Source organism: Gammaproteobacteria bacterium (genome assembly GCA_034522055.1).
GTDB lineage: Bacteria > Pseudomonadota > Gammaproteobacteria > JAABTG01 > JAABTG01 > JAABTG01.
Genome location: JAXHLS010000002.1, coordinates 2,850,669 through 2,963,736, shown reverse-complemented (window position 1 = coordinate 2,963,736; position 113,068 = coordinate 2,850,669). Strand labels below are relative to the sequence as shown.

Annotated in this window: 114 protein-coding genes, 1 tRNA gene and 1 pseudogene (2 of these 116 only partly in view); 41 read left to right on the top strand and 75 right to left on the bottom strand. The window is 66.0% G+C overall.

Annotated elements, in window-relative coordinates; translation table 11 throughout:
- Positions 1–662 carry the end of an amidase family protein gene (locus U5S82_14300; GenBank protein MDZ7752801.1) on the top strand. 844 nt of this gene lie to the left of the window's left edge, so 662 of the gene's 1,506 nt are visible here — the last part of the coding sequence; its start codon lies beyond the left edge, outside the window; it ends in the stop codon at positions 660–662.
- Positions 663–1,004: 342 nt separating this feature from the next.
- On the opposite strand, the gene nadA is transcribed toward U5S82_14300, so the two are convergent.
- A complete protein-coding gene (gene nadA / locus U5S82_14295) occupies positions 1,005–2,090 on the bottom strand; it encodes a quinolinate synthase NadA (GenBank protein MDZ7752800.1) in 1,086 nt (361 codons plus the stop codon).
- A gap of 276 nt (positions 2,091–2,366) precedes the next feature.
- Here nadA and U5S82_14290 point away from each other — a divergent pair, with 276 nt between their 5' ends.
- A complete protein-coding gene (locus U5S82_14290; GenBank protein MDZ7752799.1) occupies positions 2,367–3,017 on the top strand; it encodes a DUF1826 domain-containing protein in 651 nt (216 codons plus the stop codon).
- A 51-nt stretch (positions 3,018–3,068) separates the two neighbouring features.
- Positions 3,069–3,830, top strand: a complete 762-nt coding sequence (locus U5S82_14285) for a DUF2796 domain-containing protein (GenBank protein MDZ7752798.1) — start codon at positions 3,069–3,071, stop codon at positions 3,828–3,830.
- A 497-nt stretch (positions 3,831–4,327) separates the two neighbouring features.
- Here U5S82_14285 and U5S82_14280 read toward each other — a convergent pair whose 3' ends face one another.
- Complete coding sequence (locus U5S82_14280) at positions 4,328–5,338, bottom strand: GTP-binding protein (protein MDZ7752797.1); 1,011 nt, start codon at positions 5,336–5,338, stop codon at positions 4,328–4,330.
- 174 nt (positions 5,339–5,512) lie between these two features.
- Positions 5,513–5,866 (bottom strand): heavy-metal-associated domain-containing protein, encoded by a 354-nt coding sequence (locus tag U5S82_14275; GenBank protein ID MDZ7752796.1) that lies wholly within the window; start codon positions 5,864–5,866, stop codon positions 5,513–5,515.
- A gap of 237 nt (positions 5,867–6,103) precedes the next feature.
- On the opposite strand from U5S82_14275, the gene U5S82_14270 reads away from it, so the two are divergent.
- The 8 genes from U5S82_14270 to U5S82_14235 all read left to right on the top strand — a co-directional run bounded on the left by U5S82_14270 (position 6,104) and on the right by U5S82_14235 (position 11,778).
- Complete coding sequence (locus tag U5S82_14270; GenBank protein MDZ7752795.1) at positions 6,104–6,346, top strand: ferrous iron transport protein A; 243 nt, start codon at positions 6,104–6,106, stop codon at positions 6,344–6,346.
- Positions 6,347–6,381: 35 nt separating this feature from the next.
- On the top strand, positions 6,382–6,609 hold the full coding sequence (locus U5S82_14265) for a FeoA family protein (GenBank protein ID MDZ7752794.1): 228 nt from the start codon (positions 6,382–6,384) through the stop codon (positions 6,607–6,609).
- Positions 6,609–8,951, top strand: a complete 2,343-nt coding sequence (gene feoB, locus U5S82_14260; GenBank protein ID MDZ7752793.1) for a Fe(2+) transporter permease subunit FeoB — start codon at positions 6,609–6,611, stop codon at positions 8,949–8,951. Before U5S82_14265 ends, feoB begins: the two co-directional genes overlap by 1 nt.
- A gap of 61 nt (positions 8,952–9,012) precedes the next feature.
- Positions 9,013–9,240 (top strand): FeoC-like transcriptional regulator, encoded by a 228-nt coding sequence (locus tag U5S82_14255; GenBank protein ID MDZ7752792.1) that lies wholly within the window; start codon positions 9,013–9,015, stop codon positions 9,238–9,240.
- A 109-nt stretch (positions 9,241–9,349) separates the two neighbouring features.
- Positions 9,350–9,496 (top strand): hypothetical protein, encoded by a 147-nt coding sequence (locus U5S82_14250; GenBank protein MDZ7752791.1) that lies wholly within the window; start codon positions 9,350–9,352, stop codon positions 9,494–9,496.
- On the top strand, positions 9,477–9,689 hold the full coding sequence (locus U5S82_14245; GenBank protein MDZ7752790.1) for a hypothetical protein: 213 nt from the start codon (positions 9,477–9,479) through the stop codon (positions 9,687–9,689). The genes U5S82_14250 and U5S82_14245 overlap by 20 nt, the downstream gene beginning before the upstream one ends.
- A 3-nt stretch (positions 9,690–9,692) precedes the next feature.
- On the top strand, positions 9,693–11,312 hold the full coding sequence (locus U5S82_14240) for an HAD-IC family P-type ATPase (protein ID MDZ7752789.1): 1,620 nt from the start codon (positions 9,693–9,695) through the stop codon (positions 11,310–11,312).
- The gene (locus tag U5S82_14235; GenBank protein ID MDZ7752788.1) at positions 11,299–11,778 is read left to right on the top strand and encodes an HAD-IC family P-type ATPase; all 480 of its coding nucleotides are present in this window, start codon (positions 11,299–11,301) and stop codon (positions 11,776–11,778) included. The genes U5S82_14240 and U5S82_14235 overlap by 14 nt, the downstream gene beginning before the upstream one ends.
- A gap of 152 nt (positions 11,779–11,930) precedes the next feature.
- Here U5S82_14235 and U5S82_14230 read toward each other — a convergent pair whose 3' ends face one another.
- From U5S82_14230 to U5S82_14170, 13 genes are all read right to left on the bottom strand, one after another.
- On the bottom strand, positions 11,931–12,305 hold the full coding sequence (locus U5S82_14230) for a hypothetical protein (GenBank protein ID MDZ7752787.1): 375 nt from the start codon (positions 12,303–12,305) through the stop codon (positions 11,931–11,933).
- Positions 12,306–12,740: 435 nt separating this feature from the next.
- Entirely contained in the window at positions 12,741–13,622 is an 882-nt protein-coding gene (locus U5S82_14225) for an energy transducer TonB (GenBank protein ID MDZ7752786.1), read from the bottom strand.
- Positions 13,619–14,026 (bottom strand): biopolymer transporter ExbD, encoded by a 408-nt coding sequence (locus U5S82_14220; protein ID MDZ7752785.1) that lies wholly within the window; start codon positions 14,024–14,026, stop codon positions 13,619–13,621. The genes U5S82_14225 and U5S82_14220 overlap by 4 nt, the downstream gene beginning before the upstream one ends.
- Positions 14,027–14,029: 3 nt before the next feature.
- Positions 14,030–14,461 carry a biopolymer transporter ExbD gene (locus U5S82_14215; GenBank protein ID MDZ7752784.1) on the bottom strand — a complete coding sequence of 144 codons (432 nt, stop codon included), beginning with the start codon at positions 14,459–14,461 and terminating at the stop codon, positions 14,030–14,032.
- Positions 14,415–15,098, bottom strand: coding sequence for a MotA/TolQ/ExbB proton channel family protein (locus U5S82_14210; GenBank protein MDZ7752783.1), 684 nt, complete (start codon positions 15,096–15,098; stop codon positions 14,415–14,417). The genes U5S82_14215 and U5S82_14210 overlap by 47 nt, the downstream gene beginning before the upstream one ends.
- 384 nt (positions 15,099–15,482) lie before the next feature.
- Positions 15,483–15,857, bottom strand: a complete 375-nt coding sequence (locus U5S82_14205) for a DUF6746 family protein (GenBank protein MDZ7752782.1) — start codon at positions 15,855–15,857, stop codon at positions 15,483–15,485.
- Between the two features lie 244 nt (positions 15,858–16,101).
- Positions 16,102–16,317 carry a hypothetical protein gene (locus U5S82_14200; GenBank protein ID MDZ7752781.1) on the bottom strand — a complete coding sequence of 72 codons (216 nt, stop codon included), beginning with the start codon at positions 16,315–16,317 and terminating at the stop codon, positions 16,102–16,104.
- A 163-nt stretch (positions 16,318–16,480) separates the two neighbouring features.
- Positions 16,481–16,672: a hypothetical protein gene (locus U5S82_14195; GenBank protein ID MDZ7752780.1), complete on the bottom strand. Its 192-nt coding sequence runs from the start codon at positions 16,670–16,672 to the stop codon at positions 16,481–16,483.
- 189 nt (positions 16,673–16,861) lie between these two features.
- Positions 16,862–17,650, bottom strand: coding sequence for a metal ABC transporter permease (locus U5S82_14190; protein MDZ7752779.1), 789 nt, complete (start codon positions 17,648–17,650; stop codon positions 16,862–16,864).
- Complete coding sequence (locus tag U5S82_14185) at positions 17,647–18,210, bottom strand: ATP-binding cassette domain-containing protein (protein ID MDZ7752778.1); 564 nt, start codon at positions 18,208–18,210, stop codon at positions 17,647–17,649. The genes U5S82_14190 and U5S82_14185 overlap by 4 nt, the downstream gene beginning before the upstream one ends.
- Entirely contained in the window at positions 18,210–19,100 is an 891-nt protein-coding gene (locus U5S82_14180) for a metal ABC transporter substrate-binding protein (protein ID MDZ7752777.1), read from the bottom strand. Before U5S82_14180 ends, U5S82_14185 begins: the two co-directional genes overlap by 1 nt.
- A 329-nt stretch (positions 19,101–19,429) precedes the next feature.
- Positions 19,430–20,911: a TonB-dependent receptor gene (locus U5S82_14175; GenBank protein ID MDZ7752776.1), complete on the bottom strand. Its 1,482-nt coding sequence runs from the start codon at positions 20,909–20,911 to the stop codon at positions 19,430–19,432.
- 204 nt (positions 20,912–21,115) lie between these two features.
- Positions 21,116–21,415, bottom strand: coding sequence for a hypothetical protein (locus U5S82_14170; GenBank protein ID MDZ7752775.1), 300 nt, complete (start codon positions 21,413–21,415; stop codon positions 21,116–21,118).
- A gap of 237 nt (positions 21,416–21,652) precedes the next feature.
- Between U5S82_14170 and U5S82_14165 the strand changes: the two genes are divergently transcribed.
- Entirely contained in the window at positions 21,653–24,298 is a 2,646-nt protein-coding gene (locus tag U5S82_14165; GenBank protein ID MDZ7752774.1) for a fused MFS/spermidine synthase, read from the top strand.
- Between the two features lie 203 nt (positions 24,299–24,501).
- Here the strand turns inward: U5S82_14165 and ispH are convergent, their stop codons facing one another.
- The 6 genes from ispH to murJ form a co-directional block, all read right to left on the bottom strand.
- A complete protein-coding gene (gene ispH, locus U5S82_14160) occupies positions 24,502–25,467 on the bottom strand; it encodes a 4-hydroxy-3-methylbut-2-enyl diphosphate reductase (protein ID MDZ7752773.1) in 966 nt (321 codons plus the stop codon).
- A gap of 369 nt (positions 25,468–25,836) precedes the next feature.
- Positions 25,837–26,265 carry an FKBP-type peptidyl-prolyl cis-trans isomerase gene (locus U5S82_14155; protein ID MDZ7752772.1) on the bottom strand — a complete coding sequence of 143 codons (429 nt, stop codon included), beginning with the start codon at positions 26,263–26,265 and terminating at the stop codon, positions 25,837–25,839.
- Complete coding sequence (lspA, locus tag U5S82_14150) at positions 26,262–26,777, bottom strand: signal peptidase II (protein MDZ7752771.1); 516 nt, start codon at positions 26,775–26,777, stop codon at positions 26,262–26,264. The genes U5S82_14155 and lspA overlap by 4 nt, the downstream gene beginning before the upstream one ends.
- On the bottom strand, positions 26,774–29,620 hold the full coding sequence (gene ileS / locus U5S82_14145) for an isoleucine--tRNA ligase (protein MDZ7752770.1): 2,847 nt from the start codon (positions 29,618–29,620) through the stop codon (positions 26,774–26,776). The genes lspA and ileS overlap by 4 nt, the downstream gene beginning before the upstream one ends.
- 25 nt (positions 29,621–29,645) lie before the next feature.
- Positions 29,646–30,584, bottom strand: coding sequence for a bifunctional riboflavin kinase/FAD synthetase (gene ribF / locus U5S82_14140; GenBank protein ID MDZ7752769.1), 939 nt, complete (start codon positions 30,582–30,584; stop codon positions 29,646–29,648).
- Positions 30,585–30,633: 49 nt separating this feature from the next.
- Positions 30,634–32,187 carry a murein biosynthesis integral membrane protein MurJ gene (gene murJ, locus U5S82_14135; protein ID MDZ7752768.1) on the bottom strand — a complete coding sequence of 518 codons (1,554 nt, stop codon included), beginning with the start codon at positions 32,185–32,187 and terminating at the stop codon, positions 30,634–30,636.
- Between the two features lie 274 nt (positions 32,188–32,461).
- Here murJ and rpsT point away from each other — a divergent pair, with 274 nt between their 5' ends.
- A complete protein-coding gene (gene rpsT / locus U5S82_14130; GenBank protein MDZ7752767.1) occupies positions 32,462–32,725 on the top strand; it encodes a 30S ribosomal protein S20 in 264 nt (87 codons plus the stop codon).
- Between the two features lie 250 nt (positions 32,726–32,975).
- Here rpsT and proB read toward each other — a convergent pair whose 3' ends face one another.
- The 4 genes and pseudogenes from proB to rplU all read right to left on the bottom strand — a co-directional run bounded on the left by proB (position 32,976) and on the right by rplU (position 35,855).
- The gene (gene proB / locus U5S82_14125; protein ID MDZ7752766.1) at positions 32,976–34,100 is read right to left on the bottom strand and encodes a glutamate 5-kinase; all 1,125 of its coding nucleotides are present in this window, start codon (positions 34,098–34,100) and stop codon (positions 32,976–32,978) included.
- Positions 34,101–34,164: 64 nt separating this feature from the next.
- A pseudogene (gene cgtA, locus U5S82_14120) lies at positions 34,165–35,187 on the bottom strand (Obg family GTPase CgtA).
- Between the two features lie 62 nt (positions 35,188–35,249).
- Complete coding sequence (gene rpmA, locus U5S82_14115; GenBank protein ID MDZ7752765.1) at positions 35,250–35,507, bottom strand: 50S ribosomal protein L27; 258 nt, start codon at positions 35,505–35,507, stop codon at positions 35,250–35,252.
- Positions 35,508–35,540: 33 nt separating this feature from the next.
- A complete protein-coding gene (rplU, locus tag U5S82_14110; GenBank protein ID MDZ7752764.1) occupies positions 35,541–35,855 on the bottom strand; it encodes a 50S ribosomal protein L21 in 315 nt (104 codons plus the stop codon).
- A gap of 406 nt (positions 35,856–36,261) precedes the next feature.
- Between rplU and ispB the strand changes: the two genes are divergently transcribed.
- The 3 genes from ispB to U5S82_14095 all read left to right on the top strand — a co-directional run bounded on the left by ispB (position 36,262) and on the right by U5S82_14095 (position 38,185).
- The gene (ispB, locus tag U5S82_14105; protein MDZ7752763.1) at positions 36,262–37,290 is read left to right on the top strand and encodes an octaprenyl diphosphate synthase; all 1,029 of its coding nucleotides are present in this window, start codon (positions 36,262–36,264) and stop codon (positions 37,288–37,290) included.
- Between the two features lie 23 nt (positions 37,291–37,313).
- Positions 37,314–37,390: transfer RNA gene (locus U5S82_14100), tRNA-Pro, on the top strand.
- A gap of 462 nt (positions 37,391–37,852) precedes the next feature.
- Positions 37,853–38,185 carry a hypothetical protein gene (locus tag U5S82_14095; GenBank protein MDZ7752762.1) on the top strand — a complete coding sequence of 111 codons (333 nt, stop codon included), beginning with the start codon at positions 37,853–37,855 and terminating at the stop codon, positions 38,183–38,185.
- 48 nt (positions 38,186–38,233) lie between these two features.
- Here U5S82_14095 and U5S82_14090 read toward each other — a convergent pair whose 3' ends face one another.
- The 12 genes from U5S82_14090 to U5S82_14035 form a co-directional block, all read right to left on the bottom strand.
- Positions 38,234–38,458 (bottom strand): hypothetical protein, encoded by a 225-nt coding sequence (locus U5S82_14090; protein MDZ7752761.1) that lies wholly within the window; start codon positions 38,456–38,458, stop codon positions 38,234–38,236.
- A 131-nt stretch (positions 38,459–38,589) separates the two neighbouring features.
- A complete protein-coding gene (locus U5S82_14085) occupies positions 38,590–38,871 on the bottom strand; it encodes a hypothetical protein (GenBank protein ID MDZ7752760.1) in 282 nt (93 codons plus the stop codon).
- A 74-nt stretch (positions 38,872–38,945) separates the two neighbouring features.
- Positions 38,946–39,518, bottom strand: a complete 573-nt coding sequence (locus U5S82_14080) for a hypothetical protein (GenBank protein ID MDZ7752759.1) — start codon at positions 39,516–39,518, stop codon at positions 38,946–38,948.
- Between the two features lie 657 nt (positions 39,519–40,175).
- Positions 40,176–40,379 (bottom strand): hypothetical protein, encoded by a 204-nt coding sequence (locus U5S82_14075; GenBank protein MDZ7752758.1) that lies wholly within the window; start codon positions 40,377–40,379, stop codon positions 40,176–40,178.
- 4 nt (positions 40,380–40,383) lie between these two features.
- Positions 40,384–41,517 (bottom strand): hypothetical protein, encoded by a 1,134-nt coding sequence (locus tag U5S82_14070; GenBank protein MDZ7752757.1) that lies wholly within the window; start codon positions 41,515–41,517, stop codon positions 40,384–40,386.
- Between the two features lie 55 nt (positions 41,518–41,572).
- Complete coding sequence (locus U5S82_14065; protein MDZ7752756.1) at positions 41,573–41,950, bottom strand: hypothetical protein; 378 nt, start codon at positions 41,948–41,950, stop codon at positions 41,573–41,575.
- A gap of 110 nt (positions 41,951–42,060) precedes the next feature.
- A complete protein-coding gene (locus tag U5S82_14060) occupies positions 42,061–42,462 on the bottom strand; it encodes a single-stranded DNA-binding protein (GenBank protein ID MDZ7752755.1) in 402 nt (133 codons plus the stop codon).
- Positions 42,463–42,628: 166 nt separating this feature from the next.
- Complete coding sequence (locus U5S82_14055; GenBank protein ID MDZ7752754.1) at positions 42,629–44,998, bottom strand: phage/plasmid primase, P4 family; 2,370 nt, start codon at positions 44,996–44,998, stop codon at positions 42,629–42,631.
- A complete protein-coding gene (locus tag U5S82_14050) occupies positions 44,995–45,309 on the bottom strand; it encodes a hypothetical protein (GenBank protein MDZ7752753.1) in 315 nt (104 codons plus the stop codon). The genes U5S82_14055 and U5S82_14050 overlap by 4 nt, the downstream gene beginning before the upstream one ends.
- Before the next feature lie 260 nt (positions 45,310–45,569).
- On the bottom strand, positions 45,570–46,013 hold the full coding sequence (locus U5S82_14045) for a hypothetical protein (protein ID MDZ7752752.1): 444 nt from the start codon (positions 46,011–46,013) through the stop codon (positions 45,570–45,572).
- Positions 46,014–46,064: 51 nt separating this feature from the next.
- The gene (locus tag U5S82_14040) at positions 46,065–47,348 is read right to left on the bottom strand and encodes a site-specific integrase (GenBank protein MDZ7752751.1); all 1,284 of its coding nucleotides are present in this window, start codon (positions 47,346–47,348) and stop codon (positions 46,065–46,067) included.
- A 699-nt stretch (positions 47,349–48,047) separates the two neighbouring features.
- Positions 48,048–49,802, bottom strand: a complete 1,755-nt coding sequence (locus tag U5S82_14035; protein MDZ7752750.1) for a winged helix-turn-helix domain-containing protein — start codon at positions 49,800–49,802, stop codon at positions 48,048–48,050.
- 187 nt (positions 49,803–49,989) lie between these two features.
- On the opposite strand from U5S82_14035, the gene U5S82_14030 reads away from it, so the two are divergent.
- Complete coding sequence (locus tag U5S82_14030; GenBank protein ID MDZ7752749.1) at positions 49,990–50,334, top strand: hypothetical protein; 345 nt, start codon at positions 49,990–49,992, stop codon at positions 50,332–50,334.
- 527 nt (positions 50,335–50,861) lie between these two features.
- Positions 50,862–51,248 carry a type II toxin-antitoxin system HicB family antitoxin gene (locus tag U5S82_14025; protein ID MDZ7752748.1) on the top strand — a complete coding sequence of 129 codons (387 nt, stop codon included), beginning with the start codon at positions 50,862–50,864 and terminating at the stop codon, positions 51,246–51,248.
- 257 nt (positions 51,249–51,505) lie between these two features.
- On the opposite strand, the gene U5S82_14020 is transcribed toward U5S82_14025, so the two are convergent.
- The 8 genes from U5S82_14020 to U5S82_13985 form a co-directional block, all read right to left on the bottom strand.
- Entirely contained in the window at positions 51,506–51,733 is a 228-nt protein-coding gene (locus tag U5S82_14020) for a hypothetical protein (protein ID MDZ7752747.1), read from the bottom strand.
- Between the two features lie 66 nt (positions 51,734–51,799).
- Complete coding sequence (gene mtnC / locus U5S82_14015; protein MDZ7752746.1) at positions 51,800–52,510, bottom strand: acireductone synthase; 711 nt, start codon at positions 52,508–52,510, stop codon at positions 51,800–51,802.
- The gene (locus tag U5S82_14010) at positions 52,503–53,039 is read right to left on the bottom strand and encodes a cupin (GenBank protein ID MDZ7752745.1); all 537 of its coding nucleotides are present in this window, start codon (positions 53,037–53,039) and stop codon (positions 52,503–52,505) included. Before U5S82_14010 ends, mtnC begins: the two co-directional genes overlap by 8 nt.
- Complete coding sequence (locus U5S82_14005) at positions 53,036–53,662, bottom strand: methylthioribulose 1-phosphate dehydratase (GenBank protein ID MDZ7752744.1); 627 nt, start codon at positions 53,660–53,662, stop codon at positions 53,036–53,038. The genes U5S82_14010 and U5S82_14005 overlap by 4 nt, the downstream gene beginning before the upstream one ends.
- Before the next feature lie 34 nt (positions 53,663–53,696).
- Positions 53,697–54,812 (bottom strand): hypothetical protein, encoded by a 1,116-nt coding sequence (locus U5S82_14000; protein ID MDZ7752743.1) that lies wholly within the window; start codon positions 54,810–54,812, stop codon positions 53,697–53,699.
- 109 nt (positions 54,813–54,921) lie between these two features.
- Complete coding sequence (locus U5S82_13995) at positions 54,922–55,515, bottom strand: DUF938 domain-containing protein (GenBank protein MDZ7752742.1); 594 nt, start codon at positions 55,513–55,515, stop codon at positions 54,922–54,924.
- Positions 55,512–57,338: a PDZ domain-containing protein gene (locus U5S82_13990; protein MDZ7752741.1), complete on the bottom strand. Its 1,827-nt coding sequence runs from the start codon at positions 57,336–57,338 to the stop codon at positions 55,512–55,514. Before U5S82_13990 ends, U5S82_13995 begins: the two co-directional genes overlap by 4 nt.
- Before the next feature lie 254 nt (positions 57,339–57,592).
- Positions 57,593–58,057, bottom strand: coding sequence for a peroxiredoxin (locus U5S82_13985; GenBank protein MDZ7752740.1), 465 nt, complete (start codon positions 58,055–58,057; stop codon positions 57,593–57,595).
- Between the two features lie 391 nt (positions 58,058–58,448).
- On the opposite strand from U5S82_13985, the gene U5S82_13980 reads away from it, so the two are divergent.
- Positions 58,449–60,005 (top strand): gamma-glutamyltransferase, encoded by a 1,557-nt coding sequence (locus tag U5S82_13980; GenBank protein MDZ7752739.1) that lies wholly within the window; start codon positions 58,449–58,451, stop codon positions 60,003–60,005.
- Between the two features lie 171 nt (positions 60,006–60,176).
- Here U5S82_13980 and U5S82_13975 read toward each other — a convergent pair whose 3' ends face one another.
- A complete protein-coding gene (locus U5S82_13975; protein MDZ7752738.1) occupies positions 60,177–61,136 on the bottom strand; it encodes a TIGR03790 family protein in 960 nt (319 codons plus the stop codon).
- A 269-nt stretch (positions 61,137–61,405) separates the two neighbouring features.
- Here U5S82_13975 and U5S82_13970 point away from each other — a divergent pair, with 269 nt between their 5' ends.
- From U5S82_13970 to U5S82_13960, 3 genes are all read left to right on the top strand, one after another.
- Positions 61,406–61,621, top strand: a complete 216-nt coding sequence (locus U5S82_13970) for a heavy-metal-associated domain-containing protein (protein ID MDZ7752737.1) — start codon at positions 61,406–61,408, stop codon at positions 61,619–61,621.
- Positions 61,618–63,846: a heavy metal translocating P-type ATPase gene (locus tag U5S82_13965; GenBank protein MDZ7752736.1), complete on the top strand. Its 2,229-nt coding sequence runs from the start codon at positions 61,618–61,620 to the stop codon at positions 63,844–63,846. The genes U5S82_13970 and U5S82_13965 overlap by 4 nt, the downstream gene beginning before the upstream one ends.
- A 94-nt stretch (positions 63,847–63,940) precedes the next feature.
- Positions 63,941–64,390, top strand: a complete 450-nt coding sequence (locus tag U5S82_13960) for a rhodanese-like domain-containing protein (GenBank protein MDZ7752735.1) — start codon at positions 63,941–63,943, stop codon at positions 64,388–64,390.
- A 1,001-nt stretch (positions 64,391–65,391) separates the two neighbouring features.
- Here U5S82_13960 and U5S82_13955 read toward each other — a convergent pair.
- From U5S82_13955 to U5S82_13935, 5 genes are all read right to left on the bottom strand, one after another.
- Positions 65,392–65,967, bottom strand: coding sequence for a hypothetical protein (locus U5S82_13955; protein ID MDZ7752734.1), 576 nt, complete (start codon positions 65,965–65,967; stop codon positions 65,392–65,394).
- Between the two features lie 27 nt (positions 65,968–65,994).
- Positions 65,995–66,147, bottom strand: a complete 153-nt coding sequence (locus U5S82_13950) for a hypothetical protein (GenBank protein ID MDZ7752733.1) — start codon at positions 66,145–66,147, stop codon at positions 65,995–65,997.
- 142 nt (positions 66,148–66,289) lie between these two features.
- Positions 66,290–66,727, bottom strand: a complete 438-nt coding sequence (locus U5S82_13945) for a hypothetical protein (GenBank protein ID MDZ7752732.1) — start codon at positions 66,725–66,727, stop codon at positions 66,290–66,292.
- Positions 66,728–66,825: 98 nt separating this feature from the next.
- On the bottom strand, positions 66,826–67,395 hold the full coding sequence (locus tag U5S82_13940; GenBank protein MDZ7752731.1) for a peptidoglycan-binding protein: 570 nt from the start codon (positions 67,393–67,395) through the stop codon (positions 66,826–66,828).
- An 84-nt stretch (positions 67,396–67,479) separates the two neighbouring features.
- Positions 67,480–68,844: a hypothetical protein gene (locus U5S82_13935; protein MDZ7752730.1), complete on the bottom strand. Its 1,365-nt coding sequence runs from the start codon at positions 68,842–68,844 to the stop codon at positions 67,480–67,482.
- Positions 68,845–69,232: 388 nt separating this feature from the next.
- Here U5S82_13935 and U5S82_13930 point away from each other — a divergent pair, with 388 nt between their 5' ends.
- From U5S82_13930 to U5S82_13920, 3 genes are all read left to right on the top strand, one after another.
- Positions 69,233–69,448: a CDGSH iron-sulfur domain-containing protein gene (locus U5S82_13930; protein MDZ7752729.1), complete on the top strand. Its 216-nt coding sequence runs from the start codon at positions 69,233–69,235 to the stop codon at positions 69,446–69,448.
- Positions 69,379–70,107 carry an HAD-IC family P-type ATPase gene (locus U5S82_13925; protein MDZ7752728.1) on the top strand — a complete coding sequence of 243 codons (729 nt, stop codon included), beginning with the start codon at positions 69,379–69,381 and terminating at the stop codon, positions 70,105–70,107. Before U5S82_13930 ends, U5S82_13925 begins: the two co-directional genes overlap by 70 nt.
- A 94-nt stretch (positions 70,108–70,201) precedes the next feature.
- Positions 70,202–70,651 (top strand): rhodanese-like domain-containing protein, encoded by a 450-nt coding sequence (locus U5S82_13920; GenBank protein ID MDZ7752727.1) that lies wholly within the window; start codon positions 70,202–70,204, stop codon positions 70,649–70,651.
- Positions 70,652–70,985: 334 nt separating this feature from the next.
- On the opposite strand, the gene U5S82_13915 is transcribed toward U5S82_13920, so the two are convergent.
- A complete protein-coding gene (locus U5S82_13915; GenBank protein ID MDZ7752726.1) occupies positions 70,986–72,509 on the bottom strand; it encodes a fumarate hydratase in 1,524 nt (507 codons plus the stop codon).
- A 516-nt stretch (positions 72,510–73,025) separates the two neighbouring features.
- Here U5S82_13915 and U5S82_13910 point away from each other — a divergent pair.
- Together U5S82_13910 and U5S82_13905 are read left to right on the top strand one after the other, a co-directional pair.
- Positions 73,026–73,271 (top strand): hypothetical protein, encoded by a 246-nt coding sequence (locus tag U5S82_13910; protein ID MDZ7752725.1) that lies wholly within the window; start codon positions 73,026–73,028, stop codon positions 73,269–73,271.
- On the top strand, positions 73,255–73,674 hold the full coding sequence (locus U5S82_13905) for a putative toxin-antitoxin system toxin component, PIN family (protein ID MDZ7752724.1): 420 nt from the start codon (positions 73,255–73,257) through the stop codon (positions 73,672–73,674). Before U5S82_13910 ends, U5S82_13905 begins: the two co-directional genes overlap by 17 nt.
- A gap of 451 nt (positions 73,675–74,125) precedes the next feature.
- On the opposite strand, the gene U5S82_13900 is transcribed toward U5S82_13905, so the two are convergent.
- From U5S82_13900 to U5S82_13885, 4 genes are read right to left on the bottom strand one after another with little or no spacing between them, the layout of a single operon-like run.
- Positions 74,126–75,349: a DUF4147 domain-containing protein gene (locus U5S82_13900; protein MDZ7752723.1), complete on the bottom strand. Its 1,224-nt coding sequence runs from the start codon at positions 75,347–75,349 to the stop codon at positions 74,126–74,128.
- Between the two features lie 6 nt (positions 75,350–75,355).
- The gene (locus tag U5S82_13895) at positions 75,356–76,552 is read right to left on the bottom strand and encodes an O-succinylhomoserine sulfhydrylase (protein MDZ7752722.1); all 1,197 of its coding nucleotides are present in this window, start codon (positions 76,550–76,552) and stop codon (positions 75,356–75,358) included.
- 34 nt (positions 76,553–76,586) lie between these two features.
- Entirely contained in the window at positions 76,587–78,101 is a 1,515-nt protein-coding gene (gene purF, locus U5S82_13890) for an amidophosphoribosyltransferase (protein MDZ7752721.1), read from the bottom strand.
- 27 nt (positions 78,102–78,128) lie between these two features.
- Positions 78,129–78,617, bottom strand: coding sequence for a CvpA family protein (locus U5S82_13885; protein ID MDZ7752720.1), 489 nt, complete (start codon positions 78,615–78,617; stop codon positions 78,129–78,131).
- Between the two features lie 222 nt (positions 78,618–78,839).
- On the opposite strand from U5S82_13885, the gene pomA reads away from it, so the two are divergent.
- The 3 genes from pomA to U5S82_13870 are packed head-to-tail and all read left to right on the top strand — an operon-like array spanning position 78,840 to position 81,113.
- Positions 78,840–79,613 carry a flagellar motor protein PomA gene (pomA, locus tag U5S82_13880; protein ID MDZ7752719.1) on the top strand — a complete coding sequence of 258 codons (774 nt, stop codon included), beginning with the start codon at positions 78,840–78,842 and terminating at the stop codon, positions 79,611–79,613.
- 10 nt (positions 79,614–79,623) lie between these two features.
- Positions 79,624–80,517, top strand: a complete 894-nt coding sequence (locus U5S82_13875) for a flagellar motor protein MotB (GenBank protein ID MDZ7752718.1) — start codon at positions 79,624–79,626, stop codon at positions 80,515–80,517.
- Positions 80,514–81,113, top strand: a complete 600-nt coding sequence (locus U5S82_13870) for a PilZ domain-containing protein (protein MDZ7752717.1) — start codon at positions 80,514–80,516, stop codon at positions 81,111–81,113. Before U5S82_13875 ends, U5S82_13870 begins: the two co-directional genes overlap by 4 nt.
- A 31-nt stretch (positions 81,114–81,144) precedes the next feature.
- Here U5S82_13870 and U5S82_13865 read toward each other — a convergent pair whose 3' ends face one another.
- The 11 genes from U5S82_13865 to leuD all read right to left on the bottom strand — a co-directional run bounded on the left by U5S82_13865 (position 81,145) and on the right by leuD (position 94,214).
- On the bottom strand, positions 81,145–81,771 hold the full coding sequence (locus U5S82_13865) for an SPOR domain-containing protein (protein MDZ7752716.1): 627 nt from the start codon (positions 81,769–81,771) through the stop codon (positions 81,145–81,147).
- On the bottom strand, positions 81,764–83,068 hold the full coding sequence (folC, locus tag U5S82_13860; protein ID MDZ7752715.1) for a bifunctional tetrahydrofolate synthase/dihydrofolate synthase: 1,305 nt from the start codon (positions 83,066–83,068) through the stop codon (positions 81,764–81,766). Before folC ends, U5S82_13865 begins: the two co-directional genes overlap by 8 nt.
- A 39-nt stretch (positions 83,069–83,107) precedes the next feature.
- The gene (gene accD / locus U5S82_13855; protein ID MDZ7752714.1) at positions 83,108–83,989 is read right to left on the bottom strand and encodes an acetyl-CoA carboxylase, carboxyltransferase subunit beta; all 882 of its coding nucleotides are present in this window, start codon (positions 83,987–83,989) and stop codon (positions 83,108–83,110) included.
- Between the two features lie 5 nt (positions 83,990–83,994).
- The gene (gene trpA / locus U5S82_13850; protein MDZ7752713.1) at positions 83,995–84,813 is read right to left on the bottom strand and encodes a tryptophan synthase subunit alpha; all 819 of its coding nucleotides are present in this window, start codon (positions 84,811–84,813) and stop codon (positions 83,995–83,997) included.
- Positions 84,810–86,033 carry a tryptophan synthase subunit beta gene (gene trpB / locus U5S82_13845; protein ID MDZ7752712.1) on the bottom strand — a complete coding sequence of 408 codons (1,224 nt, stop codon included), beginning with the start codon at positions 86,031–86,033 and terminating at the stop codon, positions 84,810–84,812. Before trpB ends, trpA begins: the two co-directional genes overlap by 4 nt.
- Entirely contained in the window at positions 86,026–86,658 is a 633-nt protein-coding gene (locus U5S82_13840; protein ID MDZ7752711.1) for a phosphoribosylanthranilate isomerase, read from the bottom strand. Before U5S82_13840 ends, trpB begins: the two co-directional genes overlap by 8 nt.
- A gap of 154 nt (positions 86,659–86,812) precedes the next feature.
- The gene (gene truA / locus U5S82_13835; GenBank protein ID MDZ7752710.1) at positions 86,813–87,592 is read right to left on the bottom strand and encodes a tRNA pseudouridine(38-40) synthase TruA; all 780 of its coding nucleotides are present in this window, start codon (positions 87,590–87,592) and stop codon (positions 86,813–86,815) included.
- A gap of 82 nt (positions 87,593–87,674) precedes the next feature.
- A complete protein-coding gene (locus U5S82_13830; GenBank protein ID MDZ7752709.1) occupies positions 87,675–91,067 on the bottom strand; it encodes a FimV/HubP family polar landmark protein in 3,393 nt (1,130 codons plus the stop codon).
- Between the two features lie 288 nt (positions 91,068–91,355).
- Positions 91,356–92,468 (bottom strand): aspartate-semialdehyde dehydrogenase, encoded by a 1,113-nt coding sequence (asd, locus tag U5S82_13825; GenBank protein MDZ7752708.1) that lies wholly within the window; start codon positions 92,466–92,468, stop codon positions 91,356–91,358.
- Between the two features lie 19 nt (positions 92,469–92,487).
- Positions 92,488–93,567: a 3-isopropylmalate dehydrogenase gene (gene leuB / locus U5S82_13820; GenBank protein ID MDZ7752707.1), complete on the bottom strand. Its 1,080-nt coding sequence runs from the start codon at positions 93,565–93,567 to the stop codon at positions 92,488–92,490.
- A complete protein-coding gene (leuD, locus tag U5S82_13815; protein ID MDZ7752706.1) occupies positions 93,564–94,214 on the bottom strand; it encodes a 3-isopropylmalate dehydratase small subunit in 651 nt (216 codons plus the stop codon). The genes leuB and leuD overlap by 4 nt, the downstream gene beginning before the upstream one ends.
- A 360-nt stretch (positions 94,215–94,574) precedes the next feature.
- Here leuD and queG point away from each other — a divergent pair, with 360 nt between their 5' ends.
- On the top strand, positions 94,575–95,648 hold the full coding sequence (gene queG / locus U5S82_13810; protein MDZ7752705.1) for a tRNA epoxyqueuosine(34) reductase QueG: 1,074 nt from the start codon (positions 94,575–94,577) through the stop codon (positions 95,646–95,648).
- 21 nt (positions 95,649–95,669) lie between these two features.
- On the opposite strand, the gene U5S82_13805 is transcribed toward queG, so the two are convergent.
- The gene (locus U5S82_13805; protein ID MDZ7752704.1) at positions 95,670–96,053 is read right to left on the bottom strand and encodes a VOC family protein; all 384 of its coding nucleotides are present in this window, start codon (positions 96,051–96,053) and stop codon (positions 95,670–95,672) included.
- Between the two features lie 96 nt (positions 96,054–96,149).
- On the opposite strand from U5S82_13805, the gene dapC reads away from it, so the two are divergent.
- Positions 96,150–97,349: a succinyldiaminopimelate transaminase gene (gene dapC / locus U5S82_13800; GenBank protein MDZ7752703.1), complete on the top strand. Its 1,200-nt coding sequence runs from the start codon at positions 96,150–96,152 to the stop codon at positions 97,347–97,349.
- A gap of 76 nt (positions 97,350–97,425) precedes the next feature.
- The gene (gene dapD / locus U5S82_13795; GenBank protein MDZ7752702.1) at positions 97,426–98,247 is read left to right on the top strand and encodes a 2,3,4,5-tetrahydropyridine-2,6-dicarboxylate N-succinyltransferase; all 822 of its coding nucleotides are present in this window, start codon (positions 97,426–97,428) and stop codon (positions 98,245–98,247) included.
- Between the two features lie 83 nt (positions 98,248–98,330).
- On the opposite strand, the gene U5S82_13790 is transcribed toward dapD, so the two are convergent.
- The gene (locus tag U5S82_13790) at positions 98,331–98,879 is read right to left on the bottom strand and encodes an HU family DNA-binding protein (protein MDZ7752701.1); all 549 of its coding nucleotides are present in this window, start codon (positions 98,877–98,879) and stop codon (positions 98,331–98,333) included.
- Between the two features lie 237 nt (positions 98,880–99,116).
- Between U5S82_13790 and U5S82_13785 the strand changes: the two genes are divergently transcribed.
- Positions 99,117–99,479 carry an arsenate reductase gene (locus U5S82_13785; GenBank protein ID MDZ7752700.1) on the top strand — a complete coding sequence of 121 codons (363 nt, stop codon included), beginning with the start codon at positions 99,117–99,119 and terminating at the stop codon, positions 99,477–99,479.
- A 279-nt stretch (positions 99,480–99,758) separates the two neighbouring features.
- Positions 99,759–101,260, top strand: a protein-coding gene (locus tag U5S82_13780) for an ISNCY family transposase (protein ID MDZ7752699.1) whose coding sequence is annotated in 2 segments (ribosomal slippage) — positions 99,759–100,239 and positions 100,239–101,260 — 1,503 coding nt in all. Because the reading frame shifts where the segments join, the coding sequence is not laid out codon by codon here.
- Between the two features lie 198 nt (positions 101,261–101,458).
- Here the strand turns inward: U5S82_13780 and U5S82_13775 are convergent.
- Entirely contained in the window at positions 101,459–101,887 is a 429-nt protein-coding gene (locus tag U5S82_13775; protein ID MDZ7752698.1) for a glycine zipper 2TM domain-containing protein, read from the bottom strand.
- Between the two features lie 230 nt (positions 101,888–102,117).
- Between U5S82_13775 and U5S82_13770 the strand changes: the two genes are divergently transcribed.
- Positions 102,118–105,084, top strand: a complete 2,967-nt coding sequence (locus tag U5S82_13770) for an AsmA family protein (GenBank protein ID MDZ7752697.1) — start codon at positions 102,118–102,120, stop codon at positions 105,082–105,084.
- A gap of 34 nt (positions 105,085–105,118) precedes the next feature.
- Here U5S82_13770 and folP read toward each other — a convergent pair whose 3' ends face one another.
- The 4 genes from folP to U5S82_13750 form a co-directional block, all read right to left on the bottom strand.
- Positions 105,119–105,961, bottom strand: a complete 843-nt coding sequence (gene folP, locus U5S82_13765; protein MDZ7752696.1) for a dihydropteroate synthase — start codon at positions 105,959–105,961, stop codon at positions 105,119–105,121.
- Positions 105,962–106,137: 176 nt separating this feature from the next.
- Positions 106,138–106,566 (bottom strand): rhodanese-like domain-containing protein, encoded by a 429-nt coding sequence (locus tag U5S82_13760; protein ID MDZ7752695.1) that lies wholly within the window; start codon positions 106,564–106,566, stop codon positions 106,138–106,140.
- A 27-nt stretch (positions 106,567–106,593) separates the two neighbouring features.
- Entirely contained in the window at positions 106,594–107,061 is a 468-nt protein-coding gene (locus U5S82_13755; GenBank protein MDZ7752694.1) for a hemerythrin domain-containing protein, read from the bottom strand.
- Positions 107,062–107,276: 215 nt separating this feature from the next.
- Positions 107,277–107,399 carry a hypothetical protein gene (locus tag U5S82_13750; protein MDZ7752693.1) on the bottom strand — a complete coding sequence of 41 codons (123 nt, stop codon included), beginning with the start codon at positions 107,397–107,399 and terminating at the stop codon, positions 107,277–107,279.
- A gap of 503 nt (positions 107,400–107,902) precedes the next feature.
- On the opposite strand from U5S82_13750, the gene U5S82_13745 reads away from it, so the two are divergent.
- The 5 genes from U5S82_13745 to U5S82_13725 all read left to right on the top strand — a co-directional run.
- Complete coding sequence (locus U5S82_13745) at positions 107,903–109,309, top strand: hypothetical protein (protein ID MDZ7752692.1); 1,407 nt, start codon at positions 107,903–107,905, stop codon at positions 109,307–109,309.
- Positions 109,310–109,577: 268 nt separating this feature from the next.
- Positions 109,578–111,425, top strand: coding sequence for a helicase-associated domain-containing protein (locus U5S82_13740; GenBank protein ID MDZ7752691.1), 1,848 nt, complete (start codon positions 109,578–109,580; stop codon positions 111,423–111,425).
- A 645-nt stretch (positions 111,426–112,070) separates the two neighbouring features.
- Positions 112,071–112,379 carry a type II toxin-antitoxin system RelE/ParE family toxin gene (locus U5S82_13735; GenBank protein ID MDZ7752690.1) on the top strand — a complete coding sequence of 103 codons (309 nt, stop codon included), beginning with the start codon at positions 112,071–112,073 and terminating at the stop codon, positions 112,377–112,379.
- Positions 112,380–112,395: 16 nt separating this feature from the next.
- Positions 112,396–112,674, top strand: coding sequence for an XRE family transcriptional regulator (locus U5S82_13730; protein MDZ7752689.1), 279 nt, complete (start codon positions 112,396–112,398; stop codon positions 112,672–112,674).
- 297 nt (positions 112,675–112,971) lie between these two features.
- Positions 112,972–113,068 carry the 5' portion of an integrase arm-type DNA-binding domain-containing protein gene (locus U5S82_13725; GenBank protein MDZ7752688.1) on the top strand. It continues 1,097 nt past the right edge of the window, so the window shows 97 of its 1,194 coding nt (coding positions 1–97); the start codon lies at positions 112,972–112,974; the stop codon falls past the right edge of the window.

Here is a 113,068-nt window from a genome sequence, read left to right as displayed (position 1 = left end):
TGTTCTGGGATGACTGCTCACCGGGCATCGCCGACACGGTGCGCCTGGCCCTGCAGGAACTCGAAGCCGCCGGGGCCGCACTCACCACCGTGGACGTGGCGGAGCTGGATGAGGCCCTCGAACTCTTCCTGCTCGGCCATCTCGCGGCCCCCGAACTCCACGAGTTTCTCAGCAGCGAGCTGCCGGCGTGGCTGGACACCATGGATCCCCGGGTGGTGGCCCGCCTCGGAGACGCCGGGCGGCTGCCGGCCCGGGAATATCTGCGGCGCCGGCGCCGGCTGCAGGCACTGGCCGCCACCGCCGATCTCCACTTTCGGTCCATGGACGTACTGGTGACCCCCACCCTGGCCGCCACCCCGCCCGCCGTGGCGAGCGTGGCCGATGGGGACGCGTACCGGGAGATCAACCTGCGCACCCTGCGCAACCCGGCCATGGCCAATATGCTGGATCTGTGTGCCATGACCCTGCCGGTAGGACTGGACGCCGAGGGCATGCCCGTGGGCCTGCAGTTGATAGCCCGCGGCGGCGCGGATCCCCGCCTGCTGGAGGTGGGGGCCGCCTGCGAGGCGGTCCTGGGCACGGCGCGGGAGCGGCTCGGTATCGCCCCGCGATTGCAGCACCTCGCGTCCCCGGGCAACGGTGGTCGCGGCATGCCGGATTGAGATCCGACCTTGGCGCCGGAGTGTCGGGATGAATCCCGACCCACATCCGCGCCCCGGGAACAGGGCGGGGGGCGATATTTGTAGGTCGGGCTTCAGCCCGACAGCCTGCGGGTGGTTCCGTCTCGGCCGGAGGCGCGTGCGGCCGGGCCTGGATGTCGGGATGAATCCCGACCTACATCCGTGCCCCGGGAATGGCGGTGGACGATATTTGTAGGTCGGGCTTCAGCCCGACAGCCCGCCGGTGGGGATTCCAACCCGGCGTGAGAGGCATGGAGCCGGGCCGGATGTCAGGATGAATCCCGACCTACATCCGTGCTCCGGGAACAGGCGGTGGATGTCGTCTCAGATGTCGGTATCGGAAAGGATGCCCTGCAACTGAGCCTCTCGGAACGCCATCATGCGCTCGGTGGAACGCAGGGCGCGCAGCCGGATGGACTCTTCCACGTGGATCTCGTTGCCCCCGTGCTCCAGGACCTGCAGCAGGGAATGCATGCTGTTCATGGCCATCCACGGGCAATGGGCGCAGCTCTCGCAGGTGGCGCCGGCCCCCGCGGTGGGAGCCTCGATGAGGCGCTTGCCGGGGGCCTGCTGCTGCATCTTGTAGAAGATCCCGTCGTCGGTGGCGACGATGAAGGTGGGATTGGGCAACTCCCCCACCGCCTTGATGAGCTGGGTGGTGGACCCCACGACATCGGCCTGGGCGATGACATCCGCCGGTGACTCGGGATGCACCAGGATCGCGGCCTCGGGATGTTCTTTCTTCAGGCCCTCCAGGGCCGTGGCCTTGAAGGCCTCGTGGACCACACAGGCGCCCTGCCACAGCACCATGTCGGCGCCGGTGACGCTGCGCACGTAGGCCCCGAGATGCCGATCGGGGGCAAACAGGATCTTCTCGCCGCGGTCGTGCAGATAGCGCACCACGTCCACCGCGATGCTGGAGGTCACTACCCAGTCGGCCCGCGCCTTCACCTCGGCGCTGGTGTTGGCATAGACCACCACGGTGCGGTCCGGATGCTGGTCACAAAAGGCCGCGAAGTCGGCGGCGGGGCAGTCCAGATCCAGGGAGCACTCGGCCTCCAGGGTGGGCATGACCACGCGCTTCTCGGGATTCAGGATCTTGGCGGTCTCGCCCATAAAGCGCACCCCCGCCACCACCAGGGTGGTGGCCGGGTGATCATGGCCGAAACGGGCCATCTCCAGGGAGTCCGACACACAGCCGCCCGTCTCCTCCGCCAGCCGCTGGAGTTCCTCGTCGGTGTAGTAGTGGGCCACCAGCACGGCGTCCCGGGCCTTCAGCAGGGCCTTGATGCGTTCCCGCAGGGACGCCTTCTCGGTGTCGGAATAGGCAGGCACCGGCACGCTGCCCGGCAGGGGGTAATCGGCCCGGTGGATGGTGACCTCGCTTGAATCGGAACCCGTAGTGGTCATGGTAATCCGCCTTCATCCTGACTGAGTCTCGTTAATCATTTTACGCTGCCGGGGGGTCCGCGGACACCACCCGTCGTGTGGGTCTTTCGGCACGCCCCTCGCATGCCCATCCCGGCCCTGCCGCTGCGCGAGCGGCAGATTGCTGTTCAAACCAGCGAGCCACGGGATGGACCAGGAAACCACGACCGCCCTACCCGCCGACCTTGACCTCATCTTGTGATGTTATAACATAAACATCTGTTTGCCTGACCAAGCCCATATAGCGAATGAACGCCTATGTCCCATAAGCCGCCACCGCTGTTCCCCGCGACGGGCCATGTCGCAGGCACCACGGATAAGATTGCCCTTGGCCGCATCCTGGAGCCGGGCATCAACCTGGCCCTGTGGTACCGCGGCCCGTCGCCCCTCATCGTCGGGGAACTGGGCACCCTGGACGCCTCATCGTTTCCCGACGTGCGTGTCCCCACCACGCCGACCAGCCGGGTCCAGGACGTCGCGACGCTGTTCCAGGGCCAGGGCTTCGACACCCATCGCTATCCCCATTGGGTGGAGGACATCCATGAACTGGTAGGCGTATTCCACGAACTCGCGGGGCCCCGACCCGTCACCCTGCGCCTCGAGACCACCGACGGCGACGGCTGCCGCCGCTTTCACGTCGACCGCACCCACCTGCGACTGCTGTGCACCTATCGCGGCCCCGGCACCGAATGGCTGCGCAACGCGCAGGTGGACCGTCATGCCCAGGCCCATTTCAAGCCCAACGAGGACATCCTGCGCCACGGCGTCCCCGCCTGCTTCGAACCCTTCTGGGTCGGCGTCATGAAAGGCGAACTCTTTCCCGGCAATGCGGGCAACGCCCTGGTGCATCGCTCTCCCCCCGTAGCCGGCACCGGCCAGACCCGGGTGTTACTGTGCCTGGACTGTTGACCGCGGCCATGGGCCTGCTGCCTTTGCCAACCCCCATCACGAGGAACTTCCATGAACCGCACCGTCGCCACCGCCCTTTCCGCCGCTCTCGTCGCCACCAGTCTGGGACTCCAGCCGGCCGCGGCCGATGAACGCCGCGGACACGGGGCCCATGTCCACGGCCTGGCCACCCTCAACGTGGCCCGGGAAGGCCACGAGGTCCATATCGGGCTGGACAGTCCGGCGGTCAATATCTTCGGTTTCGAGCACGCCCCCACCTCCCCCGCCGAGCGGGATGCGGTGACCCAGGCCCTGGGGCGCCTCGAGGCAGGGACCGCCCTGTTCGGGTTCCCGGCGCGGGCGGCCTGTACGCTAAAGAGCCACACCGTGGATAGCCCCCTGCTGATGGCGGCCGGGCATGGGCATACTCAGGGGCATACCCAGGGGCATACCGAGGGACATCCCGATGACAGCCATGATCGACACGCCCATGATCGGGAACCTGCGACGGAGGACGCGCACCATGGACCGGAGGATATGCATGACCACCATGGCCACGACGGCGAACCTGAAACCCAGGAGACCGGCCGAGACCATGACCGTTCCGGAAACCACCGGGACCACGAAGATCACCATACCCCTGGGACGGATACCCATACGGACGTCACCGCGAACTACCGCTTCCACTGCGAACACCCGACCCGCCTCGAGCGGATGGAAGTACGACTGTTCGAGCCCTTCCCCGCCACCCAGCGACTCCGCGTGCAGTTCATCACCGACCGGGGCCAGGGTGCCGCCGAACTCACCCCCGAGAACCGTTTCCTCTCGTTTTGACCTAGCCACCACGGCACGTCCACCCGATTCCCGGTGGCGACACCCCTGGTGTTAGCGCGGCCCCACGCCGTGCCCCCGCGCCGGGTCGTACCCCCCGACGCCGGCTGTCGGGCTGAAGCCCGACCCACAAACACTCCCCACCGTTCGTTCCCGCGGCACGAATGTAGGTCGGGATTCATCCCGACATCCCGGCCCGTAGATACACCCACCGTCCGTTCCAGCGGCACGGATGTAGGTCCGTTGCTCCTGGCAACCGACATCCCACCCGCCACCCGCCGGGATCCCATCGGCTGCCGGGAGCAGCCGACCTACAGCCACACCCACCGTCCGTTCCAGCGGCACGGATGTAGGTCGGGATTAATCCCGACATTAATCCCCGCTGCACGTACCACCGGCCGGATTAGAACTCGCCGGCGCCGTAATGACAGGATAGGGGAGCCGGATCGGCGGACTGGATGGACCTCCGTAGCACGGAACGCCACGTGCGCGGTGTGTAGTCAGGTCCGAGGTTCGGCAGTGTGACCCGCGGCGCAGCGCCGCAGGGCGCGATCCAGGGCGCCCGCATCGAGACGGGTGCCGAAGGCGATAACCTCCAGCCGGCTCTCCGCCGCGCCGCCCGCCGGCGTCATCTTCAGGACCCCATCGGCCAGGTTCACCGCCAGCCATCCGGCATCCGTCGCCACCACGCCCTTCACCCGATGTCCGGCCAGCCCCGAGAGCCACGCCTCGAGCCCGGCACGCCGAAAACGAACGGCATCACGGATGCGCCATCCCACGCTGTGGGCGTCTGCAGCCACGCCTTCGACCCGCAGCCATCCGTCATCGTCCGCGGGCCGGGCGCAGTCGGTGTCCGTCCCGTCCCCGTGAAGATGGTGGGCGTGAGCCGCGGGGAAACGTCCATGACGAACCAGGCGCGGGGCGTCCAGCAATTCCAGCGGGAAGCGCCCCTGCTCCACCATCATCACCGCCTGCTTGGGCGGATCGAAGGCGCGCGCCTTATCGGTGAAACGCTCACGATCGACCGCTTCATAGGCATCCAGCTTATTGCCCACCACCACGTCCGCCAGCTCCAGTTGGTCGATGAACGCCGGATGCGTCGTATAGCGGTCGTCCGCAAGCTTGCGCGCATCCACCAGGGTGATGCTGGCCCGCAGTTCCAGAGCGGAGGCGAAGTCGTCGCCGCTAAGCTGGTGGATTACCTGGGTGGGATGGCCGATGCCACTGGGCTCGATGAGGACGCGATGGGGCCGGTGCTCCCGCAGCAGTTGAACCAGGCCGGCGCCGAAGGCCGCCGAGCTGACACAACACAGGCACCCCCCGGGCACCTGCTTCACGGCCACCCCACCGGGCGCCAGCAACTGTTCGTCGATCCCCACCTGGCCGAATTCGTTCACCAGCACCGCCCAGCGCTCCCCGGCCGGATGGCGCTCGAGCAAGCCGCGGATGGCGGTGGTCTTGCCGACACCGAGGAATCCCATGATCAGATTGGCCGGAATGGGTTTAGCCACGACGGGGGAACCGGGGTACCGGCGAGGCAGGACACGTAGGGAAGATCGTGGGATTCACGACCGCCATGGTAACGATCCGGAGGGGAGAGGTTAAGACACCGGATCCCGACCCGGTCTCCAGGGAAGATACACACACACCGGGCCTTGCGGGAGGCCCGGTTTTCCGACCTTATCTCAACGCAGCACTGCCGCCAGGGTACTGAACGAGCGCGCCACCGTCTGCTGGGCCAGAGCGGACACCATGGCCCGCCCGAAGGCCGCCGCCATGCCCTCGCCGCCCTGGTGCCTCGCCTCGGCGACCGCGATACAACCCGCGTTAGCCAGCACCTCGAACAACCTGCGCCCGGCATCCGTGGCCGCATCATATTGCACCGTCAGGCTGCCGTTGCGGTGGTTGTGTCGCACGGCCTGCACGCCCTCGAGGGCGCGCAACTCCCGTTCGACCCCCTCGACGATTCCCTGATTACAGCGAAAGGCCTTGGACCGCACGCGCAAGCGGCCGGGTACATGGTGAATATAATGACTCATGGGAATGCCCTCCGGGGCTGCTGGCCTGTCATGCCGAAAGTATATCGATCGCGTTATGGAATGCAAATCGTTCTCATGCGCTCCTTCCATGGCACCCGCCGTCCCAAACCCGTCCCTCTGCCCACACCCACCGACGCTTGATATAAATCAAAGCGGAATCGTTCTCATTCCTGCTATGGTAGTTAATATATGCTCCAGCAACCCCCAGGCGACTCCTTTCCCAGCGCACCAGCGGCGATGACTCACGGCTCAGAAAAACCCTTCGCCCTCGCCATGGCCGCGGAGGGCCAGCGAGTCCGCATCCACGCCCTGCGTGCGGGCCGCAACCTCGATGGCCGGCTCACCGAACTCGGGCTCAACGTGGGCACCGAAATCACCGTGATCCAGCGCCAGGGCAGCGGCCTGGTGGTGTCGCGCGGCGCCGGACGCCTCGCCATAGGCGGCGGCATGGCCATGAAGGTCCTGGTGGTACCCGCATGAGGGGGGAGCCGCCGGGCAATCCGAGGAGTGACTCCATGACGCTCGATGATATGTCCGTCGGAGAATCCGGTCGCGTGGCCGGCTTCGCGGAAGGCACACGCGCCTACCGCAAGAAACTGCTGGCCATGGGGCTCACCCCCGGTACGCCGTTTCGGATCACCCGCATCGCTCCCATGGGTGATCCCGTGGAACTTCAGGTGCGGGGCTTCAAACTGAGTCTGCGGCGGGCCGAGGCGACCGCCCTGAGAGTGGAGAGAGGGTAATGGAAAAGAGGTACACCATCGGAGTGGTGGGCAACCCCAACTGTGGCAAGACCACCCTGTTCAACGCCCTCACCGGCGCCCGCCAGCGGGTGGGCAACTGGCCGGGCGTCACGGTGGAACGCAAGACCGGCCACTACCGTCACGATGGCGCCGAATTCGAGGTCGTCGACCTGCCCGGCACCTATTCCCTGGACGTCACCGACGAGCACGTCTCTCTGGACGAGAAGATCGCCCGGGACTACGTTCAGGACGACGAAGCGAACCTCGTCATCAACATCGTCGATGCCTCGAACCTCGAGCGCAATCTCTATCTCACCGCCCAGTTGGTGGAGATGCGCAAGCCCCTGCTGGTGGCCCTCAACATGATGGACGCGGCCGACACCCTGGGCATGGACATCGACGTGGAACGACTGGCGGCGGACCTCGGATGCCCCGTGGTGCCGGTGGTGGCGGTGAACGACGAGGGCATCGACGCGGTGAAGAAAGCGGTGTCGGCAGCGGTCGAAGACCCGCCCATCCCCACCGCATCCATCACCTACGACCGCAGCCTGGAGCAGGCCATCGATGCCCTGCTGCCCGGGCTCGAGGCCACCGCCCGGGAGGCGGGCGCCGATCCGCGCTGGCTCGCCGTCCGCTTGCTGGAAGGTGACGACCTGGCCCACCGCCTCGCCGGTCCGGCCCTCTCCCCCGAACGCCTGGCGGAACTGCGGGCCGGCCTCGCGGACGACGTGGACATCCTGCTGGCGGATGGCCGTTACGGCTTCGCCAACACCCTGGCCCAGGGGGCGGTGACGCGCCGCGCCCAGGTGTCCCGCAACCGCTCGGACCGCATCGACCGGGTGATGCTGAACCGCGCCCTCGGCATCCCCATCTTCCTCGCCGTCATGTACCTGATGTTCATGTTCACCATCAACATCGGCGGCGCGTTCATCGACTTCTTCGATCAGTTCACCGGCACCCTGCTGGTGGACGGCATGGCCGAACTGATGGGCGGCCTGGGGGCTCCGGACTGGCTCACCGTGCTCATCGCCCACGGCATCGGCGGCGGCATCCAGGTGGTCGCCACCTTCATCCCCATCATCGCCTTCCTGTACCTGTTCCTGTCGGTGCTTGAGGACTCCGGCTACATGGCCCGGGCGGCCTTCGTCATGGACCGCTTCATGCGCGCCGTGGGGCTGCCCGGCAAGTCCTTCGTGCCCCTCATCGTGGGCTTCGGCTGCAACGTGCCCGCCATCATGGCCACCCGCACCCTGGAGCACCACCGCGACCGCATCATGACCATCGTCATGGCGCCCTTCATGTCCTGTGGCGCGCGCCTGCCGGTCTACGCCCTGTTCGCCGCGGCCTTCTTCCCGGTGGGGGGACAGAACGTGGTGTTCGGGCTCTATCTCATCGGCATCGCGGTGGCGCTGCTCACCGGTTTCATCATGAAGAAGACCCTGCTTCAGGGCGAGAGCACGCCCTTCGTGATGGAGCTGCCACCCTACCATCTGCCCACCGTCAAGGGCGTGTTGATCCGCACCTGGGACCGCACCAAGGGCTTCATGTTCCGGGCCGGGCGCATCATCGTGCCCATGGTGCTGGTGTTGAACGTCCTCAACTCCATGGGCACCGACGGCAGCTATGGCCACGAGAATACCGAGAGTTCGGTGCTTTCCGAGGTGGGCCGCACCATCTCGCCCGCCTTCTCTCCCATGGGCCTCGAAGCCGACAACTGGCCCGCGGCGGTGGGGATCTTCACCGGCGTGCTCGCCAAGGAGGCGGTGGTGGGCACCCTGGACTCCATGTACACCGCCCTCGGGCGGGCGGACGCCCTCGCCGCCGGGGAGGCCGTCGCGGAGGAGGAGGGCTTCAGCCTGGGAGGCGGCCTGTCGGCGGCCTTCCTCAGCGTACCGGAGAACCTGGCCGCCGCCCTGACCACCTGGACAGATCCCCTCGGGATCTCCGTGGGCGATATCTCCAGCACCGATGCGGCCGCCGGATCATTGGGGGTGGACGGCACCACCTTCGGCGCCATGGCGGCCCGTTTCGACGGCGCCGCCGGGGCCTTCGCCTATCTGCTGTTCATCCTGCTCTATTTCCCCTGCACCGCGGCCCTGGCGGCCATCTACAGGGAATCGGGCTCCGGCTGGACCCTGTTCGTGGCCGCCTGGACCACGGGCATGGCCTACGCCGCTGCCACCATCTTCTATCAGGCGGCCGTCTTCAGCCGCCACCCCGCCGCCTCCCTGGCCTGGATCGGCGCGATGCTGGCGGCATGGACGGCGGTGGTGCTGGCCCTGCGCTGGTGGGGCATGCGGGAGAAGGGCCGGCTGGTGGCGGTCACGGAGGGCCGGGCCTGATGGCGGCGTCGCGGGAGGCCGGAAGCGTGGCGGCCCATGCGTCGGGCGGGATGGGACGCCCATGATCCTCTCCGAGCTGCGTCGCTACCTGGCCGAGCACAGGCGGGTGACCCTCCAGGACATGGCCTACCGTTTCGATACCGACACCGATGCCCTGCGCGGCATGCTGGCGGTACTGGAGCGCAAGGGCCGGGTCCGCCACCTGCCGCCCGGCCAGTGCACCGCCGGTTGCAACAAGTGCGACCTGGGCCCCATGGATGTCTACGAATACGTGGACGACCGGAACTGAAAACTGCTCGACCATTGGACCCCCAGGATCTGCTTCACCTCCGGCGTTTCATCACCATCGTCCACCACGTGCCGGGACGGCTGCCGCCTACCTGCTGACCAACGAGACGGTGCAGCGCAACGCCATCAAGGGTGCGGTGAAACTGTGGTCCCTCATCCAGGGGGGCACGGAGGAGTTGAAAGAGCGTTTTCAGGATGCCGAAGCGGGGTTGCGGGCGGCGGAAGCGGTAAAGAGCGATGACACGGCAGGGAGCTAGTCCCGAGGTCCGCGTCCTGTTCCCGCGCCGCGGCCCGGCGCGGCCGACGCCCCATTCCCTGCATCTGGGCGGCGCCCGGCCACCGCACGGCCACCATGCCCCCATCAAGGCCGACCGCCTCGTGGTGGGCTTGGCGGCGGGCGCCGCCCTGCTCTACGTGGTGGGGCGGGCCCTGGGTCTCGGCCGGCGCTAGATCATGGCTGGTGGCGACTGCAGCGTGGTTCACGAGGTCCCCGGACGCCTGCGGCTCCGGGTGCCACTACTGGCGGAGCCCTCCACCGATCCCCGTCTGCTCGAGACCTGGATGGAGACCGTGCCGGGGGTGGAGCGGGTGCGGGTCAACCGCGGCGCCCGCTCCCTGGTGGTGGAGTATCCGCCGCACCTGGACCTGACGGCCACCATCCGCGCGCGACTGGCGGCCTATGGCCCGCCGGAGGCGCCGGCAACGCCGCCGGGACGTGGATCGGAGGCCGGCATGGCGCCCATCCTCGGCGCCGCCACGAGCCTGTTGCTGCTGCCCTTCCTGCCGCCCCCGGCCCAGCGCCTGCTCACCTTCGCCACCGTGGGCTCCACCCTCGCCAGGGGCGCCGACACCCTGGTGCATCGCGGCGTCAAGGTGGAGGTGCTGGATGCCCTGGCGGTGGGCCTGTCGGCGGCTCGGGGCCAGGTCTACACGGCTACCATCACCGATCTGCTGCTGGCCCTGGGGGAGTACCTGGAGCAGCGCACCGAGCGCCAGTCGGACCGGCTGCTGCGGCCCGAGCCCGCCATGGCCTGGGTGGAACGGGACGGGGTACTGGTGCAGGTGGCCGGCGACGAGGTGCGCGAGGGGGAGCGGGTGACCGTAGGCGTGGGCGAGACGGTGGTGGTGGACGGCCGGGTGGTGGCGGGCGTGGCCCTGGTCAACCAGTCCGCCGTCACCGGCGAGGACGCCCCGGTGCGCAAGGAGGCACCCAGGCGCGTGGTGGCCGGCTCGGTCATCGAGGAGGGGCGGGTGGTGGTCGAGGCCACCCAGGTGGGCGCGGAGACCACCACCGCCCGCATCTCCCGGTTCATCCAGGAGTCCCTGGAGAAACGCTCCGAGACCCAGCGCATGGCCGACGACCTGGCGGACCGGCGGGTCTACCTGACCCTCATCACCGGCGGCCTGGTGTATGCCCTCACCCGGGACCTCACGCGACTCGAATCGGTGTTCCTGGTGGACTACTCCTGCGCGCTCAAGCTGGGCACCCCGGTGGCCTTCAAGTCCGGCATGTACCAGGCCGCCCGTCACGGCGTGCTGATCCGCGGCGGCCAGGCCATGGAACACCTGGCCGCGGTGGACACGGTGGTGTTCGACAAGACCGGCACCCTCACCCACAGCGAGCTGGCAGTCACCGACGTGGAGGTGGTGGCGCCGGATGCCGGGTGCACCGCAGGGGATCTGCTGGCCCTGGTGGCGTCGGTGGAGGAGCATGCCAGCCATCCCGTGGCCAGGGCGGTGGTGGACGCCGCCCGCGAGCGGGACCTGCAGCATATCACTCACGGCGAGGTGGATTACCTGGTGGCCCATGGCATGTCCGCCGAGGTGCGCGGCGAGCGGGTGGTCATCGGCAGCCGCCACTACCTGGAGGAACACGAGGGCCTCTCCTTCGCCCCCCACCAGCCCCTCATCGACGGCCTCGAAGAGGCCGGCAAGACCCTGCTCTACGTGGGCAGCGCGGGCGAGCCCCTGGGGCTGGTGGCACTGCGGGACACCCTGCGCGCCGAGGCCGCCGCCGCCCTGACACGCCTGCGGCGCCCTGGGGGTGGAGCGGCTGATAATGATCACCGGTGATCAGCGAGCCAAGGCCGAGGCCCTGGGCGCGGAACTCGGCCTCGACGAGGTGCACGCCGAGATGCAGCCGGAGGCCAAGGCGGGAGTCATCGAGGCCCTGCAGCGGCAGGGTCACCGGGTGGCCTTCGTCGGTGACGGCGTCAACGACGGCCCCGCCCTGGCGGCCGCCGAGGTGGGCATCGCCATGCCCCGCGGCGCCGACATCGCGCGGGCCACCGCCGATATCGTGCTGCTGGAGGACCGCCTGGGGGCGGTAGCGGACGCCCGCCGCTTCTCCGCTCACACCATGGGACTCATCCGCACCAACTTCAACCTGGCGGTGGGCATCAACACCGGCATCCTGGCCGGCGCCATGGCGGGCTGGCTGTCACCGGTGGCCAGCGCCCTGCTCCACAACGGCACCACCATCGGTATCCTGATCAACGCCCTGGCGGGCGGCCGTAGCGGCAAGGCCGGGGACGCATAGCACCCGGCGACCATTCCTCCCCCGAGGCCCCCAGCCCATCGCCCTCAGACCCAGTCGGTGCGGGACGGTGGCGGGGATGGCTGGCGCCTGCATCTGTTCCTGTAGGCCGTAGGGTTCCGAGGTCTCTCCCCGCGCCAGGGGCGGCCCGAGTCTCAATCCGCCGGCGCGCCGTCAAAGTCATGCCGGACGTCCATGCCGCCATCCCCCACGGTGACGATTACGGCGGTGCCGTCGGTGAAGTAAACGGGCTCGCTGGCCAGGGTCCGCCCCGATGGAAAACGAGCCGCGAAGGCCATGCCCCCCTCGTCGTCGACCGTGAAGCCGAGACGCTGGCCCGGGGCGACGCGACCGAGTTCCCGCCGCCGATCGCGCCACAGCGCCGTGACCTCCGCCACCTCACCGCTGGCGTTCACCACCTCGAAGCGCGCGTCCTGCAAGGCCGAGGCCACCACCGCGGCGAAGATGGCGACGAGCGCGAGGGCGGTGGTAACCTCGGCCCACCGCAGCAGCCTACGGGGAGCAATCATCGGCGGTGCCTGGCATCGACGCGGTGGCCCCATGAGTTACCGACGCCTGGGATCAGTGTTGATGTTGGGGTTCGTTCCTCACCCCAACCTACCCTACTGAAGCCCGACCTACAGTCCGACCTACACAGCACCCCCACCACCCATTCCTTTGGCACGGATGTAGGTCGGGATTCATCCCGACATTCAAACAGCTGATTTCTTGGCGTTCCTGGCATCTTGGCGAGAGGAAATTATGCCCTCTATACCCACGAATTCTGCTAACGAACCTCTTTTACTTTCCTATTTTCGCGTCTTTCGTGGTTAACTCTCATGGCGATACGCGCCGCCCGAAATGATGAAAGAGGAGCGCGTATCGCCATGTTTGTTCCCTCACCCCATTCCTCTCTCAGAAGGAGAGGGGGAGAGCGTGCTTCGCGTCTTTCACGTTAACGCGCCTCATCGCAGGAAAAACTGCACCGGCACCTTGAGTTCGAGCTGCGCCTGTTGCATGTCCTCGGGCATGCGCGGCAGGGGCTGGGCGCGCTCGATCATGCGCTCCACTTCGCGGTCCAGCAAGCCGAAGCCGGAACTCTCCTCGATGCGGTAGTTCAAGACATGGCCCTCGCGATCCATCACGAAGTAGAGCAGCGCCGTACCCTCCTGGCGGCGCCGCTGGGCGCGCCGGGGGTACTCCTTGTGGCGCTCCAGCCAGGCCTGGAGGATGGCCGCGTAATCCGCTTCGGCGCCGGCCATTCCGCCGCCGGAGCTGTCGTCACCGCTGCCGGTATCCCGGGCGTCACGCGTGCCCTGACCTTTGCTGTCGGCGGTGGCCACCTGGCCGGGCCCGGCGTGGGAATCTGCCGGCTCCGGCGGCACGTCACTGACCTCCTGTAGAGGCTCGGTAACCGGCTCGGCAACCGCCACGAGCTCGGGCGGCGGTTCCACCTCGGGCTCCGGCTTGACAGGCTCCGGCTCGGTGATGACCACGGGTTCAGGCTCAGGTTCGGGTTTGAGTTCGGGCACCAACTCTTCTACGGGTTCCGGCTCCACCGTCTCCACCGGGACTGCCGCGACCACCTCGGGGGGTGGCTCTTCGACCGCCCGAACCTCCTCGGGTACCGGGGCCGGCGGCGGTTCCACGGACGCGGCCGCGGTGGCCTCCTCCATCGGCGCCCCGGCCGACCCGCCGGCGGGGCCCAGGGCCACCTCCAGGCCACCCATACCCGCGTCCACGGACCCGGGATCCGACCATTGCCAGAACATGGCGGCCGCGACCCCCAGATGCAGCAGCGCCGCCACACCGAAAGCAGGCAACCAGTAGCCACGTTGGATGGTCACGGGCCTTTCACCGGCACCGTGAGGAGTTTCAGGCGCTCCACGCCCGCTTCACGCAACAGTTCCATGACCTCCACCACCCGCACCGCCTCCGCGCCGCCATCGGCCTTGAGGCGCACCTCGGCCGTGGTCTCATGGACCAGGCGCTCGGCCACCGCGCCCTCCAGCGTGGCCTCATCCACCACGGCGCCGTCCAGGGCCAGGCGGCCGTCGGCCCCCACCAGCACCAGCATGTCCCGGACCTCCGCCGCCGCGCCGCTGGCGGACCGGGGCGGCTCGATGTGGAAGGGATCGGAGGCGGCCAGGCGGCCGGCCACCATGAAAAAAATGAGCAGCAGGAACACCACGTTGATGAGGGGCAGGATGCGCTCCTCGTCGTTGCGGGGGCGGGGGCTCTCGAAACGCATGGCTCAGCCCCCCTGAGAGCGGACCAGGGACAAGGAACGCACACCGGCCCCCGCCAACCGGTCGAGCACGTCCACCACCGCCTCCAGGGGTACCCCGCGGGCGGGCCTCACCAGGACCCGCTGATCGGGGCGGCGCGCCACCCGCTCGGCCACCCGAGCGGCGAGGGCATCGAGAGACAGAGACTCGCCGGAGAGCCGGATCCCCTCGGGCCGCAGCTCCACCAGCAGCGCGCCCTCGAGGGTGGTGGCCGCCGTCGCCCGGGCAGGGGCGCTCAGGTCGATGGACCGCCAGTCGAGAAAGCTGGAGGCGAGCATGAAAAAGACCAGCAGGATGAACACCACGTCGATGAGTGGCGTCAGGCTGATGAGGGGGCGCCGCCGGCGGGCGTTATTCGCCAGCCGCGGCAGCGGCTGGGCTGAGCCGTTCGACTCCATGGTCTTCCTCGTCCGTCACGTCCGACAGGTCCTCCGTGAATACCCGGGTAACCACGCTGTCCATCTCGTGGGCGAGGCGGTCCACCTTGCGTTCCAGCCAGTTGAGCAGGACCACCACCGGAATGGCCACCGCCAGGCCCACCGCGGTGGTGAGCAGGGCCTCCCAGATACCCCCCGACAGGATGGCGGGATTCACCTGGTTGCCGGCCTGCTCCAACTGGCGGAAGGCCTCTATCATGCCGAGCACGGTGCCGAACAGGCCCAGCAGGGGGGCCAGGGAAGCGATCACCTCCAGGGGCCGGAACCAGTGACGCAGGCTCTCCAGCACATCGCTGCCCCAGCGCACCACCTCCTCCCGCACCTTGGCCTCCGGCAGGTTGCGTTGCTGGCCGCGGATCGCCCGGGCCAGGGCCTGGGCCACCGGATTGCGCGAGCCCGCCGCCATGGCCACGGCATCGCCGATACGGCCGGAGCGATAGAGGGCCAGGGCACGGTGGGCGGTCTCGCGGTCGCCGAGGCGCGCGGCACTGAACTGCCACAGCTTGACCAGGACGATGGTGAGGGCCGTCACCGACATCGCGAGCAGGATGGCGACCACCGGCCCGCCGGTGGCCAGCAACTCCCGCAAGCCCTCCATCAAAGGTTCGCCCCCAGATGCCCCCAGGGCCGTGAGTTCAGATTGTAATTGGTCGTTCATTGCCGGATTTCCTCGAGACCATGGATGCGCAACCGCCCGCCACGGTCTGGCCGTTACGGAGCGCTAATACGAATCATTTTTATCACGTCGGTCGATTGCGTTCAATGTTGAGGCGCCATCCAGGAGCTGCGACACCCCTGGTTCGCCCCCTGCTTCACCACGCCGGCGCGTCCCAGAAACGGACCACCAGGGCGTTGATCGCCACCCCTGGGATCCGGTGCCAAGGCCCCGATCTATCGACCTTCTGCCGGCACGCCCGAGGCCATCTCCCGCTCCGGGGCAAGCCGCATCCGGCCCGTTACAGGCCCGGGCCGCCCACCGCCATCAGGGAACCACTTTGCGGGCGGTATCCAGGTAGCGGGCACCGTTCGAGCCGACCCCTTCGGCATCCGCCCTTTCCGATGCCAGATGGATGGCCTCCAGGGTCTCCGCCAATGCCGAGAAGTCGTGGTTGATGCGTTCCAATGCGTTCTCGAGGGTATAGGTGAGTTGGTGAACGGTGGCCAGATCCTGGGGCGTCAGCTCCTTCTGTTCCAGCACCGCAGCCAGCTTGGCATTGTACTCGGAGAAATTGGCCACCGCCTGCTCCAGGGTCTCGGCCGGTTTGCCCTCGTAATGCTCGACATCGTCGCTGGCCGGGGCCGCGCCGGCCAGGGCCAGGCTGCCGGCGAGAATCAGTATCCGTGAATAATGGCTCATCTGGGACTCCTCTAAATACGGTTGAAATAGTCGATCTTGGGGGTCTGGCCGACACCCGGCCGCGCCGGGCGAGGCCTCGAGCACGGGTACGAAAGACCACCGCCGCCAGTATATTAATAATGATTCGCATTTGCAAAACATGGGCCTGGCCCATGGCGCGTGCCCAGCCCCGGGACCGATGGATAGGCACGCGGATCAACCCGCCGCTCCGTCCACAGGACCCTCGCAGCCTCCATGGCGCTTATCATCGCCGCCCCGGTGCCCGCAGGAACAGCGCTATGCCCATGCCCGTGACTCCGGCGATCAGGAGCGCGCCCAGAGCCATCGCCCGGGTACCCCGGGAGCCCACTTCGAAGACCATCCAGCGCACGGCATCCAGGGCCTCGTTGCCGCCCCGCACGTCGTCGTCCACCTCGAAGTTGGTGGGCGGCTCGTAGAGGCGGCTCAGGTTGGCGAACACCTCGACGTCGGGGGTCGGGTGGTGGATGACTCCGAGGCGGGGATTGAGGGCGACGTATCCTGCACCTGGCCGTGGCTGTCACCATTGATGAACAACCGGGTGCCCGGGCCGTCGTGGGCGATGGGGGTGATGAAATCCACGGCGCCGCCAGGGTCCTGCTCCTTCAGCCCTGTTCCGTGATGTGAAGATAGCCCTTGAGGATATTGCGGGCCATCCTTTCGCACAGGTCGGGATCATCCTCCGCGGCCTCCCGCCCCGGTGCACGCACCAGGCGTACCATGGACTGGTCGCCGTCGATGATCACCACCCCCCGATCCCCCAACCAGGCGCTGCCGCCTCTGTACATGCTTGCCATGGGTCTTCTCCCTCGATGAGTTGCCAAATACATACTAACGCGACTAATTCTCATTTCCTTTTACGAAGATTGCAAATGGGAATTAATCGTAATCCAGTGGAGGGTGCCGACACGGGCGAGGGACGGAATGCTTGTAGGACCTGACGGCCCTTCGATAAGGGCCATCACAGTATTCAGCCAGGGAACGGCTCAGCGCCTGACCGGCACCAGGGCCAGCCCGCCCGCCGCCACCAGCACGGCCACCAGCACCGGGCCGAAGGGCTGGTCCCCGGCCAGGGCGATGGCGAAGGCGACCAGATAGGCGACCACCGCGATGGCGGCACTGATGACGAGGCAGGCGCGCCAGTGGGGCGCCAGACGGAAGGCTACCCAGGGAGGCACGAACACCAGGGCGAAGGCACCCATGAGGCCGAGGATGCCGGTGCCCATGGCCATGCCCAGGGCCACCAGCATGTCGAAGGCGAGATGCCAGCGCCACGCCGGCAAGCGGTTGGATGTCTCGTGACCGGGAAACAGGCGGGCGCGGATGAGCCGGGGCATGACCCACGGCAGCACCGCCGCCGCCACCACGGCGAAAACCAGGGCGCTCCCAAGATGAATGGGGCCGGCAAAGTAGAGTTGGCCCTCCACCAGCGCATGGCCCATGACGCTGCCGAGGGCGGTGTTGGCAGCCACCAGCAGGGTGGTGGCCCAGCCCACCAGGATCATAACCCCGTAGACGGTGTTGCCGCGGAAACGCCCGAAGGTCTTGAGGGCCGCTCCGACCAGGGCGCCCAGGGGAGCACCGAGGACCACCGGCAGCCCCACCGCCAGCCCCACCAGTCCGCTCGCTCCGGCCAGGTGGGCCAGGCCCAGGGCCGCCAGCCACTCGTCCCGCAACCGCAACAGCACTCCCAGCAGGGGCAGCACCAGAGCTATCACCAGACCGGCGGCGAAGGGCAGATGGAACAAGGGGTCCGCCACCATGGCCCAGTTCACGACCCGACCTCCAACACCCGGCTGCAGGCCTCTTGCAGGAAACCTCGTTCGTGGCTCACCAGCAGCACCGTACGCCGGCCCCGTTCCTGTTTCAGGATACCGGCGAGCATGGCCTCCCCTTCCGGATCCAGGTTATTGGTGGGCTCATCCAGCATCACCAGGTCCGCCGGGCCACCCACCACGGACCACACCGCCAGCAGCTGAAACTGGCCCCCGCTCAGGGCGTCGACCCGTCTGTCCAGCCAACCGGCGAGGCGACCGGGGGGAGTGTCCCGGACCCCGGCATGGCGCAGGTAATCGTGGCCACTGAAGGGCATCTCCTCCAGGCGCACCGGCTGCTGGGCCAGCCACGCCACGGCGAGCCCCGGCCGGCGTTCCAGGCGCCCGCCGAAGACGCGGGCGGTGCCGGCGATGGCCCGCAGCAGGGTGGACTTGCCGCTGCCGTTGGCCCCCCATAGACCCACCACCTCCCCCGGCTCCACCGTGAAGGACAAGGGACCGACCACCGGCTTGCCATAGCCGGCCACCAGGTCCGTCGCCTCGAGCAGCGGGGCCGCCATCAACCGTCCGTGGCGAGGGCGTCCACCCAGCGTTCCATGTGGTCCAGATAGGCCTCCCCGTCCGCACCCATGGGGGGCTCCAGGGGCAATCTCATGGTGGACCACCCCAGGGCCTGCGCCAGGACGTCCGCCGCCTGCTGCGGCTGGTAGGTGGCATACAGGATCACGCCGTCACGGCCCGCCAGCCTGTCCGTCAGTTCCCGGAGATGACTGGCGCTGGGCGGCACCCCGGGCACCGGCTCCAGGGTACCGAGATGGGGCACCCCGAAGCGATCCAGCAGATAGACGACATCCTTGTGGAAGCTCACCACCCCGGGCGTACCGGCTGTGCGCCGTTGCCATTCCTCCATGCGCGCCTGCACCTTGTCCTCGAAGGCGGCCGCCCGCTCCCGGTATACGCCGCCATGGTCCGGGTCCAGCTCCGCCAGACGATCGGCCAGGGCCAGCGCCACCCGCGCCATGCGCACGGGGTCCATGTTGACGTGGGGGTTGCCCACGGGGTGCACGTCCCCGCGGGCGCGATCCGCCGGCCCACCGACATCCAGCCGTTCCACCTGAGCCGCGGCCTCGAAGTAGCCCGCACGCCCCGGCAGGATGGCCGGATTGGCGGCCTGACGGATGGCGGGGGGCAACCAGCCGACTTCCATGTCCGCCCCCAGGGCCACCACCAAGTCGGCACTGCGCAGGGCCCGCATCATGGTCGGGCGCGCCTGCAAATAATGGAGATCCCGGTCCGGGGGGGCGAGGACGGTGACCTTCGCATGATCGCCCGCCACCTCGCGCACCAGGGCGCCGGTGCTCGTGCTGGTGGCCACCACATCGAGGGCCGCCTGGGCCGCCAGGGGCAGCCACAACATGCCGGGGATTAACAATCGTCTTAATAGATTCATGATGAATTCCTTCATAGGATTAACAACCAAACGCCGGGCAACGCCCCACCGCCGCAAACGGTGGAACCGCTACGCTTGTTCCACCCTACACACCTTTCCGAGCTTCTGCCCTTTCGCGCATTTCGTGTCTTTCGTGGTTACGCTTTTCGCCGTTTGGCTCGGCCCAGCGCCGCAACGGTGGAACCGCTGCGCTTGTTCCACCCTACACACCTTCCCGGGCTTCTCCCCTTTCGCGCATTTCGTGTCTTTCGTGGTTACGCTTTTCGCCGTTTGGCCCGGCCCACCGCCGCAGCGATGGGACCACTGCGCTTGTTCCGCCCTGCGCGTCCTTAGAACTTGTGGGCGCCATGGCTGCCGAGGCTCAGGATGTATTGGAGATAGACGTAGTCGAAGTCCTCGGACGTCCCGTCCTCGCCGGTGACGATATCCGCCGTGGCGGCCTGCAGGCGCAGCATGGAGAACTCGCTGGGCCGGTAGGTCAGGGCCGCGGTCCAACGGTCCGACTCGTCGAAGTTCTCGCCACCGCCGGTGCCCGTCACCTTGTTGGTAGACCCCAGGGCGTCGTAGCGCAGGCCGGCCTGCCAGCGGGGCGCGAAGCCATACCAGCCCTGAAGATACCAGCCATCGGTCTTGAACTTGCGCGTGCCACCCACCAGGGTGGGGTCGTCCTCGAAGGCGGTGATCTTCATATCCTTGGTATCGAAGAGATACTCGCCCTGGAGCACGAAATCCCCCGCGCCGTAGGAGCGGGGCGAGTCGTATTTGTACACCAGGTCGAGGCCCCACAGGGTCTCGTCGCCGTCGAAGCCCGCCTCTTCCTCCTCGATCTCGCCGATGAGCTGGGACTGAGTCGCGTGGGCCACCGAGGCCCCGAGTTGCAGGGCATGATTAAAGCCGAGGTCCGGGGCCACCTTGACGAAACCGATGAACAGGCGGGGTCCGTCGTCCTCGTCATCCAGCGCCAGCTCGTCCCTCTCATCCTCGTCTTCTACAAAGGCGCCGAAGCGTTCCTGTTCGCCCTGGAAGGCCTCCACCCCGAACAGGGTGTAGACGGGCAGCTCCGGCAGCCAGGTGAGCTGGACGCCGGTATCCGCCAGATTGAAGCCGAACAGGTTCTGGTGAGCGAGGTTCTGGTCCACGAAATCCCACTCGTGGGGGTGCTGACGGTTCATGTAACCGAAGTCACTGAAGAACTTGCCGGCCTTCACCTTGAGGCCACCGGGCAGGGAGCGCGTCTCCAGGAAAGCTTCCTCGATCTCCCCGCCGCCACCGTCGTCGAAGGTGAGGGTGGCCTGGGCGTCGAAGTAGGGATCCACGGTGGCGGAAAGCCACACCTCGGCCTCGCGGAAGTTGAAACCCTTCTCGGCCCCGCCGTGGGCATGCTCGTTCTCGCCGCCGCCCTCGTCCTCGTGACCATGGCCGGCACCGGCGCGGAAGGCCTCGCCGAGCAGCTCCGTGCCCTCGCCGTCCACATCGTCGGTGTAGTAATTGCCGTCCAGGATAACGGAGATCTGAGGATTGAAGGCGTTACCCGAGGTGACGGCGCCGCGGCTGCCCCCCCGCCTGGCGGACGGGACGGGCTTCGCCGCCACCTCGCGGCTCGCCCTGTCCGCCTTGCCGGCGGCCTCGCCCGCCGTGCGCTCGGCCTCCTCGAGACGGGACTCCAGGGCCTCGATCTTGCGCTCGTAGTCCGTCTTCATCTGCTGGATCATGGTCTTCAGTTCGGCGATATCCGCGTCATCGGCCGCGCCGGCACCCAAGGGTGCCAGTAGAGCGGCCGCCGCCAGGGCGCCGGTCATCAACTGCTTCATGGCTCTGTTCCTCTCGACGTTCAGTGGGTGGCGCGCGGCGGATACGATGCCGGCGCCGGAGGGTGGCCCTCCCATGGGCCACGCCTCGTGCATTCAAGGGAAAGAGGGTCCGCCGGGCCGCCGCCAGACTCATGGCACGGGAGCGAACCATCGGACCCGCCGGACGCCGACGCCTTCCTGGGAGACGGCAACGCCCGGCGGCCGTCAGGCGGGAGGACCGCGGGCGACGCCGAGGGGGGTGCAGGGCGGTGGGCCGCAGGGACGAACCAGGCCTGCTTTCAGGACGTGATTGAGGTCTGCGAGGGGTAAAGTTGCCGTGCCGGCATCGGCGTGCTTGAGATCACCGCCCACGAGGTAATACCCGCAGGCCGCGGGATCGTCGTCATGGTCGGGATGATGGACTTCGTGTTGTGCCAGCACCGCCTGGGCCACCGCCAGCAGGCCGGCGAGCAGCCACATGGGCCAGCGGCGCCTAGTTGCCAAGAGGGCTCTTCCGGTCATCATCCATGGGATTCCGCAGGCCGGCGTGAGTCGATCGCTTCCCGCGGGTAAAGCCGCCCCTGCCTCCTGTGCATGATGCCACCGCGCGGGTGCTCAATGCCTGCCACCGCAAAGGGCAGGCCGGTAAGAACATTGTGGCGAAGCGAGTCAGCACCGGGCAGGGTCCACGGGTTGGTCCGGAGAAGAAGCGAAAAATGTTATATCATAACAACCCCCTCTACAACCCTGATGGAAGGACGGATGACCTCCCACTCTCGCCCTCACCTCACCGCGGTGCTGCTGCTGTTTTTCCTGTCGGGCTTCACGGGCCTGGTGTTCCAAGTGTTGTGGATGCGCGAGCTGGCGCTGCTCTTCGGCAGCACCGCCCAGGCGGCCGGGGCCACCCTGGGGGCCTTTTTCCTCGGTCTCGCGGCGGGGGGTGCTTATTGGGGTCGTCGCACCCCCAAACTCGCCCATCCCCTGCGGACCTATGCCCTGCTGGAACTCGCGGTGGCCGCCAGCGCGCTGCTTTTTTTCGGGCTGATGGCTCTGTTCCATGCCCTCTACGGCTCGCTGTATCGGTGGTGGGGCGACCAACCAGGGCTGTTCCTGGCCATCAAGGTACTCATCGCCATGGCCGTGCTGGTGCCGCCCACCTTTTTCATGGGTGGCACCCTGCCGGTGCTCAGCCAGTACGTGGTGCGGGGCCCGGCCACCCTGGGCCGCCGGGTGCCGCTGCTCTACGCCCTCAACACCCTGGGGGCCGCCGGCGGGGTGTTGCTGGCGGCCTTCGTGCTGCCCCAGGCGCTGGGTTACCGGACGAGTTACGGGGTAACTATCGGGGCCGTGCTCGTTATCGCGGCGGCCGCCGGCCTGCTGGCGCTGCGGGCTCCGGTGTCAGCCGCGGCACCGGTGGTCACCCCGAAACCCGCCCCTGGGGCACCTGCCGGCATCGGGCTACCCACCATCCGCGCCCTGGCCTTTCTTTCCGGCTTCGTCACCCTGGCCCTGGAGGTGTTATGGACCCGCATGTTCGCCCAGGTGCTGCAGAACTCCGTCTATACCTTCGCCGCCGTGCTCATGGTGTTCCTGGTGGCCCTAGCCCTGGGTGCCCTGGCGGCGCGCCTGATCGCCCGCCGCCAGGCGGCACCCCGCCCCGTACTGGCCGCCATGCTGGTGGCCGGCGCCCTCCTCACCGCGGCGACACCCCAGGTGTTCCATCACGTCACCGATGGCCTCGGCTACGTGGGGGCAGGTACGGACTGGGCAGGCTATGTGGCCACCGTCATCGGCACCACCGCCGTGGTGTTGTTGCCCGCCACCCTGATACTGGGCCTGGTATTTCCCTACCTCGCCAGGGTCAGCGAGCCCGTCAGCCGCCATGCCGGGCACACCGTGGGGGAGCTCGTGGCCCTGAACACCCTGGGGGCCATCGCCGGCGCCCTGGGCGCGGCCTTCCTGCTGCTGGAATGGCTGGGGCTGTGGCGCTCCATCCAGCTCATGGCCGCCCTCTATCTGGTGGCCGTGCTGTTGGCCATACGACCGCTGGCGGAGGACGGCCCGCGCCGGGCCCGGGCCCTGGTGACCGCACCGGCAGTAGGACTGATGCTGCTGCTCACCGTGCTGGACAGTTCCCGGCTGCCCCTGGTGCGCATCGACCCGGTGGGCAGCCAGGAGAGCATCTATGAAATCTGGGAGGGCGGCGGCGGTGCGGTGGCGGTGGTGCGCCGGGGCGATGACCTGCGCACCAAGGTGAACAACTACTACACCCTGGGGGGCACCGCGGGCCGGGGCTACGAGGAACGCCAGGCCCACTTTCCCCTGCTGCTGCATCCCGACCCGCGCTCGGTGTTCTTCATCGGTCTCGGCACCGGCATCACCGCCGGCGCGGCCCTGGCCCATGATGTGGAGCGGGTCGTGGCGGCCGAACTGCTGCCGGAGGCCATCGCCGCCTCCCGCAAGTATTTCCGACCCTGGATCCACGGCCTCTTCGACGATCCGCGGGCCACCGTCATCGCCGCCGATGGGCGCCATCACCTGGCGGCCACGCCGGAGCGCTACGACGTCATCATCGGCGACCTGTTTATCCCCTGGCGAGCCGGTGCCGGCGGCCTGTACACCCTGGAGCACTTCACCAGTACCCGGGCGCGCCTGAACCCGGGCGGCCTGTTCGCCCAGTGGCTGCCCCTGTACCAGCTCTCGGAGCGGGAATTCGGCGTCATCACACGTACCTTCCTGGAGGCATTCGACCACGTCACGCTGTGGCGCGGCGACTTCCTGCCCACCGGCCCCATCGTGGCCCTGGTGGGACACACCGACCCTGCCCCGCTCGATGCCGGCGCCGTGATCGCGCGCGACCGCATCTGGCAGCAGACGGGGGATGAGGGCCCAGAAGGGGCGGACGGACTGCCACTGCTGCTCTACTATGGCGGCAACCTGTCGGAGACCCGGGAGCTGTTCGCCGGCTATCCCCTGTCCACCGACGACCGGCCGGCCATCGAGTTCCTCGCCCCCGTCACTCAGCGTGCGGTGGCTACCGCCGCCAGCTCCTGGCTCACCGGCGCGCCCCTGCTAGAGCTGCTGGAGGACATCGCCGGCCATACGCCGTGGGGATCCGACCCCTACCTGACCGCCCTCACGCCCCGCCAGCGCGCCACCGCGGAGGCGGGGCTGGCCCTGTTCCGTGCCCGCTTCCTCGAGGGCCGCGACCGCCCCGAGGCGGCCCGGCGGGAGCGGGACCGGGCGCTGGCCTTGTTGGCCGGACCCCCTGCCGAGACGGCGGAGCCCCCAACCGCCAGCGCACGACTGCGCCGGGAACTGGAGTCCGTGAAGGCCGAATACCGCGAGCAACTGCGCCTGATGGAGCAACGCCTGGAGGATCTGAGCAAGGAAAAGACGGCGCCCTGATGGTTTGATGTCGGGATGAATCCCGACCTACATCCGTGCCGCGGGAACCGGCGATAGCGGCGCACCTGTGGTTCGGATTGTGGGTCGGGCTGTAGGCCGGGCTTCAGCCCGACAGCCCGCCGGTAGGGGGCCAACCGGCGTGGGGTGCACGGAGCGGGGCCGGATGTCGGGATGAATCCCGACCTACATTCATGCCGCGGGAATCAGCGGCCGGCGGCGGCCAGTTCCCGGGGCAGGGAAAACACCACGTCCTCGCGGTTGGCGCCGTCGTCCAGGGTGACGGTGGCCCCCAGCCCGCGCAGGCGCTCCAGCACCTCCTGCACCAGCACCTCGGGAGCCGAGGCCCCGGCGGTGACGCCCACGTGGCGCTTGCCGGTCAGCCAGGCGGCATCCAGGTCATCGGCGCTGTCGATGAGGTAGGCCTCCACACCCCGTTTCTCGGCGATCTCCCGCAGGCGGTTGGAATTGGAGCTGGTGACGGAGCCCACCACCAGCAGCAGGTCGCAGTCCTCCGTCAGCTCCTTCACGGCGTTCTGGCGGTTCTGGGTGGCATAGCAGATGTCGTCCTTGCGCGGCCCCACGATGGCGGGAAATCGCTCTTTGAGGGCAGCGATGACGGCGGCCGTGTCGTCCATGGACAGGGTGGTCTGGGTAGTGAAGGCGAGGTTCTCCGGATCATGAACCTCCAGCCCCTCCACGTCCGCCACCTTCTCCACCAGGTAGATGCCGCCGCCGGTGTCGCCATGCTGGTCCCGATATTGGCCCCTATATTGGCCGAGGGTCCCCTCCACCTCCGGGTGCCCGGCGTGGCCGATGAGCACGCACTCGCGAACTTCCCGCTGGTGGCGAGCCACCTCCAGGTGCACCTTGGTGACCAGGGGACAGGTGGCGTCGAAGACCTTGAGGCCGCGGCCCTCCGCCTCCTCGCGCACCCGCAGGGGCACGCCGTGGGCGCTGAAGATCACCACCGCGCCGTCGGGCACCTCGGCCAGTTCGTCCACGAACATCGCCCCCTTGTCCCGCAGGCAGTCCACCACGAAACGATTGTGCACCACCTCGTGGCGCACGTAGATGGGTGCCCCATATATTTCCAGGGCACGGTCGACGATGGCGATGGCGCGGTCGACGCCGGCACAGAAACCGCGGGGATTGGCGAGTTTTACATCCATGAATGGCACGGCAGGTGGGAATGGGTAGGAAATGGTAGTCTGTCCCGCCGCCGGGGAAAACCCATACCCAGCCCGGGAACCCGTCCCGGAGAAGTCCCCGGAGCGCCCCCGGGGGCGAACAGGCCACGCCAGCCCAGCCAGACCTCGGATCTCTCACGGAGGCACGGAGGCACAGGGAAAGGCAATGATTCCGGATCCCTCGTCACGGCGGGGGGGTCGCGACGACCTTCCCGAACCAGACCCAATACTGCTGGCCTGAACTACTGGGCTCGGCGCCCCTGTGCCTCCGTGCCTCCATGCCTCCATGCCTCCGTGAGAGGAATCCCCAACCTCCGCAGGAGACTCGCGGCATCACCGGCACCGGTGCCCCTACAAGACCTCGAGAATCTGAACCTTGAAGGAGAGATTGCGGGTGCACAGGGGGTGGTTGAAATCCATCTCCACGGCATCGGGCCCGAGGCGTTGTACCGTGCCCGCCAGCTCGTCCCCTGCGGGCGTCGTGAAGCCCACCACATGGCCCTCCTCCAGGACCATGTCGGCCGGAAAGTCCGAGCGCGGCATGGTGTGGATGTTGGCGGGGTCGTAGGCACCGAAGACCTCGCTGCCGCTGAGGTAGAACACTGCCCGCGTGCCCGTATCCAGGCCCTCGATGACGTTCTCGAAGCGCTCGTGGAGGGTGCCGTCCCCCAGGGTGATGGTCATGGGCTCCTCGTCCACCGTGGAGTCCACCACCGGCCCGCCCTCGATGGCCAGGGTCCAATGGAGGGTCACCCGCCGTCCCGGCGCCGCCACGGTCACAAGCCGTCCTCCCGTCGTTCCTGCGCCTTGCCTCCGCGGATGACGTCCACCACCAGCATCACCGCTCCCACGGAGATGGCGGCATCGGCCACGTTGAAGGCCGGCCACGGGTTGAACAACCGCCACGGCAGGAAGGGCAGGTAGACCTGCACGAAATCGATGACATAACCGAAGACCAGGCGATCCACCACGTTGCCCAGGGCGCCCCCCAGCACCAGGGCCAGGGCCAGGGGCTGCCACACCCACTCCCGGGGCATGCGCAGGATCCAGAAGCTGATGGCCGCCGCCACCCCGGCCCCCAGGACCACGAAGAACCAGCGCTGCCAGCCGCCGGCATCGGCCAGGATGCTGAAGGCCGCGCCGGGGTTGTGGGCCAGGGTGAGATAGAGATAATCCGCCACCACCGTCACCGACCGCCCGAACTCCAGGCCCTCGGCGGCGGCCACCTTGGTGATCTGATCTACCAGCAGCACCACGGCGGAGACCGCGTACCAGCGCAGGGTGCGGTTCATGCGATACGCCGCGCCTCGCCCGGCCCATCCACGTTGTCCACGCAGCGCCCGCACAACTCGGGATGCCTGGCGTGGCTGCCCACGTCCTCGCGCCGGTGCCAGCAGCGCACGCACTTGCGGTGCTCCGAGGGATAGGCGGACACCCACACCTCGCCCCGGCCCGCCAGGGTGTGGAGCATGGCATCCTCGGGGCGCTCCTCCAGGGGGTAGACATGGGCATAGGAGGTGATGAGCACGAAGCGCAGCTCGTCGCCGAGGCGCTCCAGGCCCTCGCGGATGGGGCCCTCGCAGTAGATGTCCACCTCGGCCTCCAGGGAGGCGCCGATGACCCCGTCGGCGCGCAGGGGCTCGAGGGCGCGGTAGACGCAATCCCGCACCTCGATGACGGTTTCCCAGTAGGCACCGTTCATGCCCGAGTCGTCGAGGGCAAAGAGCCCGTCGTACCAGGTGGCGAGGAACACGGATTCGTGGCCGCCCCCACCCGGCAGGTTGTCCCAGATCTCCTCGGCGGTGAAGCTCAGCACCGGCGCCAGCCAGCGGGCGAAGGCCTGGGCGATGTGATACAGGGCCGTCTGGCCCGAGCGGCGCGCCCGGCTGTCGGGGCGGGTGGTGTAGAGGCGGTCCTTGATGACGTCCAGGTAGAAGCCCCCCAGGTCCACCGCCGCGAAGTTGTGCAGCAGCTGGTAGATCACATGGAACTGGTGCTCCGTGTAGGCCTGGCGGATGCGCTGCTGGTGGCCGAGGGCACGGTCCACCGCCCAGCGGTCCAGGGCCAGCATGTCGCCGGGGGCCACGGTGTGGAGGGCGGGGTCGAAGCCATCGAGGTTGGAAAGCAGAAAACGCGCCGTGTTGCGCAGGCGCCGGTAGGTGTCCGCCATGCGCTTGAGGATCTCGTCGGACACGCTCATCTCCGCGCGATAGTCCGTGGCCGCCACCCACAGGCGCAGGATATCGGCCCCCAGGGCGTTCATCACCTGCTGGGGGGCCACCACGTTGCCCCGCGACTTGGACATCTTCATGCCCTGGGCATCCACCGTGAAGCCGTGGGTGAGCACGCCCCGATAGGGGGCCGAGCCGTTGATGGCCACCGCCGACAGCAGGGAGGACTGGAACCAGCCGCGGTGCTGGTCCGAGCCTTCCAGGTACAGATCCGCCGGGTAGGCCAGCTCCGGGCGCCGGCGCAGCACGGCCTCGTGGGTGACGCCGGAATCGAACCAGACATCCAGGGTGTCGTTGACCTTCTCGTAGTCCGCAGCCTGCTCGCCCAGCAGTTCCTCGGGCGCCATCTCGAACCACGCCGACACGCCCCCCTCCTCCACCCGCCCGGCCACCGCTTCCAGCAGGGCCTCCGTGTCGGGATGGATTTCGCCGCTCTGACGGTGGACGAACAAGGGGATAGGCACCCCCCAGGTGCGCTGGCGGGAGACGCACCAATCGGGACGCCCCGCCACCATGCCCTCGATACGGGCTTGGCCCCATTCCGGTATCCACGTCACCGCGCGGATGGCCTCCAGGGCCTTCTCCCGCAGCCCCTGGTGGTCCATGGCGATGAACCACTGGGGGGTGGCGCGGAAGATGAGGGGGCGCTTATGGCGCCAGCAATGGGGATAGCTGTGGTGGAGCTTCTCCACGTGGATGAGGGCGCCGCGCTCCCGCAGCACCTCCAGCACCCGGTCGTTGGCGGCGAACACCTCCTCGCCGCCGAACAACGGGGTAGCGGGCAGGAAGCGGCCGTCCGGCCCCACGGGGTTATCCACCTCGAGGCCGTAACGCCGGCCCACCACGTAGTCGTCCTGGCCGTGGCCGGGGGCCGTGTGCACGGCGCCGGTGCCGGCCTCCAGGCTGACGTGGTCGCCGAGGATGACGGGCACGGTGCGCTCGTAGAAGGGATGGTGCAGCAGCATGCCCTCCAGGGCGATGCCGCGGCAGCGCGCCAACACCCGGTGATCGTCGGCGCCGTAACGATGCATCACGTCGGACAGCAGGCCATCGGCCACCAGCAGCCGCTCCGGGCCGGAGCCCAGGTCCACCTGCACCAGGGCGTACTCCAGCTCGGGGTTCAGCGCCACCGCCCGGTTGGCCGGCAGGGTCCAGGGGGTGGTGGTCCAGATGACCACGGATACCGGGCCCTCGCTCGCGGACACCTGGCCCTGGCCCACGGCGCCGGCCAGCACCAGGAAATCGGCATCGTCCACGGGCCGGAAACGTACGTCGATGGCGGGGGAGGTCTTGTCCTCGTATTCCACCTCCGCCTCGGCCAGGGCCGAGCGGCAGTCGGCACACCAGTGGACGGGCTTGAAGCCCTTGGTGAGATGCCCGGCCACGACGATCTTGCCCAGGGCACGGATGATGGCGGCCTCGGTGTGGTAGTCCATGGTGAGGTAGGGATGGTCCCAGTCCCCCAACACGCCGAGGCGGATGAAGTCGGTGCGCTGGCGGTCCACCTGCTGCGCCGCATATTCGCGGCACTTCTGCCGGAAGGTGGCGGCGTCCACCTTGCCGCCGGGCTTGCCCACCTTCTTCTCCACCTGCAGCTCGATGGGCAGGCCGTGGCAGTCCCAGCCGGGCACGTAGGGGGCGTCCATGCCGTCCAGGGTACGGGCCTTGACAATGATATCCTTTAGGATCTTGTTCACCGCGTGGCCGATGTGGATATCGCCATTGGCGTAGGGCGGGCCGTCGTGGAGCACGTATTTCGGGCACTCCCGGCGCGCCTCCCGCAGACGCGCGTACAGCCCCATCTGCTGCCAGCGCTCCACCATTCCGGGCTCACGCTGGGGAAGATTGGCACGCATGGGGAAGGCGGTAGCGGGCAGGTTCAGGGTCTCTTTGTAGTCGGTCAAGGTCACTCTCTAGGGCTGGGCGGGGTCAGGGGGACGTGGCGAAATAACGCCGGGCCGCGGTTACGTCGTCCTCTATCTGGGCCTTGAGGGCATCGAAGGACTCGAAGCGCCGCTCGTCCCGCAGGTGCTTGAGAAAATCCACCCGCACGTGGCGCCCGTAGAGGTCGCCGTCGTAATCCAGCAGGTGGACCTCCAGCAGGGGCACCGGCTCGTTCCCCCTGACGGTGGGGCGATGCCCGAGGTTGGCCACCCCCAGCAAGGGCGCGGCGCCGTTGCAGTGCAGGCGTACCGCGAACACGCCGCTGACGGGCACCTTGAGGCGGTGCAGATGGACATTGGCGGTGGGAAAGCCGATGGTACGGCCGCGCTTGTCGCCATGGGCCACGCGGCCGTATAAGTTGTAGTCGTATCCCAGCAGACGGCGGGCGAGTTCCAGGTCCCCCGCCTGCAGCGCCGCCCTCACCCGGGTACTGCTGACACGCTCGCCGTCCACCTCGAAGGTGTCACGGCAACCCACGGTGAAACCCAATTCGGGCGCCAGGCCGCTGAGGAAGGCAAGGTCGCCGGCCCGACCCTTGCCGAAGCGGAAGTCGTCGCCCACCAGCACGTGGCGGGCGCCCAGGCGGCGGTGGAGGATGTCCCGCACGAAGGAGTCGGCGGTGATATGCGAGAAGGCGGCATCGAAACGCACGCACAGCACCTGGTCCACGGCGTCCCCGTCCAGGGCCCGCAGCTTCTCCCGCAGCCGCGTGAGCCGCACGGGCGCGCGCTCCGGCGCGAAATACTCCGCCGGCTGGGGCTCGAACAGCATCACCAGGGCCGGCACCTCCAGCCTCCGGGCCTGGACCGCCAACTGGTCCAGCACCGCCTTGTGCCCCAGATGCACGCCATCGAAGTTGCCGATGCTGACGGCACAACCGCGGTGTCGATCCTTCAGGTTGTGCAGGCCCCTAATGAGTTCCACGTGACGGTCTTGGTTGGGAAAGGTCGGATTATACGGTGGCGGGGTCGGTTCACGCACCCGCCACGGGGCGCACGAGTTCCCGGAAGCGCAGGCCGCTGGCCCACAGGGTGGCGCCATAGACCGCCAGGGCCGCCGTCACCCACAGGCCGAGATGGCCGGCACGGGCGAACACGTCCATGGCCGCCCAGTCATCGACCCCCGGCACGCCCAGCCACAGCATCAGCCCCATGACCGCCACCCCCAGGGCCACCCGCGCCCCGAACAGCGGCCAGCCCGCCCCCGGCCGGTAGGTGCCGTCGCGACGCAACATGCCGTAGAGCAGCCCGCCGTTGATCCAGGCCGCCAGGGCGGTGGCGAGGGCCAGCCCAACATGGGCCAGAGTGAAGATAAGCATGAGGTTCATGACCATGTTCGCCACCATGGCAATGATGGCGATGCGCACCGGCGTGCGGGTGTCCTGGCGGGCAAAGAACCCCGGCGCCAGCACCTTCACCAGGATGAAGCCCACCAGCCCAATGGCGTAGGCGACCAAGGCGAGACCGGCCATGCGCACGTCCACCATGGTGAAGGCCCCATAATTGAACAGGGTGATGAGGATGGGCTCGGCGAGCAGCATCAGCCCCAGGGTGGAGGGAAAGCCGATGATCACCACCCAGCGCAGGGCCCAATCGAGATTATGGGACACGACGTCCCGGGAGCCCCGGGAGTAGGCCCGGGACAGCGCCGGCAGGATCACCACCCCCAGCGAGATGCCGAAGATGCCGAGGGGGAATTCCACCAGCCGGTCGGCGTAGTACAGCCAGGACACACTGCCGTTGACGAGAAAAGACGCCAGCAGGGTGTCCAGCAGCAGGTTGATCTGGCCCACCGAGACCCCGAACAGGGCCGGAATCATGAGGGTGACGATACGCCGCAGCCCCGGATGGCCGGGCTCCAGGCGCGGCCGCGTGAGCAGGCCCAAACGGGCCAGGAACGGCAGTTGCAGCAGCAACTGGGCGATACCGCCGAAGAACACTCCCCAGGCCAGGGCATACACTGGCTGGGCGGTGTGGGGCGCCACCCACACCGCCATGGCGATGATGGCGAGGTTCAGCAGCACCGGCGTGAAGGCCGGCACGGCGAAACGCCCGTAGGTGTTCAGCACCCCGCCGGCCAGCGCCGTGAGGGAGATGAACAGCAGATAGGGGAAGGTGATGCGCAGCAGCTCCACCGCCAGGTCGTACTTCTCCTCCTGGTGGATGAACCCGGGCGCGAACAGGGCCACCAGCACGGGCGCAGCCACCACGCCCACCACCGTCACCACCGCCAGCACGCCCCCCAGCATGCCGCTCACCGCCGCCACCAGGGCCCGCACGTCGCCTTGGCCGTATTTCACCCGGTACTCCGAGATGACCGGCACGAAGGCCTGGGCAAAGGCCCCCTCGGCGAACAGCCGGCGCATGAAATTGGGGATCTTGAAGGCCACCAGGAAAGCGTCGGCACCCACCCCGGCGCTGGCACCGATGAGCACGGCGTAGAGCACATCGCGGACGTAGCCCAGCACCCGGGACAGGGTGGTGAGGACGCTGACCACGAGGGTGGAGCGGAAAAGGCGACTGGACAGGGTCGTCTCCTCGAGGGGCGGTCACGGGAGCGATGGCCCCGCATGAAACCGCCGGAATTCATTGACTGACGAAATAATCTCTCGATCCATCACGGATCGAACCCGCCGGGTCGAAACCGCCGCGCACCCGGCCCGGGCCCCACTGGACAAGCCGCATCCATCGGCACTCCCGGGTGCCCATGATGCGTCAAAGTCTCTTGACCGGCAAAGGGCAAATCGTTCAAAATGGTCCTTTTACTGATTGCGGTTATTCGGACTCACGAGAGGTAGCGACTTGGCCAACTCCCCCCAAGCCATCAAGAGAGCACGCCAGGCACTGAAGCGCCGGGCCAGAAACCAGGGACAGCGCTCCATGGTGCGCACGTCTATCAAGAAGGTGGTCAATGCCATCGAATCCGGTGACCGCGAGACCGCCGTCCAGGCCTACACGGCGGCCGTGCCTATCATCGACCGCATGGCGGACAAGGATCTGTTACATCGCAACAAGGCGGCGCGCCACAAGAGCAGGCTCAACGCCCGCATCAAGGCCATGGCCTGACGCCGTGGTCTACCATCGCCTGCCATAGTCAGCCATATGGGGGGGGCGGCACCGCCCCCCGCAAAAGCCGGCCCCCGCGCCGGCTTTTTTACGCCCCAACCCAACCCCTTCCCTATTCCCTATCACTATTCACTATTCACTATTCACTATTCACTATTCACTATTCACTATTCTCTGTTCACCGTTCCCTACTCCCCATTTCCCATTTCCCATTTCCCATTTCCCATTTCCCATTTCCCCAGAGTATGCCTCACACCAACACCAGATTATCCCGATGAATAAGCTCCGGCTCGTCCACGTAGCCGAGGATGGACTCGATGCGGGCACTGGGCTGGCCCTTGATGAGATCCGTTTCCGCCGCATCGTAGTTCACCAGCCCCCGGGCCACCTCCCTGCCATCGGGGCCGACGCAGCTCACCACCTCGCCGCGCTGGAAGGTGCCGGCCACGGCGCTGACCCCCACTGCCAGCAGGCTGCGTCCGGAACGGCGTAATACCTCCACCGCTCCGGCGTCGAGGGTGAGGATGCCGCTGGGGCGGAGCTGCCCCGCCAGCCACTGCTTGCGCGCCGCCAGGGGTGGCTGGGGCGGCTTGAACAGGGTGCCGATGGCCTCGCCCCCGGCCACCCGCGCCAGCACATCGGGGGCCCGCCCCGAGGCGATGATGGTGGCGGTACCCGAGCGGGCCGCGAGCTTGGCGGCGGCCAGCTTGGTCTGCATGCCACCGCGGCCGAAAGCCCCGCTGCCACCGGCGAGGCCCTCCAGGGTGGCATCGCCCGCCTCGGCCAGGGAGATCAGTTCGGCCCCGGGGTCGATACGGGGATCGGCGCGGAAGAAGCCCTCCTGGTCCGTCAGGATCACCAGCAACTCGGCCTCCACCAAGTTGCATACCAGCCCCGCCAAGGTGTCGTTGTCCCCCAGGCGAATCTCGTCCGTGGCCACCGTATCGTTCTCGTTGACGATGGGCACGACCCCGAGGCGCAGCAGGGTGCACAGGGTGGTGCGGGCATTGAGGTAACGCTCGCGGTTGGCCAGGTCCTCCCGGGTCAGGAGGATCTGGGCGGTGTGGGTGCCATAGGTCTGAAAGGCTTGCTCGTAGACCTGCACCAGCCCCATCTGGCCCACCGCGGCCGCGGCCTGAAGCTTGTGCACCTCGTGGGGCCGCCGGGTCCAACCCAGGCGCGTCATGCCCTCGGCCACGGCGCCCGAGGATACCAGGATGATCTCGATGTCCCGCCGCAGCAGGCCCGCCATCTGGCTGACCCAGCCTTCGATGGCCTGACGATCCACGCCCCGCCCGTCGTTGGTGAGCAGGGCGCTGCCGATCTTGACCACCCAGCGGCGGGCGGCGGCGAAGCGGGCGCGTTCAGGCGTCATGCCAGGGGTCATCATCCACCGTGAAGGGCTGGTCAAAATCGCCGGCGGGGCTCTCTGCCGCCGGGGGAGATTCCCGGGTCAGATGAAAGATACGCGCCATGGCCTCGTTCACCAGGGCATCCAGTCCCACACCCGCCAGGGCGGATACTCGGTACACCGGCCCATCCCACTCCAGGGCGGCCACGATGGCGTCACACAGCTCGTCCCGCCGTCCCTCCTCGACGAGGTCCACCTTGTTCAGCACCAGCCAGCGCTCCAGCCCGGCCAGCCGGGGACTGAACCGCCGCAACTCGTGGGCCACCGCGCGCACCCCCGCCACCGGGTCCTGGAGGGGATCCGGCGGGGCCACGTCCACCAGGTGGAACAGCAGACGGGTGCGGGCGAGATGCCTGAGGAAGCGGATCCCCAGACCGGCGCCCTCGGCGGCCCCCTCGATGAGACCCGGGATGTCGGCGATGACGAAGCTCTGCTCCGGCCCCACCCGCACCACCCCGAGTTGGGGATGCAGGGTGGTGAAAGGATAGTCGGCCACCTTGGGGCGAGCCGCGGACACCGCGCGCAGGAGGGTGGACTTGCCCGCATTGGGCAGGCCCAGCAACCCCACGTCGGCGAGCAGGCGCAGTTCCAGTCGCAGGTCCCGCTGCTCTCCCGGGGTACCCGAGGTGGTGCGCCGCGGCGCGCGGTTGGTACTGCTCTTGAAGTGGATATTGCCGAGGCCATGGTGGCCGCCACGGGCCACACACAGGCGCTGGCCCTCCGCGGTGAGGTCACCCATGAGTTCCCCTGTCTCGGCGACCGATACCACGGTCCCGGGGGGCACGCGGATAACCAGATCCTCGCCGCTGCTACCGGTCATCTGGCGGCCCCTGCCGTCTTCCCCCCGCGTGGCCTTGAAGCGCCGGGTATACCGGAAGTCCGCCAGGGTGTTGAGGTTGGGATCGGCCTCCAGATAGATGCTGCCGCCGTCGCCGCCGTCGCCGCCGTCGGGACCGCCCCGCGGGATGTACTTCTCGCGCCGGAAGCTTAGACAACCGTTGCCGCCATTGCCCGCCTCCACCCGGATGGTGGCCTCGTCGACGAATTTCATGGTGCCGTACCAAAAAGGCCCCGTAAGAACGGGGCCTTTCCATGATCCATTATCAATCGCGCCTAATCCGGGCGCACACTCACCGTCTTGCGCTGGCTGGCACCCTTGACCTCGAACACCACCCGGCCGTCGGCCTTCGCAAACAGGGTGTGATCCCGTCCCAGCCCCACATTGAAGCCGGGGTGGAAGCGGGTGCCCCGCTGGCGCACGATGATGCTGCCGGCGTTGACCGTCTCGCCGCCGAAGCGCTTCACGCCCAGGCGTTTGGATTCTGAATCGCGGCCGTTTCGGGTACTGCCGCCTGCCTTCTTATGTGCCATCTATGCTCTCCTGACCATTCAACCGGTGACCATTCAACCGGCGCTGATGCCCGTGATCTCGACCTCGGTATAGGCCTGCCGGTGCCCCATACGCTTCATGTGGTGCTTGCGGCGCCGGAACTTGATGATGTTCACCTTCTTGCCCCGGCCCTGGCCCTTCACGGTGCAGGTCACCCTGCCGCCGGCCACGTAGGGCGCGCCGATCCGGACATCGCTTCCCTCACCCACCATCAGGACATGGTCGAAATCCACGCTGGCACCCTCGTCGCCCACCAGCTTCTCGACACGGATCCGGTCCCCTTCCTTGACCCGATACTGTTTACCACCCGTAATAAATACCGCGTACATCGAAGTGCTCCGCATACTGGTTGTCGCCCCTCATTAGGGACGCCGGAAAAGCGCGGGATTCTAATCGGTTTCACGCTTACAAACAAGGTGGTAGACGCCGTGCAAAGCCGCACACGACATTATGTTTGCAGGGCAACCCCCGCCTCCCCTCCGATCCAGGCCCAGACCGGACCACGGCCGCTGCCCCATTGTGGGTATTCCAGAAAGAATGTGGGAACATGGGGGGTGTCAGGCAGTGGTTGTGGCCCCGGCGGCGTGCTGATCACCGCGGTACACCAAGGCATTGACTCCGGCTTCGGGGAGGCTCACGCCTGCGGCGCGACTAACTTCCCGGCCGCGGGCGGTGCCCGACGCTGCCGGCTTTGAACCATCCATTTTTCAGGGGCCACCTCGCCATACATTCGCCATGCTAGAGAAGGGTCAATCCATATCCCCTGCCTACTCAGGCACAGTCCTCCAGCCATCCCTCGATCTCGACCAGATCCGGGCCCTGGTATTGGAGGACGCGGCCGCCGTCGACCTCACCATCCGCGAGCGTCTCAGCTCCGAGGTGGTGCTCATCGACCAGCTCAGCCACTACATCATCAACAGCGGGGGCAAGCGGCTGCGTCCGCTGCTGGTGCTGCTAAGCGCCGGCGCCTGTCACTATCGCGGCGAACATCACATCACCCTGGCGGCCGTCATCGAGTTCATCCACACGGCGACCCTGCTCCACGACGACGTGGTGGATGCCTCCAACCTGCGCCGCGGCCGCGAAACGGCGAATTCCATCTGGGGCAACGAGGCCAGCGTGCTGGTGGGCGATTTTCTCTACTCACGCTCCTTTCAGATGATGGTATCCGTGGGCAACCCCCGGGTCATGGAGATCCTCGCCGACACCACCAACGTCATCGCCGAGGGCGAGGTGCAGCAGCTGCTGAATTGTCACGAACCGGACACCACGGAGGAGCAATACCGCCGGGTGATCCAGGCCAAGACCGCCAAGCTGTTCGAGGCCGGTAGCCAGCTGGGCGCCATACTGGCGGGCCGCCCGCGGCAGGATGAGACGGCCCTGGCCCGCTATGGGCTCCACCTGGGCACCGCCTTCCAGCTCGTGGACGATGCGCTGGACTACAGCTCCTCCGCCGCCGCGCTGGGCAAGAACATCGGCGACGATCTGGCAGAGGGCAAACCCACCCTACCCCTCATCCACGCCATGCGCGAGTCGGCGCCGGCGCAACGCGAGGTGCTGCGAGAGGCGGTGCGTAATGGCGGCCTGGCGGACATCGATGCCGTGGCATCCGCGATTGAATCCACCGGGTCCATCGCATACACTGCGCACGCCGCGCGCACCGAGGCCGCAAAGGCCATCGCGGCGCTGGCGGATATTCCCGACTCGGCCTACAGGGATGCCCTGGTCGCCCTGGCGGAATTCGCCGTGGAGCGGGACTACTGAAGTCCGCCTGATTCCCTACCGCTCGGGGTGTAGCTCAGCTTGGTAGAGCACCGCCTTCGGGAGGCGGTGGTCGGAGGTTCAAATCCTCTCACCCCGACCAAAAATCAATGACTTACGGACCACCTAACCCGCGCTCCACCTTCGGGTAAGCACAGGGTAAGCAGAACAGCAAGGAAGGCCGCCGTGCTCTTCAATGCCCGCCAGCACCCTGCCAGGTGCTCCCGGTGTCCACATACCCACGAATCCCGATAGCCGCTCCTGGCGGCGCTCAGGGCCTCCAGGGGGGTCTTTCGCAGCGGGGGACGGGCTCGGCCAGGGGCATCAAGAATTATTGACGCCAGGCACAAAAAAGCCCGGCGCGGGGCCGGGCTCGGGGGAAGGGAAACCAAGTGCGGATCAGAATCGAGGCACCCCTGGAGGTGAACGTGGTCAAGGCGGAATTGCTGGAACGTAAACAGAGTGCTTGTGAGTCGCGATTCGTTACTTTCTTGAAGACCGGCAAGCTCGTTCAAGACCCCGCGACAGTTCGAGACATTTTCACCGAGTAAAGGCGGATTCGTTCATGGAAGAGATCACGTTCTACGTCCAAGGCTCAGCACCCGAGCCGTACCGCGTCACTTTCATCAGAAACGGGGGCAACCTGTCCGCTTACTGCACATGCCGGGCCGGCGAAAATGGCATGTACTGCAAGCATCGATTTCAAATCATGGAAGGGCTTACGGATGATATCGTTAGCGATAACACCACCGAAGTTCAAACTGTGAGTTCATGGTTGCCGGGGACGGATGTAGGGACCATTTACGCCGATGTCGTAGCTATCGAGAGGGAAATCGGACTACTTAAGAGGCGCCTCGCGAAGCTAAAGAAGGACCTCGCTCAAGCGATGCGGGATTGAATACCCCGCCGAAGCGGGGCGTGGTCGGCATAGGGCGCCGGAGTAAATTCAAGATTGAGTCTCGTCGGGCTCATCAGATAAGAACTCGATGATCTCATCTGGCGTCGCGTCATAACGGAAACCCAATACCGGAACATTCATGCCGGGTTCAAGCAGCATGAACTCGCCGTAATCATTAGGCGGAGAATACCGGCGGGACTTGGTTGCTATATACCCGTTACGCTTTGCTAGCCGGCGGGCTCTGGCCTCAATGGAATGTTGCTGCGATTGCATGGCGTCCTCACTCGTGGGTTGAAGGGAGGATGGCGGATACCCCGACCACGCTCGAATCCGCTCACCTATGCCATGCCGTGCCGCGTCTCTGCCCCCGCATGCCTTGGGTCGGGTCGGCTGCGGGCTTAGCGTCAAAGATAAACCCGCCGGCCAACAAAAGTAAACCGCCACAACAATGCACAGCCGCAGGGGTGCCCTTGAGGCCACTTGTGTGCCTTCAGAAGCGCCCACCGGCCAGCGGCGATACCAGCCCAGCCGCGGGTAACCAAGGTGGTGATGGAACATCTACCGCCATCGGCCAAGGACGGGCCTGCCGAATTATCCTGCCGAATTATCAAGAATAATTGATAAAGTCCCGGCGTTGGCAGGCACGTCAGCAGGAAAAGAAGCATCAGCCAGTTGGGCGGCAGCATCTACCTCCTTCCTTCATGGGACATCCTCATTTATAGCCAGCTACCGCGCTTCCACACCCAAGGGCCAGTGTCGTCTAGTCGCAACTGAAAACGGGAACATCGTTCTCGTCGATTCGGATATTGGAGTAAACGTTGAATTCGAAATAGCCCCGGGGGTTAGGAACTCCCCAGCCAGTTGCTCGAAGCGAATTCCGGTCCCAGATTTCGACGTGGATTATCGAAGCAGAGTCCGGCTCGATTAGACCCGTGTAAGCAGCCCGGAAGCCCTCCGGGCTTAGGTCACGCTTCCACCATATTATCTGGCAGTCCTTGGATTCTTCTTCTTTCAGGGAATCCTCCACGCCTTTCCTGATGGCGGTGGCCTCCTCCTCAATAGTCCGTAATGTTTCTTCAGCCCTACGCATTAGTCGCTGGGCTTCGTCAGCCTCCTTCTTTTCCCGAATCCTTGCCCGCTCTTGCTCCTTGACCCACCCAGGTACAGTTGCCGGTGCGCATCTAGGGTCTACTGTGTTTTCCAAAATGCATTCACAGGGCACTGTTGAGCGCGTAATTCGGCCATCCGGCAATTCGCAGCTGTACATTTCAAAGGCTTCTGCTCCTCCCCACGCAATGGCCATAGCCATGACAACAATGAGTCTTGGCTTCATAGACGCGCCTCCTTTTGCAACTGTCCGCGGACCCTCAGTATAGAAGCCGCTGGTTAATCGCGCGCCGTCGCCTGGATTCTGCTTTGGTTGTGGTCCCCGCTACCACGGGCACGGTATCGGCCGCAGGGGTGCCCCTGTGGCCTTCTGTGCGCCTCCAGGGGCGCCTACGGGTCAGCGGCGATACCAGCACACCAGATACGGGTGAACAGCGGCCAGGGGCAAGCCGGTGGGCGTCAAGAATAATTGATAACCGCCGGGGCCTGGCCCAGCAGGCGCCCAAAAAAAAGGCCCGGGTTTCACCCCAGGCCGAAGGTGCCGACCGTGGGGAACTACCCCCCGTCCGCTTTCGCTATTTGCGGGGCCATGCACCCGCGGGCCGCGACGGCCCAACCGATCGATCAGGGCCGTCGCGGATTCATCCAGCCAGTCGGCGGGGACTCCCGGCGCGGCCTATCCCGGTTGCGGGGAACAGACCGCCCAGGGTGAGCGCGCCAGCCGCCCCCCTCGCGGTCAGGCCGGGGCGGGGTCCAGACGAAGGGAGATAGTCGGGTGGTCATCGGGTGTCCCTTGGATTAATCAAGATTTCAAGTCAGCCGCTAGCGGCAATTCACGGGCTTGCGTCTCCGCAGTTGCCCCCGCCGTGAGGACCCGTAAACCTCATCGCCGCATCGATGCCGGTGGGGTTGTCATCGGACCCGCCTCGCGCTGGTGTGCGCGGATGCGTAGGAACTTGTCGGCGGCCTGGCGGACGTGCGGGTCGAAGATGTAGGTGGTCACGGCTTCGGCCGTCGGCTGCAGGCGCCACGTTGAACCGCCGCTCCTCACCACCAGGTGATCACCCTCCATGCCTACGGTGGTCATCGCATCAAGCGCCAGGGTTTTTTACAGCAAAGCGGCCGGTCCAAAGAAAGGCAAAGTCAGCCGTGACAGCCAGATCTACCCCCGAAGACGAAGCCTTAGTCCGTACCGGCTCAACGTGAAACGGCCGGCCAGCGTGTTGCCCCAGGTGAAGCATTGTTAGCGCCGGTGCAACCTGCGGATCCCCCATCAAATACCACGCGTTGCTGTCCGTCAGCCACGGGAGCACCACCAGCTCCACGCGGGCCGGATCGCCAGGTTCCCAAATATGATTGATTACGCCGCGGGAAACGGTTTCAAGGGCGGGGTGGACCACCAGGAACCGAGGGCCGACGCCTACCACGTCACCGGCGGGATTCGTTAGGCCGCGCAGTATCTGGATCGCTTCGTCAAGGGTCGGCGTCGAAGGCGCAGCGCCGGCGGCTACCAAATTGCCGTCAGTTGCGTTGAACGGGGCTCTTCCGTCGGCCAGGTTCGCGGTACTTTCCAGCTTGCTCGTCAAAGCAGTCAGAAGGGTCCGCCCCTGCGCTCCGCCGGCCTCCATGGCGGTGGTGAGCAAAAGCCCGGCGTTGTCCCCGTAAAAAACCTTGCGAGAGAAAGAAATCGTCCCCCCGTGCTCCTCGATGCCGGCGTCCTCAAGTGCCTGGCCTTCCGTTACCCGCAGGCGCTCATATGCTGCGCCGTCGGCAACGGTGTCCAGGGTGCCGACACCAACCCGGGCAAGGGTCGTCGATTTGAAATCGCTCACACCAACCGGCCGCGCGAGATTCACGGCGCCGGCAACGGTGCGATCGAAGGTGGTGCCCGATATCTCGGCGATGGTGTTCGCCAGGCTTGCGGTAAAGTCGGAGGAGGTCATCGCTCTGGTGAGGATCTGATCGGTATCCCGCGAGTCAGGATCCATCTGCCCGTGGCGTGGATCGTGGCAACGGACCCAATCCCCGAAGGATAAGTGCTCCACCATGGACCGCACTGTGGGCGAAGCATCCGCAGCGATTCCATTGGCGCGGCCCCTGATAAAATCGGCGCCGTACTGGCGCAGCTCGTCGGGCGAAAATCCAAACTTCGCAAATTGCGCCACGGAGATGCCGCGCTGGTCGGCGAGTTGAGTGAGAAAGGCCTCTCGGCGGTTTTCGGTCATGCGCTTGATCCTCTGTTCATGTGGTGTTTGAACCAGCATGGCGCTAACGAGGCCATTAGCAAGACAGGTCTCGGAGGATGGAATAGAGACCTTCCGGCGTTCGTACCGGCCGCCGTGCCGTGACGATGCACGCCACCGCCCGCGCCAGCTCGCCATCGGGCATCCGCCCCCGCTCGTACTCCTCCACCGCCTCCGCCACGCGCCGCGCCTGCTCCCACGGAGTAGATCCGCCCACCACATCCGCCGCACGGACGATAGCGGCGTCCCGGGTCGGCTCCGGTCCTACAGCCAGGGCCTTGGCCAGGGAGGCACCCGTGGCGGCCCGCTGCAAGGCCTCCAGCAACCTGGCCACCACCACTGGCGGCAGGGGCTCGTGAGGGTCCTTCGCCAGGTGTGCGGCCAGGGGGCCGAGAATGGGGCCGAGGGCGTCCACGTCAGTGCCGAGTGTTTACAGTCAACACAGTGGGACGCCAGCCGCTAGCGTAGAACTGCACTGCCCCGCAACCGCAGCCAAGTTCCCAGGAGGACCCGCGACAGCCATGCTCAGAACGGAAGGTCGTCATTGAACGGCGTGCCGTCCTTCGCTGCATCCACGGTGCTCTTGCCTTGCTCTGTACGCTTCCCCTTGGCGCGTGGTCTCACGGTCTTTGCGCTGGCCAGCTCTTCTACGATCACCTGTAGCGTCTCGCGGGCCTCGCCGTCGGCACCAGTCCAGGCGTTTAGTTCAAGCCGGCCGAACACGCTGACAGCCTCGCCCCGGTGGTGCTCAAGTAGTTGCTCGGCCCGTCCGCCAAACGCCAGCAGCTTCAGCCACAGCGGCGCAGCGTCCTCGTCCTTGCCTGCGTCTACTGCAAGGTTGCAGGTGGCCATGGCCTTTCCCGTCTTGGTCGCCACGCGCCGTGGGTCGGCACCCAAACGGCCGTATGCCGCAATCGTTGCGCTCATCGTTTCCGCACCTCCAGCACTCGCCGCTTCATGGTCTTCATCCTCCGGGCCTTATCGGCCTTGTGACGCTTGTGACGCTTCCCCCTATATAGGGCGTCCTTGTAAAAAGAGAGGTGAGTCTGGGAGGACGGTCAATAATGGAATAAGCGTCACAAGCGTCACAGACTCATCTCCAATCCCTCTGTGAGGTCGTCGACTCCACCAGCGTGACTACTCTCCACCCTTGCAGCTTGCGGGCCTCGCGGTCCTTTTTAATGGTGATTCCACGCTCCCGCAGCGCTTGAGTTAAAGCGCGCTGACTCCACTCCCGGGTTCCGTGGGCTCGGCACCAGTCGCGGTGCCGCTCGTATACGACGCTGCTAGGCACGTCGGTCTGAGGATCGAGCCGCATCTCGTCCGCCATGAACTGGCCTAACAAGTCCTCGGCATCGAGGTAGTCATCCGTGGCGGCTATAACGCTCGCAGGGACGCACAGGCCATGCCGGTACCACTCCACCGCGCCCTCGATCATCCACTGTAGGATCGCGCCGTGTTCGTCGCGCAATTTTGCTTCCAGTTTGGGGTCACGCTGGCTTGCCGGGATCGTGGCCGTGAAGGGAATTAACAGTAGGCGGCGGCGCATTGCCTCATCCACGGCGCCGATGCTCGGCTGATGGTTGCCGACGATCAGTATCGTGAACTGCGGCTTGTAGGTGAAATAGTCTTGCCTCATGAACCGCGCCGTGATCGGGTCGCCGCCCGTCAGGTCTTTGATCACGGATTCGTTCCAGGCACGTCCCGCCGGCAACTCGGATCCAACCACCAGTCGCGCCCCTTGTAGGCCGGCTAGGTCTGTCGGATGGCGCTCGCCCTTCGCGGACAGGAAGGCCTCAGCGGGCGCCCGGGCAGCGTAGTCCGCCAGGATCGAGTGTAGGGTGTTTGCGAAAACGCTCTTGCCGTTTCCGCCGGAGCCGAAGGCAAAGGGCAGCTTGTGTTCCGTCGTATAGCCGGTGAGCGCGTACCCGGCCAGGCGCTGCAAAAACGCCACCATCTCACTGTCCCCCCGCATCGCCGTTGCCAGGAAGCGCAGCCACAGGGACGGCTCGCCGGCCACAGGCTCGATGCGTGTGTGTTTGGTGATGTAGTCGTCGCGCGCAGCGGGGCGCAGCTCGCCGGTCCGTAGGTCGACGGTGCCGCCGGGTGTGCCCAGCAGGTCCAGACAGCCGTCCCATTGCTCAACGCTAGCGGCCAGCTCGGGGTTACTGCGTGCGGTGCTTTCGACGCTCGTCCGCGTCCCCGCCTGCCGCAGCGTTTTCGCTTCGTTGCGCGCCCACCGCTCTACCTTTTCGGCCTCGGTCGCGTCGTGGCACTTCTCCGCTTGACGCCGCGCCCAGGCCTCAAGGTCTCGTGCCACCTGGCGGAGAAAATGACGCGCCTCGGTCATGTGCCGCAGGCGGTCATCTACTTCCCAGCGGCTCCCACTCCAGAATAGCCACCGGTCCCACGAGGCGACATAACGGGCGCGGCTGTTCCATCCGCCGATGCTGCCCAGCAGCAAGGCGAGCTCGTCGTGGGATAGATCGGGGTGCGATTCATCGTCCCGGTCGATAGCGGCGGGAGCGTTACCGGATGATGCAATCTCGCCCTGCCGCTCCAGTTGGCCCCGCACTGCATCTATTCCTTCCGCGGTCGCCAGGTCGTTCATGTCCGTGGGTCTGGTTGTGGTGTCTGTGAACTCCGGCACCACCAGCCGGGCCCCTGTGGCCTCGGCTGCATCCTGGGCCTTAGTCGCCCCGGGGTTGCCCTCGGTCCAGGCGTCGTTGTCTGCGACGATTACTATGGTGATGGTGGGATAGGCACCCCGCAGGGTCTCGGCGACGGTACGGAGGTTGCCCGCGTTGAAGGCAACGGCCACGGCCTTGTCGGTGGCCTCGTGAATGGTGGCGGCGGTGGCGTAACCCTCGGCGACGTACAGCACGCGGTCGGGCTTGTCGATGAGGTGGTAATGCCCGCCTACTGCGCCACCTGGGAGGAACCGCTTGTTGCCATCAGGGTGAATGGCCTGGAGGGAATGTAGGGTGCCCGCCACGTCCCGCAGGGGCACCAGCAGGGCACCATCATCGCGCACGCGTAGTCCGTGGGGCCTTACCCCCTTGGCTTTAAGGTACGGATGCTCTGTGCCCGCCGGCTGCGCGGCCTCCCATGCTGCCGCTGCCTTCTGGCGGGCCTCGGTGCGCTCCTGCTCCAGTGCCTTGTCGCGTTCGGCTTTGGCCCTCTCGGTGCGCCGGCGGAGTTCGTCGCGCTCGGTCTGAGAGAGTTGCGTATCGCTCTTGGAGCACCACTTACCTTCGACGCCGGACTTCCAACTGCCGAAGGCGCCGGCCGGCAGGCCATCTCCATGTAGGATGTACCACCCATTCCGGCTCCCGTTTTTATCTTCCGGCACGCGGAACCGATGCAGGCGCCCATCGGCGGTCATGTGCTCGGGTGGGGTAACGCCAGCAGCCTGCATGGCGGTTGCGAAGTCGGCGGCGGGGTCGGAGGTGATAGTGGTCACTGCCGGCGCTCCAGTTTTGCCAAGCGCTTCTGACAATCCGCGAGCGCGATCAAAAGGCGATCGATCTCCAGGGACATCTCCGAGGAGAACACCATGTCGCTGGGGGCTGTGAACCGGGCCAGGCGCCGGCGGAGGCGGGCCATGATGGAGCGCTTAGCCGGTGCGGTGCTATGATCGGCAGTGCGCACCCCGCGCATATCCATGCTGTCCCTGGCGCCCGGCCTGCCCGCCGGGCGCTTTCGTGTCCGGGCCACCGTTATGCCGCCGCGGAGCTCGAAGCCATGGGCGCCGTGAGCTTTGACTCGATCCAAGAATCAAGATCCGACTCCGCATAGACGGCGCGCTTTCCAAATTTTCTATAGTGGGGTCCGCCGCCGACCGTCGCGTATTTTTGAAGGGTGGTCGCGGCGCAGCTCAGGCCTCGCGCAGTGATGTAGGCAGAGGCCTCTTTGCGAGAAAGATAACGGTCGGTCATGTTGGGTGCTCCTGTCGCGTGATTGACGTTGACAGAAGCTTAGGGCGTGACCGCGCCCCGCGGGTTTCAAAAAACGCCGTTTTGAAATGGGGCCCGCTATTCGTCCTTGATCAACCGAAATAACGTCGAACGGCTCAGGCGGAAGCGCTGGGCGACGATCTCAAGCGGATCGTTTTCGCCCTCGAAAGGGTGACGGGCACGGCGGCTCTTGCCGCTGTTGTGCTTCTCCAGCGCTTCGCGCGCCCGTTGTTCTCCCAGTCTCGCTCCCGCTTCTAATTCCCGCTTCCTACGTGCCATTTGAGCGGTTTTGCCTGTCTCGACGCCGAAGGCGCGATCAAGGCTTGGCGCCTCTCCGGCCTGCCATTTCATCAAGGCAATTCGCAGCCGGTTCATTGCCTCCTCTGGGATCGGTGGATGATCCGTAATTGCCAGCACATAGAGCATTAGGTCAATTCCGGCCTCGCCGTCGCCGTCAAGCCAGCGTTCAATTTTCCTCTGGAAGCGCTCGGTGACCTCCCGCTTGAATTCGTCCTTGTTCATCGCCGCAACTCCATGCGTGCCTCGGATCCAGGCTTTGGGGTCTGTTGCGGCTTAGGCATCGCTGTGGCCCTCCGTCTGGATGGGCACCACGTCTGCCGCCTTCCTCCCTTCCAGGGCCGCACTGATGCCGCTGGCGGCCTTCTCCGCCAGCCGTGTCCGCACGTCCTGCGCCATGTGGACATACCGCTGACTGGTAGCAATGTCGCGATGCCCCAGCACCGCCATGATGTGGGCGGCTTGGCTACCAGATTCGGCCATGCCGGTGGCCAGTGAATGCCTGAGACCATGAAGGCCTAGAGAGGGATTTAGGCCGGCCTCCTTGCGGATGACCGTCCAGGGCTTCGCCAGGTTGATCACCCCTTTACCCTTGGCGGGGCGGAATACGAGATCATCCGCCTTCCCCTCGGGTTGCTGGGAGATGATGGCCGCTGCCGCGCTCGGCAGTCCTATGGTTCGAGTCTCTCCGGTCTTCCGCCCGGTCTTGTGGGATTCCGCGGGAAGCTCGGCAAGACCCTCCTTCAACTTGACGTGCCGCCACCGAAGGCCGGCAATCTCTCCGCGCCGCGCCCCGGTCAAGGCAATCACCCGGATGGCGGCGGCGGCTGCACGGGAGACCTTGAACTCGGCTTCAAGAGCATCGATGGCCGCGAACAGGGCCGGGTACTGATCCAGCGTTAACACCAGGTCGCGCCGCCCGTCCTTGCCTATCGCGATTCCGGTAGCCGGGTTTTCGGTGAGCATCCCTTCCTTGATGGCCCATCCATATACGGACTTCAGCAACCGGATCGACATGCGGGCCGCGCCTTCGCCGCCGCGGACACGGGCCAGCCCCCGAAGGCCTGTCTTCTCAGTTGTGGCGGTCTTGCCCGCCTTGATAGCCGCGAACGCCTTGCGGATGTCGTCGGGCTTGAGTTGATCCGCCACCTTGCGCCCCAGCAGCGGTTTAAGGTGCCGATTCACCCGCCCCCGGTCGGATCCCTGCGTGGACTCCGCTTTCTCCGCGAACGCGGCCGATTCGAGATAGAGATCCAGTAGCTTGCCGACCGTGACGGCCTGCCGGCGGCCCTCCTTTTCGGCCAGGGGGTCGCGACCCTCGTTGACGGCCCGTTGATACTCCTTCGCCTTGTCGCGGGCCTCGTCTGGCGTGTACGCGCCATGCCTCCCGATCGTCGCGCGTCTCGTGTGCCCCGCAGGGTCGCGGTACTGGTAGGCGTAGGATTTTTTTCCGGTCGTCTGTACCACCAGCGCGAAGCCGGGGATAACCTCGTCCCATACGTAAAGCCGCGACGCGCCAGGCTTCGTGCTGTCCACTAATCGCTTCGTGATTTTCGCCATTCATCCGTCCTCGGGTTTTGCTTACCCGGCCATTTGGGTAAGCACAGGGTAAGCAGGCCGCAGTAATTCAGGGTAAAACAGCGCCTGACCACCGCCTTACCTAGTAAGGCAATTATGGCTTAGGAATGCGGCCTCAGCAAGGACTAGCATGTTTGGGTAAGCAAGGGAAAACCACACGGAAGGGCCTTCGGGAGGCGGTGGTCGGAGGTTCAAATCCTCTCACCCCGACCAATAATTTCAATCACTTACCGAATATCGCCAGCTGCTTAAGTTCTCTGTGCCAGCACCATGTCAGCAGAGCAGCCAGGAAGGCCGCCATGCTCTTCAAGGCCGGCCCGCACCCTCGGCCAAGCAGGCCAGGCCCATATCCAGATGCAGGTGGAGCAGGCCGGGGTCCAGATGCAGGGTGAAGTTCACCACCAGGCACCGCTCGCCAGCAACCCGGGGGGCGTAGCTATCGAGAGGGAAATCGGACCACTTAAGAGGCGCCTCGCGAAGCTAAAGAAGAACCTCGCTCAAGCGATGCGGGATTGAAAAATCCGCCGAAGCGGGGCGCGATAGGGGCAGGGTGCCCTCCAAGCGGCAGGCCTGCCCTGGCCTTCAGTCGATACCCGAACTCCGCACCCTTCGCCGATACGCGCGATAAACGGTGCTCACATGCACGCCATGCCGGCTATCTGGAGCGGGAGCTCCGGCCGCTCACCGCTCGGGCAGGCCCGCGGCGCGCAGGTCCTCCAAGAAGGGCCCCATGAGGTGATCCGTCAAAGCCATGGAATCCCGCAGCTGGGCGATGCTCGCGTTCGGACTCTGCACCCGGAGCTGCTCCATCTCCCACTCAGCATCGTCCATCAGCCCCTGCCTCACGTAGCTCGCGATCAGGTAGAGGCGGGGCGGCCCGGCGGCCTGGTTCTTGCCCAGCGCCGTGGTCAGGAGCTCAACCGCCTCCTCGTAGCGACCCATCAGGTAGTAGGCCCTGCCCAAGTTGTAGGGATAGTCGAAGGTGTAGAAGGGATTGAGTTCCATGGCCCGCTCGATCTGACGCGCGGCGTCCTCGGGCCTGCCCCAGTTGTTATTGATGAGAGCCAGCAGACCGTAGCCGTCGGCGTAGCTGGGCGAGATGGCGATGGCCTGCTCCACGGCACGGGTCGCCTCCTCGTACTCGCCGAGGAAGAGCAGCGTGTAGCCCAGGGCCCAGTAAGCCTGGGGCACCGAGGGGCCCAGGGCTACCGCCTCGCGGGCCAGCTCGAGGCCGCGGGGGAGGGCCTCCTGGGGCGCCTCGGACCAGCCACGGAGGTACTGGCGGACCAAGGCGACGGACAGCGCTCCGTAGGCGCGCCCGAAGGCCGGATCCAAGCGGATGGCCTCACGGTAAGCGGAGATGGCTTCCGCCAGCCCTTCCCGGGTCAGCAGGTGGAAGCTGCGCTGACCCTGAAGAAAGGTATCGTAGGCCTCGAAGCTCACCTCGGCGCTCGCCTGCAGCGCCGCCCGCTCCTGGGTGGTCAGGCGGATGGCCAGCGCCTCAATAATATGCCCCGTAATTTCGTCCTGGATGCGAAAGATGTTCGCCAGCTCGCGGTCGTATCGCTCCGCCCACAGCGGCGAGCCGCCCCCCACGTCCATAAGCTGCACGTTGATCCGCACCTGCCCTGCCGCCTTGCGCATGCTGCCGTCGAGGATGTAATCCACCCCGAGCCGCCGGCCCGTGTCCACGGCATCTATCCTGGCCGAGGGGGCGTCCTTGAGGCTTAGCGCCGTGTGGCTGGCGATGACGCGCAGGCCGGATAACTTCGACAGGTCGGTGATGACGTCCTCGGTCATGCCGTCCGCGACGTACTCGTCATCCGGATCGTCGCTCACGTTACGGAAGGGCAGCACCAGGATGACGGGGCTCTCGGTGACGGCCTGTGGCGCCGGGACGGTCGGCAGGCCGGCCCCCGGTTCTCCTGCCGGTCCGGGCCCCGGGTGGCGGCCCACGAGAAAGACGCCCCCGGCCAGGGCCACCACGACCAGCGCAAACGCGATGGCGCGGCCCCATCCGGCCCCGGCATTTGCGGGCGCTACGCAGGGCGGGGAGCCGGCTGCCTCCTCGAACTCGACACGGGCGATCAGCCGGTAGCCCATCTTGGGGATGGTCTCGATGATCCGAGGACTCTGGCGTTCGTCACTGAAGGCCTTGCGGAGCTTGTTGATGGCGGTGGTCAGCGCCTCGTCGCCGACGATGACTCCAGGCCACGCCGCCTTCAGCAGCGCCTCGCGGCGCTGGACCTGGCCGGGGTGACGCGCCAGGTGGGCGAGCAGCAGGGTGGTCCTGGGCTCGAGCCTGACGGTTTCCCCGCCCCGCCGGAGCACATGGCAGGCCTCGTCCAGACCCCAGCCATCGATGACGAGCCGCGCCGAGCCCTCACCGGCGGTGACAACCGCCTCGCTCCCACGCCCCGCCGCACTCCCGCTCATGTTGTTAACCTGCTGAATTAAAAAGGAAATAATTTCGTTAGGAAAAGATGAGCCAACCTTTACCTCGCCGTCAGGGGAATCCGTTCGGCCCCGCCTAGAGTCTAGCCCGGGTCCAGGGAAAAAGCGTCGTATCGAGCCCCTGGCACCCGGACAAGACTGCTCAACGACACTGACCGAGGATACTCCCATGAACGCACGTCAATACCTCAACGCTTCATTTCCCCACCGCGCCCGTCGGACCGGCGCCGCCGTGATACTGCTGGCCGTGAGCCGTTCCAAGCGCGTTTTGTCTCACTTGGCTGCCGTGGCTGCTGTGGCGGGTGCTTCTGCCGCTGTCTCCGCCGAGGACTTGGCCTTGGATCCTTGCATGGATGAGGACGAGTCGGCGACCGGTCACTATGTGACCCAGGCGGTGACCCAGGCGCGCGAGAATGTCTCGGGTGAGGAAATCGCTAAATTTGTCGGAACCGGTAGTGGCACTGATGATTCGATTTCGGCCTTCGGCGGCAACCAGGAAGAGTCCCAGCGTTAAACGAAGGGAAAAATAGACGGGCGGGTGTATACCCGCCCATCCTCAAAAAAAACATTTTCCGATTCCCGCCTTATTCGGATTAGAATCTCAACATTAATCGGTCTTTGGTGAAGCGGGCTAAAAATCTGGAATTACCTCCACCGCCGGATTTTCAGGAAATGAAGAATGAAATTCCTTTGGCACGGATGTAGATCGGGCTTCATCCCGACACTCGGCCCCGCCTCATGCACCCCGCGCCGGGTCGGAATCCCCACCGGCGGGCTGTCGGGCTGAAGCCCGACCTACACAACGCCCCCACTGCCCATTCCTTTAGCACGGATGTAGGTCGGGATTCATCCCGACATTCAAACCCGCCGCGCATACCTTGCCCGGGGTCGGTACCACCCGCCAGCGTTCGGTGTCGGGCTGAAGCCCGACCTACAGCCCGACCTTCTTGTCTTAACGAGAGGATATTCTTCTTTCTACATCCACGAATTCTGCGGAGGAGCCTTTTTGATCAGGACAAGCCAATCAGATACATCTATCTCGTGCGAGTGCGCAAAATCGAAGGGGAATACCTCGCCACCGCGCGGGACGTGCCCGAGGCCGTCACCAATGGCAAGACGCGGGATGAGACGATACAGGCCATGAGCGATGCCCTGGGCGCTGCACTCGCGGGATACGCTTTGGCTGGGCAGGACGTGCCGCTACCCTCGCCCGCCAAACGAGGGGAGCGCATGGTCCTCGTGGTGCCCTTGGTCGCGGCGAAACTGGCCCTACGATCCGCGATGCGGGATGAGGGTGTCGGCAACGCCGACCTGGCGCGGCGCCTCGCGGTGTCGGAGGGTGCGGCGCGGCGCTTGGTGGACCCAGATCATGCCTCCCGCATAGATGGCGTGGTTGCGGCCCTGGCGGTCTTGGGGCGGGCGTGGTAATCGAGGACATCTCCGTGGCGAAGGTCGCCTAGAATCATTCGAGTTTCCGCGCCAGATCTCCCGCGCGGCGATGGTCGTATCTGGCAAGCATCCGGAGGTCGTCGTGACCCGCGTCGGCCGCCAGTTTGATCACGTTTGATAGCCGTTGCGTCAACCAGGAAGTGGCCTTCATGCCGTAAACTGAAGTTCCTACACCAGCGATCCGAGTTTGCTCGCCGATTCCAGCAGTTAGCTTGAATGCGGGTGCAGCGTTCTGTCTACATGGTGAACTGTCGGGCGAAGTCCAGTGCGCGCTGCTGGGCGGTGGCCACGGTGGTCAGGTCAAAGGTCGGCGCATCGGCGCCGGCATCGGGGGTACGAAAGGTGTTGCGCACAATGGTCGACAGCTCGGTGGCCAGCATGTGGAAGCTATGCACCGGGGTACCGTCATCAAGCGTGCGTCGGCTCGCTTTGGTCTCGGCTGTTGGGGTGCGCTTCGCCGGCACCCCCGGGGCGCCTGTCGCCGACCGGGGCAAAGGCGGGGCTCCGGTGGACCTGGGACAGGGCGTTCCTCAGGGACAGGGAATGGCGTCGAAGGTGTGGACCACGGGATGGGGGTCGGATGCGGTCAGGGTGGCCGTACGGTCCACCAGGCAGGTGGCCATGCCGGCGGCGCGGGCGGCGTCCAGCTCGCCCACCACGTCGGAGAGGAACAGGATCTGCCCCGGCGCCCGGGCCGTGGCGTTGGCGATGGCGTGGTATGACTCGGGCGCCTGCTTGGGGCCGGTGGTGGTATCGAAATAGCCGCTGAACAGGGGTGTCAGGTCGCCCGCGGTGGTGTGGGCGAAGAAGAGCCGCTGGGCCTGCACGGAGCCGGAGGAGTAGACGAACAGCGGCACCCCGTCCGCGTGCCAGCGGCGCAGGCGGGCCACCGCGTCGTCGTAGACATGGGCCCGATAGTCTCCCTGCTCGTAGCCCTCCTGCCAGATCATGCCCTGCAGGGCCTTGAGCGGTGTGGCCTTACGGTCCTCGTCGATCCAGCCGCACAGCACCCGGGCCACCTCGGCATCCTCCAAGTGATCCTCCAGGGGCACTCCCACGGCCTCCCGCACGGCATCGAGCTGGCGGCGCACGGACTCCTCGGCGCCGTGGCGGGCGATGAAGTCCTCCATGCGCTCCCGAGCGTAGGGGAACAACACCTCTTTGACGAAGCTGATGGAAGACGTGGTGCCTTCGATATCCGTGAGGACCGCCGCTACGCCCCGGCCATCCGCCTCATTCACGGTAACGGGGGTAGCGGGAGGCCACGGTGTCGCCGGTGAATTCCGCCACCCAGCCGTCGGGCACGGTGAAGAAGCGGATGCACTTGAAATCCGGCTCCGGCCCCATGTCGAACCAGTGGCGGGTGTCGGCGGGGACGCTGATGAAATCGCCCTGGGTGCACTCCAGCCCGTAGACGCCATCGTCCAGACGGAAATAGAACAGGCCCGAGCCGTCTACGAAGAACCGGACCTCGAAGTCGCCATGGCTGTGCTCGTCGAGGAACTTGTGCCGCATGGCCTCCCGCTCGGGATGGTTCGGGCGCAGGGCCACCACGTCCACGGAGCGGAAGCCGTACTCGTTCTCCAGCGCCTGCACCTCCGGTTCGTAGGCGGCCAGCACCTCGTCCTGGCCGGCCGTGGCTGCCAGGGAGCGGGTGGGCCAGCGTTCCAGGCGGATACCCGCGTCCAGCAACAATTCCGCGATGCGGGCGTGGTCGTCATGGGTCTCCCGCAACGCCCCGTCTTGGTCGTATACCCTGAGCTCGGTCATGGCTGGCTTGCCCCCATTTGCAGTTGGCAGTTGAAGAGGAAATCGAAGGCTTCGAGGTAGTGCATGGTGCGGGCGATGTCGGGGCCCCAGGCGTATAGACCGTGGCCGCGGATCAGATATCCCGGTACCGCCGGGTTCGCGCCGAGACGGGCCCTTACGGCCTCCACGAGGCGCGGGATATGCTGGTCGTTGTCGAAGATGGGGACGTCCAGCACCTCGTCATGGCTGGCGTGGCCGGGAAAGGCCTTGATGAGTTCGTAGCCCTCGATCCGCACATGGTCGCCGGGGGTCGCCAGGGACAGGACGGTGGCGCCGGGGGAATGGACGTGGAGTACGGCAGCCACCGCCGGATCCGCCAGGTACAGGGCGACGTGGAGCAGGGTCTCCGCCGAGGGCCGCACGCCCGGCTCCAGGGCATGCCCCTTCTCGTTGACGGCCATGATGTCCTGGTTCGTAAGGGCGCCCTTGGGGGCGCCGGACACCGTGATGGCGAAGCGGCTGGGGTCCAGCCGCGCGGACAGGTTGCCGCTGGTGGCCGGCAGCCAGCCGCGTTCGTAGAGCCGTTGTCCCGCGGCGATGAGTTCCGCCGCGCGTTCATAGAATGCCCCTTGCAAATGATCCATGGTGTCTCCGCCGGATGGGGGCGCGGTGCCCGCGTCAGTCTCCCAGCCAACCGAACAGGCGCTGGTACCACTTTTTCTTGCGGGGTGGGGGCGGCGGCGCCTCGGGGGGCAGGATGCGGATGACCGCCTCCACCGCCGACTTCTCCGCCTCCCGCATGATGGCCTCGATGGACATGTCGAGCCGTTCCTCCTCCTTGGCCATGACACGGGTCAGCACCAGCTTGTTGTCCTCCTTGCAGGCCCGCAGGATCTTACGGATCTCGTTGCGGATGCGCAGAGTGACCCGCTGCCTGTCCACCGCGCTGTTGACCTTGAAGAGCTGATAGATCTGGTGCTTGCCATAATAGGCGTAGAAGGACACCACCTCGATGAGCACGTTGCGGGCGGCCAGCAGTAGTACGCCGTCGATGTTGTTGGCCAGGTGGGGATTGCCCACCCCGCGGAAGATCGTGTTGATGGATGCGGCGAGTTCCTCTTCGGGGATATACATCACCTCGTCGTCCACCAGGAAGATGCCGGATACGGAGCGCTCCACGCCGAGGGCCTTGAGACGAATGACGTTGAGGCGCTCCACCGCCTGGCGGATCTGCTTCATGAGGTTCTCGCCGATGATGAGATTCACCTCGTTGGCCATGTCCCGCGCCCGGCTCACCAGGGCATGGAGTTCTTTTATCTCCTCCGTGGTGAGGCCCTCGAAATGAGTCTCCCGATAGCGCTGGCGGGTACGGTCCACGGCCTGCTTGAGCTGGTGGTGGATATCCTCCAGACGCCCGATCTCGTCGCTCGTAAGATCCCGTTCCTTGATCACCTCGCGAAAGGTGGCGATGAGGCGAATGGTGGGGGAATCGCTGCGCGTGAGATCGTTGAAAGCGTCGTACCCGCCGAGGATGCTGGCGAACTTGTAGACGGTACGCAGGTCCCCGTCCCGCGGCGCGGCCAGGGCCTCCGCGTCGTCAGGGCCGGCGACCTCGCCGTGCTCCGCCCTGAGGTCGATGACCGCCAGGGTCTGGTCGAAGGCCTCACTGGTGGCATCGGGGATGGGCATCACCCGCACCGTCTCGTTGTGGCCGAGTTGGGCGAGGGCCTCGACGTTCAACACCTCGTCCCGCCGGTCGGCGGCGTCCGGGGAGGCGGATGATGGGGCCGTCATGGGTTGATGGCTTCGATTTGCATGGGCCTATTCTAAGGCCATGGCGAGGGATTTACCGCGGCGCGCGTCATGGGCCGCCCACTGCGGGTTGCCGCCGCGTCGTAGGCCATCATGCCCGCCGGCACCAGACCAGGGAGCGGTTGTTGGCGGGCATGGCATGGTCGCCTGCCAGTTCCATGCCGGCGCCCGTCGCCAGGGCATCCAGATCCTCGAAGTCCTTGATCCCCATGGCGGGGTCCCGCGCCTTCAGCCATTGATCGAAACGGGCATTGCTGTCGCTGGTGTATTGCCCGCCGTAGTTGAACGGGCCGTAGAGCACGAAGGTACCGCCGCCTTCCAGCAACCGGCCCACACCGGCGAACATGATGGCGACGGTCGCCTCATCCATGATATGGGCGGTGTTGGCGCTGAACACCCCGTCAACCCCGGCCACGGGCCATGGCGAGCCATGGACGTCCAGTTCCACGGGAACCGCCACGTTGGCCAGTCGGGCCTCCGTCACCCACAGGTGGATACCCTCCAGATTCTCGGCCCGGTCCGAGGGCAGCCACTGGAGATGAGGCAGCGCGGCCGGGAAAAAGGCGGCGTGCTGTCCCGTGCCACTGCCGATCTCCAGCACCCGACGGCGCTCGCGAAAGGCCTCCCGCAACACCTCCAGGATGGGTCCCTTGTTCTGCTCGCAGGCCTCGGAGAAGGGTTTCACGGCCCATCACCCCCGCCGAGCCAGGACCGCCGTGCCAATGCCCCCGCCTCGTCATTCTCATCCACCGTCAGATAGACGGTATCGGCGGGAGCCGCCTGCAGCACCGCGGTGAAGGCCATGAGTTCATCGTTCCTGAACAGGTGGACGGTCACCTCCGCCCCGGGGGCATGATCGCCGACCTCGGTCTCCAGGGTGTCGGCGCTCACCCGCAGACCATCCACCGCCATGATGATATCGCCGGCGGCCACCCCGGCCCGCTGCGCCGCCTGGCCGGCAACGACGTGGCTGACCCTGGTCCCCAGGGGATCCGCCACTACCCGCACCCCCAGGGTCGCCCGCAACGGCGCCGCCTCGTCCCCCACGGTGCCGCCACGGTCGGCCTGGGAGGCGGCGGGACGGGTGTGGAAGGCGATGCCCATGGGGGCCAGCAGCTCGGCCAGGGGCGGATCCTCGGTGCCGTAGACATAGCGCGCGAAAAAGTCCCCCAGGTCTTTGCCCGCCACCTCGGCGGTCAGGGACTCCAGGGCGTCCTCCGCCACCCCCAAGCCGGGCCGGCCGTGGCGCTGCCAGAGCAAGGCCATGACGTCATCGAGGCTGCGGGCACCACCGCTGTCCCGACGCAGCCGCAGGTCCAGGGCCAGGGCCAGCAGGGCCCCCTTGGTGTAGTAGCTGACGATGGCATTGGGGGCGTTCTCGTCCTGCTTGTAGAAGCGGGTCCAGGCATCGAAGCTGGACTCGGCGACGCTCTGCATAAAGCGCCCCTGCCCCCGCCACACCCGGGTGGCGGTACGTCCCAGCACTTCCAGATAACGGGCCTCGTCGACGAGGCCGCAGCGCGCCAGGGCGAGGTCGTCATAGTAAGAGGTGAAGCCCTCGAACACCCACAGCAGCCGGGTATGGACCTCGCGACTGAGGTCCAGGGGGTTGAAGGCCGCCGGCCGGATACGCTTGACGTTCCACGTATGGAAATACTCGTGGCTCGCCAGGCCGAGAAACTCCAGGTAATCGTCGTTGACCTCCACCGCACCGGGGGCGGGCAGGCTCTGCCGCCGGCACAGCAGGCTGCTGGAATTGCGGTGCTCGAGGCCACCATAGCCCTCCCCCACCACGGTGATGAGAAACAGGTAGTCCGCAATGGGGGGCGGCGCACCGAAGAAGTCCATGTGGTGCTCGCAGATGGTCCGCAGGTCCCGCCGCAGGCGCGCCTCGTCCAGGCGGTGGCGGCCTGTGATGGCCACGCGATGGGGCACGCCCCGGGCCTCGAAGCGCAGCAGCCGGAACTCCCCCATCTCCACCGGACAATCCACCAGCTCCTCGTAGTCCGCGGCGGCGAAGCGCCCGAAGCACTCCCGTTCGCCCTCGCGGCGCGGCAGGCCGGTGGCCACCCGCCAGCGATCACAGGCCGGATGGTCACCGGCCTCGATATCCACGGTGCAGGCCGAGGCCTCCCGGCCCGCCACCGCCATGAAGACGCTGGTACCGTTGAAATAGCCGTGGGTGGTATCGAGATGGGCGGCCCGCACCGTCAACTCCCAGGCATAGATCCGGTAGCGCACCGTCAGCTCGCCCGCCACCGCATCGCATTGCCAGGTCTGTTTGTCCAGCTTCTTCACACCGACAGGACCCGCGGCGGAGGCGGCGGTGAAACTCAAAACGTTGCGGGCGAAATCCCGGATCATGTAGCTGCCCGGGATCCAGGCCGGGAGCGAGAACACCTGGCCCGCGGCCGCCGGCTCCGCTACCCGGCATTCCACCTCGAAGACATGGGCGGCCGGATCGCCGGGGTGGATACGGTAATGAATGGGAGCGGGTGAATCGGTCATGGAAGACACCGGTGGCAGGATCGAACGGCCCGGGCGAGACGGGCCATGGAGGGGGTGGCCGGCACCCCGGGTCATCATCCCTCATGGGGCCGGGCCGCCCCCGGGAGAATGCGACGCCGATGCGTCCCGCATCAAATCCTCGACATCCGACCCGCGCGGATGAGACGCGCATATTTTAAATGGTGCGGTCCACCCGTGGCCCCCACGACATGCACCGCCCTCTTCAACATCGCTCCGAGGGCCGGAAAGAAGGCTCAGACGCCGTCGCGAATGAGGTCCAGCATCTTCAGGGCGTGGCCCTTGGGCGAGACGCCATATTCCGCGTATTTAATGATGCCGTCGCGGTCGATGATGAAGGTGGAGCGCACCACGCCCAGCTTGCGCACGCCGTCCTTCTCCTTCTCCTGAATGACGTCATAGGCACTGCACACCTCCCCGTCCACATCGGCAAGCAAGGGGATCTTGAGGCCGTACTTGTCGCGGAAGGCCTGGTGGCTGAAGCAGTCGTCACGACTGATGCCCACCACCCTCGCCCCCGCCACCTCGAAGTCGTCTACGAGGTCCGTGAAATCGTTCGCCTGGATGGTGCAACCGGGGGTATCGTCCTTGGGATAGAAGTACAGCACCAGGTCGCCATCCAGGAAATCCTTCAGGCTCTGGAATTCCATATCCGTATCTGGCAGGGAAATATCAGGCGCTTCATCACCTACTTTAAGCATGTTTTCTCCCTCGGATACCCGCAAGAAGCCCCGGGGCGACGTAGTGCAGTACGTCCTCCGGCGGGCCATGGGTCGTGGCGATCCGACGTCACACGTGATGACCGTATGGACCGAACGGGCGGTAATGATGGTTTCAAACATACGCGGAAGCAAGCGCGACATGGCCGCCCCCGGACGGCGGCCGCGAAGGTCGCGCCGGGGCCGTCCTGCCCCCGGCTGTGGTACGCGGCTCCCGGATTCGCCACAATGCCCCAGCCCCGCGGCGCGCGGGTGCTCCGCTCCGGCCTATACGGGAAACGCCGCCCGTTCCGGCGATTCCGCAGACATACACGACGCTATGGGAGTCTGACCAGGCAGTGCATTCACGACCACACCATGACGGGGTCGGTCCATGAGCGCGAACGGCCTGTGTGCGGCCGGCCATCCGGAGACCGCGGAGGCGGCATGCGCCATCCTGCGTGCCGGCGGCAACGCCTTTGACGCGGTAGTGGCCGCCAACCTCGCCGCCACCGTGGCGGAGCCGGTGCTGTGCTCCCTGGGCGGCGGAGGCTTCATGGTGGCCCGGGTGGCGCGGGACGGATCCAACCGCTGCTACGATTTCTTCACCCAGACGCCGCGCCGCGCGCCGTCCGACGCCATCGACTTCCACCCCGTCACCGTGGACTTCGGCTCCACCACCCAGGACTTCCACATCGGCCTCGGCGCGGCGGCCACCCCCGGCATGGTGAAGGGGCTGTTTCATATCCACCGGGAACTCGGCCGTCTGCCCATGGGCGAGGTGGTGGCACCCGCGGTGGCCCTCGCCCGCGACGGCGTGAGGATGAACGCCCTCCAGGCCTACATCCATCAGGTGGTGTCCCCCATCTACCTGGCCTCACCCGAGGCGGCCCGCCTGTTCGCGAGCCCGGGCCAACCGGGGCGACTGGCTGTGGAAGGCGAGGTGCTGCGCTTTCCGGAACTGGCCGACACCCTCGAGACCCTCGCCATCGAGCAGGAGGACCTCTTCTATCGCGGCGAGATCGGTCAGGCCATCGCCGCGGCCTGTGCCACCGGGGGCGGCTGTCTCACCCTCGAGGATCTGGCAGCCTATCGCGTCGCGGAACGCCGGCCCCTGTTCTTTCGGCTCGATGGTGCGCGCGTGTTCATCAATCCGCCGCCCTCCTGCGGTGGCATGCTCATCGCCTTCGCCGCCGATCTGCTGGCCCAGATCCCATCCGCCGGGGGGCCCGACGACGGTACCGAGCTGACGGCTCTGGCGACGGCCATGGCCCTCACCAACAAGGCTCGCATGGATGCCCTGGCGGCGGGCCGCAGCGGCCCCGATGCGCGGGATTACCTATTCGACAGTCGGCGGCTGGCGCGTTACCGCGCGGAGATCCTCGGGCGCGGCCATGCCCCCAGGGGCACCACCCACATCAGTGTGGCCGATGCCGCAGGCAATATCGCCAGCATGACGGTATCCAACGGCGAGGGTTGCGGCTACGTGGTGCCCGGCACCGGCATCATGCTGAACAACATGCTGGGCGAAGAGGACCTCAACCCCCGCGGCTTTCATCGCTGGCAGCCGGACGAGCGCCTGTCATCGATGATGGCGCCGGCCCTGGTATATGAGCGCGACGGTTCCATCCACGCCCTCGGCTCCGGCGGCTCCAACCGCATCCGCAGTGCCATGCTGCAGGTGATGCTCAATATCGTGCGCCATCGTCTGCCCCTCGCCCCCGCCATCGAGCGACCGCGCATCCATTACGAGAACGGCGTCCTCAACGTCGAGGACGGCTTCCCCGAAGCGGCCATCGCGGCCCTCGGCGAGGCCTTCGACGACGTGCGGGTATGGCCGACCCGGAACCTGTACTTCGGCGGCGCCCACGGGGTCAGCTTTCATGGCGCCGATGGGCGCATGTCCGGGGCCGGCGATCCCCGTCGCGGCGGCGTATGTCTGCCGGCCTGAGGGCCCGCTGAAGGCCTGCCGGGCGACGACCAACCCGCGTTTTTATGCCCCGACCCGGAAGGGGCTGCAGGCCAACAACGTCACGGCGCTCTAACCAAGGAACCCCCCAGGTGAGTACCCGTCGTCTGCCGGCGGCCGGGGCCGGCTTTGATGCCGTCTTGTCGCCCCGCATCAGGACCCCTTGCCCCCGAAGGGGCGCGCCAGGGGTTCGCCGATGAATATCCCCTGCCCCGGCCAGGCCACACTCTTCCAGTAGGCTTCGATGAGGGTGTCGCCGTCCAGGTAGCGGTCCATGGCCACCAGGGGTGAGGGGAACTTCTGGGGAAAGTTACAGGGCTCCACCACGGTGCCGTAGCTGGCGGTGGCGCCGGCCCGGATCCACGCCAGGGCGGACATCTGGCTCCCGCCTTCCAACCGTCCCCCGGCGGAGGTGAGATGATCCGCCAGGGCGCCGGGCAGGAAGCGGTTGCTGTCGATGTCCCGCACCCATTTGCTGCCGGTGAAATAGAACAGCACGTCGTCCCGGTCGCGGATGGCGTCCTGCTCCAGCACCCGCACCTGCAGCAGGTCCGCGAAGAGTTCCACCACCCGTGCGTATTCCGCGGCCCGCACGTTGCGGCGCTCATCCGAGGTGCTCAGCAGGTAGGCCCCGCCGAAGGGAAAGGTGGCATCGGCGGCGATGCCCCGCTCCACCAGGTCCCGGGCGAGATGGAAATCCTCTGCCGGCAACAGCATGGCAGGGCGCCAGCCGAAATCGTCGTAGGGCCGGTGGCTGCGGCTGTTGTAGAGGGGGCTCTCACGGGTGGGCTCGCAACCCCGGGCACAGAAGGCCGGGTCGTAACCCGCCGCCACCGCCGTGGTGATGGACATGCACCCCACCCGGGTGACGTTGCTCCAGGCCAGGGCATAGGCCTGCACCGCCGGTGGCGTGAGCTCGTCCAGGCGCGCCTTGATAGCGGCGAACGCCCGCGGCCTCAGCACGGGGTCGCCGGGGTCGAAACTTACACGAATGAAGTTTTCCGCCGGTAACCCGCGACGGCGCTGGAAGTAGCGACCCGCACGCACGCTGGCCGCGTCCCTGACGTTGACCACCACGGCGATCTCCCCGGGCCCCAAGGCCTCCCTTGCCATGGCCGGGGACGCCAAGTCCATCGTGCAGGCGGCCATCACGCAGGCCAGCCACCCACCCAGCCGGCAGAACCATTTACCCGGACCCCGGTCGGTTATAATCTGCGCGCACATATAAACTCTCATGGCGATACGCGCCGCCCGAGATGATGAAAGAGGAGCGCGTATCGCCATGTTCGTTCCCTCACCCCATCCCTCTCCCAGAGGGAGAGGGGGAGTTCGTGCTTCGCGACTTTCACGTTAAAGTGCCGATATTGTAAGGAGTGGATACTATGCCAGAGAGAGAGATCCATTTGACCGTGAGCGGCATGAAGTGCGGAGGCTGTGAGGCAGCGGCTCGCCAGGCCGCCCTGGAGGTGCCTGGGGTCACCGACGCCCACTTTAACCACGCGGGGAGCAGCGGCGTGGTGACGGGGGATGCCGACGCCCAGGCGGTGGCCGCGGCCGTGAGTGCCGCGGGCTATCCCGCCGCCGTAGCGGGCTCATGACGGATACCCCCGGCGAATACAACCTGTCCATCTCCGGCATGGCCTGCGCGGGCTGCGTGGGCGCCGTAGAACAGGCCCTGGCTGGCGTCGACGGCGTGCGCAGCGCCACCGTCAACTTCGCCGAACACACCGCCCGGGTGGAGGGGGACGTGGAGCCCCTGGCCCTGGTGAAGGCCGTCAAGGATGCCGGCTACGACGCCGCGGAGATGGTGAGCATCGAGGACGACCTGGAGAAGGAGCGCCGGGAGAAGGCCCATCAGGAGACCCTGCTCATCCAGGCCGCGGTGGCCGGCGCCTGGGGCGCCCAACTCATGATCTCCGGCATGGCGGGGCTGCTGCCCGCCGTCACGGGCGACCCCGGCAATCGCGCCTTCTGGGTCCTGGTGGGCCTGATCACCGCCGCCGCCATGTATTACGGCGGACGCCACTACTATATTGGTGCGTGGAAGGCCTTCCGCCATCACAACGCCAACATGGACACCCTCATCGCCCTGGGCACCGGCACCGCCTGGGTCTACTCCATGCTGGTGGCCATCTGGCCCGACACCGTCCCTTCCCTGGCGCGCCATGCCTACTTCGAGGCGGCGGTGTTCATCCTCGCCTTCATCAACTTCGGCACCGCCATGGACGCCCGCAGCCGCATGCGCACCTCCTCGGCCATCCGCCGTCTCCTCGACCTGCAGCCCAAGAAGGCGCGGGTCATCCGCGACGGCCGAGAACTGGACGTAGCGGTGGAGCAGGTGGGCCTGGGCGAGACCCTGCGCATCCGCCCCGGCGAGCGCATCCCGGTGGACGGCGAGTTGCTGGAGGGCCAGTCGGACGTGGACGAGTCCATGCTCACCGGCGAGCCCATGCCCGTGGGACGCCGCCCCGGCGACGAGGTGGTGGGGGGCACGGTGAACGGCCGCGGCAGCTTCCTCATGAAGGCCACCCGCATCGGTCGCGACATGGTGCTGGCCCAGATCGTCAACGAGGTGCGCCGCGCCCAGTCCGCCAAGCCCGCCATCGGCCGCCTGGCCGACCGCGTGTCCGCCATCTTCGTGCCGGCGGTGCTCATGTTCGCCGTGTTCACCGCCTTGATATGGTTCAACTTCGGGCCCGAGCCCGTCACCGGCTACATGGTGGTCACCGCCATGACCGTGCTCGTGATCGCCTGTCCATGCGCCCTGGGGCTGGCCACCCCCATCTCGGTGATGATCGGCACCGGCCTGGCGGCCGCCCACGGCATCCTCATCCGCACCGGCGATGCCCTCCAGGCGGCGGGGGAACTGACCACCATCGTGCTGGACAAGACGGGCACCGTCACCGAGGGCAGGCCCGCCGTGACCGCCGTGCTCCCCGCCCGCAGACACGCCGAGGAAGAGGTGATGACCCTGGCCGCCGGCCTCGAGATCGGCTCCGAGCACCCCCTCGGTAGCGCCATCGTCAAGGCCGCCGCCGAGGGCGGCATCCAGCCGGCGGTGGTGGTGGACTTCGAGTCCCTCACCGGGCGCGGCGTGCGGGGGCGGGTCGACGGCGACGACGTCCTCGCCGGCAGTCAACGGCTCATGGAGGAGCAAGGCATAGCCACGAAGGGGGTGAACACCACCGCCCTCGTGGGCGCCAGCATCGTCTATGTCGCCAGGAAGGGCCGGCTGGTGGGCGCGGTGGCGGTATCCGACCCCCCCAAGGCCGACGCGGCGGCGGCGGTGGCACGCCTCAAGGCCGCCGGGCTCCATGTCATCATGGCCACCGGTGATGCCCGAGGCACGGCCGAGGCCATCGCCGCCGAACTCGGCATCGAAGAGGTCCACGCCGGGCTGCTGCCTGCCGACAAGACCGAACTCATCCGCGAACTCCAGGCCCGGGGCCAGAAGGTGGGCATGGTGGGTGACGGCATCAACGACGCCCCGGCCCTGGCCCTGGCGGACGTGGGCATGGCCATCGGCACCGGCACCGACGTGGCGGTGGAGAGCGCCGACGTGGCCCTCATGGGCGGCTCCCTGATGGCGGTGGCGGACACCGTGGAGGTGTCCCGGGCCACGGTACGCAACATCCGCCAGAACCTGTTTGGAGCCTTCGCCTACAACACCGTGAGCATCCCGGTGGCGGCGGGGCTGCTGTTCCCCGCCTTCGGGCTGCTGCTCAACCCCATGGTGGCGGGGGCGGCCATGGCCGCCTCGTCGGTCACCGTGGTCAGCAACGCCAGCCGCCTGCTTCGATTCAAGACGGAGACCCTGCGATGACGGAGTTCCTGATCAACCTCGCCGGCGTGGGCCTCATGTATCTCATCGCCTGGTGGTTCTGGCTGAGCCCCAAGGGCTGAAGCCCCGGTCGACCATGAGCGAGCAGACCACGACCCCTTCGAAATCCATGATGCCCTGGGTGCTGGTGGCCCTGGTGCTGCTGCTGGCCGCCTTCGCCAACCGCCACGTGGTAACGGACCAGGACCCGCGCATCGCGCCGGAGGAGCTGATGGAAACCATGGTCGGCGATGACCCGCCCTTGCTGCTCGACATCCGCACACCGCAGGAATACGTGGCCGGCCACATCCCCGGAGCGCGGCTGGTGGAAGGGCGCCGCATCGGGCAGCTGTCCGAGACCCTGGCGGATCCCGGGCGCCCCATCGTCCTCTATTGCGAGACCGGCAGCCGCTCCCGCGCCGCCCGCGCCACCCTGCGGGACCTCGGCTTCACCAACCTCACCCAGCTGGAGGGCGACATGCGCACCTGGCGCCGCCTCGACCTGCCCGTGCAACGCGGCCGCGCGCCGGGGGCGAACCCGGGATGAAGTGCCCGGGATAGGAGGACAGCGTCGCGGCCAACCGCTCCGGCACCGCCCCATCGAAACGCACGCACCGCACGCCGTCCCGCTCGGAGACCAGTTCGGCCTCGAAACCCTCCAAGTTGTCCTTCAGGCGCTGGACCACACGCCGGCGCACCAGCCGGTGCTCGCGGCGCACGATGTAGCCGAGGAAGTCGAGGAAGTCGATGCCATTGCCCACCGGCGCCAGGCGCTCGCGGGGATCGAGCGCCGGACCCAATTCACTTTGAGATATGCGGCGATGCGCTCGCGCCAGATCGTAGGTTGGGGTGAGCTTGCGAACCCCAACGGGTATTCGCCATCTTCATGGTCATGTTGGGGTTCGTTCCTCATCCCAACCTACGATCTGTCAAATTTTCCGACAAATCGCCCTGCGGGCGATGCAGGGGGAGGTCTCCCCCTGGCACCCCCTCGCGCCCCCTCCCCGACCCTCCTCCGCAAGCGAGCGCAGCGAGTAATCCAGGACCGCCGCACCCGCGCAAGCCAGAGGCACCACCCCTGGCCGTAGCGCCCACCGCCCTGGATGCCGGGTTAAGCCCGGCAGGACTTGGAGCCCGCGGGTAATACCAGCCCGGCCCGGGGTGTGCGCGGCGGGCTTGGATGTCGGGATAAATCCCGACCTACAGGCTGACCCCTGGCGCCAGAGAGAGGCGTAGGTCGGCTGCTCTTGGCAGCCGACGAAATTCGGCAGTTTGCGGGCGCGGATGTCGGTTGCCGAGAGTAATCCACGGGATCACGTCTTGCCTTTTGCCCTACCCTATTTCGATAAGAGACCGTCTGGCTGAAAAAAGCAAAAAGGAAGACCTGACCCTGCCTCCCGGTAGCGGGCCACTGTCAAATTTTCCGACAAATCGCCCTGCGGGCGATGCAGGGGGAGGCCTCCCCCTGCCCCCCTCACGCCTTCCCCGCAGGCGGGGGAGGGGAAAAGGGCCAAAGGGCCAAAGGGCCAAAGGGCCCGAATCACCGAATCACCGAAGCGCCGAATGCCGCCGCGCCCGCCGGCCCAGCCCCAGCAGCACCATCACGCCCGAGCACAGCAACCACGCCGCAGCCGGCACCGGCACGACCTGCGCGGCGACATCGCCGGAGCGAACAGCCCACGCGAACCGCTCGTTGATCTTAGTGCTAGTGCCCTGGCCTCCGTTGTCGAAGCTGAAGATCCACGCGCTCGAGATACGCTCCAACCTGGACCAGTAGACGCCGGACTGAAGATTGTCGAACAGGCCGGTGTCGGCGAGGCCCGAGCCGGTTTGTGTGATGCATGAACCCGGGTCAGCGTCGTTCGGGGTACACAACCCCAGGTTCCCCAGGTTCACATAGAACATGTGCCCCATCTCCGAGACCGGGTTGCCGGCCCCGTCGCGCCAGCCACCGTCCGTGCCGTCGGTAGTGGTCTTCGCCCAGCCCCAGTCCGTGGTGGCGTTGTTGCTGAGGCTCGTGCTGAAGTTGGGGGGGGCGATGGGACCAAGGGTGGGCAGCCGCCAGTCGTCGAAGCCGCCGAAAACCAGATTGTCCGCCCAAACCACCGCGTTCGCCCAGATCATGAGGCCATCGGCATCAAACCCGGAAGTCTACGCGTAGTTCGCATCCTGCAGCCAGGTGATGTCGAGCACGTCGTCGTAGATGAGACCGCGACCCCGGTCAAACAGCGTCGCACTTGCCGCCCCCGACAGCATCAGCATTGCCGCCATACCCCATCCCTTTACTATCCGCTCAATAACCATGTTCTCCCCCTCCTTCTCCATTACCGGTCCAATCCCAGATATCACGCCGCCGGCTCGTCCCAAAGTCCGGCCCGCGGCACCCGCGGGGGTTAAGGCACATCCCATGCCACCACCCACAGAAACGCCACAGGAATGCGCAGGATTATTTTTTAGAACAAATACTTATCCGGGACTCATGACTCATCGGTCCTTGCAAGGCAAGGCAAGGCAAGGCAAGGCAAGGCAAGGCAAAGCAAAGTGTAAAATTTTTCGACAGGCTGGCCACAGACTTCATTCGCATCAAAGTGGCCCCCATCGTCAATCGGCTGGAAAAGAATTGCTGCTCCTTTGGCGAGAGGAAATTATTTTCGCAACGCCCACGAATTCTGCTGACGAGGCTTTTCTTTTTTTCCTTTTCTTCCTCCTGCCCTGCGCCGCCAGATGGGCAGCGAACACGGGGTAATGTTGCTCGACGAGCTGGTAGAGAAGGGCCTGCTCGGGACGATGGCGCTGGTAACGACCAGCCGACCGGTCCCTCTCGGCCTTGCATGCCGCGGCGGTGGGAGACATGATCCCCGCCCTTGAAGTACTGTATTTCCATACAGTCTATCGCCTTGATCGCGGATCTTGAAGCTGGCAACTCCGAAGAGCATCCCGGGGGCAGCGAAACGAGCCGGGGCGAACCCGCGCCGGCCGGGCCTACTGGAAGAGCGCGTTCAGCGTCGGCTGATCCGGCAGCCCGGTGAGCGGCAATTTCCGATCACGCTGAAAGGCGACGAGCGCATCCGCGAACTCCGGCCCGAACTCCGCGACTGTCTCGGGCACATCATATCCGGCCTCCACGAGGGCTTCCCGAACCCGTTCCAGCGTCTCTCGGTAAACGAACACGGCCCTTTGCTCCACCCGAGGCGACACCAGCTCGCTCGACCGGCTGAGACGCTCCGGTTTCAGAGCGGTAAGAAGCCGACCGACGGCGTTCACGTAGCGCTTCTTCGGATTCGCCTCGCAGTACTTCACAAGCTTCGCCAGGAGAAGCTCCGAAGTCTGCCAGGGCGTCACGTCGAACGTGTCTTCCTCGTACACGTTCGCCCCCGTGAAGAAGCCGTTGGTCCAACTGCCGAACGCCTGCAGCAGCACGGCGTCCTCCGACTTCACGGCTTTGATGAAGTCCTCGCACTGGCGACTTCCTACGCCGTCCACGGCAAAACGTCCTTCCGGGTCCGCAGCGTGTGTCTCGACCGGCGGAAAGGCCAGCAGCGCCACCGCCACGCAAAGGCATATCACCATCCAAAAAGGCCGCCGGGTTTCCCCGGCGGCGGCCAAAACAGATCTCAGCATCGTTTGCTCTGAAGGTCAGGCAAGGGAAGTCACCGGTCTGCGTCCCAGGGTGCGCCACACAGCCAGCCCCAGCCCGATCAGCCACAGCGACCCAGGCGCCGGCACGGCATTCGAATCGGTGTCGGTCACGATGGGCGTCTGGGTGATGGTCAGAGTGCCGACAGTGGGGTCGGCGTTCTGGTAGGAGACGCCCGTAACGAAAGCAAGCGGATCCGTCGGGTCGAGTTCGAGGAGCGGATCGATGCCGGTGATCCGGAATTCGGTGATTCCGGGAGCAAACGCGTAGAAGTCACCGGGAGCCAGGGCGATCTCCGTCGCGCCGAACTCGAGGAGGTATCCATCAGGGTCGTTGACTGCAGCCAAGGTTGGGGCAGTGACGCTCCCGAACTCGGCTCCGGTAATCGTATAGGTGTAGCCGGTTGCAATCTCGGGATCGATGAAGAAGGTCTCGAACGGATCAACATCGTCCGTCGAGACATTAAAGTTGAAGCCACCGTCGGGCCCGATCTCGTCGGGAAGCAGGGGCAGAGATGCGATGGAGCCGGGCGGCGGCGGCACCGCGTTCCCGAACAGGGTGTTCGTGGTGTAGACGACCGTCTGGCCCTCGAGGATCCGCAGATCGTTCTGCTGGGCCATCGTGACGTCATAGGTGCCGTCCGTGAATCCGTCGCCGTCGCCGTCGTCGAAGATCGTGTTGTCGAGATCCAGGCCGGACTGAATCTTCGAGCGAAGGCCGGAGAACTGGTTGATCTCGTAGCGGGGCGCATCGACGGGCTCCGTCATGCCCGTCACGGTTCGGCTGATGCCGAGAAAGGTGGTCGCGGTGCTGCCGTCGCTGGTGGAGTCGGTCTCAAACAGAATCTCCGAGCCTCCTACCTGGATGCGACCGCCGGCATCAGAAATCGAACCGTCGAACAAGAGGTCCCCGTCCAGGTAGCGCACCACGTCGAAGGAGGTCGTGACCCCCGTGTTCTGGATCCTGAACTCCTGGCGTAGCACCGTCCCCACCCGCTCCGGGCCATCGAACGAGTCCTGCAGGGACTGGGTCAGCGTGATGTTGAGGGCATTCCAGCCGAAGTTCGTGACCAGCTCCGTGTCCGATGCCGAGACGATGGTCGCGCTGCGTGTGGCCACGTCCGAGGTGCGAGCCCGTCCGCCGCCGAAGTCAGGAACGTAGACGAAGCTGTCAAATGTAGTATCAGCCCGTTCGATTCCGCCGACCGGATTGAACAACGCTGAACGAAACGACCCGTATGTATCCGTGTCGATCTCGACGGCCCCATCAGCGGTGCCGTTTGTCAGAATAATGGCATGCGCGCCGCCCGAGAGCAGAAGCGCGAGCGCCAGACTGGAAGTGATCGTTCTAATAAGGCAATGCATGAGCTGATTTCTCCTTTTCAACGTGGCTCCACGTGACTCCAGCGGTGAACAGCCGGTTCGGCAGAACAAAATGCAGGATTCGCGCCAATTAAAAACATATATAGTAGAATCATAAAGCTATAGGCTGATCGCCGCGAGTCGTCGCGACACCATCGGTTGATGTGTAAAGAATGCCGACACCCATGCACGCGGCGACCCTCTGGCGTTCGCCCCGCCATGGGAACATTGGGTCCCGGGCGCTGCCGGCCGTCCCGGCTGCTTCGTTCTGGAGGGAACGTGGCGGAGGGGGCGCAATCTGCTTCGGGACGCAAGCTCCCCGCCCGCTGCGAACCCCGGGGGCGGAGTGGGGTCTGTGCTCCGAGAAGCCCTACCAACCAGAGAAGCTTTCATGCCGAAGCCACGCGTCGCCGCCCGCGGGCCCGTCCAGGTGACCCTGGAGGAGGGCCGCCGCTACTCGTGGTGCGCCTGCGGACGCTCGTCGAGCCAGCCCTTCTGCGACGGCACCCACGCGACCCTCGGCGAGGAGGACGCGGCGTGCGGGGGCAGGTCGACGGCGACGATGTCCTCGCCGGCAGCCAGCGACTCATGGAGGAGCAAGGCATAGCCACGAAGGGGGTGAACACCACCGCCCTCGTGGGCGCCAGCATCGTCTATGTCGCCAGGAAGGGCCGGCTGGTGGGCGCGGTGGCGGTATCCGACCCCCCCAAGGCCGACGCGGCGGCGGCGGTGGCACGCCTCAAGGCCGCCGGGCTCCATGTCATCATGGCCACCGGTGATGCCCGAGGCACGGCCGAGGCCATCGCCGCCGAACTCGGCATCGAAGAGGTCCACGCCGGGCTGCTGCCTGCCGACAAGACCGAACTCATCCGCGAACTCCAGGCCCGGGGCCAGAAGGTGGGCATGGTGGGTGACGGCATCAACGACGCCCCGGCCCTGGCCCTGGCGGACGTGGGCATGGCCATCGGCACCGGCACCGACGTGGCGGTGGAGAGCGCCGACGTGGCCCTCATGGGCGGCTCCCTGATGGCGGTGGCGGACACCGTGGAGGTGTCCCGGGCCACGGTACGCAACATCCGCCAGAACCTGTTTGGAGCCTTCGCCTACAACACCGTGAGCATCCCGGTGGCGGCGGGGCTGCTGTTCCCCGCCTTCGGGCTGCTGCTCAACCCCATGGTGGCGGGGGCGGCCATGGCCGCCTCGTCGGTCACCGTGGTCAGCAACGCCAGCCGCCTGCTTCGATTCAAGACGGAGACCCTGCGATGACGGACTTCCTCGTCAATCTCGTGGGCGTGGGACTCATGTATCTCATCGTCTGGTGGTTCTGGCTGAGCCCCAAGGGCTGAAGCCCCGGTCGACCATGAGCGAGCAGACCACGACCCCTTCGAAGTCCATGATGCCCTGGATGCTGGTGGCCCTGGTGCTGCTGCTGGCCGCCTTCGCCAACCGCCACGTGGTGACGGACCAGGACCCGCGCATCGCGCCGGAGGAGCTGATGGAAACCATGGCCGGCCATGACCCACCCTTGCTGCTCGACATCCGCACACCGCAGGAATACCTGGCCGGCCACATCCCCGGAGCGCGGCTGGTGGAAGGGCGCCGCATCGGGCAGCTGTCCGAGACCCTGGCGGATCCCGGGCGCCCCATCGTCCTCTATTGCGAGACCGGCAGCCGCTCCCGCGCCGCCCGCGCCACCCTGAGGGACCTCGGCTTCACCAACCTCACCCAGCTGGAGGGCGACATGCGCACCTGGCGCCGCCTCGACCTGCCCGTGCAACGCGGCCGCGCGCCGGGGGCAAACCCAGAATGAGGTGGCCGAGATAGGAGGACAGCGTCGCTCCAAGCCGCTCGAGCACCGCCCCATCGAAACGCACGGGAATGCGCAGCGGGCTGTCGGGCTGAAGCCCGACCTACAGCCCGACCTACAAATATCCCCCAGCGCCCGTTCCAGCGGCACGAATGTAGGTCGGGATTTATCCCGACAATCAAACAGGTTCCTTGGCGTTCTTGGCGTTCTTGGCGAGAGGAAATTCTCCTCTTCTACACCCACGGATTCTACTCACGAGCCAAAATTGCTTGTTTCTTTCGCGTTATTTCGCGTCTTTCGCGGTTAAGCTCTTTTCTTTTAAAAAGAAACTACGGCCTCAGGCCGTCTGTACCGGGATGCCGGCGATGCGGTTCTTCCAGGCGGCGGGGCCGCTCTGGTGCACCGACTCGCCGCGGCTGTCCACCGCCACGGTGACGGGCATGTCCGAGACCGTGAACTCGTAGATGGCCTCCATGCCCAGTTCGGGAAAGGCCAGCACCCGGGCCTCGCGGACGGCCCTGGACACCAGGTAGGCGGCCCCACCCACCGCCATCAGGTACACCGCGCCGTGGGCCGCGATGGAGGCCACGGCCCCGGGCCCGCGCTCGGCCTTGCCCACCATGCCCAGCAGGCCGAGTTCCCCCAGCATCATGTCCGTATAGCGATCCATGCGGGTGGCCGTGGTGGGCCCCGCCGGCCCCACCACCTCGTCGCCCACCGGGTCCACGGGCCCCACGTAGTAGATGAAGCGGCCCCGGAAATCGACGCCCTCGGGCAACCCCTCCCCCGCCGCCAGAAGCCCCTCGATGCGCCGGTGGGCGGCGTCCCGCCCCGTCAGCAGGCGGCCATTGAGCAGGATGCGATCACCGGGCCGCCAGGTGGCCACCTCGGCGGGAGTGACGGCATCCAGGTCCACCCGGCGGGCATCGGCCCCTGCCGACCAGGTCACCGCCGGCCAGTCCTCGAGACGCGGCGGTTCCAGGCGCGCCGGCCCCGAGCCATCCAGCACGAAATGGGCATGACGGGTGGCCGCGCAGTTGGGGATGAGGGCCACGGGCAGGGACGCCGCGTGGGTGGCGTGGGTGCGGATCTTCACGTCCAGCACCGTGGTGAGGCCCCCCAGGCCCTGGGCGCCGATGCCGAGGGCATTCACCCGCTCGTAGATCTCGAGGCGCAGGGCCTCGACATCGTCCCGCGGTCCGCGGGCCTTGAGGTCCGCCAGGTCGATGGGCTCCATCAGGGCTTCCTTGGCCATCAGCATGGCCTTCTCGGCGGTGCCGCCGATGCCGATGCCGAGCATGCCGGGAGGACACCACCCGGCCCCCAGGGTCGGCACCACCTCCTCCACCCAGTCGGCGACGCTGGCCGCGGGGTTGAGGATGGTGAAGCGGGACTTGTTCTCCGAGCCACCGCCCTTGGCGGCCAGGCGCACCTCCACCCGGTCCCCCGGCACCAGCCGCATATGCACCACCGCCGGGGTGTTGTCCCCCGTATTGCGGCGCCCCCCCATGGGCGGGTCCACCACCGAGGCCCGCAACACGTTGGCGGGATCGGTGTAGGCACGGCGTACCCCCTCGTTCACCATCTCCTCGATGCCCATGGCGCCTGCCCAGCGCACCTCCATGCCCACCTCCACGAACACCACCGCGATCCCCGTGTCCTGGCACACCGGCCGGTGGCCCTCGGCACACATGCGGGAATTCACCAGGATCTGGGCCATGGCATCCTTCGCCGCCGGCGACTCCTCGCGCCCGTAGGCCTCCCCCAAGGCGTGGATGAAGTCGGGCGGGTGGTAATAGGAGATGTACTGGAAGGCATCGGCGATGCTGGTGATGAAATCGGCCGCACGGATGGTGGTCATGACCGCTTCTCTGGGTTGGGTATCAGGTATCACCCTAGGTCATGACCGTGACCGTAACAAGCCCCGCCCGCGGACCGCCTGGACCCGGGCTTCGGCATGCGCCGGAATGACAAAAGCGAACAACAACAGCGGTAACCACGAAAGACACGAAAAAAGCGAAAAGGTATGGATTACGGGTGCGGAAAGAGTGAAGGCACGATGATTCTTAGGGCGTTGGAGGGGCACCTGTGCGCTCCAACTGTCATCGCTTTTACTTTCGCGTATTTCGCGTATTTCGTGGTTAAAAAGAAAAAAGCGGCAACTACGAAAGACGCGAAAAGGTGCTGATTAAGAGTTTTTTACCACGAAACACGTGAAAGATACGAAAGAAAAAAGGCCTCGTCCGCAGAATCTGTCGGTGATTGTTTTGCTCGCGGCGAGCGCAGAGTTTATGGTGTGCATGGTCAAATGGTGGCGACGGGCCGCACCTTTGAGTTAGTTTTTACGCATCGAAACTGGCACGTTGAGGTACACACCATGACCACACTGACCATTGATTTACCGGACACGCTGGCCAAAGAGGCCCAGGACGCCGGGCTGCTCGATGCCGGTTCCATCGAGGCCATGTTGCGCGAGAACCTGCGCCGCCGCGCCGTCGATGGCCTATTCGCCGCCGCCGACAAGCTGGCCGCAGCCGACTTCCCACCCATGACGATGGACGAGATTCAGCAAGAAGTGAACGCGGTACGCGCACAGAGAAAACCCCGTGCGCCTGGTGCTTGATACCAACATCGTGATATCAGGCCTGCTCTGGGGCGGTGTGCCGCGCCGGCTACTCGATCAGGCACGAGACCGACGGGCCACCCTGTTCACCAGCAGCGTGCTGCTCGATGAGCTAGCCGATGTGCTCTCTCGCGACAAGTTCGCGACCATGCTGGATTCTCAAGGAATCACCCCAGCCTTCCTCATGCAGCGTTACGGCATGCTGGCCCGACTGGTCACGGCACCGGTCATTGAACGCACCGTCCGCGACCCCGACGACGATGCCGTGATCGCCACCGCCGTCGCCGCTCAAGCCGATGCCATCGTCTCCGGCGATGACGATCTGCTCGTGCTCAAGAGCTTCCAGGGCATCCCCATCCTTACGGCGGCGCAAGCAGTCAAGCGGACCGCCGGCGAGAAGTGAGACCGGAGTTCACGGGTTCCGGAGACAGTTTCTTTCGCTTTCGTCTCTTTTGCGTATTTCGTTAAAAGAAAAAAGCGATAACTACGAAATACGCGAAAGACGCGAAAGAACCAGAAAAGATACTGATTACGGGGGCGGTAAAGGGCGAAATCTGGATGGACTCCGGGGCGTGTGATATCCACTTGAACGCTCCAAACGTCGCCTTTTTTCTTTCGCGCCTTTCGCGTATTTCGTAGTTTTAAAGAAAAATCAAAAATGGTAACTACGAAAGTCGCGAAAGACGCGAAAGAACCAGAAAAGATACTGATTACGGGTGCGGTAAAGGGCGAAATCCCGATGGACTCCGGGGCGTGTGAGGTCCACTTGGACGCTCCAAACGTCGCCCTTTTTTCTTTCGCGCCTTTCGCGTATTTCGTAGTTATAAATAAAAATCAAAAGCGGTAACTACGAGCTATTGCTGCCACAGCATCACCAAGTCCATCACGTTGGTGCCTGTGGGGCCGGTATGCAGCAGGTCGCCGCTGGCCTCGAGGAAGGTGCCGGCGTCGGCGGTGGCCAGGGATCCCGCGGCGTCGAAGCCGGCCAGTTCGCCGCGGGCCACGGTGTTGCCGTCCACCAGGGCCCCGGCATCCCCGCCGGGACCGTCGCTGCCGTCGGTGCCGGCCGCCAGCAGGCACCAGTCATCCCGGCCCGCACCGGCGCGCGCCGCCGCCAGGGCCAGGGCCTGACAGCGACCGCCGCGGCCCGGCCGTGGTGGGAGGCGGACGGTCGTTTCACCGCCCCACAAGTGCAGACCGCGGGCAGCCGGCGGTGCCGACAACAGCTCGTGGCCCAGGCTCACGGCATCGCCTTCCAAAAATTCCTCATGCAGATGCACTTCCAGGCCCGATGCCACGGCCCGATCCCGGGCGGCGGCCACGGCCCGGGCATTATCCGCAATGATGTGATGAGGGATGGTGGCGGTGGCAGACCCCGCAACCGGTTCTCCACCGGCCACGGCGTCCCGCAACCATCCGGGCAGGTCCAGATCGTCCAGGGCGTCCGTGGGTGCCTGATGGAGCAGTCCGGAGCCGATGCTCTCGACGCGATTGCCGGGGACATCCGAGATGAGCAGCACCCGGACCGGGCGCCCCCGCAGGTGGGGCACCAGGCGCCCACCCTTGATTGCCGACAGGGCGCGGCGCACGCGATTGACGTCGTGAATACCGAGGCCGGAGCCAAGAAGCCAGGCATTGGCACGCTCCAGCAAAGCCTGATCCAGGCCCGGGCGCAGGCGCTCCACCAGGCTGGATGTACCCCCGGAGACGAGGAACACCACCTCCCGGTCCGCGGGCCCGGTGGCCAGGAACTCCACCAGTGCCGCGCCGGCGGCGAGGCTGCTGGCATCGGGCACGGGATGAGCGGCCTCCAGGCCGGTTACATCCGGCCGGGCGAACAGGGCCTCGTCGCCGTGACCACCCTTGGTGACGATGAACAGGCGCCGGACCCCCTCCCCCAGGGCCTGCCGCGCGCCGTGGGCCATGGCCACCGCGGCCTTACCCACGGCCACCACGTCGACGGCGGAGGAGAAGCGATCGGACACCAGGGCCCGGCGGGTCGCCGCCGTCCCATCCACCGCCTCCAGGGCCCCGGCGTAGGCGGCGAGCAGGCGCTGCCGTGCCGCGGCGACGTCCACGCCCCCTCAGTCCAGGCCGCGGGCGAGGTCCGCGATGACGTCGGCCGGGTCCTCCAGGCCCACTGCCACCCGCAACAGGCCCTCGCCGATGCCGGCACGCTCCCGCTCCTCCGGCGTCAGACGGCTGTGGGTGGTGGTGGCGGGATGGGTGATGGTGGTACGGGTATCACCGAGGTTGGCGGTGATGGAGAGCATGCGGGTGGCGTCCACCAGCCGCCACGCCGCCTCCCGTCCACCCGCCACCTCGAAGGCCACGATGCCGCCGTGACCGGACTGCTGCCGCCGCGCCAACTCGTGCTGGGGGTGGGACTCGAGGCCCGGGTAGAACACCCGCTCGACCCCGGGTTGGGCCTCCAGCCAGCGCGCCACCGTGAGGGCGCGCTCGCAGTGGGCGGCCATGCGCACGGACAGGGTCTCCAGTCCCTTGAGGAACACCCAGGCGTTGAAGGGGCTCATGGAGGGCCCGGCGGTGCGCAGCACGCCGTATACCGGTTCCCACAGTTCAGCATCGGGAAACACCACGGCGCCGCCCATGCAGCGCCCCTGGCCGTCCAGATACTTGGTGGCCGAATGGATGACCACGTGGGCCCCTAGTTCCAGGGGCCGTTGCAGCACCGGGGTGCAGAAGCAGTTGTCCACCGCCAGCAGCACGCCCCGGTCCCGCGCCAGGGCGGCGAGCCGGGGGATGTCGGCCACCGTGGTAAGGGGATTGGTGGGGGTTTCCAGGAACAGCAGCCGGGTATCGGGGCCGATGGCCCGTTCCCAGGCCCCGTAGTCCGCCATGTCCACGAAGGTGGTGGCGATGCCGAAGGGGGCCAGGATTTTATTGAAGAGCTGCACCGTGGAGCCGAAGATGCTGCGCGAGGCCACCACATGATCGCCGCTCTTCAGCAGGCCCAGACAAGTGGCGAGGATGGCGGCCATACCGGAAGCCGTCGCCACGCAGTGGGTCCCCCCTTCGAGGCGGGCCAGGCGCTGCTCGAAGGTACGCACCGTAGGGTTGGTGAAGCGGGAATAGATGTTGCCCGGTTCATCGCCGGCGAAGCGTGCGGCCGCCTCGGCGGCGGATTTGAAGGCGAAGCTGGAGGTGACGAAGATAGGCTCGCTGTGCTCCTGCTCGGTGGTGCGCACCTGCCCGCCCCGCACCGCCCAGGTGTCAAAGCCCCAAGGTTCCCCCTGGGTCCCGTCGTCATCTGCAATCATGGCCGGGCCTCCTGGTAGCCATCAATAAGAGGTGTCAAGAGGCGTTGTGGAGTTCGAGCACATCCCCGGGCCCCTCCCCTCGTTGCGCCTTGGCATCGTCGCTGCGCAGCAGGCCGAGGCGCCGCAGATAGGCCTCGTCCACATCGCCGGTGACGTAGTCGCCGTCGAACACCGAGGAATCGAAGCGCTCGAGATTGTCGTTGCCCTTGCGCACCGCGGCCTCCAGGTCGGCGAGGTCCTGGAAGATGATGCGGTCGGCGTTGATGGCGACCCCCACCTCCTGTTCGCTGCGACCATAGGCGATGAGTTCGTCGGCATTGGGCATGTCGATGCCATACACATTGGGACAACGCACCGGCGGCGCCGCCGAGGCGAAATAGACCTTTCTGGCCCCCGCGTCCCGCGCCATCTGGATAATCTGCTTGGAGGTGGTGCCGCGCACGATGGAGTCGTCCACCAGCAGCACGGTCTTGCCCCGGAATTCCAGATCGATGGCATTGAGCTTCTGGCGCACGGACTTCTTGCGCTGTTTCTGTCCCGGCATGATGAATGTGCGTCCGATGTAACGGTTCTTGACGAAGCCCTCGCGATACTTCACGCCGAGTTCATAGGCCAGGGGCAGGGCCGCCGTACGGCTGGAATCGGGTATGGGTATGACCACATCGATGCCGTGGTTCGACCCCCACTCCCGCAGGATCTTCTTGGCCAGGCGGGTACCCATGCGCAGCCGCGCCTTGTGCACCGACACGCCGTCGATGATGGAATCGGGCCGCGCCAGATAGACGAACTCGAAGATGCAGGGTGCGTAGTCGGGTGCCGCGGCACACTGGGCGGAGTGGAATTCCCCCTGGTCCGTCACGTAGATGGCCTCGCCGGGGCGGATGCTGCCCGCCAGGTCGAAACCCAGCACGTCCAGGGCCACGCTCTCCGAGGCCACCATGTATTCCACCCCGTCCGGGGTCTGGCGGGTACCGTAGACGATGGGCCGGATGGCATGTGGATCGCGGAAGGCCACCAGTCCGTGGCCCACGATCATGGCCACGACCGCATAACCACCGGTGCAGCGCGTGTGGACCCGTGACACCGCCTGGAAGATGTCGGCGGGCTGCAACCGTTGGCGACCCTGGGCCGCGAGTTCATGGGCGAACACGTTGAGCAGCACCTCGGAATCCGAGTCGGTGTTGATGTGGCGCAGATCCTCGGCGAACAACTCCCGCTTAAGGTCATCCACATTGGTGAGATTGCCGTTGTGGGCCAGAATGATGCCGTAGGGAGAATTGACGTAGAAGGGCTGGGCCTCGGCCGAGGTGGTACAGCCGGCGGTGGGATAACGGGCGTGCCCCACCCCCACGTTGCCGCGCAGGTTGAGCATGTGGTGGGCCTGGAACACGTCCCGCACCAGGCCGCGATCCTTGCGCAGATAGACCCTACCGCCGTCGCAGGTGACGATGCCCGCGGCATCCTGGCCACGGTGCTGGAGTACCATCAGGGCATCGTAGAGCGCCTGATTGACGGGTTCTCTGGCAACCATTCCGACTATACCGCACATGGCCGGACCCTCATCTGTAATTGAACATCAGTACGAGATCGCGCTCGCGATATCGTCTGGCAGGTGGCCGCGCAACCATTCGGCGACGGCCTGGAAGTGTCCCACCAGCAGCGAATCCCGCCACCACGGGCTGTCGGGAAAGGTGGTCAATCCCCCCAGCAACACCAGTATGGCGACGATGAACACCCCCCTGGCGATACCGAAGCTCAGCCCCAGCATGCGGTCCGTGCCGCTGAGGCCGGTGCTGTTGACCAGGCGTCCCACCAACAGGTTAACCAGGGCCGTGGCCACCAGGGTGGCCACCAGGATCACCACGAAACCGATGGCGAGCCGCACCTCCGGTATGGACACATAGGGCACCAGATGCCCCGCTAACAGCGGCGCAAACACCAGCGCCAGCCAGATGGCGATGATCCAACCCGCCAGGGACAGGGCCTCCCGGGTGAACCCCCGGAGCAGGCTTATGGCCCCCGACAACAGCACCACGCCAAGTATAAAAAAGTCCACCCAATTCATGGGTATTCCAGAGGGATTCGCTGCGAATGCCAAGCGCGGATATTAACAGACCCGGCACCGCTACGGTGAGTGCTGCCGCGTCCTCGAACGGGAATTAAAGGTTGCCCTATCCACACCGCTACCCTTGCTGTAAGCGACCCCTCGGCCGCGTGCTCGGGGTGTTCGGTGGCTAAAGGGTACTGCCCCCTTTTAGACGCGTTTTAGACGTAGGGAGTACATGTTGTGGACTTGGCTACCCTGATCGGGCTCATCGGCGGCTTCGGCGTCATTGCGGGTGCCATCGCCACCGGCGGCAGTGTCATCCTGTTCATCAACCCTGCTTCCATCATCATCGTGGTGGGCGGCACCATCGCCGCCACCCTGATGCAGTTTCCCCTGGCCCACTTCCTCAGCTCCTTCAAGGTGGCCATGCGGGCCTTCATGGGCAAGACGGAGGCCCCCGCCACCCTCATCCAGGAGGCCATGGAGCTGTCCCAAGTGGCCCGCAAGAGCGGCCTGCTGGCCCTGGAGAACATGGACATCAGGAACGACTTCCTGCGCCGGGGGATCCAGCTCGCCATCGACGGCCATCCACCGGAGTTCGTGCGCCGTACGCTGGCCCAGGACATCAACCTCGGTATCGAGCGCCACGAGCGCGGCCAGGCCATATTCCGCGCCATCGGCGACGTGGCGCCCGCCATGGGCATGATCGGCACCCTCATCGGCCTGGTGCAGATGCTTTCCAGCATGGACGACCCCAAGGCCATCGGCCCGGCCATGGCCATCGCCCTCCTCACCACCCTCTACGGCGCCATCATCGCCAACCTGTTCGCCCTCCCCATCGCCAACAAGCTGGCCCACCGCAGTAACGAGGAGCGCATCAACAAGTCGCTGATCCTGGAGACCATCAACGCCATCCAGGAAGGCCTCAATCCGCGGGTCATGGAGACCCTGCTGAATACCTACCTGCCGGACAGCCAGCGGCCTACCGGCGACGAGCAGGAAGCAGCGGCCTGAGGATGAACGGGTGAGCGATACCGCCCCGGCCAGGAAGTGTCCCACGGGCCTGCCTCCCTGGCTGGCTACCTTCGCCGACCTCATGGCCCTGCTGATGTGCTTCTTCGTGTTGCTGCTGTCTTTCTCGGAGATGGACGTCATCAAGTACAAGCAGGTGGCGGGCTCCATGAAGGAGGCCTTCGGCGTGCAACGACAGATCGAAGCCAAGATCATGCCCAAGGGCACCTCCATCATCGCCCAGGAGTTCAGCCCCGGTAAGCCCCAGCCCACCGTCATCAACGAGATGCGCCAGCAGACCACGGATGAGACCCGGGACCACCTCGACTGGAGCCAGTCCGACCTCAAGGAACAGGGTGAGGGGGAACATGAAAAGGACGAGGAACCGGCGCCGGACGCGCAGCAGCTCTTCATCCAGGAGAGTCTGCGGGAGGAGGTGCACGAGGGCCTCATCGAGATCGAGACCGAACCGGGCATGACCCTCATCCGCATCCAGGAGAAGGGCAGCTTCCCCTCCGGGCGCGCCGACGTCACCCCCGGCTTCGTGCCCACCATGGAAAAGATCGCCGCCGTGCTGGCCGAGACCCGGGGCAACATCTACGTGGCCGGCCACACCGATGACATCCCCATCGCCACCGCCCGCTTTCGTTCCAACTGGGAACTCTCGGCGGCCCGTTCCGTCACCGTGGTCCATAATCTCATCGAGTATGGCAACATGGCGCCCGAACGCTTCCTGGTGGAGGGCCACGCCGACGCCGCGCCCTTGGCCTCCAATGACACCCCCGAGGGGCGCGCCCTCAACCGCCGGGTGGAGATCATCGTGCGCACCGGCGCCGATGGTGCCCCCGAGGAGGCCGGGGGCCTGCCCCTGCCGGGCCCGGCCGATGCGGAAGATCCCATACCATGACGGAAGCCAACGACGACCGCCGCCGCTACTTTCGCATCAGGGACGAGGTCCCTCTGACCCTGGAGGCCCTGGACGCCGCCGGGGTCGAGAGGCTCATGGCGGAGATGGAGAACCGCACCGAGACCCGCTTCGGGCTGGCGGCCAAATTCGCCGCCACCACCAGCCAGATGGACCATGTATTGAACCGCATTCGCGAGCGCGACGCCGATGTGGCCCTCTATCTACAGTCCCTCAACCAGAAGCTGGACGCCGTGGCCAGGGTCCTGCTCCTCGAGGAACAGGCCATCGCCGGCATGAAGGTGGTGGACGTGGACCTGTCGGCTTCCGGGATCTGCGTGGTCTGGCCCACCGCCATGACACCCGGCCAGCCGGTGCGGGTGGAGCTGATCACCGCCGCCGCCAATGCGCGGGTGCTGGCCCTCGGCCGGGTCATCCGCTGCCGCCCCGCCCACGAGGCCGGCCTCGACCACCCGGGCTACCAGCTGGCCATCGATTTCGACCTGATCGGCAACCACGAGGAAGACCTCATCATGCAGGAGGTGATGCGCCGCCAGGCCGCGTTGTTACGCGAGCGGCGCCTGCGCGAAGAGGAATAGGGACAACCCGCCGGCGCCTCCTCAGCCCTGGTCATCCCTGGGGATGGCGCACCACCCGGCCCTTCAGCTCGAAGGCCTTCTCCAGGCGCTCGAGCTTCTCTTGGGCGTTGGAACGCAGCAACTCGGGGCCCACGAAGACCCGCGTCATCTCCCGCCCATCCACCACGACCTTGCGATCGAAGGCCGTGAAGCCCTGACTGCGCAGGGTATCCCGCAGGCCGAGGGCGTTGGCACGGTCCGCGAAGCTGCCGAGTTGTATGGACCACGCCTTGGGGGTGTCGACCCCCTCTTTCACCGCAGGCAGGGACGGCACTTCGGGGGACGGCGCTTCGGGTGCCAGCGTCGGCCTTGGCTCCGGCTCGGACCGCGGCTCGGGCTTCGGTTCCGGGGAAGACGGCGGAGGGGGCTCCACATCCGGGGCCGGGGCGGCCTTTTCAGAGGCGACCGGCGGCCCTGCGGCCAACTCGTCCCGAGTCTCCTCGTCGAGGGGCAGGATACGTGACTGGAAGCGCTCGTCATCCGGCCAATCGGGAATGGACTCGGCGGTGGGTGGAGTGGGATCGGCGGATCTGTCGTCCAGGATCAGGGGCACGAACACCACCAGCACCACGCTGATCACGGCGGCCCCCACCAACCGCTGTTTCAACCGTTCATCCATGGCTCGGAGTTTCCGGTGTGGCCGTCGAAGATTCAAGCCGCTTGACCTCGGCCACCGTGATGAAGGAACCGAACACCACCACCGTATCCCCCTCCCGCAGCTGGTGCCCCAGGTCCTCCAGGGCCGCCCGCGGGGACTCGAAGGCGGCCACCGGCACCCCGGGACAGCCGTCTGCCACCCGGGCCAGGATCTCCGTGACGGGAGCGGCCCGCGGGGTGTCGAGCTGAGGCAGCCACCAGCCATCCACGAGGGCGGCGACGGCGGCTACGGTGGCCGCGATGTCCTTGTCCGCCAGCATGGAGAAGATGGCGAGGATGCGCCCGTCACCGCGGTGGCCGGCGAGGAAGGCCGCCAGGGCCCGGGCCGCCTCGGGATTGTGGGCCACGTCGTAGAGCCAGCGCACGGGCCCGTCCCGAAGTTCCAGGCGCCCCTCCAAGCGGACCCGCGACAGGCCGTCATGAATGGCCTGGGTGGGCAGGGGCACACGCCCCCGCAAGGCGTGCAGTAGGGCGATGGCGCCGGCGGCGTTGCGCAGCTGGTGGTCCCCGGGCAGGGCCGGCGGCGGCAGGCCCTCCAGGACCAGACCATCACCCGCCCACCGCCAGGTATCACCGCTGCGCGCCCAGCGGTAGTCCCGGCCGGCGAGGATAAAACGCGCCCCGACGGTGGCGGCGGTGGCGGCGACGGTGGCCGGGGCCCGGGGGTCCGCGCATACCGCCGGACGGGCGGCGCGGAAGACCCCCGCCTTCTCGCGGCCGATGACGGCGATGTCGTCCCCCAGCCAGTCCCGGTGGTCCAGATCCACGGAGGTCATGAGGGCACCGTCGCCATCGAACATGTTCACCGCGTCCAGGCGCCCGCCCAGGCCCACCTCCAGGATCACAACCTCGGGGGCCGCCTCCAGGAACACCGCCATGGCGCCCAGGGTGCCAGTCTCGAAGTAGGTCAGGGGCGTGTCCCCGCGGGCCGCCTCCACCCGCTCGAAGGCGGCACACAGAGTGGCGTCACTCACCGCCTCGCCGTCCACCCGCACACGCTCGTTGTAGCGCTGCAGATGGGGCGAGGTATAGGCGCCGGTGCGGTAGCCCCCGGCGCGCACGCAGGCCTCCAGCAGGGCCACCGCCGAGCCCTTGCCGTTGGTGCCCGATACGATCAGGAGCGCGAAGGGCAGACGGTGCCAGCCCAGGCGGTCCCGCACCCGGGCGCAGCGCTCGAGGCCCAGCTCGATGGAGCGGGGATGGCGCTGTTCCAGCAGGCGCAGCCAGGCCGGCAGGTCGAGGGGTATGGGTTGGCTCACCGTGGCGCTATGGCCCGAACGGGGGACGTGCGCGGCCCCTCAGGTGGTGGCCGGCTGGCTCACCGGCGCCTCCTGGTGGGTGAGGATGGCGAGCACGCTGGCGATGCGGGCCCGCATGTCCCGACGGTCCACGATCATGTCCACGGCGCCGTGGTCGAGCAGGAACTCGCTGCGCTGGAAGCCGTCGGGCAGGGTCTCGCGCACCGTCTGTTCGATGACCCGCGGTCCCGCGAAGCCGATGAGGGCCTGGGGCTCGGCCAGGTTGATGTCCCCGAGCATGGCGAGGCTGGCCGATACCCCGCCCATGGTGGGGTCCGTCAGCACGGAGATGTAGGGGATGCCGTTGCGGGACAGCTCCGCCAGGGCGGCGCTGGTCTTGGCCATCTGCATGAGGGAGAACAAGGCCTCCTGCATGCGCGCCCCGCCGCTGGCCGAGAAGCACACCAGGGGGATCTCCCGGGCCAGGGCCTCGTCCGCGGCGATGGCGAAGCGCTCCCCCACCACGGAGCCCATGGAGCCCCCCATGAAACGAAACTCGAAGGCCACCGCCACCAGGGACAGCCCCTTGACCCGGCCGCGCATGGCCACCAGGGCATCCTTTTCGCCGGTGCCCTTCTGGGCCTGGGACAGGCGATCCTTGTAGCGCTTGCTGTCGCGGAACTTGAGCATGTCCACGGGGGCGAGATCGGCCCCCAGCTCCACCCGGTCATCCTCGTCCAGAAAACCGTCCAGGCGCCGCCGGGCCGGGATACGCATGTGGAAGCCGCACTTGGGACAGACCTCCATGTTGCGCTCCAGCTCCGCCCGGTAGAGGACGGAGTCACAGGAGGCGCACTTGGTCCACAGCCCCTCGGGCACATTGCGCTTGTTGCCACCCTCGGTACGTATGCGGGTGGGTAGCAGGCGCTGGAACCAGCTCATGGTGGTCAACCCGGCACCGCGGTGGCCACCGCGTCCATGCCCTCGCGCAGGGAGCGCACCAGGGCCTCGGCCTCGGCGACGCCGCGCCCGCTGTCTCCCAGATTGGCCTCCAGGCAACCGATGATGGCGCTGCCCACCACCACGGCATCGGCCACTTCCGCCACCCGGGCGGCGCTCCGAGCATCGCGGATGCCGAAGCCCACCCCCACCGGCAGGGTCGTGTGCTCGCGGATCTCCGCCACCTTGCGGGCGACGGAATCCACATCGAGGGCCGCGCTGCCCGTGACCCCCTTGAGGGAGACGTAGTAGACGAAGCCCCTCGCCTGGCCGGCGATGGCGCCCATGCGCCGGGGCGAGGTGGTGGGAGCCACCAGGAAGATGGGATCCAGGCCGTGGGCCTCCAGGGCGCCCACCAACTCGGCAGACTCCTCCGGTGGCACGTCCACCGTCAACACGCCGTCGCAGCCGGCGGCGGCGGCCGCGGCGGCGAAGGCCTCGTAGCCCATGGCCTCCATGGGATTGAGATAGCCCATGAGCACCACGGGGGTGTCGGCGTCCGCGCGGCGGAACTCCTGCACCATGGCGAAGATCTCCACCAGCCCCACGCCGTGGGCCAGGGCGCGCTCGCTGGCGCGCTGGATGACGGGACCGTCGGCCATGGGATCCGAGAACGGGACCCCCAGCTCGATGATGTCGGCCCCGGCCTTCACCAGGCCGTGCATCAGGCCCACGGTGATCCCCGGTGCGGGGTCACCGGCGGTGATGAAGGTGACCAGGGCTTTGCGCCGCCCCAGGGCGGCGAATCGCGCGGCGATGCGGCTCATAGGGTTATCCCGTCCAGGCGCGCCACGGTCTGGATATCCTTGTCGCCACGCCCCGACAGATTGATCACCAGGGTCTGGTCCCGGCCCATGGTGGGGGCCAGCTTGGTGGCGTAAGCCAGGGCATGGCTGGATTCCAGAGCGGGGATGATGCCCTCGATGCGGGTCAGATCATGAAATGCCTGCAGGGCCTCGTCGTCATTGACGGCGACATAGCTGGCGCGGCCGCTGTCCTTGAGCCAGGCGTGCTCCGGCCCCACGCCAGGGTAGTCGAGGCCGGCGGAAATGGAGTGGGTCGGGGCGATCTGGCCACGGTCGTCCTCCATCAGATAGGTGCGGTTGCCGTGGAGCACACCGGGGCGGCCGGCGCACAGCGGCGCGGCATGACGCCCGGTCTCGACCCCGTTACCCCCCGCCTCCACGCCGAAGAGGGCCACGTCGGGATCATCGAGGAAGGGATAGAACAGGCCGATGGCGTTGGAGCCGCCCCCCACGCAGGCCACCAGGGCGTCGGGCAGGCCGCCCTCCTGGGCCTGCATCTGTTCCCGCACCTCGCGACCGATGACCGATTGGAAGTCCCGCACCATGGCGGGATAGGGGTGGGGGCCCGCCACGGTGCCGATGATGTAGAAGGTATCGTCCACGTTGGCGACCCAGTCCCGCATGGCCTCGTTGAGGGCGTCCTTGAGGGTCCGGGAGCCCGATTCCACCGCCACCACCCGGGCCCCCAGCAGCCGCATGCGGTAGACGTTGGCGGACTGGCGTTCGATATCCTCGGCCCCCATGTAGACCACGCACTCGAGGCCGAGGCGCGCCGCCACGGTGGCGCTGGCCACACCGTGCTGGCCGGCACCGGTCTCGGCGATGATGCGAGTCTTGCCCATGCGCCGGGCCAGCAGCGCCTGGCCCACGGTGTTGTTCACCTTGTGGGCCCCGGTATGGTTGAGGTCCTCGCGCTTGAGCAGGATACGCGCGCCGCCCAGACGCTCCGACCAGCGCCGGGCATGATAGAGGGGCGAGGGCCGGCCCACGTAGTGCCGCAGGTCATCGTCGAGTTCGGCCAGGAACTCGGGATCCTCGAGGTAGCGGTGGTAGGCGGCGGCGAGTTCCTCCAGGGGCTCCATCAGCGTCTCGGAGACGAACAGGCCGCCGTAGGGGCCGAAGTGGCCGTGGACGTCGGGAAACTGGCCGATCAGGTGTTCGATGGCTGCCGGATTATGCACTTCTGACACCTCTCATGAATTCCGCAATCTTGATGGGGTCCTTGACGCCCTTGGAGGCCTCGACACCCCCGCTCACATCCACCGCCGCGGGCCTGTAGCGGCGTATGGCATCCACCACGTTGGCCGCGTCGAGGCCGCCCGCCAGCATCACCCGCGGCCACAACGCGGCCGGCACCAGGGACCAGTCGAAGGTCCGGCCCGTGCCGCCCGGGAGTTCGGGATGATAGCTGTCCAGCAGCAGGGCGCGGGCATCGCCGTAGGCCGCCAGGGCCGCCTCCACGTCGACCTCCGGCGTCACCCGCAAGGCCTTGATATACGGCCGGTGGAAGCTGCGACAGAAGGCCGGCGACTCGTTGCCATGAAACTGGATCAGATCCAGCGGCACCTCGGCCAGGACCTGTTCCACGGTCGCCCGGTCCGGATCCACGAACAGCGCCACGGCGCCCACCAGGGGCGGCAGGGCCGCCACCACGGCACGGGCGACGGCGAGGGTCACGGCCCGAGGGCTCGGAGGATAGAACACCAGGCCGATGGCATCCGCCCCCGCGGCCGCGGCCGCGCACCCGTCCTGCGGCCGCGTGATACCGCAAATCTTGACCCGGGTCACCGGGTTTGGGCTCGCCATTATGGTGATTCTGCCCTTACTCTCATGGCAATACGCGCCGCCCGGGATGATGAAAGCGGAGCGCGTATCGCCATGCTCGTTCCCTCACCCCATCCCTCTCCCAAAGGGAGAGGGGGAGATCGTGCTTCGCGACTTTAACGTTAAAGTCTCAACGCTACCAGACCAGGGGCGACGGCTGAACCCTGGGTAAGTGGTATTTTTCGGGGTATCGGACGGCGTAGAGATAGAGCCCGGCAGGCGGGGCGGTGACGCCGCCCAGGCGGCGGTCCCGACCCTCGAGCACCTGGCGTGCCCAATCGGGGGGGAACCGGCCGGTGCCCACCGCCATGAGCACACCGGCGATGTTGCGCACCATATGATGCAGGAAGGCGTTGGCCTCCACGTCCAGGGACACCACCTCGCCCGTCCTTGCCACCTCCAGCCGGGTAACGGTACGCACCGGGGTACGGGCCTGGCAGCCACTGGCCCGGAAGGCCGAGAAATCATGCTCCCCCACCAGATGGTCCGCGGCCCGCCGCATGAGATCCAGGTCCAGGGGTCGCCGCCACCAGGTCAGGCGCCGACGCAGGTTGGCGAGCCGGATGGGGCGGTTGTAGATGAGGTAGCGATAACGCCGGGACAAGGCGCTGAATCGGGCATTGAAATCATCGGGCACGGGTTGTGCCCACAATAAGGAGACGCCCTCAGGCAGGTTCGCGTTGGCCCCCAGAGTCCACGAGCGCGGGGTCCGGGTGACGGTGGAATCGAAGTGGACCACCTGCTCCCAGGCATGCACGCCGGAGTCGGTGCGCCCGGCGCACACCGTTTGCACCGCGTGATCCGCCACCGCGGCAAGGGCCCCTTCGACCGCCGCCTGGACGCTGGGCCCGTTGCGCTGGGTCTCCCAGCCGACAAAATCGCTGCCGTCGTACTCGACGCCGAGGGCCCAACGCATCAGGCGGCCCAGGACAGACTACGCCATGACCACCTGCTGCCTGCCACCGCCGCAGGGGCTCCCGCGAGGCGGTGAAGCCCCATCAATCCAGCTTGTCGAGGAGGGTCTGGGCCTCCGTCTTCTGAGTCTCGTCGCCCTCGTTCAGCACCTCGGAAAGGATGGTGCGAGCCCCATCGGCGTTGCCCATGTCGATGTAGGCCTGGGCGAGATCGAGCTTGGTACCCACCTCGTCGGGCTCACCTCCCATCTCACCGCCGAGGCCCAGGGTCTGGGCCGGCTCATCGTCGTCGTCGAAACCCAGATCCAGGTCGAAGTCGATCTCGGAGTCTTCGTCTTCCGGTTTCTCTGTCGTGGCCTCCGCGGCGGCCCCCTCCGTGGTATTCGGCGAGCCGGCGCCACTGTCGTCTTCCGGCAGGTCGAAGTCGCTGAAGTCGAAGTCGAGATCCTCCTCGTCCTCTGCGGACTCGGCCGGGGTGGCGGCCTCGTCACCGTCTCCGATATCCAAGTCGAGGTCCACGCCGCCGTCCTCCGCCACGGGTTTGTCCTCAGCGGTGCTGGCATCGAGGTCCATATCCAGATTGTCGAGGGCCACGGTATCGAGACGCTCGCTATCGGGGACGCCATCCCGCTGTCCGGATTCCTCGGCGTCGTCTCCGGCACTCAGGTCGAAGTCGAGGCCGGACTCTTCCGGCGCCTCGGCCTTGGCCCCCCCAGCAGGCTGTTCCGCGGTGCTCGTCTCCGCCTCGTCCACCTCACCCAGATCGAAATCGAGGCTCATGCCATCATCGTCCGAGGGCGTCTTCAGTTGCTCGGTGCTCTCGTCGGCCTCGACCTCCGCAGTACCCGGCGACGGTGACGGCCCGGTGGTCTCCTCGCCGCCCTCGCCGAGATCGAAGTCCAGGCCACCCTCGGCCTTATCGTCATCGCCCTCGCCGAGGTCGAAATCGAGTTCCATGGCGCTCGTCCCGGCATCCTTTTCGTCACCTTCACCCAGGTCCAGATCCAGCCCGCCCCCCGCCGTGCCGGACGCCTCATCACCCTCGCTGAGATCGAAGTCCAGCCCGCCGTCAGACTTATCTTCGTCGCCCTCGCCGAGGTCGAAATCCAGATCCAGGCCATCGTTCTCGGCGGTCTGTTCGGCCGCCGGGCCGGTGTCTTCGTCAAATTCGAGATCGAGGCCCTCCATGGAGCGCTCCGCCGTGACCGGCTCCTCTTCATCACCCTCGAGGCCGAGGTCGAAGTCGAGGTCCATGGCACCACCCTGATCGCCTGCCGCGACGCCCTCTGCCAACTCCTGGGCCTCATCGTCATCTGACAAATCGAAATCGAGATCGTCGAGTGAGCCCGACTCAGCGACCTGTTCGCCATCCAGGGTCTTCTCGAATTCACTCTCGAGCCCCCCCTCGTCGACTCCGTCGGTATCCCCGAACAACGGGGTACCGGGCGCCAGTTCCTCCCACCAGGTCATGGCCTGGGCCATGGCCGGGGCGCCGGCCCCTACGAGGGCCTGCAGGGCGGTGGCATCCTTCCTGAAGCCTTCGGTGTTCTTGGCGGTGTGATGGATCTCCAGCAGCTTGAGATGGTAGGCCTCGCGTTCGGGATTGGCGGCGATGGCCTTGCGTACCAACTGCTCGGCCTGGTCGTAACGCTCATAGGCGAGATAGACGTTGACCTCGTCCAACGCATCGTCGTCGCGGCTCGCGGCCTGCTGCACCAGGGTATCGTTGAAGGCCTCGGGAGCGGTCTGGTCGTCCTTGACAGTCTCTTCGGCAGCGAACTCGGCGGTGGCGTCGGCATCCTCTACCGGCGGCGCTTCCTCGGTGGCGGGCGCTGGCACGGGCGTCACCTCCGCCTTCGGGGCCTCCGGCTCGTGGGATTCACCCGCGGCGCGCTTCTTGCGCAGGAACAGTCCACCCAGCAACAGCAACAGGATGCCCCCCAGTCCCGCGCCCAGGATGGTCGGGCTCACCGGCAGGGAATCCAGCAGACCGGGCGGCTCGGAGGCCGCCGGCGGTGGCAGTATGGGGGCACGCTTGGGTGGTGTGGGGGACGGCTCCGCAACGGGTTTGGACGGCGTTTCCGTATCCACGGCGGAAGGCGGTTCCGCGGCGACAGGGGGCTCTTCCGGCGCGGGTGCCATGGCCTCCTCCTCCATCGGGGCCACCGCTGCCTCCTCCGGCGCCGGGATCGCCTCCGCTGGCTCGGTGTCGTCGGCCGCGCCCTCGAGCAGCCACTCCAGGCTCCCTTCTTCCCCGGCCTCCGTCTCCGCCACTTCCGCCTCGGCCAGTTCCGGAACGGCCGCTTCTTCGGGGGCATCCGGCGCGGCCATCTCTTCCGTTACAGCGGCCTGATCCTCGGCCCGTAAACGGCGCTGCAGTTCGGCGATGTTCTCGTTCTTCAACTGCAGGAGACGCTCGAAGTCCTCCAGCAAGGCCTCCGTCTCGGCCAGCCGCGATTTGAGTTCGGCATTCTCGGCCTGGGTGGAATCCAGTTCCTCCTCCGCCAGCATCAGGCTCTCACGGACGGCGTCGGCCCCACCGGCACCGGCACCCTGCTCGCCGCTTCCCGGGCTTACCAACTCCAGGCGGGCATCTTCGTCCACCTCCGCCGCCGGCGCGCCGGCACGTCCCGCGCCGGCCACCGGGGCCCGGTCGGGCACACGCCCGAGCCGTTGTTCCTGCCAGCGCGCATACTGGCGCCTGACCTCGTCCAGGGCCTCCCGCTGGCTACGCGCCGCCATCTCGTCCCGCGCCGGGATGCGCAGCACCTGGCCCTCCTTGAGGGCATTGACGTTGCCATCGATGAAGGCGTCCGGGTTGGCATCCACCAGGGCGAGCATCGCCTGCTGCACGCTCACACCGGCATCCGGGCGCACCGCAGAGGCGATGGACCACAGGGTCTCGCTGCGCTGCACCGGGCCGTAACGGCCATCGCGCACCACACCGCCGGCACGCGACGGTGGTGCGGAGGGCTGCGCCGGCGCACGTTGTGGTGCCTGGGCGGTCGTCGCAGGCGGAGTGACGGCGTCGCGGGCAGGCTCCGCCGTAACCGTGGGCTGCACCGTGGTCTTCATGGCGTCCGCATAGACGGGGGGATCCAGCAGCACCGTGTACTCGCGCAGCAACCGTCCCGTGGGCCAGTTCACCTCGAGCAGGAAATTGAGAAAGGGCTCGCGTACGGGCTTCCGGGAGGTAATGCTGATGTAGGGTGTGCCGTCGGGGCCCGTGTTGACCCTGAATCGGAGTTCCGACAGGTTGCTGGACCACTCGAGTCCGGCCTTCTGGAAGTCCGCCACAGAGGCCAACTCCGCCTTGATGTCCTCGATCTCCGAACTCTTCACCGAGTACAGATCGATGCGGGCCTGCAACGGCTCGTTCAGCGCCGATGAAAGCTGAGCATTGCCGAGGCCGAGTGCCAGAACATTGACGGGAATCGCGGCCACGCTGGCCGACAACAGGACCTTTCTCAGTTTCATCACGGATCCCTATACCTGTTTCTTTTGCTGGCCCAGAATCATGGTGGGTCGCCTGAATTCAAACACACTCCCAACCCCTCCCCCAGCCGGTCGGGAAAGCTCTTTATATCCCCTGCATCTATCCGACAACTATAGCTTACGCATTAGCTTTTACCAGAATTTCAACGATTTGAACACCTTTTCTTCATAAAGTCTCAAGTATGTTCAACTCCGAGTCAGGCCCGAAATCCATCCCCAAATCTCCAACCCCACCCTGAAGGGCCCCGGGTACCCGCTATCAACCGTGGGTCATTCCAGGACTATCCGCAACATGCGGCGCAAGGGCTCGGCGGCTCCCCACAACAACTGGTCACCCACCGTGAAGGCCGAAAGGTACTCGTTGCCCATATTCATCTTGCGCAGGCGCCCCACCGGAATAGCCAGACCGCCGGTGACCGCCGCCGGGCTGAGTTCCCTGATGGAGATCTCACGCTCGTTGGGGACCACCCGTACCCAGTCGTTGGCCTTCTCTATGAGGGTCTCGATATCGGACAGCGGCAGATCGCGGCTAAGCTTGATGGTAAAGGCCTGGCTGTGGCAGCGCATCGCCCCCACCCGCACGCAGATACCATCGACAGGCACCGGATCGGACCCGCGCCCCAGGATCTTGTTGGTCTCCGCCTGGCCCTTCCATTCCTCCCGGCTCTGGCCGTTCTCCAGCGCCCGATCGATCCAGGGGATGAGACTGCCGGCCAGGGGTACGCCGAACTCCTGGCGCGGAAAATCGTCACTCCTCATGGTCTCGGCCACACTCCGGTCGATGTCCAGGATGGCGCTCGCCGGATCCTCGAGCAGCGCCTCCGAGGCCTGCCACAGGGTGCCCATCTGGGTAATGAGTTCCCGCATGTGCCGGGCACCGGCTCCGGACGCCGCCTGATAGGTCATGGAACTCACCCATTCCACCAGCCCCTCCTCGAAAAGACCGCCCAGGGCCATGAGCATCAGGCTCACCGTACAGTTGCCACCCACGAAGGTCTTCACACCGGACTCGAGGGCCTCGTCCACGAGGCCCCGGTTGACGGGATCCAGCACGATGACGCTGTCGTCCGCCATACGCAGGCTGGAGGCCGCGTCGATCCAGTAACCCTGCCAGCCGGCTGCCCGCAGCCTGTGATAGACAGCGGCCGTATAGTCGCCGCCCTGACAGCTCACCACCGCATCCAGGGTCGAGAGGGCCTCCAGATCACTCGCGTCCTGCAGGGGGGGGATGGACCGGCCGATATCCGGACCGGCCTGGCCCACCTGGGAGGTGGTAAAAAAGACGGGCTCATCGATATGCGCGAAATCGTCCTCCGCCCCCATACGCTCCATCAGAACGGAGCCCACCATGCCCCGCCAACCCACGAAACCGATGCGTTTCATCTCCACCACCTGATCTAGCCTATGTCGCCTGCAACGCCGCAACCACGGCATCGCCCATCTCGGCGGTGCCGACGCCGGCACTCCCAGCCGCGATATCGGCCGTCCGCAGGCCCTGCTCCAGCACCCGACTCACCGCCGCCTCCACCCGTTCGGCCAGTTCCGGCCGCCCCAGGGTGTAGCGCAGCATCATGGCCACCGAAAGGATGGTGGCCAGGGGATTCGCCACTCCCTGACCGGCGATATCCGGCGCCGAGCCGTGAATGGGCTCATACATGCCCTTGGCGACGGCATCCAGGGAGGCGGAGGGCAGCATGCCGATGGAGCCCGTCAACATGGCTGCCTGGTCGGACAGGATATCGCCGAACATGTTGGTGGTGACGATGACGTCGAACTGCTTGGGCGCCCTCACCAGCTGCATCGCTGCGTTGTCCACATACATATGGTTCACCGTCACCTCGGGATAATCCCCGGCCACCCCATTCACCACCTCACGCCACAACTCCGTGGCCTCCAGCACGTTCGCCTTGTCCACCGAGCACAGGCGGCGGCCGCGCTTCATGGCGATGTCGAAGGCCGCGCGGGCGATGCGCTCGATCTCGCTTTCACTATAGACGAGGGTGTTGAAGCCCTCACGCTCGCCCCGTTCATTGGTCCGTATACCGCGGGGCTGGCCGAAATAGATGCCGCCGGTGAGTTCGCGCACGATCATGATGTCCAGACCCGCCACCACCTCGGCCTTGAGGGACGAGGCCGCCGCCAGTTGCGGGTACAGCACGGCCGGGCGCAAATTGGCGAACAGGCCCAGTTCCCGGCGCAGGCCCAGCAGGCCCTTTTCCGGCCGCATGGCGATATCGAGGTGCTCCCAGCGGGGCCCGCCCACGGCCCCCAGGAGGATGGCGTCGGCGCCCCGGGCCGCCGCCAGGGTCTGCGCCGGCAGCGGGACCCCCTCGGCGTCGATGGCGGCGCCCCCCACCAGGCCGTTCTCCATCGCCAGCTCCAGGCCGCCCTCGGCACATAAAGCGTCCAGGACCTTGCGGGCCTCGGCGACGATCTCCGGCCCGATGCCGTCACCCGGCAGGATCAGCAGGCACGCGCTCATTCTCCCACCCCCGTGAACAGCCACGGCGTCTCGTTACGGCGGCGCTCCTCATAGGCCCGGATGGCGCCAGCGTGTTCGAGGGTCAGCCCGATCTCATCCAGCCCCTCCAGCAGGCAGTGGCGCCGGAACGGCTCGATGTCGAAGGCCAGCTCCACCCCCGAGGGCGTCGTCAGGGTCTGTTGCCGGAGATCCACCGTCAGGCTGTAGCCCGGCGTCCGCTCCACCTCGTCGAAAAGTTCGGCGACCCGCGCCCCCTCCAGGACGATGGGCAGCAGGCCGTTCTTGAAACTGTTGTTATAGAAGATGTCGGCATAGCTCGGTGCGATGATGACGCGAAAACCGTAATCCATCAGGGCCCAAGGGGCGTGCTCGCGGCTGGAGCCGCAACCGAAGTTCTCCCGGGCGAGCAGGATGGAGGCCCCACGATAGCGATCCTGGTTGAGGATGAAGGCGGGATTCAACGGCCGCGCAGTACAATCCTGGCCGGGCTCCCCGTGGTCCAGATAGCGCCACTCGTCGAAGAGGTTGGGCCCGAAACCGGTGCGCTTGATGGACTTGAGGAACTGCTTCGGGATGATGGCGTCCGTATCCACGTTGGCGCGATCCAGCGGCGCCACCAGACCGGTCATTTTCGTGAATCGTTCCATTGTGCCGACCACCTCGAAGAGAACTGTAATGGACATCGGAAAGACGCCGAGGGCTCGACGCCTGCCGCCCCGTCGCCGGTTTCACCCGCAACCGTCCGCAGGGTAAACATCCGCCTGAAAAGGCGCGCAGGATACCGTAATCGACGCGGCGATGTCACAATGTCCTCCGGCGAAAGAGCGCCCGCGCCCAACGGTCATGGGGCGAGGCGCCCTACGCCAGAAAGATGAAAGGCCGCCTCGCCCCGCAACGCTCCCTCACCCCATTCCCCGACCAGAGGAAGACGGAGATCGTGCTCCGCGACCTTCACGTTTAAGCCGCCATAGCCACTGCATCGACCCATGAACAGGAATACCCCGGCCATGAACAGGAATATCCCGGACGCCGCCGGCCTGGCGACGCGGATCCGTTCCTGGGGCCGAGAACTCGGCTTTCAGCGGGTGGGGTTCTGCGATACCGATCTGTCGGCGGACGAGGCGCGGCTCATGGACTGGCTGGCCGCCGGGCGCCATGGCGACATGTCGTACATGGCCCGCCACGGCACCAGGCGCTCCCGGCCAGCGGAACTGCTGCCCGGCACGATCACCGTGATCTCGGTGCGCATGGACTATCTCCCCGCGGACGATGTGGACCCTTTCGCGCTCCTCGGCCGCGCTGAACGGGGCTACATCTCCCGCTACGCCCTCGGCAGGGACTACCACAAGGTGATGCGCGGGCGCCTCAAGGGCCTTGCCCGGCGCATCGAAAACGAGGTGGGGGCCCACGGCTGGCGAGTGTTCGTGGACAGCGCCCCGGTGCTGGAGAAGCCCCTGGCGGGCAAGGCCGGCCAGGGCTGGATGGGCAAACACACCAACATCCTGGATCGCGCCGCCGGCTCCTGGTTCTTCCTGGGGGAGATCTACACCGACCTGGCGTTGCCGACGGATACACCAGTGGACGACCACTGCGGCACCTGTAGCCGATGCATCGGCGCCTGCCCCACGGGGGCCATCACGGCACCTTACGAGCTGGATGCCCGGTTATGCATCTCCTACCTCACCATCGAGCATCATGGCCCCATCCCGGTGGCGCTCCGCCCTCTCATGGGCAATCGCATCTACGGCTGCGACGATTGCCAGCTGGTATGCCCCTGGAACCGCTTCGCCAGCCCCACCTCGGAGCCGGATTTCCGGCCCCGGCATGGACTCGCCGATCCGGACCTGGTAGCGCTGTTCGCGTGGACCGAGGCGGAATTCCTCCAACGCACCGAGGGCAGCCCCATCCGCCGCATCGGCCATGTACGCTGGCTGCGCAACATCGCGGTGGCCCTCGGTAATGCGCCGCCGTCGCCGCGCATCACGGCGGCCCTGAGATCACGCCTCGAACATCCTCACCCCCTGGTGCGCGAACATACCCGCTGGGCGCTGGACCGCCAGGTGGGACACGCAGACGATTAGCCTCTGCGCGCTGCCGCGGCATCATTCGGCGATGAGTTCGACGGCGTTGCCGTCGGGGTCCCGGCAGAACAGGGCGGCACGGCCCGACCGACTCGGGGTATAAGGTACCCCCGCCGCTTCCAGCCTGTCCTCGAGTCCCTCCAGATCGGCCACCCGCAAGGCGATGTGGCGGTCGCGACCGCCATGGGCGGGACGTCCGCTGATGGGGTCCGGATTGGGGACCTGGAGCAGATGGATCTGCTGCCCACCCACATCCAGCCACGCCCCGGGATATCCGAGATCGGGTCGCCCATGATCAACGGCGAGTCCGAGGATCCCTTCATAGAATGTGAGGGCGCCTCCCACATCCTCCACCACCACGCTCACATGGTCTATTCGCACAGTCCGTCCTCCAGCAGGAGCCATCATGCTCCGAATGACATGGCCGATTCCACAAGCCCCCGGACCCTCCGGTGCGTAACTGTCGGTCCGCAGCGCTATCCCATATACTCCACAACCGCTATGAACCCGGATCTCTCACAGCTCAAGCCCTATCCCTTCGAGCGACTGCGACACCTCAAGGAAGGCATCTCGCCGCCCGCCGATCTCCCTCATATTCCCCTGTCCATCGGCGAACCCAAACACGCGCCGCCCACCTTCGTGGTGGACGAATTGATCGCCCATCTCCACGGCCTGGCGACATATCCCACCACCCGGGGCAGTGACGAACTCCGGGAGGCCATCGCGCGCTGGGCCACCCGGCGCTTTGGCCTACCCCCCGACAGCCTGGATCCCGGGCGCCACGTGCTGCCCGTGAACGGCACCCGCGAGGCCCTGTTCGCCTTCGCCCAGGTCATGGTGGAGCGTGGCCATGAGCCGCTGGTACTCATGCCGAATCCGTTCTACCAGATCTACGAGGGTGCGGCCATCCTGGCCGGCGCCCGACCCGTCTATCTCAACTGCGACGCCGCCAACGGCTTCATTCCCGACTACGATGCCGTGCCCGAAGAGCAATGGCGGCACTGTGATCTTCTCTATATCTGCTCCCCCGCCAACCCCACCGGCGCGGTGACTCCCCTGGAGACTTTGCAGGCACTGATTCACAAAGCCCATCGTTACGGCTTCGTCATTGCCGCGGACGAGTGCTACTCGGAGATCTACCGCGACGAGGATGCGCCACCACCCGGCCTGCTGGAGGCGGCGAGCGCCATGGGGGTCCGCGACTTCGAACACTGCATCGTCTTTCACAGCCTGTCCAAGCGATCCAATCTGCCGGGGCTGCGTTCCGGATTCGTGGCCGGCGAGCCACGACTCATCGAACAATTCTTCACCTACCGGACCTATCACGGTTGTTCCATGTCACCACCCACCCAGGCGGCGAGTGTCCACGCCTGGTGCGACGAAGCCCACGTGGCGGATAACCGCGAACATTATCGGCGCAAGTTCGAGCAGGTGGTGGACATCCTGGCCCCGGTGATGGAATTGGAATATCCCGCCGCGGCCTTCTACCTGTGGCCGCGCACGCCGGTGGACGATGCGGTTTTCGCACACGGGTTGTTCGCCAACCGTCATGTCACCGTCCTGCCCGGCTCCTATCTGTCGCGGGAAACCGCCGCGGGCAATCCCGGCGCGGGCTATGTGCGCATGGCCCTGGTGGCACCATTGGAAGACTGCGTGGAGGCGGCATACCGTATTCGTGACTACATCACCCACGAATTCTGATACCGCCCCCCGCGGCGGCACCGGCCGCAAAGCGATACCTCGTGAACCCATCTGAACCATAGGGAGACAAAGCAACATGCAAGACGCCAGAGCAACCATCGAAGAGGCCTTCGAGAACCGCGCGGACATTACCCCCCGCTCCGCCAGCACCCTGGTCAAGGAGGCGGTGGATGACGTCCTCGGGAAGCTCGACCGTGGCGAGCTGCGGGTGGCCGAAAAGGTGGATGGTCAATGGACCGTTCACCAATGGCTGAAGAAGGCGGTGCTGTTGTCCTTTCGGCTGAGCGACAACGAATTCATGAAGGGCGGTTTCACCAACTACTTCGACAAGGTGCCGTCCAAGTACGCCGACTTCAATTCCAAGGACTTCCGCGACACCGGTGTGCGCGTGGTGCCACCGGCTTCGGCCCGTCGCGGCGCCTACATCGGCGAGGGCGTGGTATTGATGCCCTGCTACGTGAATATCGGAGCCTACGTGGACAGCGGTACCATGGTGGATACCTGGGCCACCGTGGGATCCTGCGCCCAGATCGGCAGGAACGTACACCTGTCGGGTGGCGTGGGGATCGGAGGCGTGCTCGAACCGCTGCAGGCGAACCCCACCATCATCGAGGACAACTGTTTCATCGGTGCGCGCTCGGAGATCGTGGAGGGCGTCATCGTGGGTGAGGGGGCGGTGATCTCCATGGGCGTATACATCGGCCAGAGCACCAAGATCTACAACCGCGAAACCGGCGATGTCACCTTCGGCGAGGTACCACCGGGGGCGGTGGTGGTGCCGGGCAACCTGCCTTCCAGCGACGGCCGTTACAGCCTTTACTGCGCCGTCATCATCAAGCAGGTGGACGAGAAGACCCGCAGCAAGGTGGGCATCAACGAGCTGCTGCGGAATATCTGAGGAATCGCCGCGCCCCCGGACGGCCTCCCTGGACATAAAAAACGCGGGCCGCGGCCCGCGTTTTTCATGCGGCGCGGAGGCCGCTACTTTTCCGCCATTTCCTTCAGGCCCTTCAACGGCATGACCTTCACGCTGGTGCGGGCGGGCTTCGCGGCAATCATGATCTCTTCGCCGGTAAAGGGGTTACGCCCCTTGCGCGCCTTGGTGGCCTTCTTCTTTACCGTACGGATCTTGAACAGCCCCGGCAACGTGAATTGGCCTGCGCTGCGTTTTTTGACATGACGCTCGATGAGGGTGTTGAGTTCACCCAGGACGGCGCCGACGTCCTGCTTGGAAAGACCCGTGCTCTCCGCCAGCGCCGTCACCAATTGCGCCTTGGACATGGGATCACGAAGGGCCGTGGTCGGGGATGCGGTCTTCGCCGTCGCCTTCTTGACCGGAGCCGTCTTGCGAACCGCGGCCTTCTTGGCAACCAGACCGCCGGTGGCAGACTTCTGGGGTGCGACCTTCTTCACGCTTGCCTTTTTCACGGCGGCCTTCTTGGTGGCTGCCTTTTTCACCGCCGGGCCGGCAGCGGCATTCTTCTTCGTGGCACTCTTTCGAGCGGCCTTCTTGGGTGCGACTCGCGCCATGACTTCCCTCACTTGCGAATGTTCTGGTTGTACGATGGGTGTAGGTAACATCAAAGAACGTAATGTTCTTATTTCATGAACAAGCGTAGCCACAAAGTGGCTGACACTCAATACCTTATGATAAAAAAATCATAAACTCGTTTGATAAATGCGTTTAAGTTGCCAACCCGGTGATGAAAGATTCATCCGCGACCCTGCCCCCGGCCTTACATTATTCCCATGACGACGGAGCATCACGTGACGACCCTTTATGGCATCAAGAACTGTGACAGCGTGAGAAAGGCGAGGAAATGGCTGGACGCCAATCACGTTCCTTACACCTTTCATGATTACCGCGAACAGGGCCTGACAGCGGCATTGCTCGCGGACTGGTGTGCCAAGGTGGGATGGCAGAAGCTGCTCAACAAACGCAGCCGTGCATGGCAGGACACCGATGTACCAAAGGACGATGACCTCGACGAACATACCGCCGCGGTGCTGATGTTAAGAAACCCCACCCTGGTCAAACGCCCGCTGCTCAGCCACGGCGATGAGATTCAGGTGGGATTCAATGAAAAGGACTACCGTCGCCTGCTGGGTCTGCAGACACCAGGCGCGTGACAGGTGTTATTCAGCCGGACCTTCATGCAGGTATCGGGCGCCGGTCACGGCAGCCAGGTAAGTAGTGCCTGCACGAGAAACTCAAAAGAGTTTATTGATCAACGGCATAAGCTAATAATCGCGACGCGAAGAATGCGACGGTTCCGTTTGCTGGATTGCAAGATAAATCTGTAACGCATTGATCTGCATTGATATAATGGCGGCGTAACCGGTGAGGGCCGGACGGTACAGGCGCACAAGGCCCTTGAGAGACGCAATCTTCGCCAGGATGAAATTCGTATGCGCAAGGTGATCGAGCCGCAAATGCAGATCGGCGAGCAGGACATCGGCGCGATTTGGCTCGATCCCAAATCGCGCGATGACATCCCGCAGCTCCTGCGGGGACTGCAGCACATCTACACCACGCCCGCGTTGCGCGAGCGGGTTTTCGCGATCCTTGAAGAGGTGCGCCCGGTACGTGATAGCGAGGCAGAAAATGTCCTGGTGGCCCCTAACGCCGGTCGGCCGGGGATGTCGCAGTGGAAGATCCTGGTGCTTGGCGTACTGCGCCTGGGGCTCAGTGCCGACTACGACAGGGTCCGGGAACTGGCCAACGAGCACAACACGATCCGCCAGTTCCTCGGGCACGGCGACTGGACCGACACCTATCTCTACCCGATGCAGACGCTACGGGATAATCTGCGCCTGTTCACCCCGGAGCTCCTGGACCGGATCAATCAAGAGGTGGTGCGTGCGGGGCACAAGGCGCTAAAAAAAACCTAGAAGAAGGGCTCGTCGGGCGCTGTGACTCGTTCGTGGTGGAGACCGATGTGCATTTCCCCACCGACATCAACTTGCTGCTCGACGCCATCCGTAAGGTCATCGATTTGAGCACCGAACTGGCCGAACTCCACGCGCTGCCCGGTTGGCGTCAGCATGCCCACCATCAGCGCCAGTTTAAGCGCCAGTACCGAATCGTCCAGCGGCTCAAACACTCCACCTCCAAGGACGAAGACAAGCGTCAAGCCAAACTGCAGGATATCGCCGAGGCCCACGGCACCTACCTGGAACTGGCCGAGGACCACCTGACCCGTGCCGAGCAGATCCGCCAGAAAGTGCCGGCCTCCTGTGCGCTGAGCGAGGGGCTGCTGCGCGAGCTTGATGAATTCATGACCCACGCCAATCGGCAGATCGATCAGATCCGCCGCCGCGTGCTCCAGGGCGAGCGCATCCCCCACAATGAGAAGGTCTTCTCGTTGTTCGAGCCCCACACCGAGTGGATCAGCAAGGGCAAGGCCGGGGTGCCGGTGGAGTTGGGGTTGCGGGTGTGCGTGATGGAGGACAGCGACCGTTTCATCCTGCACCACCAGGTGATGCAGATGTGCACCGATGATCAGGTGGCCGTGCCGATGGTTGAGGAGACGAAGGAGCGATTTGCGCCACTGCGCGCTGTTAGCATGGACAAGGGCTTCCACAGTCCAGCCAACCAGGCGGCCTTGGCTGAGCGTCTGGAGCGGGTGGTCCTGCCGAAGAAGGGTCGTCTCTCTCAGGCCGACAAGGTGCGCGAGAGTGATGAGGAATTTCTGCGCCTGCGCCATCGCCATTCGGCGGTGGAGTCGGCCATCAATGCCCTGGAGGTTCATGGTCTGGACAAGTGTCCGGACCACGGCATCGAGGGCTTCAAGCGCTATGTGGCGCTGGCCGTGCTCGCACGCAACATTCACCGCCTTGGCGCGCTGCTGCGTCAGCAAGAACAAGAGCGGGAGCGGCGAAGGCGCGGCCCCTACCGAAAGGCTGCCTGAGCAGCGCTCCGAAGCCGATACCGCGCCACGCGGACAGGAGAGGAGCGTCTGCACATCACCATCAATGCGAAGCATTCGCATTGGATGACGCCACGCATCTCAAAACAGTCGCCAAGGTGGAACACCGGCCATCAGTACCTGAGTGTCACGCTGGGAATTTGCCGGGAAATACGGGTTTTCGTGCAGGCACTAAGTACATCACATAGTCTTCCAAGTGCCGTCACTCTGCCTGCATGCCGTACCCGTGACGGTCTCCTTGCGACCGTCGATCCAGGCATCCATGGAATAATCCCGACACGGCCCGCTGGCGGTATCGTAAGTGCGCTCGGGCGTCATCTTATAGGCTGTATTGTGATCCGGGTTCTCCCAGGCCACGGTGCGGCCGGTAGGCGCGGTTTCCAGGGTCTGTTGGGTACGCCGGCGATCACTCTCATCCATGGAGCGTCCCACACTGCCGCCGATGAGAGCGCCGGCGATGGCACCGGCCACCATGGCCACATCACGCCCCGAGCCTCCGCCCACCTGGGAACCCAGCACGCCACCGAGGACGCCGCCCACGACCGTTCCGGTGTTCTCATTGCGAGTCTGGCATCCGCTCACCAGCACCAGGCTCGCGATCATCGACATTGCTAGTATTCGTTTCATGGCATGAACCCTTGGGGTTGCCGCCGTCCCGGGGACGACGATGGTATGTATGGAAAGTGAGAAGGCAGTAGCGCCGCGGCCTGCAAACCCACACCCCGCAATTCGCCCGCCGTTCGACCTATAGTAAGACGCACGAGGATACTTCAAAACTGGACAATGGGACCGCCCTCGCGTTCCCCTTATTGCGCCAGGAACCCATGAGAGATTAACCGATGGGCAAGTTCATCACCCGAACACTGATCACAATACTCGTGCTGCTGATCATGGCCGGCGCATTCGTCGCCACGATCCCCCTATGGGCGGACATGGATCAGGTCAAGGGCTATGCATCCGACGCCGTCCTCGATGCCACCGGCAAGGAACTGGTGCTGGGGGGCAGGCTCTCCTTCAGCCTGTTCCCCTGGCTCGGCATGGAGGCGTGGGACGTCAGCCTGCGGGACCCCGCGTCAGGAACCCTGTTGGCGCATACCGGCCGGGCACTCGTCAAGATCCGCCTTCTCGCCCTGCTTCGCCAGCGCATCGAGGCAGACACCGTGTCCCTCGATGACCTCACGGTCTCCATCGTGCGCTTCGCCGACGGCACCACCAACTGGGATCTCCCGGCGACGGCTGACGGGGCATCGATAGGCGGCCCATCGCTGTTCTCCTACACCCTCGCGGGCATCGACATCGATGATGCCACCCTTAGCATCGATGATCGCATGACGGACCGACAAATCACCTTGAGCGACACGCGGATCGCCACGGGTGTCATAACGGCATCTTCCCCCATCCGTTTAAGCCTCTCGGCCACGGCCGCCGGTATCCCAACCATGGACAGGGCGGACCTCGACTTCGACGCGAGGATCCATCCCGGCGCTCCGGAACTGCGGATCGATGTGGACGCGCTCGGGGTCGCGCTGCACCAGACGGATCCCCAGGGCGTGCCGGCAGTGCTGCGAGCCCAGGCCAGCGGCACCCTGGTCTGGAATCAGGATACCCGGGCGCTGCGCCTGCAGGATCAGAGCCTCGCGGTGACGGGACGCGCACCGGCCCTGGGCCTGAACCGCATCGATGCAGGGTTCGACCTGCGAGAGGGGCGCTATTTTCCAGACGCCAAGGCTACGGCGGAGCGCGTGGAATTGACGGGCCAGGGTTCTTTTGGCTCGCCACCCGTCAACACCGAGTTTCGGCTGTGGGGCGAGGTGACCGCAGCACCGGCCGCGGCGCAGTTCGCCCTGCGGGATGGCGGCATCGCATTGCGCCGCCTCGCGGTGGAATCGCTGCGCATCGTGGACGCGGAATTGTCTTTGGAAGGCGACCTCGATTTCGATGCCACGAATCGACAGGCGCGCCTCGCCATACGCGCCACGACGGCCACCATGGATACCCGCGGTCCCACTGCCACGACGACGTTCACCATGGGAGAAGGCACCCTGCAGGCGAACCTGCACAGTGGCGAGATGGTCCTCGACGTGCCCGAGGTCGCGGTGTCCACTACCGCGCCCACCCTTGGCCTGAAGCGTATGGAGGCGATCCTCGGTGGCCCCATCCATGGCGGGCCGGCCGCCCTGAGGGTGCCCCGGATCCAGGCCGACTTGGCATTCGCGGCCACCCCGGGTATCCCCGTGACCCTCGACGGCACCCTCGCCCTGCGAGGCGCGCTGGAACTCGCAGGGCAACGACTGCGCCTGGAAGGACTCGTGTCCTCTTTCGACCTCTTGGAAACGACCCGCAAACTCGAGGCCACCGGCAGCCTGGCCTGCGACGTGGACATCGGCCTCGCTGGACCGCGGGTCACCCTCTCCGGGCTCAGCGCCCGGGCCGATGTCGATGCCCCTCCCCTGTCCGAGGCCGTGGCCGTCGCCCTCACCGGAGACCTCCAGGCCGACATGGCGGCCCAGACCTTGAACGCGGAAGGGCTCGCCATGCAGGCCCTCGGCATGGAGGCGAAGTTTTCGGTGCGCGGCGAACACATCCGCGAGGGTGCCACATGGAGCGGCGCCCTGGTCACCAACCCCTTCGACCCCCATGCGCTGTTGCCCGCGCTGGGCCTGACCCTGCCATTCCTCGCGGATCCCACGGCCATGAAGTCCCTGAGCATCCAGGGCGCCTTCAGCGCCACCCCCACATCCGCGGGCGTCGACACCCTGGATATCCGGCTCGATGACAGCCGCATCCGCGGCGCCCTCGACGTGACCTATGGGGCCCCCACCCGCGCCGACTTCAGGCTGGATATCGACCATCTAGACGTGGACCGCTACATGCCGAGGATCCCAGGCCAGGACGGGGAAACGGCATCGGCCATGGAGGCGGGCGCGGCCGCGCTGCCCCTGCTGCCCCGGGACGTGGCCATCACCGGAGACCTCGCCATTGGCGAACTCAAGGTCCAGGGCATACGCACCACCCGCGTCGAGGCCGCACTCGAACTGGCACGGGGCGTACTGCGCATCGCGCCCGTGTCCGCCCGCATGTACGGCGGCGAGGTGACCCAGCGCATCGTGCTCGATACCTCCGGCAAGATCCCGCGGGCGGGCTTCGCCATGGACGCCCGCACCATCGACGTGGGCAAGCTGCTCGTGGACCTCCAGGGCGAGGCACGGATCACCGGGACCGGCGCGGTGGCAGTGGAACTGGAGTCGACGGGTGTGGACGAGGTGGAAATGACGGCCAGCCTCAACGGCCAGGGTGGCTTCGATCTGCGCGACGGCGCGATCAAGGGTGTCAATATCGCCCGCCTCCTGCGCCAAGCCGAGGCCGCAGTCAGGGGCAAGGCCTTACCCGCCGGTGGATCCCTGGAAACAGATTTCACCACCCTTGCCGGCAGCTTCAGCATCACCAATGGCCGCCTGCGCAACGACGACCTCAGCGGCAAGTCCCCTCTGCTCCGGGTCCATGGCCGGGGCACCGCCAACCTGGTGACACGACGCCTCGACTACCGCTTGGACACCTCCCTGGTGGACACCGCCGAGGGCCAGGGTGGCAGGGAGGTGGGCGAACTCAGGGATGTCACCATCCCCATCACCTTCTCAGGCACCTTCGCCGAACCCACCTATTCCCTCGACCCGGGTCGCCTGCTTAAGGAACGCGCCAGGCAGGCGGTAAAGCGCAAGCTGGAAAAGCAACTGCAACGCAAGGCGGGTGACCGACTGGAGGATCAGCTCAAGGACCGTCTGCTGGAGGGCCTGTTGGGGAAATAGCCGCCGCACGGCGCGGGCAGTAACAACGGGCTCGTCAGTCGTCTGCCGCCACGATGGCCAGGGCCACCTCCATGGCGTCGCGATTCGCCGCCACGTCGTGTACCCGAAAGAGCTTCACGCCGGCCAGGACCCCCATCACCGTGGTGGCCGCGGTGGCGATGATCCGCTCATCCGCGCGATTGCGCCCGGTGACCTTGCCGAGGAAGGACTTGCGGCTGGTACCCAGCAGCACCGGATAGGGCGCCCTCACCAGATCCCGGAGGCGGGCGATGAGACGCGCGTTGTGCTCCACCTTCTTGCCGAAGCCGATCCCGGGATCGAGGATGATGCGCTGCCGTGCCACTCCGACCGCCTCGGCGGCGGCCGCTCGTTCCAGCAGGAAGGCCCGGACCTCGGCCACCACGTCACCGTAGCTGGGGGCCTGCTGCATGGTGGCCGGATCGCCCTGCATATGCATCAGCACCAGGGGCACTTCGGCTGCGGCGACCACCTCGAACAAGGCGGGATCATCCCGCCCCGCCGCCACGTCGTTGACCATGTCCGCACCGGCCTCGATGGCCCGGGTCGCCACCTCGGCGCGGGTGGTATCGATACTGATGGAACACGTGGCGGGCAGCTCCCGACGCAGCCGGGCGATGATGCCCTCCACTCGACGGATCTGCTCCGCCGCAGCCACCCGCTCCGCACCCGGCCGCGTGGATTCCCCCCCCACATCGATGATGTCCGCCCCCTCCGCCGCCATCCTGAGGCCCTGCTCCACCGCTACCGCCTCACTGGTGAAACGGCCACCATCGGAGAAGCTGTCCGGTGTGACATTGAGGACCCCCATGATGAGGGGGGAACTGAATCCCGCGGCAATGGCGTCTTCGATCAACATGGTCCCGTGGCTGGTATCGGTAAGCCACTATTGTGACTGAGTCCCGTGACTGCCGGCAAAGACCAGCCACGTGCCCGGCATGGGTGCTCACGTCCCAGACCTCGCGAGCAACGTGTCCGCGACAACCGCGGGCCGGCGGGGCCGTGCCCGCCGTCATATCGAAGACGGACGCCCCTTCAGCATTGCTCCCAGGGCAGGCCCGCGTGACGCCAGCCCCCCTGAGTGCTGCGGTGATGGTTCTCGTCCAGCTCTCCCTCGAAGCCCTCATCCACGTGGTAGACGTCTGGCAACCCCGCCTCCCTCAACACCTTGCCGGCCTCCAGGGAGCGCTTGCCACTGCGGCAGATCAGAATGATTGGCACACAGCCCTCACCGGCCGTGCACGCGCCCCCCCCCAGCAGCACCTTGCGCACCTCGGCCGCAAAGTGGGGATTCACCACCCATTCCGGCTCGTCGATCCAGGGCACATGGACCGCACCCGTGGGGTGACCGACGAACAGGTATTCCATGGTGGACCGGATATCGATGAGGACCGCGCTGGGGTCCTGCTGAATGATGCCCCACGCCTGCTTGGGGCTGAGGGGCTTGATATCGTGCTCGCTCATGACGTCGCGTCGCCTCGGGTTATAGGGCTATGGTTGCACAACCGGCAGCGGGCGGAAGGGCAACGGCTCGAAGTCCACGATGGCCGCCTGCTGCTCGGGTGTGAACAGGGACTCCACCAGGGGCAACAACTCCTCATCCTCCGCCCGGGTGTGCTCCCGCAACAAGCGGGCAAACTCGGCCAGCTCCCTGCACGGGTCGGCGAGACCGATACCAGCCGCCAGGGTACGCAGCTCGCCATGTTCCCGACCCAGCCGGATACACAGGGGCATATGCTTCGCGTGTTCCCGCACCAGCACCGAAATGATGCGCTGCTCCTCATGCTGCAGGTGCCGCTCCATCTCCTCCTCGTTGTATCGCTTTACCAGCGCCACGCCCTCGGCCACCGCGGCCTCATCACCCTCCCTGGCGATGGCCTCGAGCCTGTCCGCAAACGCGAGGCCCTCGCTATGCTCACGCCGCAGTTGTTCGAGGGGATCGGTGGCTGTCGGGGACATAGGTTGGATCTCCATCATTTAACGTGAAAGTCCAGAAGCACGAACTCCCCCTCTCCCTCTGGGACAAATCCGTCGGGAACGGATTTGAACGCGCCTCGGCGCGGCCCGGAGCACGAAGGGCAAGATGCCCGGAGTACAGGGATGGGGTGAGGGAACGAACATGGCGATACGCGCTCCTCTGTCATCATCTTGGGCGGCGCGTATCGCCATGAGAGTTAACCAGCGCCTACGTTAATCAATTCCGCCGCCAAACGCCACGCGACCGGCGGCGAAGCGAAATCCCAACCCTGATCTATCAGCATCCGGGAAACATGACCGGTCTCGGTGTTCTCAGTCATTTTAATATCTTACGAAGGCGCCATGGCCAGATCGCGTCCAAGAACTGCAATGGTGCAAAGGCCTGCAGCCTGAGGTTTAATGTCGGGATGAATCCCGACCTACATCCGTGCCCCGGGAACCGGCGGTGGCGGCGCACCTTTAGGTCGTGCTGTAGGTCGGCTGCTCTTGGCAGCCGACGGGACCCCGGCGGGTTGCGGGCGGGATGTCGGTTGCCAGGAGCAACCGACCTACGGGCTGGTGGGTTTCGACCGGGCGGTGGTGCCTGGAATAGCGCCGGATGTCGGGATGAATCCCGACCTGCATCCGTGCCAAAGGAATGGGCGGTGGGGGTGTTGTGTAGGTCGGGCTTCAGCCCGACACCCAACGCTGGCGGATGGCGTGAGCGCAACATTTACCCACAGATTCCGCGGACGAGCCCGACAATAAACCCTGGCGCCGAGTTCAATGCCGGAATACGGGAGCTTCATGGTCAAGCTCCCCGACCACGAGTCGTCTGGCGGCGGTGGCGCTCATCGCGACGGCGCCAAACATTCAGAGAGCAAAATCGATGCCCCGAAAGCAACGCCCCAAGGGCGACCCCATAGAGCACGAAATCGAACTGGCGCTCGATCCAGGAGACTTCATTTCGGATGACGCCTGCTTCTCATTCGTGATTGATCTCGACGATGTCGCCACCAGGATCGATAAGCTGGTCAGCAGTGACCCGGCACGTGCCATCACCTTGTACGAGACCTTCCTCGCCGCGTGCTACCTGAAGATCGAGGAGCTGGACGACTCCAGCGGCAGCTTCGGCCAGTTCGTAACCGATCTTTACTGTGGCTGGATCGCGGCGCGCCAGGCTGATGGAGCCGATGCCGACGAGACCGCCTCGCGCTTACTAACCTGGATGGACCAGGACGACTACGGCTTCTGCTACCAGCTCGAGATGGACGCGGTAAAGGTCTTCAACAAGGCCAACCTCGCCGCCTTCGTGAAGCGGGTCCGCGAACGCTTCGACGCTGCGGCACAGCAGACAGCAAAGAAGGATGACAAGCCCGGGGAACGACCCGACTACCTCCGCCACCATTGGAGCGAGGTCCTGCGCACACTCTATGCGGCCCAGAAGGACGTCGCGGCCTACGTAGCTCTCGCCGAGGAGACCGGCCTCACGGTGGAGGATTGCCATACCATCGCCAAGTTGCTCATGTCCAAGCGCAAACCCGAGGAGGCCCTCTCCTGGGTGGAACGCGGCTTCGAGATCGACAAGCAGACCCCGCAGAGCTCAATGGCCAGCTACGATCTCGCCAAGCTCAAGCGCAAGCTTCTGATCAAGCTCGATCGGGGTGACGAGGCACTCGACGCTGCCTGGTCGGACTATCGCAAGCACCCGAGCACCTACACCTACGACGACCTCATGAAGTACGTGCCCAAAGGCCAGCGCAAGGAGTGGCACGAGAAGGCCATCGCAGCGGCTATGAGTACCGACCTCTATTCGATCATGGAACTGCTCCTCAAGACCAAGGAACTGGACCGGCTCGCCGAACTTGTTCGTAAGAGCAAGGACGATGACCTGGAAAGCCTTAGTCATTACGCCACCGAACCCGTGGCCAGGAAGTTAGAGAAACCCCATCCCGATCTGGCGGCCCGGCTCTGGCAGGCCCAGGGGCTGCGCATCGTCAACGCCAAGAAGAGCAAGTACTACGATGCCGCGCTCTCCAGCTTCGAACGCGCAAAGCGCTGTTTCGAGCGTGCCGGGCTCGAACAAGAATGGAGCAAGACTGTGCGCCAGGTTCGCGCCGACCACCACCGCAAGAGCGGCTTCATGCCAGAGTTTGAACGCCTGGTTGGTGGAATAGGACCGGGCGACGAACCTTCGTTCCTCGAATCCGCCAAGGCGCGCTGGGACGTGAAAAAACGGAGTTCTCGATGAACAAAAGTATTAAGCAGGCCTGCAATATAGGCTCTCACGGAGGCACGGAGAAAGACAGAGTTCCTGGGTCTGAATGGCGGCTTTGGCGAGAGATTTCTGTTCCGCATACCCAACGGAAAGCAATGCGCTTTCGGCTTGATTCTCTGTGCCTCTGTGCCTCCGTGAGAGATAATGGATTTTTTGATCAACAGCGCGGAACGGAGACGCAATGAAACGATATTGCTCCGACGGGAGTATCCCTACGCTCGAGGTCGCGCTCTCCGAGCACATGAACGCCGACGACCTCAAGAGGCTGGCGAAACATACCAACCAGAAGATTCCGACGAGGAAGGCCGACATCGCCGCCGTGATCAAACGGCACCTGGATGGCGAGAGGCTGCAAACCGTCTGGCAGGGCCTCGACGACCTGCAACGCGCGGCAGTGGCCGAGGTGGTCCATTCGAACTCGCCCCATTTCCTCGCCGACCGCTTTACCGCCAAGTACGGCCGCAGCCCCGATTGGGGCGTCGCCGACAGGTATGGCTATCGCCGAACCCCATCTCCCCTGGCGTTCTTTTTCTACGGCGGAGTGATGCCCGACGATCTCAAGGCGCGGCTCAAGGCCTTCGTGCCGAAACCTGAGACGGCCAAGGTCAAGACCTTGTCTGAGGTTCCCGCCGCCTACGACTTGCCCTGGTCCAGGTGGAACTCGGAGACCAGAACGAAGGAAAAAGGCACGGAAGCAGTGCCACTGGCAGTTCACCAGACCGAATATACCGCTCAACGAGAGCTGCTCTCGGTGCTGCGCCTCATCGATTCCGGCAAGGTTACCGTCAGCGATAAGACGCGACGACCCTCTGCCGCGACCATCAAGACCATCACCAATATCCTGGAAGGCGGCGACTATTACCCCGTCGTCCTGGTCACGAGCAAGTGGCACGATGAGAACGCCGGGCCGATCCGCGCCTTCGCCTGGCCACTCATCGTGCAAGCCGGAGGGCTCGCGCAGCTCTCGGGCTCGAAGCTACAGCTCACCAAGGCCGGTCGCAAAGCACTCTCGGAGCCCGCCGCCGAGACCCTGCACAAGCTCTGGTCGAAGTGGTTCGATACGTCGATACTCGACGAGCTATCGCGCATCGAGTGCGTCAAGGGACAGACCGGCAAGGGCAAGCGCGGGCTCACCGCGCCATCGTCCCGCCGAGACGCCATCGCCGATACTCTGGCCGAGTGCCCTGCGGGCTCTTGGATCTCCACCGACGAGTTCCACCGTTTCATGTGCGCCTCGGGCAACGACTTCGTGGTCGCCCGCAACGCATGGGACCTATATGTCTGCGAAAAGCATTACGGATCGCTGGGTCACCAAGGCGGTGAGCAGATTCTCGATAACCGTTACCTTCTCGCATTCCTGCTGGAATACGCGGCGACTTTCGGGGTGATCGATGTCGCGCTCATCCCGCCGGCCGGAGCGCGCGCCGACTACGGTGACCTCTGGGGCACGGACGAACTCGTCTACTTCAGCCGCTACGACGGGCTGATGTACTTCCGCATCACGCCACTCGGTGCCTACTGCCTCGGCACCGAAAGCACCTACCAACCGGCCCCCGTGAAAACAAACCCGGTACTCCGGGTTCTTTCCAACCTCAAAATCGTCGCCGTAGGCGCCAAGCTCGAACAGGGCGACCGCATCGCGCTCGACACCTATGCAACTCGAGTCTCGGATCTCGTCTGGCGATTGGATCAAGCCAAACTGCTTGCCGCGATCGAGGAAGGCCGCCCCATCGACGAGGTCCGGGAGTTCCTCACCGCGCGTAGTCGCGTCGCAATCCCCGATACCGTCGCACGCCTTCTAGACGATGTGGCGGCCCGCAGCACCCAGATCCAGGACCAGGGCCTGGCGCGGCTTGTCGAATGCGCCGATCCGGCCTTGGCGGCGCTCATCGCCGACGACTCGCGAACACGCAAACATTGCATGCTGGCGGGCGAGCGACATCTCGTCGTGCCGGCCTCATCGGAGGCCGCGTTCAAGCGCACTCTGCGCGATGTCGGCTATCTAGTAGCCTCGGGCGGGGTCAAAGTCGCAAAGCCTCGTCGCAAGGCGTCAGCCAGGAAGGCCGCTTCGAGTTCCATTGGAGACTGATCCCACGGGCGCCTATCCGGATGGCCCTCAAGCAGACTGTCGGGCTGAAGCCCGACCTACACAACACCCCACCGCCCATTCCTTTGGCACGGATGTAGGTCGGGATTCATCCCGACATTCAAACCCGCCGCCCTTACCTCGCGCCGGGTCGATACCACCCGCAGGCTGTCGGGCTGAAGCACGAGGTCACCCCCATCGTCAATCGGCTGGAAGAGAATTGCTGTTCCCTTGGCGTTCTTGGCGCCTTAGCGAGGGGACGTTCTTCCGACCCGTCACGCTCCCTGCTCTGAAGCAGGCTAAGCCCTCGGAGCCAAGGATCCCACAGGGTCGGACCAGCACAAGTCCCTGAACCAAGGGCATTTCAGGGCGTGGCCAGCCTTCTCCAGCCGCTTAGAGGCCCCTTTCCGGCCTCGGCATTGTCCGTTCGCGCTGAAGGCGGCCAAAGCACGGCACTCTGGACGCCCCATTCTTCGGAAATAATGGCCCCGATAAGCTCGGATATGAGCGCGAAGCTGACTGTCTTTCCAGGGATATCATTGCGTTACGCGGGTCCGACCCCACGTGCCCTGGAGAAAGGACAACACCCGAGCGTGACCATTTCTGTCCGCACTTGAATTCATATACATGTAGAGATATAGTCCCGACATGAAGGACATCCAGTTCTGTGGCCGCTCCCTCGAGGCGCTCCGCAGCTTCCCGGCAGTCGCCAGGCGAGAGGCCGGTTATCAGTTGGATCGTGTTCAACACGGATTGGAACCCACCGATTGGAAGCCGATGCCATTGATCGGACCAGGCGTCCGGGAGATCCGCATCATGCATGAGGGTCAGTTTCGGGTGATCTATATCGCGAAGTTTTCAGATTCCGTCTATGTCCTGCATGCCTTCCAGAAGAAAACGCAGAAGACGAGAAACCAGGATATCGATGCAGCAAAGCAGGCCCTGACGCAACTCTGACTGCGAGGCATAAGCGATGAGTGAGCAAGATCAGTTCAACAGCGTCTGGGACGCCCTCGAGGATGACCCGGTACGACAGGAAAACCTGAAGCTACGCTCTGCGCTGATGATGGAGATCGCTGAACAGATAAAAGAACGGGGTCTCACGCAGACTCAGGCTGCCGAGGTGCTGCACATCACGCAGCCCCGAGTCAGCGCCCTGTTGCAAGGGAAGATCAGCGATTTTCGTCTGGACAGTCTGGTCGACATGGTCCATCGACTGGGCATGCACGTTTCGATTAGCGTGGCGGCATAACACTGTCTCTCGCCCGCAAGCAGCCGTTTCGCCAGTGCGAAACCCGCCTAATCGCCTCGTTACGCCTGAACCGACCGAAAGGCCCCGAAATTGCGGGGCCCTGACGCAAAATAACCGGTTTCAGAGAACCGGTTTTATGTAAATGGCGGAGAGGGAGTCCGCCCGCGCAGACTCCAGCAAAGTCCGGGCCAGCCCCATATCGTCCATCTATTTCAGTAGCTTAGTTGACGCCATCGTCCCATACCGTCCCATGAGATGTGGTACAATCCTACCCTCTTTGATGGGATGGATGATGGGATGACAGAGACACGACGCCCCAAGCGGAGTGGGGCCTACTGGCTGAGCGCCGCCAAGGTCAAAACCGCCAAGCGAGGCTATCATGCCGACGGCCGCG

Bases quoted from the DNA above. Each gene is read 5' to 3' on its own strand.
- U5S82_14270 (MDZ7752795.1), top strand. From the start codon at position 6,104: ATGACTCACGGCTCAGAAAAACCCTTCGCCCTCGCCATGGCCGCGGAG.
- asd (MDZ7752708.1), bottom strand. From the start codon at position 92,468: ATGAAACGCATCGGTTTCGTGGGTTGGCGGGGCATGGTGGGCTCCGTT.
- lspA (MDZ7752771.1), bottom strand. From the start codon at position 26,777: ATGAACCGCACCCTGCGCTGGTACGCGGTCTCCGCCGTGGTGCTGCTG.
- U5S82_14185 (MDZ7752778.1), bottom strand. From the start codon at position 18,210: ATGGCGGCCCCGCTGCTCGAGGCGACGGACCTGGTGGCCGGCTATGGC.
- U5S82_14245 (MDZ7752790.1), top strand. From the start codon at position 9,477: ATGACACGGCAGGGAGCTAGTCCCGAGGTCCGCGTCCTGTTCCCGCGC.
- U5S82_14175 (MDZ7752776.1), bottom strand. From the start codon at position 20,911: ATGAAGCAGTTGATGACCGGCGCCCTGGCGGCGGCCGCTCTACTGGCA.
- leuD (MDZ7752706.1), bottom strand. From the start codon at position 94,214: ATGGAACGATTCACGAAAATGACCGGTCTGGTGGCGCCGCTGGATCGC.
- U5S82_13960 (MDZ7752735.1), top strand. From the start codon at position 63,941: ATGAGCGAGCAGACCACGACCCCTTCGAAATCCATGATGCCCTGGGTG.
- U5S82_13870 (MDZ7752717.1), top strand. From the start codon at position 80,514: ATGACGGAAGCCAACGACGACCGCCGCCGCTACTTTCGCATCAGGGAC.
- U5S82_14040 (MDZ7752751.1), bottom strand. From the start codon at position 47,348: ATGGCGAAAATCACGAAGCGATTAGTGGACAGCACGAAGCCTGGCGCG.
- dapC (MDZ7752703.1), top strand. From the start codon at position 96,150: ATGAACCCGGATCTCTCACAGCTCAAGCCCTATCCCTTCGAGCGACTG.
- U5S82_13865 (MDZ7752716.1), bottom strand. From the start codon at position 81,771: ATGGATGAACGGTTGAAACAGCGGTTGGTGGGGGCCGCCGTGATCAGC.
- U5S82_14000 (MDZ7752743.1), bottom strand. From the start codon at position 54,812: ATGACGGCCCCATCATCCGCCTCCCCGGACGCCGCCGACCGGCGGGAC.
- rplU (MDZ7752764.1), bottom strand. From the start codon at position 35,855: ATGTACGCGGTATTTATTACGGGTGGTAAACAGTATCGGGTCAAGGAA.
- U5S82_14285 (MDZ7752798.1), top strand. From the start codon at position 3,069: ATGAACCGCACCGTCGCCACCGCCCTTTCCGCCGCTCTCGTCGCCACC.
- U5S82_13965 (MDZ7752736.1), top strand. From the start codon at position 61,618: ATGACGGATACCCCCGGCGAATACAACCTGTCCATCTCCGGCATGGCC.
- U5S82_14210 (MDZ7752783.1), bottom strand. From the start codon at position 15,098: ATGGAGGGCTTGCGGGAGTTGCTGGCCACCGGCGGGCCGGTGGTCGCC.
- ispH (MDZ7752773.1), bottom strand. From the start codon at position 25,467: ATGGATGTAAAACTCGCCAATCCCCGCGGTTTCTGTGCCGGCGTCGAC.
- trpA (MDZ7752713.1), bottom strand. From the start codon at position 84,813: ATGAGCCGCATCGCCGCGCGATTCGCCGCCCTGGGGCGGCGCAAAGCC.
- U5S82_13775 (MDZ7752698.1), bottom strand. From the start codon at position 101,887: ATGTCGATGATCGCGAGCCTGGTGCTGGTGAGCGGATGCCAGACTCGC.
- U5S82_14095 (MDZ7752762.1), top strand. From the start codon at position 37,853: ATGGAAGAGATCACGTTCTACGTCCAAGGCTCAGCACCCGAGCCGTAC.
- U5S82_13840 (MDZ7752711.1), bottom strand. From the start codon at position 86,658: ATGGCGAGCCCAAACCCGGTGACCCGGGTCAAGATTTGCGGTATCACG.
- U5S82_14085 (MDZ7752760.1), bottom strand. From the start codon at position 38,871: ATGCTGCCGCCCAACTGGCTGATGCTTCTTTTCCTGCTGACGTGCCTG.
- U5S82_14060 (MDZ7752755.1), bottom strand. From the start codon at position 42,462: ATGAGCGCAACGATTGCGGCATACGGCCGTTTGGGTGCCGACCCACGG.
- accD (MDZ7752714.1), bottom strand. From the start codon at position 83,989: ATGAGCTGGTTCCAGCGCCTGCTACCCACCCGCATACGTACCGAGGGT.
- U5S82_13735 (MDZ7752690.1), top strand. From the start codon at position 112,071: ATGAAGGACATCCAGTTCTGTGGCCGCTCCCTCGAGGCGCTCCGCAGC.
- U5S82_13955 (MDZ7752734.1), bottom strand. From the start codon at position 65,967: ATGATCTGGGCGAACGCGGTGGTTTGGGCGGACAATCTGGTTTTCGGC.
- U5S82_13945 (MDZ7752732.1), bottom strand. From the start codon at position 66,727: ATGGAAATACAGTACTTCAAGGGCGGGGATCATGTCTCCCACCGCCGC.
- U5S82_14230 (MDZ7752787.1), bottom strand. From the start codon at position 12,305: ATGATTGCTCCCCGTAGGCTGCTGCGGTGGGCCGAGGTTACCACCGCC.
- U5S82_14220 (MDZ7752785.1), bottom strand. From the start codon at position 14,026: ATGCGTTTCGAGAGCCCCCGCCCCCGCAACGACGAGGAGCGCATCCTG.
- U5S82_13730 (MDZ7752689.1), top strand. From the start codon at position 112,396: ATGAGTGAGCAAGATCAGTTCAACAGCGTCTGGGACGCCCTCGAGGAT.
- truA (MDZ7752710.1), bottom strand. From the start codon at position 87,592: ATGCGTTGGGCCCTCGGCGTCGAGTACGACGGCAGCGATTTTGTCGGC.
- U5S82_13830 (MDZ7752709.1), bottom strand. From the start codon at position 91,067: ATGAAACTGAGAAAGGTCCTGTTGTCGGCCAGCGTGGCCGCGATTCCC.
- queG (MDZ7752705.1), top strand. From the start codon at position 94,575: ATGAACAGGAATATCCCGGACGCCGCCGGCCTGGCGACGCGGATCCGT.
- U5S82_13895 (MDZ7752722.1), bottom strand. From the start codon at position 76,552: ATGATTGCAGATGACGACGGGACCCAGGGGGAACCTTGGGGCTTTGAC.
- U5S82_13950 (MDZ7752733.1), bottom strand. From the start codon at position 66,147: ATGGTTATTGAGCGGATAGTAAAGGGATGGGGTATGGCGGCAATGCTG.
- U5S82_13935 (MDZ7752730.1), bottom strand. From the start codon at position 68,844: ATGCATTGCCTTATTAGAACGATCACTTCCAGTCTGGCGCTCGCGCTT.
- proB (MDZ7752766.1), bottom strand. From the start codon at position 34,100: ATGACGCCTGAACGCGCCCGCTTCGCCGCCGCCCGCCGCTGGGTGGTC.
- U5S82_14215 (MDZ7752784.1), bottom strand. From the start codon at position 14,461: ATGGAGTCGAACGGCTCAGCCCAGCCGCTGCCGCGGCTGGCGAATAAC.
- U5S82_14170 (MDZ7752775.1), bottom strand. From the start codon at position 21,415: ATGATGACCGGAAGAGCCCTCTTGGCAACTAGGCGCCGCTGGCCCATG.
- U5S82_14275 (MDZ7752796.1), bottom strand. From the start codon at position 5,866: ATGAGTCATTATATTCACCATGTACCCGGCCGCTTGCGCGTGCGGTCC.
- U5S82_13980 (MDZ7752739.1), top strand. From the start codon at position 58,449: ATGAGCGCGAACGGCCTGTGTGCGGCCGGCCATCCGGAGACCGCGGAG.
- U5S82_14165 (MDZ7752774.1), top strand. From the start codon at position 21,653: ATGACCTCCCACTCTCGCCCTCACCTCACCGCGGTGCTGCTGCTGTTT.
- purF (MDZ7752721.1), bottom strand. From the start codon at position 78,101: ATGTGCGGTATAGTCGGAATGGTTGCCAGAGAACCCGTCAATCAGGCG.
- U5S82_14195 (MDZ7752780.1), bottom strand. From the start codon at position 16,672: ATGGCAAGCATGTACAGAGGCGGCAGCGCCTGGTTGGGGGATCGGGGG.
- U5S82_14035 (MDZ7752750.1), bottom strand. From the start codon at position 49,802: ATGAGCGGGAGTGCGGCGGGGCGTGGGAGCGAGGCGGTTGTCACCGCC.
- U5S82_13740 (MDZ7752691.1), top strand. From the start codon at position 109,578: ATGAACGCCGACGACCTCAAGAGGCTGGCGAAACATACCAACCAGAAG.
- U5S82_13915 (MDZ7752726.1), bottom strand. From the start codon at position 72,509: ATGACCACCATCCGTGCGGCCGATTTCATCACCAGCATCGCCGATGCC.
- leuB (MDZ7752707.1), bottom strand. From the start codon at position 93,567: ATGAGCGCGTGCCTGCTGATCCTGCCGGGTGACGGCATCGGGCCGGAG.
- U5S82_13970 (MDZ7752737.1), top strand. From the start codon at position 61,406: ATGCCAGAGAGAGAGATCCATTTGACCGTGAGCGGCATGAAGTGCGGA.
- nadA (MDZ7752800.1), bottom strand. From the start codon at position 2,090: ATGACCACTACGGGTTCCGATTCAAGCGAGGTCACCATCCACCGGGCC.
- ispB (MDZ7752763.1), top strand. From the start codon at position 36,262: ATGCTAGAGAAGGGTCAATCCATATCCCCTGCCTACTCAGGCACAGTC.
- U5S82_14205 (MDZ7752782.1), bottom strand. From the start codon at position 15,857: ATGAGCCATTATTCACGGATACTGATTCTCGCCGGCAGCCTGGCCCTG.
- U5S82_13990 (MDZ7752741.1), bottom strand. From the start codon at position 57,338: ATGACCGATTCACCCGCTCCCATTCATTACCGTATCCACCCCGGCGAT.
- U5S82_14080 (MDZ7752759.1), bottom strand. From the start codon at position 39,518: ATGAAGCCAAGACTCATTGTTGTCATGGCTATGGCCATTGCGTGGGGA.
- feoB (MDZ7752793.1), top strand. From the start codon at position 6,609: ATGGAAAAGAGGTACACCATCGGAGTGGTGGGCAACCCCAACTGTGGC.
- U5S82_14070 (MDZ7752757.1), bottom strand. From the start codon at position 41,517: ATGACCGAAAACCGCCGAGAGGCCTTTCTCACTCAACTCGCCGACCAG.
- U5S82_14180 (MDZ7752777.1), bottom strand. From the start codon at position 19,100: ATGAATCTATTAAGACGATTGTTAATCCCCGGCATGTTGTGGCTGCCC.
- U5S82_14235 (MDZ7752788.1), top strand. From the start codon at position 11,299: ATGATCACCGGTGATCAGCGAGCCAAGGCCGAGGCCCTGGGCGCGGAA.
- U5S82_13760 (MDZ7752695.1), bottom strand. From the start codon at position 106,566: ATGAGCGAGCACGATATCAAGCCCCTCAGCCCCAAGCAGGCGTGGGGC.
- U5S82_14240 (MDZ7752789.1), top strand. From the start codon at position 9,693: ATGGCTGGTGGCGACTGCAGCGTGGTTCACGAGGTCCCCGGACGCCTG.
- U5S82_14290 (MDZ7752799.1), top strand. From the start codon at position 2,367: ATGTCCCATAAGCCGCCACCGCTGTTCCCCGCGACGGGCCATGTCGCA.
- U5S82_13920 (MDZ7752727.1), top strand. From the start codon at position 70,202: ATGAGCGAGCAGACCACGACCCCTTCGAAGTCCATGATGCCCTGGATG.
- U5S82_13910 (MDZ7752725.1), top strand. From the start codon at position 73,026: ATGACCACACTGACCATTGATTTACCGGACACGCTGGCCAAAGAGGCC.
- U5S82_14090 (MDZ7752761.1), bottom strand. From the start codon at position 38,458: ATGCAATCGCAGCAACATTCCATTGAGGCCAGAGCCCGCCGGCTAGCA.
- rpmA (MDZ7752765.1), bottom strand. From the start codon at position 35,507: ATGGCACATAAGAAGGCAGGCGGCAGTACCCGAAACGGCCGCGATTCA.
- U5S82_14005 (MDZ7752744.1), bottom strand. From the start codon at position 53,662: ATGGATCATTTGCAAGGGGCATTCTATGAACGCGCGGCGGAACTCATC.
- U5S82_13975 (MDZ7752738.1), bottom strand. From the start codon at position 61,136: ATGGCAAGGGAGGCCTTGGGGCCCGGGGAGATCGCCGTGGTGGTCAAC.
- U5S82_13755 (MDZ7752694.1), bottom strand. From the start codon at position 107,061: ATGTCCCCGACAGCCACCGATCCCCTCGAACAACTGCGGCGTGAGCAT.
- U5S82_13770 (MDZ7752697.1), top strand. From the start codon at position 102,118: ATGGGCAAGTTCATCACCCGAACACTGATCACAATACTCGTGCTGCTG.
- U5S82_14030 (MDZ7752749.1), top strand. From the start codon at position 49,990: ATGAACGCACGTCAATACCTCAACGCTTCATTTCCCCACCGCGCCCGT.
- U5S82_14255 (MDZ7752792.1), top strand. From the start codon at position 9,013: ATGATCCTCTCCGAGCTGCGTCGCTACCTGGCCGAGCACAGGCGGGTG.
- U5S82_13790 (MDZ7752701.1), bottom strand. From the start codon at position 98,879: ATGGCGCGAGTCGCACCCAAGAAGGCCGCTCGAAAGAGTGCCACGAAG.
- dapD (MDZ7752702.1), top strand. From the start codon at position 97,426: ATGCAAGACGCCAGAGCAACCATCGAAGAGGCCTTCGAGAACCGCGCG.
- U5S82_14010 (MDZ7752745.1), bottom strand. From the start codon at position 53,039: ATGACCGAGCTCAGGGTATACGACCAAGACGGGGCGTTGCGGGAGACC.
- U5S82_14265 (MDZ7752794.1), top strand. From the start codon at position 6,382: ATGACGCTCGATGATATGTCCGTCGGAGAATCCGGTCGCGTGGCCGGC.
- U5S82_13985 (MDZ7752740.1), bottom strand. From the start codon at position 58,057: ATGCTTAAAGTAGGTGATGAAGCGCCTGATATTTCCCTGCCAGATACG.
- U5S82_13805 (MDZ7752704.1), bottom strand. From the start codon at position 96,053: ATGGCTCCTGCTGGAGGACGGACTGTGCGAATAGACCATGTGAGCGTG.
- folP (MDZ7752696.1), bottom strand. From the start codon at position 105,961: ATGTTGATCGAAGACGCCATTGCCGCGGGATTCAGTTCCCCCCTCATC.
- U5S82_13885 (MDZ7752720.1), bottom strand. From the start codon at position 78,617: ATGAATTGGGTGGACTTTTTTATACTTGGCGTGGTGCTGTTGTCGGGG.
- U5S82_14045 (MDZ7752752.1), bottom strand. From the start codon at position 46,013: ATGAACAAGGACGAATTCAAGCGGGAGGTCACCGAGCGCTTCCAGAGG.
- U5S82_13930 (MDZ7752729.1), top strand. From the start codon at position 69,233: ATGCCGAAGCCACGCGTCGCCGCCCGCGGGCCCGTCCAGGTGACCCTG.
- U5S82_14075 (MDZ7752758.1), bottom strand. From the start codon at position 40,379: ATGACCACCGTAGGCATGGAGGGTGATCACCTGGTGGTGAGGAGCGGC.
- U5S82_13750 (MDZ7752693.1), bottom strand. From the start codon at position 107,399: ATGACTGAGAACACCGAGACCGGTCATGTTTCCCGGATGCTGATAGAT.